Here is a 113852-nt window from a genome sequence, read left to right as displayed (position 1 = left end):
CGTGATTTGGATACCTCGGTGCCAATCCGTTCCTCCGTCTTCCAACGTCCAGCAGGCCTCAAGCACACCTCGCGCCACGCCCCACATCGCGATTCGGCGAGGGTCCAGGCTGAGGCGTTCGGCCATAAGCGCAATCCGATTGCGCAGCACCACCTCACGGTCACCCCCACGATCCTCATAGTTAAGCAGATACTGGATCGTATCAAAATGGATATCCCCGATGATGCCCTTGGGGTCAATCATCACCCATTGGTCTTCGCCCCGGCGCAGGATATTATCATGATGCAGGTCGCCGTGCAGCAGGCAATTCTCCTTTGTGGTTGTGATGAGGTACGTCAGACATTCTTCGGCATTTTCCAACCAACTCTCCGGCAAAGGAGAGTCATTTACGTCATCGAACCGTTCCCGGTATCGCTCAATGGCCGCGAAATGCTGCTTCATGGATGGGTAGGCACGGCCGGTTGGTGCTGGGAGATGAAGGTGGCGGAACACTTCGCAAAAGATAGTCGTAGCGCGGGCATCATCCTCAATGGACGACAAGGGCGTGCCTGGGTCGACCCCCTCTAGCAAAGCCACCCCCCACTCCTCGTCTGCCTCAAGCACATGAACCGCTCCCCGGCCTTCATAGGCACGAAGCACACTAACTTCCCTGGAAAGCTCGTCTTTCAAGAAAGACGCTTTAAGGACGGCCGGCTTTCCGTCCCTAAGCTTAGCTCGGAGTACGAAGTTATAGGACAAGTTGGAAAAGGGGGCTTCCGGGATAAAGTGGAACCGGCTTGCCCAGTCGGTAATCAGCCGGGGCAAAGCCTTCGACCATGCGACACCTTGCTCACCATGAAGGACACGCATTTTTTCAATAAAAGTATCGGGGATCATCAACTACCGTCACAGCTCCTTTCGCCGAAGCGTTCTGTTCCTTCCTTTCTTTGACGGGAAAGGGGCTAATTCCTTTTACGGCTAAGTCCATCAGCAAAATCTCTCCCGCGGTTTTCCTAGGGGTCCGTCTTTTTTGGAAAAAGAAAAAGAGCCCTTCCTAAGGGGCTCAGAGTTTGCGGCTCTCCGGACGCAGCGTCCACGAGGCGAGATTAAGGGCAGCGTAGAAAAGCGGAAGGATAAAATGAAAGCCGTAATCCCCATAATCGTTAGCGAACGCATGGGACAATGCCGCACCCGTCATTAAGAAGAAGATACCGGCATAAGCCCACTCCTTAAGTCGAGGAAAACCGGGTACCACGATCGCAATGACTCCAAGTAATTTCCAGCTTCCGAGAATATAGGTGACGTATAAGGGAAAGCCAATATCGGTCACCAACTCGACATTCCCCCCATATCGCATCAGCTGCCCAATCCCGCTTAACGTAATGGACATGGCGAGTAGTAAGGTGACTGTCCAAAAAGCAATCCTCTTCCCCCGGGGATGGGTTTCCGCTCTCCCGATTGATGGCGCACCGATAACTTTACTCATTTGTTTTCCTCCTAATGGGTTCAAGTGGCTTCATTAGGACACTGTTTGGTGTCCTTTCTTTTATTATAGGACACCATTCGGTGTCTTGTCAATCTTTAGATTACCGCCTAACCGCCAAAAAGCCCGCCTCCGCGCTTATCGCGCGAAAGGCAGGCCTTCTGGAAACGAGTCCTCCGTCGGTGGAGGCTCCCTCCAGCCATGTCTGCTTGTCTTCTTCACAGCCTCCAGGCTATCATGGAGAGGAAGTCCCGCCTTCTACTTGAAAAGCGGGATTCATCCGATTATCTTCCAAGGAGGTGGGCGAATGCGATTTTTTGCCAGAACCATTGGAATTCCATTCGCGGTCCTTCTTGTTCTTGCCGGCTGCGGATCCACCCGGGTGCCGGACCCGGCCGTCGGAGACACCGGAACGTCCCCGCCTGCCAAGACGGAGCCGGGTACTTCCGCAGCGCCAAAAGAGACGGTCGAATTGACCGTCTCCGCCGCCGCCAGCCTGACCGATGCACTGAAGGACATCGAGAAAGCGTATGAAGCGAAACAAAACCACATTAGGCTTACCTTCAACTTCGGCGCCTCCGGCTCTCTCCAGCAGCAGATCGAGCAGGGCGCGCCGGCCGATCTGTTCTTGTCCGCAGCGCCTAAGTATATGCAGGCGCTCGTGGACAAGGGGCTGGTCGACCGGGGCCGGCAAACCACCCTGCTCACCAATGAGCTGGTGGTCGTCACCCCGGCAGACGCTCAGACGGCGGCTGCCTCCATGGCGGACCTGACCAAAGGAACGGTCCGGAATGTAGCCATCGGCGTGCCTGCCAGCGTACCGGCCGGCGCTTACGCCCAGGAGGCGCTGCAGAAGGCGCAGCTGTGGGATGCGCTGAAGGCCAAGCTTGTTCAAGCGAAGGACGTCCGGCAGGTGCTTCAGTATGTAGAAACCGGCAACGCCGATGCCGGCTTCGTCTACAAGACGGACGCCCTGACGTCCCGGAAGGTTCGAATCGCTTTTGCCGTGGAGGCGGGCACTTATACGCCGGTGGAGTATCCGGCCGGAGTCGTCCAAGCGACCAAGCACGCTCCGGAAGCCGAAGCCTTCTACCGCTACCTTCAATCGCCGGAAGTGCTTGAGATTTTCGGCCGCTACGGATTTTCTCTGCCCAAGTGACCTTGAACAAGCAGCCGCACTCCTACTCCCTGCCTGTCATTTTGACCCAGAAGCCGCCCTTGAACTGCTTGGGCTCGTGGGAAATGACGAAGGCTTGGGGAGACAGAACCTTCAGCAGCTCCATCAGCCGCTTTTCGTTGGTGCGCTTCACCAGGACCTGAAGAACGAGACGCTTGCCGTCTCTTCCGTCCGCCGTCCACGAAGTCACCCCATAGCCTTTATCCCGCAGCTTCTGGGGAAGGTCGACCTTGAGCGAATCTACGATCACCTGCACGACGAGGTAGCCGAGGGCAAGATACTCCTCGATGCGGCTGCCCATGTAAACCCCAAGCCCGAAGCCTACGCAGTAGGCTGCCATGTTATAGGGGTTGCTCACATTGCTCAGGACCAGATTCAGCCCGATCAGGTAAATAAAGACTTCGACCATCGCGAGGACCGACGCGACTCCTTTCCTGCCCTTGATCATCAAGATCAGGCGCAGGGTAAAGGCAGAGACATACACGATGTTAATGGCCATGATGGCGCCGATCGTCGCCCAGGAAATCATAGGCCTTGACGAGTCGCGATAAATTCAGGCCGCGGCTTTTGACCAGAATAAGGCTCCCTTACTTGGTTCTCCTTGCTGTTGAAGACGATAAACACGTTGCTCCGCGGCATCGGGGTAATGTTGCTGTTCGAGCCGTGCATGATGTTGCAGTCGAACAGGACGATGGAGCCCGCCTTGCCGACGGGCGTGTCGATGCCCCCTTCCCGGACAAGAGACGTCAGGCTCTCCTGATCCGGCACCCCGTATTCCTGCTTGCGCAAGGAATCCTTGTAATGGTCCTCCGGCGTCTCCCCAACGCAGGAGATGAACTTCTTATGAGAGCCCGGAACCACCATCAGCGGTCCATTGAAAGGATAATTGTCTTCGAGAGCGATGGAGCAGCTCAAGGCTCTCATGCGGGGCATGCCGTCCTCCACGTGCCATGTTTCGAAATCCGAATGCCAGTAAAACTCCTTGCCGCTGAAGCCCGGCTTGTAGTTGATGCGGGACTGGTGGATATAGGTCGGGCCGCCCAGGAGATAATCGATGATCGAACGGAGCCGCGGATGCTCCGGCAGCTTCTTGAAGATCTCATTGCGGTTGTGCACGGCAAAGACCGACCGGACCTCCTCGTTGCCGGGCTCCCGGATCACCTCCACGGACGAATCGCCGCGCGCCACGTCCTGAAGCGTACGGGCCGCCTGTTGAAACATGGCCAGCTCCTCCTCCTGGAAGAAGTTTTCGAGAAACAAATAGCCGTTCTTCTCATAGAAGTCGGACTGCTCCCGGGTCAGCGGGCTTGCCGGGCTCCATTCCGAATGAACCACCGGATCCTGGCGGGTGAGGACCTCGGGCTGGGCTTTTTTGCGGGAAGGATACACATCCTCTGTCAGACGGGCAGGTGCCGTTTCGGTTGAGCGGGTCATGGGATCATCTCCTTATTTAATAACTGGGATATGAAGCGGATAGGTTCCTTCGGCGTCATGAACCTCCGCGCCCGTAAGCGGCGGGTTAAACACACAAACCATTCTCAGCTGCGACCGGGCCCGCAAATAATGCTTCTCGTTGCCGTCCAAGGCATACATCATGCCCGGTTTGATCTGGTAAGTTTCTCCCCCGATAACCTCGATTTCTCCTTCTCCTTCAAGGCAGTAAACGGCCTCCACATGGTTTTTATACCAGATCAGAGTTTCCGTACCGGCCTTGATGATGGTGTCATTGAGTGAGAAGCCCATTCCGTCCTTGTGCAGGAGCAGCCTTCTCGAGTTCCACGTCTTCGTGTCCACGTCGTCCTTCGTATTAAGTATGTCCTCCAAATGTTTAACAATCATGGAAATTCCTCCTGTTTGGGTAATTGATTGGTTTAAGGATTGACTTACTATTTCGTCGAATGGTTATGGGCGAGCAGCTCCATGCTCCGCTCCATCATCTGCAGCCCCTGCTTCAGAACCTCGAGCTCAATGGTCAGAGGCGGCATCAGCTTCACGACCTCGCTCCTCGGACCGGACGTTTCCATCACGAGTCCGAGCTGGAAGGCGTGGGAGCATAACTCTTCGGCCATGGCGGGATCGGCAAAAGCAATCCCCTGGATCATGCCTCTACCGCGGAGCTCGCCGTTGAACTGCGGATGCTTCGCGAGCATACCCTCCAGCGCGTCGCGTATCAGGCGGGCCCGCTGCAGGATGTCCATCTCGAAGGAGGCATCCTTCCAGTAGCTAAGCGCCTCGGCCGCGGCCACGAAGCCGAGGTTGTTGCCGCGGAAGGTTCCGTTGTGCTCGCCCGGCTTCCAGGCGTCGATCTCCGGTTTCAGCAGCGTGATCGCCATAGGCAGTCCGTAGCCTCCGATAGACTTCGACAGGCAGATGATGTCGGGCTCGATCCCGGCATGGTCGAAGCTGAAGAAGGATCCGGTGCGGCCGCAGCCCATCTGGATATCATCCAAGATGAGCAGGATGCCCCGGCTTTTGCACAGCCTTTCGATCCTCTGCAGCCAGCCTTTGCTCGCTTCGTTCAGTCCGCCTTCGCCCTGCAGCGATTCCAGGATAATGGCCGCCGGCAATGGCACCCCGCTGCCGGGATCGCCCAGCAGCTTCTCTATATAAGCGGCCGTATCCACGTCTTCCCCGAAATAGCCGTCATAGGGCATGAAGACCGACTGGCTCAGCTCCACACCGGCTCCTTCGCGCTTGAAGGAATTGCCGGTGACGGCAAGCGAACCGAGGGTCATGCCGTGGAAGGCGTTCGTGAAGCACATGATTGTCGTGCGGCCTGTCACTTTCCTCGCTATTTTCATGGCGCTTTCTACAGCGTTCGTTCCGGTCGGCCCCGGAAACATCACCTTGTGATTCCAGCCCCGCGGCTTCAGAATCACTTCCTGGAACCGCTCCAGGAAGGCTTCCTTGGCGCCGGTCGCCATATCCAGGCTGTGGGTAATGCCGTCCTGCAGAAGATAATCCACCAGCTTCGCGCGGATGCGCTCGTTGTTATGGCCGTAATTCAGAGCTCCCGCTCCGGCAAAAAAGTCAATGTATTCGTTGTTGCAGGTGTCCCACAGCTTCGCATTCTTGGCTTTGTGAAACACCGTCGTAAAATTGCGGCAGTAGCTGCGCACTTCCGATTCCAGCTCGTCAAAAACGGCAAGATTGGGCATTTCCAGTACTTGGGTATCCATGTCATTCCTCCATATTGGTTTAGAGTGTGAACGGACCGAGTAAATACAACGTTTCCTCTTCATGCTGGCTTCCCTCAGGAAAAAGAGCGGGCGAATAGCCGCGGCTAAGCGTACATTTCACGCCATATTCTTCCGCAAGCCCGGCGAACATCCGCCGGGAGGCGATATTGGAAGGCGACACGGTCGCTTCCAGGTAGCGAACCGAGCGGTGAACGCTTCGGTTTAGCAGGGTGCGGATGAGCTGCTTCCCGAGTCCCTTCCCCCGGCAGGCCCGGTCCACGGCCACCTGCCAGATGAAAAGGGTGTCGTCCTGCCGGGGCGAGCGAAAGGCCGAGACGAAGCCGGCCAGCTTCCCTTCGGCTTCCGCCACGACGCAGGTGCTGCTGAAATAGTCGCACAGCATCAAGTAGCAGTAAGCCGAATTCAGATCGAGCGTCCCCGCCTCGCGGATGAGCTCCCACACCTTTTCTCCATCTTCCGTCTGGGGACGGCGAAACGTGAACGCCGTTTCCGTCGTCATGAATCTCCCCCCCTTTTTATTTGTGTTTTAGATGCCGCCCGACCGGAACCGCTTCAGAAACTGCTGAAGCCGTTCGCTTTCGGGGCTGCCGAAGATTTGCTCCGGCGGTCCTTGCTCGACAATCAGGCCGTCCGCCCCGAAGATGACCCGGTCCGCGATCTCGCGGGCAAATTCCATCTCGTGCGTAATCAGAAGCATGGCCATCTCGCCCTCTTCGGCAATCTCCCAGATCACCTCCAGCACTTCCCCCACCAGCTCAGGATCGAGAGCCGACGTCACTTCGTCGAACACCATGACCTTGGGCTTCATGACGAGGGCGCGGGCGATCGCCACCCGCTGCTTCTGCCCGCCGGACAGCTGGGCCGGATAGACATCCAGCTTGTCGCCCAGGCCCACCTTGACGAGCATGGCCACGGCCCTCTCCTCGGCTTCGGCTTTGGACAGCTTCAGCACCTTTCTCGGCGCCTCCGTGACGTTGCCTAGCACGGTCATGTGCGGGAACAGGTTGAAATGCTGGAACACCATCCCCACCTTGTTCCTCATCCGGTGCAGGTGCTTCTCGTTGGCCCGGACCAGCCGGTCCCCGTCCCGCCGGTGCCAAAGCAGCTCTCCGTCAAGCTCGATCGTTCCCGCAGTGGGTTCCTCCAGCGTCATCAGCATGCGCCCGAGGGTCGTCTTGCCGGAGCCGCTCGGGCCGATGACGGCCGCCTTCTCCCCGGCTCCGATTTCCAGGTTGATGCCCTTCAGCACCTCGAGCTCGCCGAAGGATTTGGTCACGTCGTTATACTTGACGATGGTTTCTCTCACGGACTCACCTCCTTCTTCTTGACCGTTTGTCCGGCCGCCGCCGGCAGCCTCTCCTGAAGATTCATGCGCTTCTCCAGTCTCTGGATGAGCAGAGACGCCGGGTAGCTGATCAGAAGGAACAACAGGCCGACCATGGTATACGGCTCAAATACCCGATACGACTGCGACACAATATTCTTCGCGGTGAGGAGAAGCTCCACCAGCGTGATCGCCGAAAGAATCGGCGTTTCCTTAAACATGACAATGAGATAATTGCCCATAATCGGAATAATCGGCGGCAGGGCCTGCGGCAGAATGACGCGCCACCAGGTCATCCAGCGCGGGAAATTCAGCGCCGTCGCCGCTTCCCATTGGCCCTTCGGAACGGCCTCGATTCCGGAGCGGTAGACCTCGGACAGATAGGTGCTGTAATGAAGCCCCAGTCCGATGATGCCTACCATGAACGCCGACAGGGAGATCCCCGCCAGCTGGGGCAGGCTGTAATACAGGAACAGCACCTGCACGAGCAGCGGTGTATTCCGGATGAAGGCCAGGATTCCCTTGGCCGGAAGGCAGACGAGCTTCCAGCGGGAACGGACCGCTGCGGCAAAGACGAGCCCTCCGACACAGGCCACGCCGAATCCGCAGAAGGTGGCCAGAATGGTCATCTTCAAAGCGCTGAGCAGCTCCGGCAAAATTTCCGCTGCATAATTCCAATCCCACATGGTCTACACCCTCCCTGCCGTCATTTTTCGTTCCAGGAGCCGTACCAGCAGGGCGATCCCAGCGGAAATGACAAAGTAGAAGACGAGCAGCAGGGTGAGAATTTCCCACGTCCAGGAAATGTAGTTATTCCTCAAGATCATGGCCTGGTAGGTCAGATCGGCCATCGTAATGAAATAGACGAGTGAGGTGGATTTAACCAGCTCGATCATCTGGTTCCCGAAGGGAGGAAGCATACGGACGAATGCCTGCGGAAAAATCACGCGAACCAGCCTCTGGTAAGGAGTCAGGTTAAGGGCGATCGCCGCTTCCCACTGCCCTTTGGGCACAGCCAATATCGAGCTCCGTACAATCTCCGAGCCGTAAGCCCCGAAATTCAGCCCGACCGCCAGAACGGCCGCCGTCAGCTTGGGCAGCTCAAGACCGAGAATCGGCAGGGCGAAATAGAGCCAAAACAGCTGGATCAGGAGGGAGGTCCCCCGGAAAATTTCCACATACACGCCGGTGACGGTTCTTACGATCCACAGCTTGGATAGGCGGCAAAGCCCGCTTACAAAGGAAACAACCAGCGCCAATACAGCTCCCCATGCCGTTACTTTAAGCGTCACCTCCAGCCCGTCCCAGAAGGCGGGCAGGAAGTCCGTCCATGAAGTCGGCATGTTATTTCTTGCACAGGCTCTCGGACGTCGCGTCACCCGGGAGTTCCTGCTCCGTGAATCCGAACTTCTTCAGAATGGTGAGAAGCTCGCCGGAATCCTTCATTTTCTTCAATTCTTCGTTATACGCCTTCTGGAATTCCGTATCGGCTTGGCGGAAAGCGGTGGCGCCGTAGCCGCGCACACTCTTGCCGTCGATCTCCGGCTGCGTGAAATCCGCTACCCGCTCCAGATTGGCGTCCCCGGCCGATTCCAGCATGGACTGCAGAGCCGGTCCTGTCATGGTGACTGCCTGAACCCGTCCGGCCTGAAGGGCACTGACAGCGGAGGCCTGGTCCGGCACCTGGACGATCTGTTCCTTCGCCACTCCGGACTTCTCCAAATAGCCGATCTCAACGGCTCCGGTCATCACCGCCACCTTCACGTCTTTCTTGGAGGCGATGTCCTTGTAGCTCTTCAAGCCCACATCGCTGCCCTTCTTGATGGCAATCGCTTCCCCGATGCTGTATTCCGGATTGGCAAACAGAACCGCGCCGCACCGGTCGGGGTTGATGAACATCCCGGCGGTAATGAGATCGAAACGCTTAGCCTGCAGCCCGCCGATCAGGGAACCGAACTCGGTCAGCTCTCCTTTCATCTCGTTGACCCCTAGCTTCTTCAGGATGACACGGGCAATCTCCACCGCTTCTCCCGTCAATTGCCCATCGGCCGTCTTGTAGGCGTACGGCTTCTCATTCGCGAATCCTACGGTAATAGAGCCTTTCCTCTTGGCTTCGGCCAAGGTTCCGCTTGCGGAGTCCGTGCCTTCCGAGCCTTTTCCGCCGCTGGCCGTATCCCCCGCGCCGGTTTTCTGTCCGCAGGCCGCCAGGGCCAAGCATAGAACCATAAGCAGAACCATCGTAACTGACTTCTTCAACTTCCAACCCATCCTTTCACATTTTCCTTTTAATTTGATTTTACACATCGGAATGCTTGGTTTTACCTCGGTTGTCTTCCTTGTCTTTTTGGCGCTCCGTTCCTTTTCCCTTCTTCGCACCCCCTTCGAAAGGACACGACAAACTTCTGCAAGCCTCCGTGCCTTTCCTGTTCCGGAAAGGAAAGAGCTCTTCCGCTTCCTTGTCTTCTGGATAATTTGGCAAGCGTTGGAGCCTTATGTATCCATACTATAACAAACCTATACCCAACTAACAACCCTCATTAAACAAATAGGTTGTTAGTCTTTTTGTGACCTTGTCCTCCTCCAGGCTCTCACCCTCACCGGTAAGCAGGTTGTATTCTCTGTCCTACCCTGCCTTTAGGATCTCTTCCGCCCGCGACAAAAAGACCCGGTTAGAGAAACCGGGTCTTTCAGGATAGCAGGAAAAGGGGGCGCTGCCCGTTAAAGGGAAAGCAGCGCTTTGTACAGCTTGATCACGCCGAAATGCATGCCTTCGTGATACAGGTCGAGGCTGAGAAAATCCTCGGGAGTCTTCAGCAGCGCCCCCGACGAGGTCCGGTACGGCTCCGGAACCTCTTCCTGCATTCGTCCGCCCAGCGCCTCCCGGATGCGGCCGACCTGCTCCTTCATCAGCCCTTCGATCTCCGGCAGAGCGGGGACTCGGACCGACTCCGGGCGGGTAAGCGGAGAGGTGTTGTACTCAAACTGCTCCTTGTAGCCTTCCGGCAGGTGAAGCGGGAGCCCTATGTACTGGAAGGCATGCCTTTCAAGGACAACGTAAATGTGTCCGAACTGCCAGCGGAGGTTGTTCCGGAACCCTTCCGGAATCCGGTCGGCCTCCTCCTCCGTTATTCCCTGCATGGCCTTCAGCGTCTGCGACCGGACGAAGTCCAGCTGCTTAATCAAAGCATGCTCCATCGTACCAACCCCTGTCCTCGAATGTGGAGCCAGTATACCACGGAACCCGCAGAGAAGCCATCCGTTAGCCCCGACTTGGCTGCCAGGTACAGTTGGCCGCGCAGCGTTCAACGCAGCGTGACGGCAGACAGCCGCGTGGATTAAGCCGTTTGACCGTCACTTTCGGGCTCCCACAAGGCATCCTGATCCAGCTCGCCTCCCAGAGCGACGGCCGGTGGCACGTCGTGGAAGCCCGCGAAGCCGTCCAGGCTCTGCCGGGCCAGGTCATACAGCTTCGGGTCGTTGACCACATGAGAGGTTATGCGGATGGAGCCGGGCAGGATCTCCAGTTCTCTCCAGCACGGCAGGCAGATGGCTGACGCGGTCTGTACATAGGTCCAATTCCCGGCGGATGTGATCGTCTGAATGTGATTGTGGCCGTTGAACCAGAAGCACGGCCCGGCCGCCCCCTGCATGACCGAGAGCAAGGGCTCCGCGTTCTCCACCCTCATCATGTCTTGCTCGGACAAGGCAGTCGTGTCCGGCAAGGGATGATGGGCAAACACCAGCACCGGACGGCCGCCCGCTTGGGCCAGCTGGTTCCGCAGCAGCTCGAGCTGGAGGTCGCCCAGCTGTCCTCCCCAATCCAGCGCGCTCTTCGTCTTACAGGTGTTCAGGAAAACCATAACGGCCGCCTCGGAGTCGATCACCCCGAAGCCGTTCGCGATCGGAGGAGTGGCTCCCCAGGTTTCCGTTGTCTCCGGTCCCGCCGTCAGCAGGTCGTGGTTTCCGGGCACATGAAGAAAGGAGCTTCGCTTGCCGAGGGAGTCAATGATGGCGTACACCGACCGGTATTCTTCCTCCAGCCCATACTGGGTCAGATCCCCCAGGCAGAGGTACCAGTCGGCCTCCGAACCTTCTTCGAAGAAACGGGCCAGATAAGCCCGGTAAAAATCATCCTTCACCGGAAGCTCCGCCAAGGCGGAATAATGAAGATCCGTCATGAGCCGAATACGCAATTTGCTTCATCCTTTCGCAGGTGGGTTGACGAATAAGAAGCCCCTCTCCCGGGCCCGGCTTACTCGTTAAGAACCCCTTCGCCCTTCACAGGGCGGTTTCCTGCCGAATCGGCCTAGCGTCCCCCAAATGGTGACCCCGAAAGGACACCTAAGTCCTCCCCAAGGGAACAGAATCTTCCGTGCTCCGCCGACTCTTTCGCCAGGATTCCCATAAGGGCGCTGGTGAGGCCCGCCTCCAAAGGAATGATCGATTTCTCCCGGCCGGCCAGCATAGCGAGATAGTTGCGGGCAAGCGCCGTGTCTCCTCCGTGGTGCCCTTCCCCAGGCTCAATGTCGTAGGTTTCCACCCGGGGAGAGTGGTGCAGATAGACACGGACCTGCTTCTGGTAGAAATCGAATTCGAGCGTCCCCTTGTAGCCCATGAAGCGGGCTCCGCGGGAAGCGGCCCGGCCCCGAACGAAGAAGTTCTGGCTGTAGGAGACATGCATCCCCGTCTCGTAGCGGATCAGGACGCTTCCCGAGTCCTCGTTGCCCGTATCCTCGGCGAAGCAGCAGCCGTTCCATTCCCGCTCCGGCTCCGGCTTCCGAAGGGCGCTTTCCAAGCAGGTCCGGTTGTCTTCGCAAGCCTCGCAGGTTAAGCCGGCCGGCTTATTCCCTTTGAAGATTTGCTTGGAGGTCATGGCGCACAAGGATATCGGCTTCAGGCCGAGGACTGCATTCAGGTAATCGAAGTCGTGGTTGGCCTTCTGGAGAAACAGGCCTCCCGTTTCCTCCGGATTGCGGTACCAGCTCTGGTAATACACCCGGCCGTAAGGCACATTGTTGTAAGCCTGAACATGCTCCACCGATCCGATTTTGCCCGAATCGATGATCTCTTTTACGAGCTGAACGATCGGCGTGACCCGGAGCGGGAAGGAGACCAGCACTTCCGTCGGATAGGCAAGGGAAGCCTGGTGCAGCCTCTTCCAGTCCGCAAGGTTCGTTGCCACCGGCTTCTCCAGAAAGACGGGAAGCCCTGCGGGAAGCACCTTCAGCGCCATCTCGGTATGAAGGGTGCAGCGGGTGGCGATCATGACCCCGTTCAGGCCGGGCTCGGCTGCCAGCATCTCTTCAGCCGTGTCGTAATAGCGAGGACGGTCGCCGGAATACGGCCATTCCTCTCTCTGCTTCTCGCGGGGATCGACCACCGCCGCCACCCGGCAGCCGGGATCCTGCCTCCCGATTTCTCCTAAGATCGACCGGGCCCGAAGCCCGTATCCTATTACCCCCAGGTTCATGTCTGTCCTCTCTTTCCTGCTGCTAATCAAGTGAATAGGTCGTACAGGTAAGGATTGGCGCCGATTAAATCGGCTTGATACAAATAAACGCCTTGGACATGCTGCTTTCTATACGTTTCATAAGCGGCTTTCAGTTCCCGCGGCGTATGGGCCATCGTGAGGGCTCCCGCCTTCGGGTCGATGCCGGCCAGCCATTTCCAGCCGTCGATACAGCCGAACACCCGTGTTCCGGTAGAACGGCACAGATGAACGTAATGCTCGGTTCGGGGCAGCGGATCGCTTGTCATGAAATTGGACGGAACGATGACGTCCACTACTCCTTCTGCGACACCCTGCTCCATGGCTTCGAAGTACACTGGATGGACGGCGGGTATTCTTACCTTCAGGTCCATCCGTGACCCTGTAATAGCTTCCTTCTCCTTCAGCATCGCCTTGGCCGCCCTTAGGATCGAGACCAGGCTGTCCGTCGTCTGGTTCTTAGGAGAGCGCATGTAGTCCAGGAGCAGCCCGTCGATGGCGTACTCCCGCACCAGCTCACCGAGGACCGCTTTCGCGTAGTCCTGCACCTCCGGCCGGGTGTAATCGAAATCCCCGTCCCGGATCAGACCGACATGCTCCCTCGTGAACCGCTCGGCCAGAGGCGGGATCCACAGATAGGGACGGTTCATGCCGACATTGGCCGTCAACCGGATTCCGGTCCCTTCCAGGGCCCGGACGGTCTCTTTCAGAATGTCGCAGCCGGCCGCCAGCCGGGCCGGATCGTCATTAACCGTCCGGTCATCGGCCTCCGCCGGCAGGTCGAGCCGTTCGAGGAACCGGCTGTGGTGCAGCGATTTCATCCCGATTCGGACGGTCTGAATCGAGATTTCCTGCGGCCGGAGCCGGATAAATTCCTGCAGCATGATCTCATTCATCGTCTCCGCGTCATGAAACCCGTGCAAGGAATAGCTGTAGGGTTCGTAGAAGAGACAGAGCTCCTGGCCTGCCAATTTCCCGTACGCCGCCGAAGACGAGCCCGGCGCCGGGGAGCCTCCGGATGAGGCGGGAACGAGCTTGAGGTAGGAGATCCGGCCCAGCTCCGCCCCCTTCGTCACATGCTCCTGCATGAGGGAAAGCTCCAGGCTTCCTTCGTTCAGCTGCAAGCGGCCGAAGAAGATCTCCAGCCCCTTCTTCCCGTTATGATGGCTCAAATAACGGCTTCCGTTCGTCATGAACCTGGCCCTCGGCCCCCCGTTTATCTTGACGAGGAAGCGGGCGCTGCCTGTCTCCATTCCGAAATACACGTCGTATTCCCCCTGAACGGGGATGGCAATAGAGAGCGGGGGGAGCCGCTCCCCCCGCTTCATGCCGACACTGGTCCCGAAGCGGCTGCTGCGGACATCCCAGCCGCTTCCTTCCGCATAATCCTCCCAGTCGTCCAGGTAGACAGCCCGGCTTCCGGTCAGCTTCAGGTTATGCCGTTCTTCAAATCTCCCCTGCTCCGTAAGGAAAGTAAGCCTCAAGGGGATCGTATGGCCTTCGAATTCCATTACTCCATAGAGATTCCAATAGAAGAGAGGGCCCTCCCCCCTTCCGGATTCCGGAGCGAACCGGACGATGCCGGCCTCGTAAGCCTCTTCCCACAGCTCTCCGGCTCCGTTCAATACCTCCTCGGGATCAAGAGAGGGAATCAGGACGGCAGGCTTCCAGCCCGCGTCCGGAGTACAATATTCCACCCGGCAGGAAAGGCAGCCTTCTCCCGGGGCAAGCCGGAACTCGACAAGCCCGTCTTCCCTCGGTTTGGCCTGCTTCAGCATGGACCGGCTTCTATCCCGGCCTTTCTCGCTCTTCTCCATCTAGAGGATCGGCGTGCCGCTGGCATCCACCCATTGGGTTCCCGTCGACCAGACAGGTTTGTTCAGCCCGGTGTGGAAGACCATGGTGCCCACCGCCACAGAGGCCGCACCCGGCAAGGTAGTGGCATCGAAAGCACCCCCGCTGACTCCCTTCGCATACGAGGCATTCCCGTCCGCCCCGATCCGCACAGCCGTCCCGGATCCGTCCGACTTGGTGATGATCAGGTCGCCGTTATCCTCCTCCAGCTTGAAGGTCCGTGTGTTAGACTTTGTCTTCAGCATGAGGTTGACGTCTCCCCCTGCCTTGCTCTGTTGAATGAGGAAGTCGGTATTGGCCTGGCGGCCGACAAAGTGGAATTCCTTCGAGGGAGAGCCGACATTCCAACCGAAGAATCCGCTGATTTTCTTAACCGTGAACATGGTGGTGAGGGAGGGGGTTCCCGCCACCTTGTTCCCTACAATTTTGAAATCGCTCAGCTCATCGTCCGTCCCGCCGTTGATCGTGTTGGTGCCCTGCCCAATCCCCCAGTTCACTTCGCCCCGGTTGCCGAAGAACACGGTAGCGCGCCGGTTGTTGGCAGTGGCGTCGTTATGCATGATCATAAGGGCCGGATGCCAGTTGCCCATGAACCAGGTCGTGTTGCCGTCATGCTGCCCGTTCTTCTCGTCACCCTCGGTGCTGGAGAAATAGCGGACCTGGTTGCCGTCTCTTGCAAGCGGATTGCTATAGGGGGTGTTGCCCCTCGAATAATCGATTACCGTTATGTTGGTATCGGTCTGAGAGAAGTCCGGATGCGTGGTCACATCGTTGCGGCTGTAGCCGTATTCGACCGTCACCGGTACGATCACCACTCCCCCGCCCTGGCCGTCGGCAAAGGCGATGGCTGCCTGCAGGGCAGCCTTGTTCTCCACCGGGGTCTTATCGGGGGCCGCTCCGAATTGCGCGACGTCAATATAAGCGCTTACGCCCTGGCTGTTGACCGATTGGTGCTCCAGCCCGTTCTCACTTTTTGCCAATACCCCTTTGGTGGCGAATCCCGGGAGCAGCAGAGCGACTGAGGCGGCCAGTACCAGCCATTTGGCCGATTTCCGTTTAGCTTTAGAAGAAAGGGTCATGTTCCTAATTCCTCCTTAAAGTATGAATCGGATCAAGCGTTAGCCTTTGACGGCGCCGATCAGGACGCCTTTCACGAAATACTTCTGCAGAAACGGGTACAGGAACAGAATCGGAACCGTCGAAACGATGATCATGGCGTACTTGATGACCTCGCTTATCCCCGCCTTATCCATCCCCTGGACATCGGTGGTCATGGCGTCCGTGCTGGATGTGATGAGAATCTCCCGCAGGACAAGCTGCAGCGGAAACAGGTCGCGGTCCCTCAAATAAACAAGCGCCGTGAACCAGGAGTTCCAGTGGCTCACCCCGTAGAACAGAACCATAACCGCGATAACGGGCAGGGACAGTGGTAGGATAAGCCGGAAGAGAATCGTATAATCGTTCGCCCCGTCTATCTTGGCCGCTTCCTCCAGATGCACCGAGATGCCCTGAAAAGCCGTTCTCATAATAATGAGGTTATACGTGCTGATCGCCGACGGAATGATAAGCGCCCACCGGCTGTTCAGCATCCCAAGCTCCGAAACGAGCAGATACGTGGGAATCAGCCCGCCCCCGAAAAACATGGTGAAGACGATCATCATCATGATGGGGTTCTTCAGCATCAGGGATTGCCGGGACAACCCGTAGGCGCCGAGCGCCGTCATGAAAATGTTGAAGGCGGTCCCCACGACGACATAGAACAAGGTGTTCAAGTACCCCCGGATCAGCATCGGGTTGTTAAAAACCAATTCATAGGCCTGAAAGCTGAACCCGAGAGGATACATAAGCAGCCCCCGGTGCTGAACCAGCCGGTCGGCTTCGCTTAAAGAAGCGAACAGCACATAAAGAAACGGATACAAAGTCACGAGGCACAAAATCAGCAGCAGCGTATTGTTCACGAGCTGAAAGAGGCGTTCGCCTGAAGTCATTTTTCCCATGGGATCCTCCTTACCATAGCTTGGTCTCCGTATAACGGCGGCTCAGCCGGTTAGCCAGAATCAGCAGGGCGAAGTTAATGACCGAATTAAACAGGCCCACGGCCGCACTGTAGCTGAAGTCCGAATCCAGTATCCCCCTCCGGTACACATAGGTTCCGATCACATCGGCCGTCTCGTAGGTGGAGGAGTTGTACAGCAGCAGAATTTTATCTGTGCCGACCGCCATAAAGCTTCCGATTTGCAAAATGAGCATGATGATAACGGTGGGCAGAATGCCCGGAATGGTCACGTTCAGCACCTGCCGGAAACGTCCCGCCCCGTCCACCTTGGCGGCTTCGTACAAGGTAGGGTCGATGGCGGAGATAGCCGCCAGGTAGATGATCGATCCCCAGCCTACGTTCTGCCAGATGCCCGACGCGATGTACACGGTCCGGAACCAGGCCGGATCGCTCAGGAAGGCGGCCGGCTCCCTTCCCGTCCAGGTCAGCAGCTGGTTGACCAGGCCGTCCCGGGACAAGAAGTCGATCAGCATCCCGGAAATGATCACGATCGAGATGAAGTGAGGCAGATACGTGACCGTTTGGACCAGGCGCTTGAACGAGCTTCGGCGCACCTCATTGAGCAGCAGCGCCAGAACGACCGCAGCCGGAAAGGCAAAGAGCAGCTCGTAGAGGCTCAACAGCAGCGTGTTCTTCAGCAGGCGTCCGAAATAATAGCTGTTAAAGAAATCCTTGAAATAATCGAAGCCAACCCATGGGCTTCCCAGGAAACCCCGGGTGGGAGAGAACGCCTTGAAGGCGATCTGCACCCCGTAGATCGGGCCGTAATGAAAGATTAGGTAATAAGCGACGACGGGCAGCAGCATGATGTAAACATGCCGGTTGATCCGGATATCGCGCCACAGCCGCCGGGCATAAGACGGCTGGCGATAGCGGCGGGCGACCCGCTCCCTAGGAACGCTTGTTGAGGCGCTCAAGTGCTTTTTGCTGGGTCTGGATGACTTTGTCTATGCCCATTTTCTGGATGGTGCCCACATACTTGTCGAAGGAATCGATCGGCTCCATCCCCATAATGAATTTGTTGACCATCTCCGAGTAATAGGTCTTGATATCGTTCATGCTCGAAGACATTTCGGAGCTTTCCTGGCTGGTCAAAGTGAGTGACGGGAGGAGCTTGGCATGGTCCGCCTTCATCCAGGTTTCGATGGCCTGCTTCTGGAAAGGCTCCGGGGAAAACTGCTCCGTTAGCCCTTTATCCACCACATAAGGGCCGGAGAACGAACCGTGGCTGTACTTGGCGATGGCCTGGCTGACCGGAAGGTTGGTCGGCGAGGTGGTGATCTCCTTGGTCAGGGTCGGCTTGCCGTTCACCATCGTATAGCTCTGGCCTTCGATGCCGTAATTGAACAAGAGGTGCCCTTCGGGACCGTAAGCGTAATCGAGCCATTTCACGATTTGCTCCGGATTTTTGGCATTCGCCGAAATGGCCGCCCCGGTGCCGATAAACGGAGCGTTCATCTGCCCGACCGACATGCCGCCCTGCTTCAAGGCCGGATAAGGAACACCCACGAGGTTAAAGTCGGGGTATTTCGGCTTCATCAGGGAGGTGTAGCTGCCAAGCCCCGCTCCCACGTTCATGGCCATGGCGCCTACCAGGTTGCCGGTCATTTTGGCATCCTTCAGCTTCTGGTCCATGGTGGCGAAATCTTTATCGATCAGGCCTTCCTTGTACCACCGGTTCATCACGGTCAGGAACTCCTTGAACTCCGGCTGGATCGGACCGAACTTGACCTTGCCCTGATCCTGATAGAAGCCCGATGTAATGCCGTAGGCCCCGATAAAGGCATGGCCGAAATCCATGACCTTCAAATCGAGAAGCAGCGGGACCTCGTCCTTTTTGCCGTTCCCGTTCGGATCGCCGTCCCGGATCGCCGTCAGCGTCTTCTCCCATTCGTCGATTGTCTGGGGAACCGGCAGCTTCAGCTTGTCGAGCCAATCCTTGCGGATGGCCGGCCCGTTGTATACCCGCTGAAACTCCTCCTTCGAGAAGTAAGGGAAGACATAGATATTGCCTTCATCCGTCATGATCTGCTTCTTCAGTTCCGGATCGTCTTTAAGAATTTTGGATAGGTTAGGCGCATGCGCGTCGATCAGCTCGTTCAGCCGAAGGATCTTCTTCTCCTTGATGGCGTTATCCGGGCCTTTCGAGACCGCCGCCCACGTATGCTCGATCACGTCCGGAAGCTGCCCGGAAGCAAGCAAAAGGTTAAACTGGTCGTTGTGCTGGCCGACCGGAGGATGCTGAAAGTCCACCACGGTGCCGGTGCGCTTCTGAAGCTCCTGGTAAACCCCCATTTCATTGAAGCTTTTCATCGTAGCGGCTACATTGGCGTTCATGGCTACCCAATAGCTAAGCTTGGCCGGGTAGGCCACTTCCTTCGGAGCCGCACTCGGCGAGCTCTGCCCTTCCTGGCCTTTGGCCGTCTCCCCCGGCGTCTTTCCGCTGCAGCCGGTCAGCGCTGCGGCCGCCATGGCCGGAATGACGAGCGATGAGATCCACTTTTTCAAACAGACACACTCCCCTTTTTGCTTTCGTGAACCGGTTTCCCGGCCTGCTCCCACTGTACCTTAATAGAAAAGCCCCCGGGAAGAAACGATGCTTCCCGGAGGCATACAAGTTTAAGATTTTGAGGAAACCATTCTTAAGATGGAGAAACCGTTCTTCACCTTCCCCGGGTTTCCCGGTATTGACCTGGGGTAATGCCCTCCCATTTCTTGAACACACGGCCGAACCCGATATGGTTCGCGTACCCCACCTGGCGGGAAATGTCACCGATCGTCATATCGGACTCCGTCAGCAGCGATTTCGCCGCCTCGATCCGGCAGCGGGTCATATACTCCGACAGGTTGATCCCGCTTTGCTTTTTGAAGAAGGTGGACAGGTAGGGCGGGGTAAAGCCGAACTCCTCCGCCAACAGGTTCAGGCTCAGGTTGCTGTCCCCGTAGTGCTGTCCGATATACTCCACGATTCGGCGGTAGACGGCCTGCCCGGAATCGGATCGCTCCTCCTTCACGGTATCGCATAGTAGCTTCATTCCGGACTTGATTAAGGCGAGCATCTCCTCCGCCGTCGTACACTTCGCTATGGCCTGGGCAAGCGTTGAGAAATGAGTTTCCAGGTTGTCGTTCGGGGAATCGAGCAGGTGAACCACCTTCAGGAAGGTTCCGGCCATGTCCTGGAAGAGGGACCGTCCGAGCTCGGGAGAAATTTCATTGCGTATAAAGTTAACCTCGTAAACGTGATCCAGAGCCTGCTCCGCACGGGCATAATCGCTCGTTTTAATATAGTTAATGATCTGAACCTCGTTCTCCATCGGATAGTAATACGAGAATCTTTTCTGGTTCTTGTGATGGCTGTAGTAGATGGTCGAGTTGGAGCCTTGCGTCAGCCGGTATTCAAGTGCCGTCAGGGCTTCCGTATAGCATTTGGCTATCCCTTCGGCCCCCTCGTGGCTTGAGCTGACGGCGGCTGTGAACTGGATACGGAATTTCTGTTCGACCAATGGCTTCAGCTTCTCAAGCCACGTCCCCCACTCCTCATCATGGCTGGAAGTAGTGCCGTCGAGCAGAACCGCCAGCCGGTTGCGGCCGAGCTCCACGACAAAGCTTCCGGGCGAGACGGAGTCCTCCAGCAGGTTGGTGAGCACGAACCGGACCAAGGCCCACTCCTGCTCGCTGTCGTTCTTCACGAAGTTCTGGCAGTTCTCAATCTCGATCAGCACCACTCGGAAGGAACGGGAATCCAGGGATCCGCCGATCATCTTCAAGGTCTCGGCATCCCTATCCGACGGCCGGGTATGCCCCAGGAGCAGCCGGGTCAGAAGATGGGCCTTCGCGGCCGGCATCTGCTTCAGCAGCGTTTCCCGCAGCGTCTGCTCTTCGTTCATCGAACGGATCACGGCATTCTGGATGAACTCGTATTCATTGCCGGCGCTTTCGCCGTATTCCGATCTCCGGTTCAGGATGGAACGCACCACCTCGCGGACCGGCTTGTAGCTGCGGTAAGTAAGAAGCAGAGACAACGCGAGCCCACAAAGAAGATAGAGTCCGAACAGGGACAGCGACCCGTATTTGACGGCGTCCACCTTCTTCATCACGATGGCTTCGGGAACGACCGAAACGTACTTCAGCCGGTTCTCCCCCGACAGAGAGGTCACCAGGTAAGTGGAACCTTCGTCTTCGTAAGAGAAAGACCCTTCCCGGACAGCCAGACGCTTCCTCAAGTCTTCCGGCAGGGTCCGAACTCCCGCCGTTCCGGTGAGGACTTCCTGCTTCTCATTCAGAACATAGACGGCCCCTTCCCCCGCCCATTCCACCGGCTCCAGCATGCTGTTCATCTTCTGTTCATTGATCAGCATGACGAGTCCAGCGGCCGGACGGCCGGTTTCATCCAGCGGGTAGGTTTGCACGTAAGGGATGACGCGCTTCGTGGAATCGATCTGGTTCACGGTCGTCACCGGGTACAGAGCCTTAGCGTGAAAGCGCGAAAGCCTCTCAGGCATGCTCTCGGCGATGCCTTCGAACCGCTGGATCCGTTCATAGTACAGCGTCGCGTCTGTTTTCAAGCCGGAAGTCAAGACGCTCCCCGCCTTAGGGAAATAGAGATGAAGAGAGTCAATGTAATCGTTTACATTTAAAATGCCGGATAGCTCCTTCATGAGCTCCACATAATGCAGCTGGTCCTCGCCGTGATTGTTTCCGGCATTGTCCATCAGCCACTTGAAGTTCGGCTCAAGCGAAAGCTGGAGAAGGATCCGGTTCAGCTCCGTCAACCGGCTGTCCGTGTTCCGGCGGGCCTGCTCCAGCAAGCCGGTGTTGGCTTTATTGGCCTGTTCGGCCAGGACCCGCTCCATTCTTTGGTAGATATACCCGCCTACGGTTACCGGGAGCAGGAGCAGGAACAAATAGGAGATCAGAATGGTCAGCCACACTTTTCTGCGTTTCAGCATCTTTCCCCTCCGCTCGCTGCAAGCTGTTGTGGTGGTCTTATTCATTGTAGTCCAGCCCGCTCGCTTTACCAAGCCTTCTTTTGAAAAAGGAGAGGGGCTACCCATAAAGCATAAGAATGACAAGAAGCACAAGCAAGCCGCATATGACCCCCAGGGCAAAAACCAGCGTCCAGACCGGCACAGAAGCGGACCGGTATTCTCCCTGGCTAATCCCTTTCTTCTTGCGGAAATAATCCCGGGCCGCCAGAATGAGAACGCCCGCGCCCAGAAGCACGGCCCCGATTCCTCCGATGGAGGCCACAAGGGCGCCGGCCGAAACGGTCTCGCCGGACCGGTTGACCAGCCCGGCGGTCAGAAAGCCGAGTCCGATAATCGCGATGCTCGTGCGGACCCAGGCGAGGAAGGTCCTCTCGTTCGCCAGATGCTGCTGAATGTATTTGGATTCATCCATGTACTCCTCCACCGAACTTTCCTCCTGTTCGCACTTGGATTATCTTATTCTTTACCCATCGGGCACCGTTACTGCCGCTCCCCAAGCAGGAAATGGAATAAATCCCCTACAATAAGCGAAAGCTTATACGAGGAGGTGTGTGGCTTGTTACTATCCAGCCTGCTGCTGTCTGCCGTCGTATTCCTTGCCGGTCTTGCTCCTGCCGATCCAAACAGAGAACTTCCGAAACAAACCGTAAGGGCACTCCAGAAGATTCAATCTGAAAGCAAGGAAACTGCAACGATCCAGTGGAATTCCCTGACGCACTCCCCTCAGCGGGTAACCGGGAAATTAACCGAGCCTTCGGCCCATTCCCCCGGTTGGATTGCCTATGAGTATTTGGAGAGGCACAAAGGCCTTTATGGGCTTAAACGGGTAAAGGAAGACCTTCAGATAACCAAGGTGGAGCCCGACGGTTCATCTGTTATCGTCTATTTTCAGCGCATGCTTTACAAAACGCCGGTATGTGACGATCAACTGGTCGTGGAACTCGATATAGACGGGGTGATCCGGCGGATCGAAGGCACTTTGCATACCGGTTTAGAGAAGCAGAGATTGGGCAGACCCATGTATCCGGCCGTCACCCAAGAGGAGGCCCGGGATCTGGCAAAAGCTCACGAGGAATCGCTGCCCCCTCCACCCCCGTAAGCATCGAGTCCTGCTACCTGGCCACCAGAACCGGCGTTCCCTTGGTCCATGTGGCCACTTATGAGAAAGAAGGCCGTCCGGTTTCGCTCAAGATACATTCGCTGACCGGACAGGTCATTCCCTAGAACAGTCTCCCGGGGGGAACCCTCGGTCTAATGGGTTTCCTCCTTCCATTCCGCTTTGGTCAGCAAGCGATGCTTCAACAGCTGCAGGATAAAATCTTCATAATAGTCCTTTCTGACAATTACACGGTATTCATGCTGGGGAAACGTGTAAAGAAAGACATCCGTAATCACGTCATTTTCTTCAAAGACCTGCTGCACCGCCTTCATGGTCTCGTAATAAGCCTCCGCTATCACGCGAATGGAGAATTCGATATCCTTTCCATTCTCCGTCTCTTTAATATCCACGATTTCCGGTTTCCACTCATAAACCATCTTCATGTTCCTTCCCCCTTAAAGTAAATATCGGAAATACAGGTAGAGGTTCGCCAGAACCACCGACAACAGCATAATGGGAAACCCGTATTTCATAAATTGTACGAATTTGATGGGATATCCTTCTTTACCCGACATGCCGGCTACAATCAAGTTGGCGCTGGCTCCGATCAACGTGCCGTTTCCTCCAAGGCACGCCCCCAAGGCAAGACTCCACCACAGCGGCTCCAGGTTCTCTACGCCCATGTTCCCCATTTCCTGAATCATCGGAATCATGGTCGCCACAAAGGGGATGTTATCCAGAAAGGCGGAGGCGATGGCACTGAGCCACAGAATCAGCATGGAAGTGGCCACCGGATTCCCGCCGGTTAATTCAATCGCCTTCACGGCCAGCTCGGCGATCACGCCGGTATCAATCAAGCCGGAGACCAGGACGAACAGGCCGACAAAGAAGAAAATGGTGGTCCATTCCACTTTCGTAAACGCTTCTTCCATCGTGTGTTCGCCCGTTAGGAGAAGAAGGAGGAAAGCACCGGCCAAGGCGACAGTGGCCGATTCCAGATGCAGCATCTGATGCAGGAAGAACCCGAGGATCGTCAGTCCCAAGACGCTCAAGCTTTTTACCAATAACGTCTGATCGGTGATAACCTCCCTTTCATTGACCTGCATGATGCTTTGCTTCAGCTCCGGTGTGGTCTGAATCTGTTTGCGGAACATCAAGACGAAGATCGGGAGGGTGACGACCAGAATTACCGCCGCAATGGGAGCCAGATTATAAATAAAGGCCATGAACGTCAGTTCTTTAACGGCACTTCCGATCATGATGTTCGGCGGGTCGCCTATCAAGGTAGCGGTGCCCCCGATGTTGGAAGCGAGAATTTGAGTGATTAGATAAGGAACGGGATTCACCTGCAGCTGCCGGGTGATGCTGAAGGTTACCGGCACCATTAGCAGCACCGTTGTTACGTTATCCAGGAAGGCGGAGCCGACGGCGGTAATGAGGACAAGGGCAAGCATAATCCTTACAGGGTCACCCTTGGAGAGCTTGGCTGCCTTTAAAGCCAGGTACTTGAAAAGACCCGTTTCAGCCGTAATGCTAACAATAATCATCATCCCGATCAACAGGCCCAGCGTATTAAAGTCGATGTGGTGGAGAGCCGCCTCCTGGTCTACGATCCCAAGAACAATCATAAGGACCCCGCCGATCATCGCCACGATGGTGCGGTGGATTTTCTCGGCGATGATCATGGCGTACGTAATAAGAAAGATGCCGATTGCCAACACAGCTTGCTGTTCCATAAGGACCTCCTCGTCGTTCTGCTCTTTGGTATTCTTTCCTCTAACGGAATAAATCATATTTCGATCCGGTTTTTTCCACAAAAAAAGAGCCCCAACCAGGGGCTCTCCGAAAAAAACAAGGAGGTGCCCTTGGTGACAGGCTCCTCCGGATTTCAAAATATGATTACTGTTAGTTTATAGGGTCCCTTCCCCGATGTCAAGAAAGGCTCCAGCCCGCTACGCTCGAAAAGCCTGCATCGCTTTGCGGACCTCCTTGAAGCTGGGCCGTTTGCCGTACAGGAGAACGCCGGTCCGATAGATTTTAGCCGACAGCCAGCCGACGAAGAGAATCGTCACCACCAGAACCCCGATGGACAGCCAGACCTCCCAGGCTGCCGGATTCGCCATTCCGATGCGCAGGAACATCACCGCCGGGGTGAAGAACGGAATGAAGGACGCGACCGTGACGAATTCCGAGCTCGGAGCATTGGTGCCGAAGATGCCGATGTAGAAGCCCGCCAGCGCGAGAATCGTAATGGGGGCAATCGCCTGGCCAAGCTCCTCGGTACGGCTGACAAGCGAGCCGACGGCGGCGCAGAGCATGGCGTACAGGAAGAACCCGAGCAGGAAGAAAAGCACAAAATACCCATACAGCTGAGGAGGAGCGTCTCCGAAATCCAGGTCGATTCCTTTGAAGTATGACGCGTTATGCGGAAGATTCAGGTTAATCACGACCACAAGGACATAGACGCCGATCTGCAGCAGGCCGATCAGGAGGGTGCCGAGCACCTTGCCGTACAGCTGCTTGACCGGAGAGATACTGGAGACGAGAAGCTCCATCACGCGGGAGCTCTTCTCCGAGGTGATCTCCATCGCAATCATGTTCCCGTACATGTAGACCATCATGGAGACGAGGATCAACAGCGCGTAGACGAGAATGTAGGAAACGATCATCTGGGAGCGGGTCCGGCCGTCTCCGTTATCCACCTGAATGCTCGTCAGGTCGACGGGCGCATTCAACTTGGCGAGCTGCTCGGCCGTCAGGCCGGCCCCTTTAAGCAGCTGCGCCTGCTTGACGGCTTGAAGCGCCGGAGCCAGGTCGCCGGTAACTCCGTTCTCCATGAAGGATCCGGCCGATTTGTAGGTCGCCTTGGGGAATCCCGCCGCTTTGTCTTCGGTCAGCTCGAGGAAGCCTTTGATTTCCTTGGCCTCGATTCGTTCCTTAATCAACCGGTCATTCGCTGCGGCGCTCCCTTGGTCAGGAATTTTGACCAGCTCGATGGACGGCTTCTCCTGGGCGCCGAAATACGCCTCTAATCCGCTGACCACCTCCGACGGCCGGTCCCATACCCCTACCTTGTCGGCTTTGCCGCTCGAGAAGGAGGAGATGAGGGAAGGCAGGTTGATGCCGATACTTAAGACGATTAAGAGAATAAGAGAGGTCACTAGAAAGGACTTGGTCCGGATCCGGTTCAGGAATGTGAACTTAATGACCGACAGCAGACTGTTCATGGTCTTTCCCCACCTTTTTAATAAAAATTTCCGTTAACGTCGGCTCCATCACCTGAAAACGGGACACGTCCGTCTGCGCAAGGGCCCTCTGAAGAATTTCTCTTCCCGCCGAGGCCGCATTAATCCGAATCTCGTACCGGCCTTCCTTCTCCTCCACAGACAGAACGCCCGGAGTCGAGGAGAGCCCTTTTACCGGACCGGCCGTTTCCAGCACAATCCGCTCTTTCGGGTAGCCTGCTTTGATCTCTTTGATTTTGCCCTTCAGCACAAGGTTCGACCGGTGCAGGATGCAGATGTTCTCGCACAGCTCCTCGACATGGTCCATGCGGTGGCTGGAGAAGAGAATCGTTTTGCCTTCGTCCCGCAGGTGCAGGACGGACTTTTTCATGAGCTCCACGTTCACGGGATCCAGCCCGCTGAACACTTCGTCGAGGATAACGATCTCCGGATCATGAATGACGGCGGCGATAAACTGGATCTTCTGCTGGTTCCCTTTGGACAGCTCCTCCACCTTCTTGCCGTAATACTCCGGGACCTCGAACTCCTCGAGCCACCTCTTCAGGCGGCGGTCGGCCTCCTTCCGCGGCATGCCGCGAAGCTCCGCCAAATACAGAATCTGCTCGTTCACCTTCACCTTCGGATAAAGCCCGCGTTCCTCCGGCAGGTAGCCCATGATCCGCCTCAGCTCATCCCGGTAGGCCCGTTCTTTCCAGCGGATAGATCCCCCGTCAGGCGCGATTAGGCCAAGCACCATGCGCATGGTGGTCGTTTTACCTGCCCCGTTTCCCCCGAGCAGCCCGAAAATTTCCCCTTCCTTCACCTCGAAGGAAATGCCGTTGACCGCCCGTTTGTCCGCAAAATTCTTCACCACGTTCTCCAGCTGCAGTGCATTCATGCTCTCTTCTCCTCCTTGCTTCTTCGGGACGCCGCTTCCGTTCTGCCCGTCAGAAAGCCCATGATTTCTTCGAGCTCCAGCGCTTGGGAACGGAATACCTGTCTGCCTTTCTGCGCCAGATAGGCCTGTACCGCACCGGGATCGTCGGTAACGATCCGCATCGGTTCTTCTTCGAGCAGGACCGTTCCGGGAAGGCCAGCGCACACTTCCTCCGGCAGCTCTTCGGTCCAGATCCGCTTCCAGTCCGTCAGGAGAGCATCCTTCTCGAAAGGTCCGTAAGCCCGGCCCCGGTCAAGAAACACCACATAGTCGGCGAGGCGCCTGACCTCGTCCATGTTGTGGCTCGCCATCAAGATCGTGCCGGCCCCCTCCTCCATATACCGGCCGATCTCTTCGATCATGACCAGCCAAGCCAAAGGATCGAGACCGGAGGAAGGCTCGTCGAGCAGAAGCAGCTCCGGCCGATAAGAGAGGGCGACGGTCAGCGCCAGCCGTCTCTTCATTCCCGTTGACAGCTTGCGAAGCTTGGCGCTGACTGGGAGCTCGAACCGCTCCATCAAGTTCCGGCACAAAGCGGCACCCCAGCCCGGGTACCACTCCGCATAGAAATCCATCGCTTCGCCGACGGTCCTCGCGTAAGGATGAATCAGCACCGGATCGGCCACGTAGCCGATCCTCGTCTTGATCTCCTTCTCCTGAAGGGCCGGGTCTTGGCCGAACAGCCTCACTTCCCCCCGGTCGGGCTTCAGCATGTTCATGGCCATTTGGAACAGGGTGCTTTTGCCTGCGCCGTTGGAGCCGACCAGTGCCATAATATACCCCCGCTCCAGTTCCAGGCTGACCGGACCCAAAGCAAAATCTCCGCCGTACTGCTTCTCTATGTTACGATAAGACACCATCGTCTCCATGCTTCCACCCTTTCCAGACCGCCGTTCCTGGCCTCCGTTCTTCTCTATCGCCGCTTCCCCTAATGCGCTATTCGCTGTTCCCGGGGAGTTGGGTTTTCTTGCTCTCCCTCTCCTCCAAAATTTCCTTGAACAGGCGCTCCATGTCTTCCGCCGGACACTGCAGCCTTCGGCCGAGCTCCACCGCTTCCCGTAAAGCGGCCTCCAGGGCCTGGCTGCGGAAGCGTTCCCGGTCTCCGCTGTCGACCCGCGCTACGAAGGTTCCCGTACCCTGACGGGTCCGAAGGAAACCCTCCTGCTCCAAATCCTGATACACCCGGCGGATCGTAATGACACTGCAAGCCAGATCAAGCGCAAATTCCCGGATGGACGGAAGCAGCAAACCTTCCTTCAGCTCTCCGCTTAGGATAAGGGCACGAAGCTGCTCCTTGATCTGGTGGTACATCGGTTCGGGGCTCTCCGGGGAAAGCTGTATCGGTATCCGCATGTCCTCCCCCCTTCCTGTGCTTAATTCCGGTCTACCTCAGGTCCCGTTTGCCCAGGCCGATGATACTGGAACGGTAGAAAGCGTAGGTCCCCACAGCGGCGGCGGCCAAGGCGGCAAGTACCACGCCGCCTCCGTAAGCATCGAGAAGCCTGTAAGACAAGGCCACCAAGGTCGGATCCCCTCCCTTTCCCAGAAGGACGGGGACGGTTATGATCACGACGGTAAGGACCGAAATAAGGATCAGATAGTTCTTCTCTTTCATCACAAGCTCGAAGTAAGCACAGCAGGCCCCGATGAGCAGGGGTGCCCAAAGCCAAAGGGCCACGAAAGCCAATCCATACCCTCCGGTTAACCCTCCCTCGGGAGCCCTCGAGAGGAACAGAAGGCTGATGTAAAACACAAGCAGGTTCCATAGCAGCGTCACCCCCAGCACGAGAAACCGGCTTCCCGTAATCTCCCGGTCGGTGACAGGCAAGCTCTTCATCCATTTCAGCTTGGCCGTGTAAGGACGTGTCTTCCAATACCCGGCATGGCTGATATTCATGGTCATTCCCTGAATCATGCTGAGGAGAAGAAAGAGAACATCCACGAGAACTCCGTTACTTGCGTCTTCGGAGACGTCCTGCAGCAGGTTCGTCATGAGAATGGTATAAAAGACGGTGACGGCTCCTGAGAAGAGGAATTCACAGGCCTTCCTCCTGATTTCCATCCGGGCCAGCCGGGCCGCGCTCTTCCACACGGTCATCTCTCCTTAGTGTGATTACTGTGTATATTTATATTAACAATATACACACATTTTTTTCCTTCCGCAAGGAGTTCTTCCTTTTCCTAACAAAAAGAAGCCAACCCTGCCCAGGGCTGACTCCGGCCGAATAAGGTCCCGTCCAACCCGGAACCTGTGATTATGTATGGAATGTTCTATCCGGCATGGGTTAACGGATCGAGACCGGTATCCGTGGTTCTCTCCCGTCCTTCTACCAAATAAGCCAGCGGTGTGCTTAGAAATCCCCGGACCTGCTCCTTGGATAGGCCGAGCTGCCGAGCGGCGGCGATCAGTTCTACCCACTCCATATCCAGTTCTTCGATCTCTGTTTGTGTGTTCATCGAACTTTTCCTCCAATGGTCAAATGTATGGATTTCACCACGGGCCGGTTGCACCACTACCTCCATATGCCCCAGGTGCCCAGCTTAAGAGCATATTTCATCGTGATCCCCTCTTTCTTCCCCTGCCAACGAAATTCATTATACCAAGCCTGCCAGCATCCGTATGTCGAACTGTGATGTCGATCTAAATCTTTTTTCCTACGCCTCACATAAAACGACAACAAGCTTCCATAACGCCGCTATACGGCTGAATGCCCCTTTTAAGCAAACCTCCTCTATTACCATTACCCAATAAATGCCTGCCCTTAACCCTTTTACGGAAAAAAGTTACAAGGAATGTCTGTCATTGGAAGATAAGGCCTTTGTCCTACTTGTCCTGAATCAAACAAAAAAACCGGCCGCAGGGGCCGGTTCTTCTTACTTGAATATCGCTTCCCACACCGGAGCGGTCGTGCCTCCCGGATAGAGAACGTAAAGCAGCAGGTATACCATTACCCCGGTAGGGGCGGTGATCAGCCACATAATGGCTGTCCATTTGCCGATTTTCCGGTGCTTCGCAAACCGCTCCTTGTAAGCATGCAGCAGGGTGACAATCCCGAAGACCGCGGAAACCGTCGCAAGGGTAATGTGAAACAGCAGGAAGACATAATAAGCGTCACGGATCCAGATCGGTCCGTCCTCGGCGAACTTCGTATTTCCCACGAAGATCGTTCTCGACATGTACACAAGAAAGAACGCGAGGGCAAAGATTGCGCCGGCCACCATGAATTTCTTGTGGGTTTCCCGGTTCCCTTTGGCGATGTGGTACCAGCCGAAGCCGACCAGCACCGCGCTTATGACAATGAAAGTTGTACTAATCGTGGGCAAAAGACTTGGCATGAAGAAATCCCGTCCTGTTCCTAGGTATGAGTGGAAAGGTTCGTCCGTTGGAGAAGCTCCGCGTCGGACAGCTCCTCTTCTTCCCGATCCTTTTTCCTTTCCTTACGATACCATTTAAAGAACACGTATGCCAGTGCCGCACCATAGACAATTTCTTGAACAATTTTCATGATCGTTCCCCCAAGCTGTTGGTCGTCGAGCGGAGGAAGATAAGACGTGAACTCATCGGCATAAGTGCCGTATATAACACTGTTTGCAAAAATGATACAAGCACAGGCCGGGGTCAGCAGGATGCCGTCGGCTACGAGATAAGCCAGCTTCTGAAGATCCGAAATGCGCTGCCAGCCGGCCACCGGACAGAAGACCGGAAACCACATGTGGAACGCTGTGACGAGCAGCACCAGATGATACGCCACGTGCAGGGAAGGATGGGACATGCTGTATTCGAAGATGGTTGGGATGTGGTACATCGAGAACAGCATGTTGAACACCAGCACCGTCAGAAGAGGATGAAACAGCGGATAGATCCATTTCTTCACAAACGGCTTATCCAGAAGCGGCTTAAGCAGCCATTCCGGGATCGCCAGCAGCACGAGCGGAGGCATCACCAGATACAGCAGGGACTGCTGCATCATATGGGCGCTGAACAGATCCGCGTGCCCATAATAGTTAAGGGGACTTCCTTGTCCGATGTATAAGGTAACCAGGGCGAGAACCATGTAAGTTTTCTTCCTTGCCCCCACGGGTGACGAGTCTTGAAACCGGTGACGGCCGGCCCCTACGAGATAGAAATACAGCCAGCCGAGCAATATCGTAAGCAGCAGGATTCCGGGGCTCCACATCGCGGAGAAGCTGGCCCCCTGGTGCATATGTTCCATTCCAGGCATAAAATTCAACCTCCTCTTAAACAGGATTAACCATTGTTTCCAAGCCTAACCCTTATAAAGGGCAGCCCCCATGACCAAAAAAAGAAGGCGGCCCGATGGAATCCGACCGCCCTTCTCAACCTTACCACCACATCCAGAAAACCGCTGCAGCCACACCGCTCAGGGCTACGATAAACCCAAAGATGATGCCGACCATCGCGTAGACATGACCTCTTTCTTTCATGTGCATCCAAATCGCCAGCTGGAAAATGGCTTGCACGAGTGCCATTCCTACCAGGAAGAAGATTAGGAAGCTTTTGTCCAGCCCCGTGTAGATAACGGCCGCGAAAGCCAGAATCGTCAGGAGGATGGAAACCAGATAAGCAATGTAGTGATTCTTAGGCCCTTCCAGCCGGTGACGGTTGCTCGGTGAAGAAGTTTGGGGATTGTTGCTCATCGCTTAGCCCACCTTTCCCATCAAGTACACGACCGTGAAGATGAACACCCAGACCACGTCGATAAAGTGCCAGTATAGGCTCGCCACGTAGAACTTCGGAGCGGTTACGACCGTAAGGCCCTTCTTCAATCCTTGAAGAATCAGAAGGCCGATCCACAAAATACCGAAAGCCACGTGGGCTCCGTGAAACCCAACCAGCGTATAGAACGATGTACTGAAGGCGCTCGTACTGAAAGTATGCCCCTCATGTACGTATTCGAAGAACTCATAAATTTCCAGACCCAAGAACGCAAGGCCGAGAAGGATGGTGATGCCAAACCACAGAAGCATCTTCTTAACTTGATGACGGTGCATGGCCATCATGGCGAACACGCTCGTCAGGGAACTCGTCAAGAGAATGAAAGTGGACCAGGCAACGGTTTCGAGAACAAACAGCTCGGCCGCGGGCTTGCCGTCCGCAATCTGGTTGCGGAGGGCGATAAAGGTGGCGAAGAGGGTTCCGAACAGAACCGTCTCGCCGCCAAGGAACAGCCAGAAGCCTAAAATTTTATTCTTTCCCTCAAGGGTGGCCTTTTCGGGTTCAACCGGCAGCGCGCCGGTAGCATGTGCGTTAGCCATTATGCTTTAACCCCCTTATCTTCGAGCTCTTCCGGCTCGATGTGCCAGCCATGATCGTCATAGACAGACCGGAGAAGCATGCAGATCAAGGTGATGCCGATACCCACGATGCAGACCGGGTACACGTGATACATAAAGCCGAAGCCGGCAATGAACAGGCCGATCGACATGATAAGCGGAAGAATCGAACCCGAAGGCATGTGAATCGATCCGATCGGCTCGGCAGGCGTCATTTCCTTGTTGCCGGCCATCTTCTCTTTCCACAGCGGATCCAGACCGCGGACCAGCGGAGTCTGCTTGAAGTTATACTCCGGTGCAGGAGAAGGAATGGCCCACTCCAGCGTACGTCCGTCCCACGGATCGCTTACGGCATCTCTTGCCTTCATCGAAGTGACGATAATGTTAAGCAGGAAGACAATCGTACCGATACCCATGAACATAGCGCCGATCGAGGAAACCAGGTTTCCGCTGACCAGGCCCGGGTCGTAGGTGAATACCCGGCGCGGCATCCCCATGAGTCCGAGGAAATGCTGCGGGAAGAAAGTTAAGTGGAAGCCGATAAAGAACAGCCAGAAATGCCATTTGCCCAGCGTTTCGTTAAGCACGCGGCCAAAAATCTTCGGCCACCAGTAGTAGAAGCCGGAGAACAAGCCGAGAACCAGACCACCGACAATAACGTAGTGGAAGTGAGCGACAACAAAGTACGTATCATGGTACTGGAAGTCAGCAGCAGGAGCAGCGAGCATAACCCCTGTCATCCCACCCATAACGAAGGTAGGAATGAAAGCCAGACCCCACAAATTAGCGGTCGTAAAGCGAATCTGTCCTCCCCACATGGTGAAGAGCCAGTTGAAGACTTTAACCCCGGTTGGAACAGCGATGGCCATAGTCGCGATGGCGAAGATGGAGTTGGCTACCGGACCAAGACCCGTTGCGAACATATGGTGAACCCATACCATGAAGCCAAGGAAGCCGATGAGAATGGTTGCAAAGACCATGGAGCTGTAGCCGAACAGTCTCTTGCGGGAGAACGTACTGACCACTTCAGAGATGATTCCGAAAGCCGGCAGAATCAGAATGTAAACTTCGGGGTGACCGAAGATCCAGAACAAGTGCTGCCAGAGAACCACGTTACCGCCCTTACCGACTTCGAAGAAGTTACCATGGAACAGACGGTCGAACATCAGCTCCACCAGACCGACGGTAATGGCCGGGAAAGCGAACAGGACAAGCGCGGACGTAATGAAAGCCGTCCAGGTGAACAAAGGCATTCTCATGAAGGTCATGCCCGGTGCACGCATGTTGATGATCGTGACGAGGAAGTTAATCCCCCCGATCAGCGTTCCGATACCGGCGATCTGCAGACCCAATACGTAGAAGTCTACGCCGCGGCCGCTGAAGGCATCGGTGGAAAGCGGAGCATAGGCCGTCCATCCCGCATCGGGAGCTCCGCCCAGGAACCAGCTCAGGTTAAGGAGCAGTCCGCCGAAGAAGAAGAGCCAGAAGCCTAAAGCGTTAACGAACGGATAAGCTACGTCCCGGGCTCCGATTTGAAGCGGGACAATCGCGTTCATAAATCCGAAGATGAGAGGCATGGCGGCAAGGAAGATCATCGTCGTTCCGTGCATCGTAAGCAGCTGGTTGAACGTTCCGCCGATGAAAATGTCCTGGTTCGGGAACATCAGCTGAATCCGGATGAGGAGCGCTTCCAATCCGCCTGCAAGGAAGAAGATTCCTCCCGCAATGAAGTAAAGAATTCCGATTTTTTTATGGTCGACCGTAGTGAGCCAGTCCATCAGCCCACTATACTTTTTAACCGGATGTGCATGAGCATGTGCCAACGCGGTTACCTCCTTATGGCCTTGATCGTTATTTCAACGTGTTCAAATATTTGACCAGCTCGTTAAGCTGGGTATCATCGAGTGGCAGCTGAGGCATAAGGGTGCCCGGCTTCTCCGCTTGAGGATCCTGGATCCAGGCTTTCAAGCTTTCGTCGTTGTGATCCAGAATGCCCGCTATCTTCTCGCGGCTCGCAAAGCCGTTCAGGTTAGGTCCGAGACCGGCGCCTGTAGGAGTAACCGCGTGGCATGTGATGCACTGGTTCTTAAAGACTTCTTCGCCTTTTGCGGTAGCGGCCGAAGAAGCGGCCGGCGCTTGCATTTTGGCGACCCACGCATCAAAATCCGCCTGCGAAAGCGCTCTGACCTTGAAGTCCATCAAGGCATGGGAAGCACCACAAAGCTCGGCGCACTTGCCCTTATAGACGCCAGGCTCATCCGCCTCCAGGTAGTTGACGTTATACATACCGGGGTTGGTGTCGATTTTACCGCCGAGGGAAGGAACCCAGAACGAGTGGTTCACGTCTGCGGAGGTAACTTCAAAAGAGACCTTCTTGCCGACAGGAATAACGAGATCCTGCGCCGTGTTGATGTTCCCGTGATCCGGGTACTGGAACTGCCACCAGAACTGATGACCCGTTACTTTAACGTGCATGACGTTCTTGTCTTCCCGGTAGTCCGTGGAATGCTTGAAGGTGTAACCTACAGTTGGTACCGCGATAACGCACAAAAGCAAAATGGGAACAACCGTCCAGATAATCTCCAGCACGTGGTTTCCTTCCACCTGCTTAGGGATGGAATCGTCGCCTTTACGCTTGCGGTAGCGGAACAGAACATAAAGGTAGATGGCCATAACGACGATGAACACGAAGATCATGACAGCCAGACTTAACTCCATTAAAAAAAGCTGCTCCCTCGCGACGGGACCCTTAGGATCCAATGCGGACAAGTTCTCTACTTCGCCGCATCCGGTAAGCAGCAGCGCCAACACCGCTAACAGGGGCATCAGACGCCATACAAATTTCCATCGACTCATCACTTATCAACCCCACTTTATTTCGTAATAGTCCGTAACATGGCGAACCATGCCTTGTCAACAAACTTAATCACCCTATTAACTATAAATTCGTCAAACTTTTTTGTCAATCTTCTGCCACAAGTTCACAAAACGTTCTAAATCGGCACTTTTTTACTTTTTTCGTATGGATTGTTTCCTTATTTTGAGCGTTCTATGCATCGTTTCCACCGGTCCCCAAGGATAATTTCCGCCCGTTGTTTCATCCTATAGAGAAGAACCCTACGCCCTGTTCAAAAGGAGGTTATTCCGTGATGATCCCCACCTACCGATGGTCCAGAATCCTTATGGCCGGGGCTTCGGCGCTGCTCCTGACCGGGCTGTGCGGATGCTCCGACGGTGAGGCCAAAGGCAAGAGAGGCATTCCGAGCTACGGAGTGCGCAGCAACAGCAATTACAGCTCCACCCGGGGAAGCGTTCCCGATACCGGGATGAAGCTGTACGGCGCGGGTACGGGCCAAACCGTCATTCATGCCAACAAGCGCCTCGTGTACAGCCAGGTGTTATCCGATAAGGTAGCCAATGTCAACGGAATCAATACGGCCTTCGTCGTTCTGACCGAAACCAACGCCTACGCGGCCATCCTCATCGACCACACCGCAACGGGGACCCGCGGGGCGGGAGCCCGCCATGAGACGAACAACTCGCCCACCTCCCTCGGCCGGTACTACCCCCACCAATTCGGGAGCTACCAGGACCCCCGCCTGCTTACCTCCGGAAGCAACAGCTACGAGACGGTGGAGGAGGCGGACAACATTTCCCACGGCCTGAAGCAGGAGATCGCCTCGATTATCCGGAATGCCCAACCTTCCGTTCATGAAGTGTACATCTCGGCCCATCGGGATTTCGTCAACCTCATGAACGGTTATGCCCAGGACAGCGCGAGAGGCCTCCCGCTCGATTCCCGCGTTCAGGAATTCAACGGGATGGTCAACCGGGTATTAAGCCTTCCCGACCGGAAAACGGAGGACAAGATCATCAACGGCACCGTGGAAAACAAGCGAAACGTCCGATAGTGCCTTAAGAAGGTACAAAAGAAAACGGAGGAACGCCTGCCAGGCATCCTCCGTTTGGTGCGTTAGGCCTTGAAGTAAGTCCGGTCCTCCGTTCCTTCGACCGCTCCCTGGAATTTCACCTGCCCGGATGAGGCGAGCGAATCCAGACAACGGCATACGTAAGGAAAAAGGACAGGTTTCCCGGTGCTGTAACGGGCCGGATCCATTCCCTGCCGCGCGATCAGCTTCTCGCATATTTCCCGGGCACTGCTGATTCCTTCATTTATATACGTCATTATGTGCGATTCGAGCGGATCACGAACGGGTTCCGGCGAAGGCGCGAACAGATCGTCCATCGTAAACTGCACGGGCTTCATGATTCCAACCTCCTTGCGGCACTAAGATGGATCCCGGTCGCGGTTTCTCCACTTGGAGAACTCGAGGAAATCACGAAACTGTTCCTTGCTGATGCCGGACGACATCGCTTCCCGAACCAGCTCCTGCCATTCCTGGTCCAGGCGGTCGGCTTCGTCCGAATCCTGCGGCTCTTCCGGCTGAAGAAGAGCTTCCACCGTTACGCCGAGAACGGCTGCGATTTTCTCAAGGAACTGAATGGAAGGGTTGGATTGAATATCCCTTTCCATCGTGCTGAGATAGGATTTGGCGACCCCCGCCCTTTCGGCAAGTTCCGAGAGGGTCAATCCTCTCCGCAGACGCAGGTTCTGGACTCGTTTTCCGATCACGCTGAATTCTCCTCTTGATCCATGGTAGTTTTGACCTCATTATATCTTAAATGTTAAGCCGGTGAAAGAAATTAGCCGGAATCCCGTGTAAAATACAGCTAAAGTCCTGCATAATGACGAAATTTCTGCTATTTTCTTCTATTATAAACAATTCTAACTAAAGGATAGGGAGATTATACCTTGCCGTAAAAATGCGCGATTGGTGCGGGGAAGGAAAGATAAGGTATAATGAGGAGATATCATAACCTTCGGATGAAAATCGGAAGATAAGGATACTAAGAATCAGTCCCATAAGAGAGGGTTAACCCAATGGATAAAAACCGTTTTGCCCCGCTTGGCGTCGCCGCCGAGCTTGCCGAAGCTTTACAGACGATGGGCATTTCCCATCCTACACCCATTCAGAAGCAGGCGATTCCGGTTGCCCTGTCCGGCAAGGATGTCATTGCCCAGGCCCAGACCGGAACAGGAAAAACGCTCGCCTTCCTGCTTCCCATTCTCTCACGGATCGACCTCCGGCAGAAGGCCGTTCAGGCCCTCATCATCACGCCGACCCGGGAGCTTGCCATTCAGATCACCGATGAAGCCCAGAAGCTGGCCCCGGCCGTAGGCGCCAACGTACTTGCCGCTTACGGGGGACAGGATGTGGAACGCCAGCTGAGAAAGCTCGAAGGAGCGGTTCATCTCGTGGTCGGGACGCCCGGCCGCCTGCTCGATCACCTGCGCCGCGGCTCGGTTCACTTCGGCAAGCTCGAGTACCTCGTGTTGGATGAGGCGGATCAGATGCTGCATATGGGCTTTCTGGCCGATGTGCAGCAAATTATCGACCAGACGTCTTCCCGCCGGCAGACACTGCTTTTCTCGGCAACTATGCCGGGACCGGTCCGGCAGCTGGCGAAGAACTACATGCGCGACCCGCAGGAAATTACAATAGAAGCGAAACGGATCACCCTCGACGAAATCGAACAGGTCGTCATCAATACGACGGACCGCGGCAAGCAGGATGCCCTTATCGAGGCGCTCGAAACCTACCGCCCTTACCTTTCCATGGTCTTCTGCCGCACGAAGCGGCGGGCATCCGCCTTAAATGAAGCCCTGCAGGAGAAGGGGATTGCTTCGGACGAGCTTCACGGGGACCTGTCCCAAGCGAAGCGGGAACAGGTCATGAAACGGTTCCGCGAAGGGCGCATTCATGTGCTCGTGGCGACCGATATGGCGGCACGCGGAATTGATGTCGAAGGCATCACCCATGTATTTAACTACGACATTCCCCATGATGTCGAGAGCTACATCCACCGCATCGGCCGGACGGGGCGTGCGGGCCAGGAAGGAATGGCGGTGACCTTTGCGTCGCCGCGGGACCGGTTCCACCTCGAGCAGATTGAACGCGGCATCAAGCAGACGATCGAGCAGAAGGGCGGCCGGAGGTCACCGGCCCCGGTTCTGCGCGAAGAGGGCCGCGGGGCCGGACGGGGCTCCCGCGGCGAAGGCGGCCGCAGGGGAGCGGCACGCGGCGGAGGCGGACGCGCAGCGGCAAGAGCCGGCGGACGAGGCTACGCCAGCGGCTGGGGCGAAGGCCGCCGGCCGGGCAGCTCCGGCGAGGAGAGCCGCGGCGCGCGCGGCATAAGCGAAGACGGGCGCCGCGCGCGCACGGCTGGACGCGCGGCGGGAGCGGAGGCGGACGGCTTCCGCGAGCCCGGCCGCGGTAAGCGGACGGCAGGCGGTGCTGCAGCGGAGGAGCGCGGCTACGGCGAGCGCAGCGCCAGCCCGGGCGGACGCCGGGCGGGAGCGGACGGCCTGCGCAGCGAGGGCCGCGGCACGCGCGGAGCCGCCGGGGCAAGCCGCGGAGCACGCGGCGGCGATGGCGGGCCGCGGAGCGCGGAGCGCGGCGACAGCCGCCGGAGCGACCGCGGGCGTGACGCCGGCGAGTGGAGCTCGTCGCCGCGCACTCCGCGCGGTGCCTCGGCGCGCGGCGGAGGCGCAGCCGGGCGCTCCGGCAGCGCGGGACGCAGCGGCGGTGCCCCGCGGCCGAGCGGCGGCCGGAGTGCCGGCGGCAAGCGGCCTGCAGGCGGCGGAGCCAAGCGCGGCCGGCGCTAAGCGGCAAACCCGGCGGCCTGCTTAGGCGCCGGGTCTTTTTTATCCCTTCAACGGGTGTGCTGACGTTCAGCCGCCCTTTTGTTCTTATATGAATCCAAACCGGAGGAGGAAACGAGATGAAGATCGTTTCGATCGAACCGACCCCCAGTCCCAATACGATGAAGCTGACCCTGGACGAGAAACTGCCGGAGGGCAGGCGCCTCACCTACACGCCGGATAACCGGGAAGAGGCCCCTCCCTTCGTCCAAGAGCTGCTTTCCATCCCGGGCGTCACGGGTCTGTACCACGCGGCGGATTTCCTGGCCCTCGACCGGCATCCGAAAGGGGATTGGCCGTCCATCCTGGCGGAATCCCGCCGGATTCTCGGCACCGCCGAGGGCGCTCCGGCGTCCCTCTCCCCCGCCCTGGCGGAAGGGGAGGCGGCGGAGGCGGATCCGGCCTACGGGGAGGTAAAGGTGCTCGTCCAAACCTTCCGCGGCATTCCCATGCAGGTAAGGGTAAGCGCTGGCGAGGAAGAGAAGCGGGCCTCCCTGCCCGCCCGGTTCGTAGAAGCCGCGATGGAAGCAGGCCTCTCCTCCCCCAACCTGATCCGGGAACGCCAGCTGAATGAGCATGGCGTCCGGTACGGCGACCTGCAGGAGGTACTGGATGAGGTGGTCCGCGAGCTGGACGCGGCCTACGACGAGGCCCGGCTGCAGGAGCTGCGGGTTCTCGCCGCTCAATTGGATCCGGGCGAAACGGTGGTCGAGGAAGCGACCGGGGAAGCGGAGCTGAAGGAAGCCCTGAACGATCCCGACTGGCGGCGGCGGTATGCGGCCCTTCAGCGGATGAAGCCCGAGGCGGAATCCTTGCCGCTTCTGGCCAAAGCCCTTGAGGATCCGCAGACGTCCATCCGCCGGCTCGCCGCCGTTTACCTGGGCGATCTGAAGGACCCTGTTGTCCTCCCCTATCTGTACCGGGCGCTTAAGGATTCCTCCGCGGTGGTCCGCCGGACAGCGGGGGATACTCTGTCGGACCTGGGCTTCCCCGAAGCCGGCCCGGCGATGGCGGAAGCCTTGAAGGACTCCAACAAGCTCGTTCGCTGGAGAGCCGCCCGCTTCCTGTACGAGGCCGGAGACGAATCCGCAGTTCCCGCCCTTCGCGAAGCGCAGGACGACCCCGAATTCGAAGTCCGCATGCAGGCCCAGCTGGCGCTTGAGCGGATCGAGGGAGGCGAAGCGGCCGCAGGGTCCGTCTGGCAGCAGATGACGAACCGGGACCGGGGCTGACCGCGGCGGGCTTTCCTCCACCGGCCTTTCTCAGCCGGTATCCCTTCCCATTCGGACCGGCTCACCTGCCGAACCGGTTTTTTTCCTGATTTACTATTAAAAAGCTCACCGTCCCGCGAGGGAAGATGAGCTTTTTTACGTAGTCAGGCATACGCGGCCTTATTCCTTAGGCTCCAGATGGCTCCGGATCAGGTCCATCTTCATGTCCCAGGCCTTCTGGCTGAGATCGACGGGGTAGACCTCCGGGTTCAGCCGGCGTAAATATTCCGGCCAGAACCACGACATCTGCTCCCGGTGAAGCTCGCGGATCCGGTCCAGGGTCGGCAGCTCATAGACCTGCTTGCCTTCCACGTAGATCGGCTTAAGCAGCGGGACAGCCTCGTAATCCGACACCGTTTTCTGAATAAAGGTGTGGGTGGGGTTGAACAGCCGGATGGGCTTGCCGTGCGGGACATCCTCGTCCCCGTGAAGCGTAATGTAATCGCCCTCGGCCCGACCGGTCTTGCGGCTGATGATGCGGTAGACGTCCTTGATGCCGGGGTTCGTGATTTTCTCCGGGTTCCCCGAGATCTTAATGGTCGGGACGAGCTCCCCGTTCTCCTCCCGGGCGACCAATTTGTAGACGCCGCCGAGCGCCGGCTGGCTGCCTCCGGTAATGAGCTGGGTGCCCACTCCCCAGATGTCGATGCGGGCCCCCTGGGCCTTGATCTCAAAAATCGTATTCTCATCCAGATCGTTCGACGCGGTAATCCGGGTCTCGGTCAGCCCCGCTTCGTCCAGCATGCGCCGGGCCTGAATCGACAAGTAGGTCAGGTCTCCGCTGTCCAGCCGGATGCCCTTCAGCGTCTTACCCTTCTCTTTCATCTTCAAGCCGACGGTGATGGCATCGGGAACGCCAAATTTCAGCGTGTCGTACGTATCCACCAGCAGGGTGACCTGATCGGGCAGCGCCTCGGCGAACCGCTCGAAGGCCTCCAGCTCCGTCCGGTGATTCTGCACCCACGCATGGGCATGCGTCCCCTTGGTCGGAATGCCGAACCTCATCCCCGCCTGCATGTTCGAGGTGGCGTCGAAGCCCGCCACATATGTGGCCCGCGCGCCCCATACCGCGGCGTCCGCCTCCTGCGCCCGCCGGGTGCCGAACTCGAGCAGCCTATCCTGCCCGGCCACCTGCTTGATCCGGGCCGCCTTCGTGGCAATTAGAGTCTGGAAGTTGACGAAATTCAGCAGTGCCGTCTCGATCAGCTGAGCCTCGAACACCCTGGCCTCCACCCGGATCAACGGCTCGTTCGGGAACACGATCGTCCCTTCCTCCATCGCATGAAGCGTCCCCGTGAAGCGGAAATTCCGGAGCTCTTCGAAGAACCGCGGGTCGTACCCTTCCTCCTGCTCCGCCAGGTAGGCGATTTCCTCCTCCTTAAACCGCAGCTCGTTCAAGTAGTGAACCAGTCTTTCCAGACCGGCGAAGACGGCAAAGCCGTTGCCGAAAGGCTGCTTCCGATAGAACACATCGAACACCGCCCTCTGGTTGTGGGTACCGTGAAACCAATGAGCATACAGCATGTTGATCTGGTATTTGTCCGTATGAAGCGCGTAATGCGAATGGGTCATGATTGCCGCCCCTCTCGATTCTTTCTTATTAGAATGGCCACCCGGTCAGTCCGTTATTTCCGCCCCGAGCGTTCCCGCAAAATGCTCCAGCGCCCAAGCGTGTCCCGCCGCATTAAAGCTGGCGGCCGCGCCGCGGTGAATCACAAGCGAATAGCCTTTGTTGTACGCATCCACTGCTGTATGCAGCACACAGATGTCGGTGCAGACCCCCGCCAGATGAAGCTCCCGGATGCCGCGTTTCTTCAGCTCTTCATCGAGGCCGGTCTCGTGAAACGCGCTGTACCGGGTTTTATCCATCCACTCGATTCGGTTCTTATTGTTCTCGTACACTTCCCGCAAACGGCCGTACAGGTCCCGTCCCTCGGTCCCCCGGATATTGTGAGGAGGAAAAAGCTTCGTCTCCGGATGGTCCGGGTCATTCTCCTCGTGCACATCCACCGCCATCACGACGTAATCCCCGCACTCCACGAATTCCTCAGTCAGAGCAGCGATCCTCTCTTCAATGTCCAGCGCCGGCTGCCCGACGGGAAGCTTTCCAGTTACGAAATCCACCGTGTAATCGATGACCAGAAGGGCCTTCATTTCCTCCGCCTCCGTTTCGATAATGTCTATTTGATAGTTTCATTATGTATGAATAAAAAGCGTTTGTCAAGGGCGTTCGCCCCGGCGCCAGCCAATCCTTACGCCCTAACCAGTTCGCCCTCTTATCCTTAACGTTCCCGCCGGACTTTAAAACAGCGTCACCCCGCCTTAAAAACAAAAGGCCGGTCCCGGCTGAACTCATGCAGCCGAGCCGTCCTTCCCGCAAACGGGCATCCATCCCCCGGCCCCTATCCATCTGCAGCCATTCGGGCATCCGTCCCCGCGGCCGCTATCTTAACAGCATCGCGGAGATTAGTTCGATAAGCCGATGCGCCAAGCAGGCTTGAACCCCTAGGCCGAAGCGGTATCGCAGGGCTTGGACCCGGGCGCCGCCCATGCGGTGCCGCGGAAGCTCCTCTGCGTCAGCTGCTTTCCGCCTCTTTGGCGGCAAAAGCTTTTTCCATAAAACGCAGCGTTTCCGGCAGATGCTCCGACCAGTAGTCCCACGTATGGGCCCCGGGGTATTCTGTGTATTCATGACCGACCCCAAGCCCTTCGAGGTGAACCTTGAACCCGCAGCTGAGCGGATACAGGTAATCCTCGGTCCCGCATGTGAAATGCAGCTGCGGCAGGGCCCCCTCTTTCGCCCGCTGCTCGACGAGCCGGGCGAGGTCCCGTTCGCGGGCGTAAGGACCGGTAACCGGCCCGAGCATCCGGGGGAACTCCGAGCGGGAGTAGTCCTTGAACGACAAGAGCGAAGGCGAGCCGATCGCTCCCGACAAGGAGGAGGCTGCTCCGAACAGCTCCGGATGGCGAAGGGCTAGATAGAACGCTCCGAACCCGCCCATGGACAATCCCCCGATCGCTCTCGATTCCGGGGCGGGCAGGGTACGATAATGCGAGTCAATGAAGGGAACGAGGTCATCGGTAATGTACTGCTCGAAGTTCCCCGTTCCGTCGTACCAGTCGAGGTAGAAGGTGCCGTGCCCGTAGCCGCCGTCATTCGGCATGACGACGATGCACTCGCGCAGCTCCCCGGCGGCCAGGAGACGATCCAGCGTGGCTTCGGCTCCCCCCTTCTGCGTCCAGTCGGACTCGGATCCGTACAGCCCGTGAAGCAAATAGATCGTCGGGTAATGCTGATCGGACGATTCGTAGCCCGGCGGCAGATAAACAAAGCAGGTTTGACGGCGGAACAAAGTGCTCGAGAAGAAGGGAACGGGTACTAAGCTCATGATCGGTTACCTCTTTTGCTGGGATTTGGATGGCGATAGTAGAACCCGAAGGCGGGAAGGGACCGGCGGTCCCTCCGCCTCTGTAGGGCGTTCAGCTGTGTTCCGGCAGGAACCGGCCATGGCCTGGATTTCGGATTATCGGATAAAGCTAGGTCCCCGCCAAGCTCCGTTTAACGGCCGGGTGATCCACCGAGCCGGGGCTTCCGGCTCCCGCGCCTATTCACGCTCCTGGCGCCGGCAGCGCGACGGGTTGTAATGCTTGTACTGCTTAAACGTGCGGTCGAAATAATTAATGCTGCAGAAGCCCACCCGTTCGGCCACCTCCGTAACGGTAAGTCCCGTTTCCCGGAGAAGCCTCTCCGCCTCGTTCACCCGGTGAAGGTTGACGAACTCCACGAAGGTGCGGCCAGTAAGCTTCTTGAACGTTTTGCAGAAGTGAAACGGGCTCATGCTGACGAGGGAGGCGGCCTCCTCCACGGAAATCCGGGAAGGGTAGTGCTCCTTGATGTAAGGAAAAAGCTTCTCGAACCGCTGAAGCTTCCGCTCCTGCCCTTGTGCTCCCGTTTCCGGAGCTCCAAGTCCGGTCTGGTGCCGGAGCGCGGCGGCGAGCAGCAGATGAAGCTGGGCCCGGATCGCCAGCTCGTAGCCCGGCTGCCGCCGTTCGAATTCGGCGAGCACCGCCTTCACCGGACCGGCGAACGCCCGGTAGAGCTTATCCCCGCGGCCGATCCGGCCCGGAAACCTTCGGCTGCCTTCCAGAAAAGGCAGAACGAACTGGCCGTGAAGCGGGTCCGGCTCCTGGCTTCCGAGCAGAGAGGGGCTGAAGACAATCGCGTGAAATTCGACCCGTGTATTGTTCACCGAGAAGCCGGAATGCAGCTCGCGGGAATTCACGAACAGCAGGTCGCCGGCTTCCGCCGGATAGGTCCGGCCGCCGATGTCGAAGACGGCCTGGCCGCTTCGCATATAGATGATCTCCAGGTGCTCATGCCAGTGCAAATACAAGGCCTGCTCCCCGACAGGCCGGTTCGGAAAGACGTTGATCGGGAACGTTCTCCCCTTCAGCTCGGTGTTCTCCTTCAGTTCGGACAGGGCCGTCACCTTGCACCTCCGAGAGCAATATTGTGCAACTTTATCGCACGATCCTGTAGAGATTACAGCTGTCTTTTCGGTTACATTCATTATATACAATAACCATTCGAGGAGGAAATCGACTTGAAGAACATCCGCATCGGAACGCTGGTGTCCGGGGACAGCGCTGTGCGCATCATTCCCCAGATCGCCCCCCACGGGTTCGAGAGCTTCAGCCTGACCTTCTGGCAGACAACCGGAGACACCGACCTTCCGGAGCTGGCCAAACGGGTCGGGGAGCTGATGGAGAAGCACGGCACGGTCATCTCCTGCCTGGGGATTTTCGGGAATCCCCTGACCGGCGAAGGCCGGAATGCCGACAGCCTGGCGAGCTGGGAGCGTCTCATCGATCATGCTCCGCTGTTCGGCACCGATCTGGTCGCCGGGTTTACCGGGCGCATTCCCGGTAGACCGATCGAGGAGTCCCTGCCCCGTTTCCGGGAGGTGTTCGGAGAACTGTCCCGGCGGGCGGCGGCGGGCGGGGTAAGGCTTGCCTTCGAAAACTGCAGCATGGACGGGGACTGGTCGAGAGGAGACTGGAACATCGCCCACAACCCCACCGCTTGGGAAATGATGTTCAACGCCGTTCCCGAGCCCAACCTCGGTCTTCAGTGGGAGCCGTGCCACCAGATGGTGACCCTTATCGATCCGATTCCGCAGCTGCGCAAGTGGATGCCCAAAATTTTTCATGTTCACGGCAAAGACGCCACCATCGCCTGGGACATCGTCCGGGAGTATGGGACCGGCGGGCCGAAGGAATATGTCTGGCACCGGACGCCGGGCTTCGGGGACACGAATTGGACCGACGTGATCTCCATTCTGCGTCAGCACGGGTACCAAGGCTCCATTGACATTGAGGGTTATCACGATCCCGTCTATGCGGGCGATTGGGAAATGACCGGCCAGGTCCACGGCCTGACCTATCTTAAGCAGTGCCGGGGGGGCTCCTTCGTGCCAAACCCCGTCTAAACAGGAGAGGAGACTATCATGACCAAACCATTCCGAATCATTCAGGCTGGCTGCGGAGGCATGGCCAACACTTGGGTGGAATACGCCCTTGCCCGTGAGGATGCGGAGCTTGTGGCGCTGGTGGATCTGCAGGAGGCCTCGGCCCGTGCTATGGCGGAGCGCCATGGGCTGACCTGCCCCTGGTTCTCCGATGTCGAGGAGGCGATCCGGCAGACGGGCGCCAATCTGGTGTTCGACGTGACGATTCCGGCCGCTCATAAAAACATCACCACCGCATCCCTCCGGGCCGGATGCGATGTGCTGGGCGAGAAGCCGATGGCCGAGTCGATGGAGGATGCCGAGGACATGGCAAGGGAAGCCGGGCGGGCCGGGCGGATGTACGCGGTGATGCAGAACCGCCGCTACCTGAAGGAAATTCGGGCATACCGGGAGCTCGTCGCGGGAGGCGTCATCGGCCAGACCGGCTTCGTCACGGCGAACTTCTTCCTCGGGCCGCATTTCGGAGGGTTCCGCGAAGCGATGGAAAGCCCGCTTCTTCTCGACATGTCGATTCACACCTTCGACCAGGCCCGCCTGATTATCGGATCGGACCCGGTTTCGGTGTACTGCCACGAATTCAACCCTCCCGGGTCGTGGTATGCGGGGAACGCGGCGGCGGCCTGTATCTTCGAGTTCGCGAACGGAACGGTGTTCACGTACAATGGTTCCTGGTGCGCGGAAGGGGCTCCCACCTCCTGGGAGGCCTCCTGGAGAGCCGTGGGGAGCAAAGGCACCGCCATCTGGGATGGTGCCGCTCCCTATGCCGAAATCGTGAAGCCCCGCCCGGATGGCTCGTTCACGAGTGGGCTGGAACGGTTCGAGGCTCCCTTCACCTGGGAAGGCCGCGAGGGCCACAAGGGCTGCCTCGACGAAATGTTCGCCGCCCTGCTCGAAGGACGGCCCGCCGAAACGGTCTGCACGGATAACCTGCACAGCATGGCCATGGTGTTCGGTGCCCGGGAAAGCGCCCGGACGGGCCAAAAGGTTCTTCTGCGCCGCTGATCCGGCCCCCTCAAAAATTTTTCTGAATTGGATGCATAATCCTTTCCCATCGGCGAATAATAACCTCATCACATTGGAGGTGACAACTATGGGAAGCGGACAATCCAGCAACGTTCTGGTCGTACCACAAGCCAGACAATCTTTGGAGCAAATGAAGTATGAAGTAGCCCAATCCTTGGGTATTCAAATTCCTCAAGACGGCTACTACGGAAACATGGCAACTCGCGACACCGGAGCTATCGGGGGACACATTACCCGCCGTCTGGTGGAAATCGCCGAGCAGCAGCTGGCCGGCCAATTCGGTCAACGTTTCTAGGAAGTCCCAGCCTTACGGCTGAGAGACTACCGGCACATAGCTTACCAGCCCCACCATACATGATGGAACCCAGAGGAAAGCAGCCGGCTCGTTAAGCTGCTTTCTTCTTTTTAGACATCCCGGTAACCGCGGCAGCCTTAATGAGCTGCGGCCGTTTCCTTTATGGAAAGGAGGAAGCCCCCTGAGCAATCTGATGCTTAAGCTGGCAGGAAACGGAATCATTGTCATTGCCCTGCTGATGATCTTCTCCGATGCTTCGTTTCTGGCTTCCTTGTTCATGTCTGTTATTCTATCGGCGCTCGCGTATACGGTGGGAGACCAGTACCTGCTCCGCCGGACCTCTAATGCGGCGGCCGCGGCAGCCGATGCCGTTCTCGCTTTCGTATTCTTCTGGGCGGTCGGCGCCTATGCCGGATGGTCCTTGTCCTTCCTGGAGATCTTCGTCATAGCCGTCGTTCTGGGGATGTTCGAATTCTTCCTGCATGTCCGCATGATGAGGGAGCATACGTGGAACGCTTCGGACACGGAGCCCCTGGATTGAACGCACCGCGTGCCAAATCGTCCCGACCCGAAAAAGACCAGTTCCGCTGCCGCTGCAGGCGGCGGGACTGGTCTTTAATGCGCTGCTGTACAGTGGCCGGTGCCTCATCCGTGAGTGTTGTTCCCGTTTCGGACTCCCCGCCTATTCAGCAAGCCCCTGCTTGCCGTCCTTCCGGCTGAAGCCGTAATGAAGCAGCTTCTCGGACTCCGTGAACCGGGCATCGGGCGAAGTGGTCCCCATCACCACGCTGATCAGCCGGCGGCCGTTTTTCTCGCTTGTTGCCGTAAAGCAGTAGCCGGCTTCCTCCGTGTAGCCCGTTTTCAGGCCGTCATTGCCGGAGAACGCGTACTTCTCGCCTTCGAGCATGAGATTGGTCGTATGCAGGCGGATGTTCATCTGCGAGAGCTCCAGCTCGTTGATTCTCGTGACCTTCAAAATTTCCGGATAGGTACGGATGAGGTAAGCCGCCAGCTTCGCCGTATCCTTCGCGGTCATCTGCGTCTCCCCCGTCAGCACCTTGGCCTGATCGGGTAGGTCACGCCTCATCAAGCCCGTGGCGTTGACAAACCGCGTCCCGGAGGAAAGCCCGATCGCCTTCGCCTTGGCGTTCATCCGATCGGCGAATTTTGCCTCCGTCCCGGCAAAATGCTCAGCCAAGGCGATGGCGGCATCGTTCGCCGAATGAACCACCATGGCATCGAAGAGGTCGCGGACCGAAAGCGCATCCCCGGCCTTCAAGCCGATCTTCGAGCCCGTGACTTCCGCAGCATACCGGCTCAGCCGGACCTTCTCCTCCCATTTATGCTGGCCGCCGGCGAGCTCATCGAGCACCACCAGCTCAGTCATCATCTTGGACATGCTGGCCGGGGGCATGGAGGCATTGGCATTCGCTTCATAATAGATGCGGCCCGTCGCCGCGTCCATGAGCACGGCCGAACGAGCCTCCACCTCGGGAGCCTTCGCATTCATCTCCGCCAGGGACGACCATTTGTAATAGCCAAGAAAAGCAAGCACAACCCCAAGCACCAAAAGCTTCTTCATCCTGTCTTCCCCCGTGCGTTCGTTTTTACGATTCTCTTATTCTACTAGGGGAAGCTTAATAAAATCGGTCCCAAACCATAAGATTTTCTTAATAATCCGGTGAGCACCCGACCCGTCAACGCAAAAAGACCAGCCGCTTATCCATCCGGCTGGTCTTTTCCTGTTCATCTTATTCTTACGGTCGATCGGCTGCGGCCGCATTCGGATACGGATTAGCGGCCCGCCTCCACCTCTTCCAGCATAACCCTTACCGTTCGCCCAAACTGGCTAAGCAGCTCGCGGCTCTCAAACTGGCCGCTGAAATCCTCAAGGCCGATGTATCCGTCGTAGCCCAGGTCCTTCAAATCGCGGAGCACCTGCTTCCAGTTGACAATTCCTCCTGTCATGGGCGCCCACTGGCTCTTCCAGGCGATCGATCCGTCCTCCCGCTCCTCTCCCTTCACCCAGGCGGCATTCTTGAAATGCACGTGGGCAAGGTAAGGGCCGAGCAGCTCAAGCCCCATCCGGAAGTTCTCAAAGCCTTCGTGGACCATGTTGCCCGGATCAAAAAGCACCCCGATGTGCTCGGGATCGAACCGGCTGACGAGCCGGTGGGTTAAGCCCGCGCTCGGACAGATTGTGACGTGATGGGTTTCCACCACTCCCTTGATGCCGTACCGGCGGGAGAGCTCCTGCACCCCTTCCAGGTAGCGGACCTCCTTGTCGAACAGGTCGTTGTAGTTCTCTTTGCCGTTGTAGCCCGGGACCCCTACCCGGATCATGCCCGCTCCGAGCTTCTTGGCCGCCTGCATCACCCGTTCTGTAGCTTCCAGGTCCCCCGGTGTCAGATAGGGGGTAACGCTTACATTTTCAAGACCGTTGGCTTGAGCTAACCGGACAAAGCGTTCCAGTTCCTCCTCCGAGGAAGACGGATCAATCGAGCACAGATTCCGGCGCCAAAAAGACGGGGCTTCCTCCGCGGCGTCAGCCGGGATTTCCTTGTACCTCCATTCGATTCCATCGAGGCCCGCATCCTTAGCGGCGGCGGCCAGTTCTTCTGGGCTTAAATCTGGGGTTACGACGGTGAAAACGGATAATTTCATCGGTAAGCCTCCCATACGGATGGATTATGCACACGTGTTCCAAAAGATGATTTTAGTATACCATATCCCTTCTGACTTTGAATATAGGGATGGGGATTTCTATGAATAACCTGTCTTGGAAAAAGTGAACACTACCCGGGAGGTGACCCTTCTATGAAAGAATGGCTGCAGGAACTCCAACAAGTGAAAGAGCAGCAAAGCGACTTTACCCTGTTTCCCATGAAGCTGGGCTCCGTTTCGGTCTATGTGGGAGGCTTCCGTTCGCTTGTCGATATGCCGCAAACACTTTTCCAGCTTCAGGAGATGGCTTCCGCTTGTCCGGAAGGGATGGCCGGGCTGTCCCTTCGCTTAGGCGGAGAACGAATCCCCACCCTTCCCGAGGCTTTCCTGGCCCTTGCAAAAGGCAAGCTTCTCATCGTACCGGAAGACGGAGGCGAGGGGATGGCTGTCCCGCCTGTATCCCGGAAGATCTACCGGGGAGTGGAGGAATCGGCCAACGAGTCCGTTGTCCTGGGACCTCTCGATGCCTTCAACGAATCCCTGGACGTTAACATCGGGATTTTGCGCAGCCGCATGAACTCCCGTTTTCTCCAGCACGAATCGTTCTCGGTCGGCTCGGTTCAGGTTCATGAAATCTCTCTATTCTACCTCGAAGGCAGGGTCCATCGCTCCCTTCTCCGCAAGGTCAGGGATCAGCTCACCCAGATCCGTGATCAGGAATTCGGATGCCTTCAGGAATTCTTCATTCTGATGGGGGGAAGATCGTGGAGTCTCATTCCCACCGCCTTAACCACGGAGCTTCCGGCCCAGGCGGTCTACTATCTTAAACAAGGCCGGGTGGTCCTTCTGCTAAGCGGACTTCCCTTCGCCCTTGTTCTGCCCAAGCTGTGGACGGACAGCTTCTTTCTGGCCACGGACCGGGAATTTCCTTATCTGGTTCTGATTTTTATGCGCATCCTCCGGATCTTGGCCTTCTTCTTAGCCATTGCCCTGCCTGGGCTTTACGTCGCCCTTATCTCCGTTAACCCGGATTTGCTACGTGTTCAGCTTGCTCTTTCCGTCGCCGAAAGCCGATTAGGCGTTCCTTATCCGGCCATGGTGGAAATGCTGTTCGTCCTGCTTATTGTAGAGCTTATCCTGGAAGCCAGCTTAAGGCTCCCGAAAAGCATCGGACCGGCCATTACGATGGTCGGAGGGATCATTGTCGGCCAAGCGCTGGTAGAAGCCCGCCTGGTCAGCAACCTCCTGATTATTGTAGTCGCGGCCTCCACCATAGCCAACTTTGTCGTGATCTCCGTTCAGACGTCCTTCACCCTCAGGCTGCTGAAGTACTTCCTTCTGCTCTTTGCCGGCATCTATGGAATTTTCGGCATCTTTGCCGGGCTGTTTGTGCTTGGCTTCTATATGAGCCAGGTATCGTTTTACGGCATTCCCTTTGTGAGCTTATGGAAGAAGGAGGAGGCTTCCGATGGCTAACCGTTCCCTGTCGGCCGTTCTTGCCTTTATGTGCATTCATTTCAGCCTTTCGGTCTTTGTGTATCCCGAGTTTATCCTGCGGAGCACCCAACAGGCCCATTGGGAGGTGGTGCTGTTCGGGAGCCTGGTGGAGCTCTTTTTCATGTGGATTCTGCTTAAGGGACTCCGCGTGTTTCCGAATCAGGACATGATCGATATTCTCTCGAACCGGGGGGCCGGATGGACTTGGCTGGTTCTCGTTCCGTTCGGCCTGTATTTGCTGATCGCCTTTTCCAACCTGACCCGCTCCTTTGCCGAGCTCATCACCATTGTCTTCCTTCCCGACACCCCCATCTGGGCGCTTGTCTTTCCGTTTATCTCCATTCCGCTCTATGCGAGTCTTAAGGGAATGGGAGTGATCCTCCGGGCTGGCACCTTGGTGGCTTTCATTTGCATACCGGTCGTCCTTCTGTCCCTGCTGGGCTGCATTCCGAACTTTCAGCTTCACAACGCGGCCCCCGCCTGGGATCCCAGCTTCTCGTTTATCCGCAGGCCGGATACCTATACGGGCTTTGGCACCTTTATGGGGTTTACCTTGATCGGCCTCTTTCCCGCAGCCGCCCCAATCAAAACCAAATGGTTCTACGGCGCCTGGGGGGTTGTCATGCTGTTCAACCTGTACTTTGTCTACATGCCGCTGTTTATTTACGGGCAGGAAAACAGCACCCAGCTTCCCTTCCCCGTCATCGTCTCCATGGATACCGTGGAGATTCCCTGGCTCGCCTTTGACCGGCTGACCGTCTTCTATGTCGTCGCTTCTATGATGTTCGCCTTCCTGCTGTTTGCCATCAACATTCACGCGATTGCCAAGATCGGAACCCGGGTGCTCCCCCGGCTGAAGCTGGGGCCCATGAGCTGGGCCGTGGCGGCTTTCGCCTTCTGCATGGCCGTCTCTCTGAAAGGCTGGTTCTATATCGAGCAGTCCGCTTGGCTTCTTAATCCGATAAGGTTCTACTGCCTGTTCGTTCTGCCTCTATCCGTCTACTGGGTCTCCCGCCGAAAGAAGGTGCCGGCATGAACCGCGGAATCCCCCGTCTGGCCGTATCTCTTCTGGCTGCCGTTGTCCTCCTTGGGACTCTTCCGGGATGCTGGGGAATCAAGGACATCAACCATCGCGTCCTGCCTACCGTCATGGGGATTTCCCATGGAGAAGGCAATCGATACAAGGTCACTCTGCAGGTTCCGATCCCCGGGCCGAACAAAACGGAAGTACGGATTGTGAACGAGGAAGCGGAAACCCTGACCAAAGCTTTGGACCGGATCAAACGAAACATGGAGAATCAGGTCGATCTGCTTCACATGAAGCTGATCGTTCTGCATGAGGAGGTGGCGGAGAAAAGCATACGCAGCGAGGTCGAATATGCGGTCCGATCCCGCGAAATCGCCACCAAGGCTTTTCTCGCGGTAACGGACCGCGATATTACCGGGCTGCTTCGCTCGACCCAGGTCAATGTGGAGCGGGAAGGGACCACTTTTCTGAATTTCTTCGGAAAGCAGGCCGGGTGGACACCGGCGATTCCGATCTACCGCGTATGGGAGGCTTACAGGGGACTCCACGCCTATACCCAAGACGGCATCATCCCCATTGTCCGGCCGGCCAAGGAAGGGATGATTCAGTTCGTTGGCTCCGGGGTGATCAAACAGGACCGCATGGTCAGCCGCATCACGCCCGACGAGACGGTCCTTCTGAATATTTACCGGAACAACTTCCAAGGGGCGGTGATTGAGGTCATGGAGCAGGCGAGCGTCTCCATCGTCCGCGCCAAGGTCACCAACAAGCCCCGCCTGGTGAAGGGGCGGCCCCGTCTTACGATCGACATGACCCTGTCCTATATCATTCAGGAGACCAAAGGCTCCATCTCGCCCGACCAAATCAACCAGGAGCTGGAGAAGCTGGTGGCCGGCCAGTTCCAGACCATGATCACGAAGCTGAAACGGGAGCAGGCGGATATTTTCGGGTTCGGCCAATTGTTCCGCGGCCGTCTTCCGTATGAGGAGCTGAAGAACTGGCGTTCGGAGTATTATCCTCAGTTGGACATTGAACTGCGTGTGAAAGCGACTATGCGGAACTCCGGACTGATGAATATCGGGAACCGTTGAAGAAACTCAAAAAGGCCGCCCCTCCGGAAGGATAAACCTCCAAAGGAACAGCCTCTTCATGCGCCGGGCGGCCGGCTTAGCCGAAACGGATGATAAGGTGGCTCAAGGAGCCGTATTGGTAGCTCTGGTGAAGCAGCTCCGCTTCCCCGCTTCCCGCTCCCAGCGCAATGAACAGCGGCAGGAAATGCTCGTAATCGGGGGTCGCCCTTCTGCCGTGGGGAGCACTGTCGCGGTAGGCGAAGAGGGCTTCCGTTTCCCCTTGGCGCATCCGCTCGACCAGCCAGTCGTCAAACTCCTTCGCCCACGGATCGGCAGCGTCCGGACGGCCGAAGGACATCTCGCGGAAATTATGGACGGTCGATCCGCTGCCGATGATTACCACGTTACGGTCCGTCCACCCGCTTAGCGCCTGTCCGATGCGGTACTGCTCCTGCGGCGGCAGCGAGGGATCGACCGAGACAGCGATAACCGGAACGTCCGCTTCAGGAAACAGGTGGCGCAGGATTACCCATACGCCATGATCGAGTCCTCTCGCATCCGTAACCTGAGCGCCGATTCCCTCCGACGTGAGCCGCTCCCGAAGCTCTTCCGCGATGCGGGCGGAGCCTTTGGCCGGATACTGAACTTGGAACAATTCATCCGGGAAGCCGCCGAAATCGTGAATGGTTTCCTGCACGCCGTCCGTTGCGGTCAGCATCAGGCCGGGCCTTGTCCAATGGGCCGTGAATACCACAACGCCATCCGGCTTGCCGAGGGATTCCCCCAGCTTTCTCATGTCTTCCGTATACCCGTTCTGTTCCAGCGCCAGTATGGGCGAGCCATGCCCGATGAAATAAGAGACGGCCATTGTTTTCACACTCCTGTCCGTTTATAAACTTAGTATAGGCAATTGACTATTTTTATCGTTACTATATTTAAGTAAGTTAATTACTAATTACAAAATAACATGAAAGCTGAATGGTTGTCAAGCGGAAGGAAGGTGCCGTTTGGTCCCCCTATCCCCCGTATGATATAATCACGGCAGCATGAATGAAACGAGCTTTTTCCAATCCCTTGAAAGACGGTGTCCCGCATGCTTACTTATGAAGAAAAGCTGGCCATTCTCGATAAATTTCCCGAACTGGAGCGCCATGAGGTCTCCCTCGGGAGGATCAATTACCATTACCCCGGAAGCGCCTACGACAAGAAAACGGTCGCCTATCACCTGCATCCGAACGGAAACGGCTTCGTGTATGCCGGCCGTCTGCAGGGTTATGACGTCAATGACAAAGGCTTCGTCAACATCCGTGACTACGAGGCGGAGCCACTCCGCCAGCTGATCGCCGAAAGCATCCGCTCCCTGACGGGTGAACCCGGGGAGTCCGAGGCCGGAGACCGGCGGCAGAATGAAGCCGGGAACAAGGAAGAATACTGGACTGGTTCGGAGGGCGAACAACTGCGCGTCTTCTACGAGGATGAGCTGTGGTACATCTACGCCGGCGCCAACCTGGAATCGGCCTGCGAGACTTATGAGGAAGTGGAAGAGTATATGGCGGAAGAAGGCTTCCGACGGGGTTAACGCGGCAAAAAAACTTGAAATCCTGACCTTGCTGGTCAGGGTTTCTTTTTTGTATGGCTCTGTTATGCTTAATGTTATTTCTGACCAAAAGAAAAACCGCTTTCTTTTTGGTTGGTTAATTTTGTTGGCTTACCCTTTCAATTCAATTCGATTTCCTTCGGGATCCATAACAACCCCTATCGTTCCCCATTGGAAGCTCTTTACCTCAACCTTTATTCCACGTGCCACGAGATCGGAAACAGCTGAAGCAAAATGATTAACGTTGAACCGAATTACCGTTGGATTTTGTGCTCTTGTTTTCTCCTTGTCTGAAGCCACGCCGTGGCCTTCAAGCATGAGGTAACTGCCACCGAAATTCAGAATGGATAAGTCCTTACCTCGTTCACGGATATTCAAGCCAAGTTGTTCAGAATAAAACTTTAGCGCTAATTCGTAATTCTCGCAGAACAGAATAATACCCGTTTCTCTAATGTCCAACAATTATCGCCTCGATCGTTTTTTTATTTATCATAAAGGATTTACTTAAAAAGGGGCCGGCCGATGGAGCAAATTCAGCCCCACGAGGGCCCGGTCCCTGTGGTAAAATGCAGGTAAAGTAAGGCAAAATTTTCGATCAATGGGGATGAACGAAATGGACACTGCCTTGTTCCACCGGGCGGTTGGAGCGGACCACCTGCTGCTGGACGGTCTGGTCACCGCACGCGAGCCGATTTACCGCAGCCCGAACGGCAAGACGATCGAGCGCTTCCGCCTGCACGGCCAGGAAGCCTCCTGCATCTTCAAGCCGCTTACCAACGAAGAGCTGCTCGGGCGGGAGCGCTGGGCGCAGCGGGAGCTCCTGCCCCGGCTCCGCTTCCGCTACCCCCGGCTGCTGGCCGAAGCGGCCCATGAAGACCCGGCCACGTACTGGATCATCCTGGAGGACGCCGGAAGCCTGTCGCATGCCGGTGAATTCGACGTACTCGCCCATGCGGTGCGCCACGTCTCCTCCTGGCAGCGGCTGCCGGCCGCGATCGTTCCGGCCGGATACGCCGGCCAGAAGCCCCTGCTGCCCGAGGTCCTCTCCGTCCTGGCGCGCGAACGAAGCCGCCTCACCCGGCTGCTGGCGGAGCAGGGCGTCTCCGCGGAGCGGATCGCCAAGCTTTACCGCCTGGCCGGGCAGGCCGCCTCCCTCCCTGACGAGCGGGTCGTGAGCCACGGCGACCTGCACATCGGCAACGTCGCGCTGCTGGACGGCGAAGCCGTCATCCTCGACTGGGAGCATGTCCAGCTGAACAGTCCCTTTTGGGATCTGTACTGCCTGCTGGACATGACCCATCCGTCGTTCCGCCGGACGGACCTCGGGCTAAGGCGCTACGACCTGCTCCGGCTCTACGAGCAGGAGCGGGACCCGGCCGGAGGCGCAGGCGCCGAGGAAGCCCTCTTCGCGGCTTACGACCGGTTCGCCTGCCTCTACTCCGCCTGGTTCCTGCTGCTCATCGACCGGGACCTCGAGGGCGGGGACTGGGACCGCAGCCTGCTTCTGCTCCAGCGGGAGGAAGCCCTCCGGGCCCTGCTCAGCTGCCTTGATCACAGCGCCGCCTGAGCAGCCGGGCATCGCTTTAGTGCCTTATCCGCAAGGCTGTTCTGCTTTCCTATTGATATTCGTGCACATCCAGAGGTTTTTTCTCGCCAACAAAGTTACCGGATAAGGCACTAGCCCACCGTCACCACGCGGGAGCAGATCGCTTCTGCGTCGGCCCGGTCATGGGTGACGACCAGGCACGTCATGCCGGCTTGGGCGAGAATGGCCTTCAGCTCGGAGCGGATGCTCGCCCGAAGCTCGGCATCAAGAGAGCTGAAAGGCTCGTCCAGAAGCAGCAGGCGAGGTCCGGGCGCAAGAGCCCGGGCTAGCGCCACGCGCTGCTGCTGGCCGCCGCTCAGCTCGTGAGGATAACGCGCCTCGCAGCCGGTGAGCCGGACGAGCTCGAGCATCTCTCCGAGCCGGACCGCCCGCTCCTTCGGGCTCATCCGGTGAAGCCCGAAGGTGATGTTCCGGGCCGCCGTCAGGTGCGGAAACAGCGAGTAATCTTGGAACACCATGCCGACTCCCCGCTTCTCGGGAGGCAGGAAGGTCCTCTCGTCCACCAGCGTCACCCCGCCGACCGCAATGGAGCCCTCCGCCGGAACCTCCAGCCCGGCGATCAGGCGCAGAAGGGTACTTTTACCCTGCCCGCTCGGGCCGAGCACCGCCGCCACCTCCCCCTGCTCCAGGGACAGGCTGAAGCCGTCCAAGACGCGGTTCCGGCTTCCCCCGTAGGCGAACGACAATCCCTCAATGGTTACAAAGCTCATTCTCTTCTCTCCTTCCCCGCCTTCTGGATCACAAACACCGAAGCCAGGCTGATTCCGATAATGAACAGGGACGGGAGCGAGGCTTCGTGAATTCGCTCGTCCCCCGCATACTGATAAGCATGGGTCGCCAGCGTTTCAAAGTTAAAAGGGCGCAGAAGCAGCGCGAGAGGAAGCTCCTTCACGACCTCGACGAAGGTCAGCAGGAAGCCCGCCAGGAGCGCTCCCCGGAGGAGCGGCAGCTCCACCCGGAGAAAGGTCCGGGTCCGGCCGAGGCCGAGCACCCGGGACGCCTCCGCATACCGGGGGCCGATCCGCTCCATCCCGGCCTCGGCGGCATTGTAGCCGGCCGCGAGGAAGCGCACGACGTAGGCGAAGACCAGCATCGCGACAGTCAGGCTCGGCACCGGCGGAGGGACGGCCAGCCCCCAGCCGGCATAGAGCCCGGCTGCTGCCCGGTCCAGGAACAGGAACAGCCCGAGCACCCCGATCGCGACAATCGCCCCCGGGATGGAGTAGCCGGCAATCAGCACCCGGGAGACGGCGAAGCCGAAGCCTCCCTTGTGAGGGCGCAGCGCCTCCGCGGCAATGACGGCCAGCAGCATGACGATCACCGAAGCGGCCAGCGCGAGCGTGATGGTATTCCAGGCGAGGCGGACGAAGCCCGCGTTCAAGACCGTCTCGTACGTCCAGCCGGCCCATACGATCAGCTGGGTGACGGGGATGACGAAGGATACGGCCGCCACCAGCCCGCACAGCGAAACGACCAGGCCTGCGCGCCATCCGTGTAAACGGACAGGCATCAGCGGGCGGGTCCGGCTGTTGACCACGCGGAAGGACCGGTGGCGCCGGAAGAGACGCTCGGCCCCGAACAGGGCAGCCACTCCGAGCATCAGCCAGGAGGCGAGCCGCATGGCGGAATCGGCGTCGTACATCCCGAACCACGTCTGGAAGATCGCAGTGGAGAAGGTGCGGATGCCAAAATGGCTCGTGACCCCATAATCCCCCAGCACCTCGAACAGGACGAGCATGACGCCTCCTGTCATGGCCGGACGGGACAAAGGAAGCACGATCTGGAAGAAGACCGCGAGTGGGCTTTTACCGAGGAGCCGGGCATTCTCGATATAAGAAGCGCTCTGGTTCTCCAGAAAGGCCCGGGCGATCATATACACATACGGGTATAGAAAGAAGGTGAAGATGAACACCGCTCCGCGCATGGACAGCATATCCATCAGCACGGGGTTCGGGGTGATGCCGATGGCGCGCAGGGCCTTCTGAACCGTTCCCGTGTAGCTGAACATGTTCCCATAGGTGAAAGCCGCAATATAGGGCGGAACGGCCAGCGGCAGCATCAGGCCCCAGCGGAAGAACCGTTTCAGGGGAAAATCAAAGGCAGCTACAAACCACGCGAGCGCCACACCCAGCATGGCCGCGAACAAGCAGCTGAAGAACACGAGGATAACGGTATCGGTCAAGTAGTCCTTCAGCAGGTACCGGCGAATCTGCAGCCAATTGTCGTTCGGAGGCTGCACCCAAGCCGTCATGATGTACAGAAGGGGCAGCGCTACGACCGCCGCCCCCGCCAGGCTGACCGCGAGCCAGCCGTTTCCATGAATAGTAAGCTTACGCTTGAGACCCGACATCATCTACTTCCAACCCACTTTATTAAAGATCTCGATCGCCTTTCCGTTGTACTCCCCCAGCTTGGCAAAATCGATCTGCTGCGTCTTGAAATCGCCCCACGACTGCAGCAGCTCCGGCTTCTTCGCTTTCGGATTGACCGGGAATTCGAAGTTCTCGGCGGAGGTGACCGCCTGGGCTTCTTCACCCGTTAAATATTCAACCAGCTTAATGGCGTTCTCTTTGTTCTTGCTGTATTTGGAAAGCCCCGCCCCGCTTACGTTCACATGGGTTCCGGTCGTTTCCTGGTTGGGGAAGAACACGCCCAGCGATTGGGCCACTTTGACCTCCTCCTGATCCTTGGAGTTCAGCAGCTGGCCGTAATAATAAGTATTCATGATGGCGATATCGCCGCTTCCCGCTGCGACGGCTTTGGCCTGGTCACGGTCCCCGCCTTCGGGCGCGCGTCCCAGGTTGGCCGCCACTCCTTTCGCCCATTCTTCCGCCTTCGCCTCCCCGTCCAGCTCGATCAAGGAAGCGAGCAGGGACTGGTTGTAGGTACTGGTGGAGGAACGCACAAGAAGTTTCCCTTTCCATTTGTCGGAGGCGAGGTCTTCATACGTCGACAGCTGCTCCGGCTTGACCCGGTCCTTCGCATACACCAGAACGCGGGCGCGCGTCGACAGCCCTACCCAGTGGTTATCCTTGTCGCGCAGGCTGTCCGGCACGTTCGCCTTCAACGCCTCGGATTCCATCGGCTGGAGCACGCCCGCTTTCTTCGCATTGTTAAGCACCCCGCCGTCAACCGTGACAAAGAGATCGGCCTGCGTATTCTGGCCCTCCCGCTTCATCCGTTCGATCAGCTCTTCGGCCTTTCCTTTAATCACGTTAACCTTGATGCCCGTCTTGGCCTGGAAGTCGGCGTACAGCTTGTCATCCACCTCATAAGTTCTGGCCGAATAGACGTTAACCGCTCCCGTTTTGGCCGTGGCCGACGGCTCCGCGGCTGCTCCCGTTTTCTTCTCCTCCGCCGGTCCGGCTCCACAGGCCGCCAGCAGCCCGGCTGTAAGCGCCAAGCTTAGAATAGGAGCCAGCTTCTTTCTTATGTACACAATCCATCTCCCCTTACCTCTTATTGATAATGATAATTATTATCAGTTAGAAGGTTACCATGTTCATTCGCGCATCGTCAACCCTAAATTTGCCTGCTGATGAGGATGGGTTACCGTGTCCATCGCCAAAAGACAGCAAAAAAACGGCAGGCTCTGGACACTTTTCTGTCCAGGCTGCCGCTTTTTGCCTTGTTATGTGCCCAGGGTCCGCCTGCCGGCGAGATCGCGGGAGCGTCCGGTTACTGAAACCGCTCGCGGAACCAAGTCGCTGCGGCTGTCGCTTCCGTGGCCGTCAGCTGATGCCCCGCCCGCTCCCAGTGGACGGACACCTCGGCCCCCGCTCCGGTGAGAAGTCCCTCCAGCTCGGCGGTCTCTTCCGCCGGGCAGATCGGGTCGTTCACGCCGGCCCCGATGAAGACGGGTGTCCCCGTCAGATCGGGAAGCGTAACGCCCCGCCGCGGCACCATGGGGTGGTGCAGCACGGCTCCCATCAGCGCCTGAGGGTGATGGAACAGCAGGCTGCCGGCGAGATTCGCCCCGTTGGAATAGCCGACGGCTACAAACCGGCTGCGATCCAGGCCGTAACGCCCGGCCGCTTCCCCAAGGAAGTCGTTCGTTTCCTGGGTGCGGAAAACGAGATCCTCTTCATCGAAGACTCCTTCGGCCAGCCGCCGGAAGAACCGCGGCATTCCGTTCTCCAGCACGTTCCCTCGTAGGCTGAGGACGGCGGAGCCGGGAGAGAGAAGCTCCGCAAGCGGGAGCAGGTCCCGCTCCGTCCCTCCCGTCCCGTGCAGCAGAACTAGCGTAGGGGCTTGTGGATCCGTTCCTTGCTGATACAGATGCTTCATTTCCTTTCCTCCTCCGGTACTCTTACTTCGATCGGCAGCAGATTGGCTTCGATCCGGGCCCGGTGCGGCTCATACCACTCCGGAAGCATCAGGCGCGAGCCCAGCTCTTCCGCCTGCTCATCGACGGCGAACCCGGGAGGATCCGTCGCGATCTCGAACAGGATGCCGCCGCCTTCCCGGAAATACACCGCGTGGAAATACTGTCGGTCGATGATCGTCGTAGGCCTTAATCCGCGGCTTTCCGCGAAGGCCTGCCACTCGGCATGCTCTTCATAATCTTTGGCCCGCCACGCAATATGGTGGACGGTTCCGGCTCCTCCGGCTCCCCAATCCATTGCCTCCAAAGGAAGATCGATGCGGTTGCCGAGTTCCCCCGGCGCCTCGAAACGGGCGAAGCCGTTCTCCTCCCCGGCCGGAACGAGGCCGAGAACATTCTGCAGCACGTCCGCCGTCACGGCCGGGTTCACGCTGTACAGTACCGCGCCCCCGAAGCCTTTGATGGCATGCTCCGCCGGGATGCCGCCGAAACTCCAGCCGCTTAACGGCCCTTCCTCCCGCTCCACGAGCTCAAGCTGAAGCCCTTCGTTATCCCGGAACTGCAGGAAGGTCTCGCCGAAACGGGTGGTCTCTTCCACCGTCAGGCCGAAGCCTTCGAGCCGCTCTTTCCAGAAGGAGAAGGAACCGAGAGGAACGACATAGGTGGTGGTTCCCACCTGCCCGCCTCCGATACGGCCCTTCCGGGATCCCGGCCATGGGAAGAAGGTGATGATCGTACCGGGGCCGCCGGATTCGTTCCCGAAATAGAGATGATAAACCTCCGGCGCATCGAAATTGATCGTTTTTTTAACGAGGCGAAGCCCCAGTATGCCTGCATAGAACTCGACGTTGGCTTGCGGATCACTGGCAAAAGCCGTGATGTGGTGGATACCTGCGGTTTGAAGTGTCATCATTCCCATCTCCTTTTGATTAAAGAATCTTTAATTTAAGATTTAAGGCGGACGATTGGGCGTCCTGCCTTGCTTCGGCAGAATCCCTCTCATCCATCCGTGTTCCCTCTGTGCTTGGCTCCCGCAGGAGCGGGGCCTTCGTCTTTTATGAAGTCGACGTTATCGGAACCCATGCCTTAGCCGCAAATGATGCTCTGCTTCCCTATTGATTATAGTGCCCATAAGGAGGCTTTCTCACCAACCAAGCTAACGGATAAGGCACTAGCCCTTGCCTGCGGCTTTGCCCAGCTTCTTCAGAAGCTCGGCCGCTACAGCCTTCTCTTCCGAGGTCAGCCCCTGCATCCGCTCATGGATAGCCTGGGCATGCCCCGGAAAAATCTCATCGAACCACAGCTTTCCAGTCTCGCTGACCTCCGCGTAGGTCACCCGGCGGTCTTCCGGGCAGGGCACCCGCTTCATCAGCCCTTTCTTCTCGAGCTTGTCGATGTTGTACGTGATGCTCCCGCTTGTGATCAGGACCTTCTCGCCGATCTGCTGAAGAGGAATCCGGCCTTTCGTGTAGAGTACCTCCAGAATGGCAAATTCCGAAGAAGAAACGCCATACTGGCGGATATCCTTCACGGCGTGATCCATGAGCGTCTTGTAAGCCTTGGACAAGATGACAAAAAGCTTAAGCGAAGCGGCCTGCTCGTCATCCAGCGGATAGTTCGCCATGTCCCTCACCTCCCGGGTTCCTTCCGTCGATTGACGAATATCTTAAATTAAAGATAATACGTTTGGGGCTCTTTGTCAAGCCCCTTGTTTTCGCCTGTTAACGATTAAGGGTTTAAAGCTTTTCGGCCCTTAACGTTTTCGTGGAACCGTCTGTGTATCCGATGACCGCCCTCTCCGCGAGACCGATAAACAAGCCGTTCTCCACCACACCCGGAATTTCCAGCAGAGACCGGTTCATAGCAGCCGGATCGGATATCTCCCCAAACGCACAATCCAGCACATAGTTGCCGTTATCCGTCCGGTAAGGCTCTTCCCCGCTGTCTTTCGTTAAGCGAAGCCGGGAAGTTCCCCCGAGAAGCTCCAGCCGCCGCTGCGTCCATTCCCAGGCAAACGGCACGACCTCCACCGGAAGGGGAAACCGGCCCAGCTTCTCCACGCATTTGGAAGAATCCGCCGTCACAATAAAGCGTTCCGCGTTAGCCGCTATGAGCTTCTCCCGCAGCAGGGCGCCGCCTCCGCCTTTGATCAGCCGGAGCGCCGGGTCCACCTCATCCGCTCCGTCAATGGCGAGATCAAGCCTTCCCGCCACCTCCCGCGGAGCGATCAGGGGAATCCCCTCCTGCCGCGCCAGCTTCTCCGTCTCGAGCGAGGTCGGAACCGCCTCCACCCGGAGCCCTTCTTCCCGCACCCGGCGGCCCAGCTCCCGGATCGTCCAATAGACGGTAGACCCGGTGCCGAGGCCGAGCTTCATCCCGCTCTCCACATAACGCGCGGCTTCGGTGCCTGCCGCTTGTTTGGCTTCCATGGCGTATGCCCCCTTCGTTGTCTTCCTTATGGTACCCATCGCTGCCCGATAACCTGCCCTCTCCCGTCAGCCTCGCGGCGGCTTAGGGACTTTTCGCCGTAGAAGCGTTACTTTAGGGGCCGGCGGATGGTGTTCCGGGACTTTTCCCATGGCCCTCGACGTGAATTTGCCATCCTAATGGCAGCCCAGTTCGGTACCCCGGCTTTTACCGGTTGCCTTGCGATCCTTCCCCTCCGCTTCCCCACTTCAAAGCCCACTTGTCGAGCTCCTTAAGCGCCGCCTGAAAATCCCTTCCCTTCTCCGTCAGGGAGTACTCCACCGTCACCGGTACCGTAGGGAATACTTCCCGCCGGATGACCCCGTGCTCCTCCAAGTGCCGCAGCACGTCGGTAAGCGATTGGGTTCTCACGATCGCCAGATCGCGGTGAAGCCGGTTGAATCTCCTGGGCCCTTTGGACAGCTCGGCGATCACCAGAAACGACCATTTGGCCCCCAAAATTTGCAGCACCGAGCAGATGTGGGTGAATTCCGGCTCCTGCCCCGGTTCCTTCAAGATCGGATCTTTCCCGGCCGGCTTCTTCAAGGATTCATTCTTAGCCGGTTCCTTCCTTGCCGATTCTTGCATGTCCCATCCCTCCGTCTTATAACTTACTATTAGTTAGTAGGTCCATTTAATTGGATAATCGCCAAATCATTTGCCATCTTACGAAAGGTTCGTAACTTGATTATAATCCAAACAAAAGGTCGCGTTAAGACCGGGAAAGGAAGATTGTTTATGAATCGCCACGCAGCTTTATCCGTTTATTTGCTCACCTTAGGTGTCTTCTTCACGGCAACCTCCGAGCTGGTGGTTTCCGGCATCCTTCCGCAAATCGCGGAAGACTTGACGGTTTCCGTCGCCTCCGCCGGTCAGCTGGTCACCGCCTTCTCCCTTGCTTTTGCCATCGGCACGCCTATCGTAACGGCTCTTACCTCCCGGCTGGACCGCCGCCTGGTGCTGACGGGGTCCCTGCTGCTCTTCATCGCGGGCTGCCTTGCCTCTTCGTTCGCTCCCGGCTATTCCTTCCTGCTGGCCTGCCGGGTTATCCTGGGGGTCAGCGCCGGTGTTTATCTGGTGACGTCCTTCGGAACGGCGGCCCGTCTCGTACCGCCCGAACGGCTGGGCCGCGCCATCGGCACCATCATCTTCGGCTTCAGCTGCTCCATGATTCTCGGCGTGCCGATCGGAATCACCCTGACCGGCTGGGCCGGCTGGAGGTCCATCTTCCTCGTCCTGGCACTGGCCGCCCTGGGGGTAGCCGCCGCCATGCTCCGTCTGTTCCCGTCCAGCGCGGGAGAGACCCCCGTCCCCTTCCGGCAGCAGCTGAAGGTACTCGGAAGCCTCGTCATCGGAACCGGACTTCTCTTCTCCTTGTTCCGGGAATCCGGAGGCTCCATCCTTCTCACCTATTTAACCTCTTATCTTCAAGACATTTACCGCATGAACCCTTCCGGCATCAGCTTGTTCATGCTCGTGCTCGGCCTGTTCGGGGCCGCGGGTTCCCGGCTCGGGGGGTACGGTGTCGACCGTTGGGGACCGATGCGGATCATGGTCTTCGGCGTGGCGCTTAACGCCGCCGCCCTCGCCCTCCTGCCCCTATTCTCCGGGTCTAGGGCCGCTGGCCTGGCGCTGATTGTCCTCCTAATGCTTCTCATGTTCATGACAGGTCCGGCCGTTCAGGCCTATTTCATCCAGCAAGCTCCGGATTCAAACGGACTCGTCCTCAGCTTGAATACATCGATCATACACCTGGGCCTGGCTACGGGCGCGGGAACGGGAGGCTGGATGATTAACACCGCCTCTACCGTCCGGTTCAATCCTTGGCTCGCCTGCCTGTTCGTCACCGCCGGTCTCGGTGCGGCCCTCTGGAGCTTCACTCTCGCCAAGAGAGCGGCCCGCCGGACGTCTTCCCCAGCCTCTGCATCCCTACAGGAGAAGACGGACGCTCCGAACCAGCTTACTGCGGGAGGGGGAACCGGCGCCCGGGACCTTTCCCGGGATACTCCCGCGTGACGGCGGCGTGTACGGGAAAGTCCTTGTCCTTGATTTTCGAGGACATTTTCAAGATCAGCCCTATACCTTTTAAATTTGGCTTTCTGAGGAATGGCGATGATGAGGCCCCGTTAAAGTCTCGCGAATGTGATGTAATCGACTTGAGCAGGCTCGGCCGATTCGATCCGAAGGGCCCGGTTGATCTGTCCCCGGTGATATTGCCCATGCAAGAGGACCTGAAGCAGGATGTCCCGGACGGACGTTCGGAACGGAACTCCGCTCTGGCTCGCATAGTCGATCATCTCGTCCAACTCGGATTCCTCGAGCCCTTCCATATAGACTCGATATTGCTCGGCGTTTTCCTCGAACATCGTCCGGATCGCCGTCAGGTCTTCCGCTTCCTCCCACAACGAATAATGCGCGGTTCCCTTGCCCTGCAAGCGGGACAGCCAGACTCGTTCTGCGACTGCGACGTGCCGAACCAGCTTCAGAAGGTCCTTGTTCTTCGTCTTACTATCGACGAGCGCGTCCAAAATGCGTGCGTTCGCCCAGTACAGGTGGTCCATCATGCACTTGATCGTCTTCATTTCGGTTTCCCCCTCTTCGAATAGGTTAACAGCGGAGTAAGATCAGGGCGAAAAAAGTTTCCAATTCCCTTCGGAAACAACTTCGACAGCCCCGTCGATCACTTTAATGGCGGTCTGGTCATCCATCGCATACGCCGGCCCCTGCATCCCGGCGGCCCATCTCTCTGCAGCAGCCATCGTGTTATACGGCAGCATCTCGTGATCCAGATGCGGAAATATAGCGAAATCAACCAGTCCCAGTGTTTCATCGCCACCAGTGGGTGGAGTCCAGCCAACGAAGAATTCCCCGATGTTAGGTGCCATCACCATACTTCCGGCGCTCAGTCCCACATAGACTGCATTCAGCGAAGGCAGGAGGTCGGCCAGTCCGGACTGCCGCATCCAGTAACACAGATACAAGGGGTCCCCGCCATCCACTAGTAGAACGTCCGTCTCTTTGACCCTAGGAACCCAAAGCTCATCATCAATGCTGGGCAGCGCGGTGAGTTCCAGCACCCCCAGTGACTTCCAGCCCAGCTCACACATCGGGGTAGAGGATTGTCCGCTGATGAACCGCCATGCGTTGCCTGCCCCACCGGGTATAGCGTACACCGCCGTGGGAATGCAGAGGGCGCTGGACTCGGCAATCGGTTTGCCCAGCATGTCAACCAGCGCGTCGTGTATGCTTTTGTTTTGGATGCCTGCAGATGTGAGCAATAATTTCATAACTCCACTCCTTGTCGTTATGCATTCATCGGACGTGCTGACCGTAAACTCCTTTTCCTTTGGACGGGGAACAGAAATGGGCCCGCACGTGCTTACTCCTCTTCCCCGACGGTCCACTGAGGATTCCAGACCACTTCCCACAGATGCCCGTCGGGATCCTGGAAATACCCCGAATATCCTCCCCAGAACGTCTCGTGCGCCGGAACCGTCACCACGGCCCCGGCTTTCTCCACCTCCGCCATCACCCGGTCGACCGCTTCCCGGCTTCCTACGTTGTGGCCGATGGAGAACTCCGTCGGGCTCGGCGGAGACACCGGAAGTCCGGTGTCATGGGCTAGATCCCCCCGCTTCCAGAGAGCGAGCCGCAGTCCTCCCTCCAGGTCAAAAAAAGCAACCGCCCCATGCTCGAACTCCTGCCCGACGATTCCCTCCGTCGGCAGGCCGAGCCCGTCCCGGTAGAAGGCGACCGCCTTCTCCAAATCCCCCACGCCCAGGGTAAGCACGGTAATTCTCGGTTTCATCCTAATTCCTCCCCGTTCTGTTTAAAACAAGCCGAACCGCTTGCGCTTATAAAACAGCCGCAACCCCTCTTCCGGGTTCAACGCCCCGTCCGCCAGCCCTTTCACTTCCAAGGCTCTTCCCTGCAAATAAGGAGAGGCCGCTTCCACAATCCCCTGGAACAGATCCTCCCGGCTTCCCTCATAGTCTACGACGATTAGGACGCTTTGTCGTCCGTCTTGGGTACCAAGCTTTAAATAGGCTTTGTGGATCCGCTTCTGTTTCTTCATATAGGCTTTGACCGCCTCGATCAGCTTCTCGGGATCCTCCCGGGAGGCCCCGGGCTGGTTACCCGGGCTAGCCGCTCCTTGCCCGGATTCGCCCCCCGTCCTGTTGGTGCCTGACTGCCCCTCCTGCTTCGGTCCGCCTCCGGACCGGGAGTCTGCTTTTTCCGTCCGGTAGGCTCCGATGGCCTTCTTGTTCTTGTCATGGATGCGGAACGCTATCCCTCTTACGTTGATCACAATCCCACCCATGCCCTCCGACAAAGCCACCAGGTCTTCATAGGAAACGACGTTGCCACCCCAAATCGTCTTGTCATAGCTTTTCTCGAATTCCGTCCAGTCGGTAAACGCGGGGAGCCATTCGACCTGGTCCTCCCCCCGAATGGTCGCAAACTGCAGGGTCGTTCCGGCCTGAATCGTTTTGATGCCCTGCTCATCCGGAATAGCGGGCTCTTTCTCGATCAACCGCATGGGAACCAGGTAAGAAGCCCGGAGAACCTCCTCAATCATGAGGCCCTCCCACACCTGAAGCTGCTGCTTTTTTCCTTCGTTATTACTTTTCGAGTACAGGTTTTGAAAAAACAAAATCATCGCATGCTGCAGCTTCGGGTTCGTAACCGGAATGTTGATCCGGGGCGTGGCGCTCCAATCCGGCGGAGGCAGCAGCTCGTCCCGGCTGATCTCCACATGAAACTTCCCGTTATCGACGAGCACCTTTTCCATGCCCAGCAGATGAAGGGTTGCCAGCACGCCCGTAAGCTGCCCCTTGTCCATCCTCTTCATGTCGAGCTGAATCAGCTGCTGCAAATAGTAGTCCTGGGCTTCCCGCGCATAGGCTTCCTTGGAAAAGATCCATACCCGTCCGTTAACGTCAAGGTACGGATAGCGCGTATGGACATCATAGGCAATGGACAGCTCCTCGGCCTGCAGGAGCTTATCCTTCACGGCATCCATCAGGATACGGATCCGGCGCTTCCTTTCCTCCTGGGTCAGGGCCTCTTGGGTTTGGGGGGACTTGGCCGAGTGAATCAGGAAAATAAGCTCCTGAAGGTCCCGCCCGCTGCATTCCTCCGGGGTGATCCCCGCCTCCCTCTTAACCATCCTTACGAGTTCCTCTTGTCTTCTTTCGTCCATGGCCGTTCCCCCGTTCTTCTTGTCACTCTCCTGCTAGTGCCTTATCCGGTAACTTTGTTGGAGAGAAACTCTCTGTAGGCTCGCAAAAATCATTAGGCAAGCCGAACAACACTCACGGATAAGGCACTAGTAGCCATTACCCGTTGGAAGGGCCCCTGACCGCCCTGCTGTAGGAAAAAACCTCTTCCTCCGGCTGGCCTTGGAGGAACGCTTCTCGCTGCTCTTTATACCAGTTTACTTCTAGTGGAGGTTCCTTCCAAGCCGATTTTCCCCGGTGACAAAATGACCGCGGCCGTTTAGCGAAAGCCTAGCATCCGTACCGGCAGCAGATAACCGGTAGGGAGAAGTCCCCGCTAGTAACCAAAAAAGCCGACCGGAACGAGTCCGGAACGGCTTTTTTAGGGGAGCAGGCGAACGGTGGCTTGCGGCTTAATCGGCCCCCATCAGGGCTTTGGCATCCCTTTCCAAATAATCCGCCGCTATCGCCTCGACGGCCTTGCCCCGCTGAGCCTTTAACAACGAGAGGAAGGGTTTGAGCTGGTTGTCTTCCAGCTTCTTGGATAGAGTATTGGCGATCGGTGCTTTAATCTTCCCATCGCCCGCAAACCGGTTAAAGAGGGCTTTCAGCGAGGTCCCATCCGCGAACGTTTCGAACGTGTATTCCAGAACAGCCTCGTTCCCCGCCTGATCCACTGCTGTGACCTTGAAAGTGTGCGTGCCGAGGGGAAGGGTATACAGGGCTAGGGAGGTGCCGTTAGCCACCTGCTTTCCGTCCAGAGTAGCTGCCGTTTTCGCCGGGTCTATCCCCGATAAGCCGTCCTCAGCCTTATAGGAGATGACCAGATCGGCTGAATCCCTGTAACGCTCCTTTAAGGGAGCGGTGACCTGGATAACCGGAGCGGTCCGGTCCAACTGCACGGCAAGAGTCTTCGGTACCTCCTGGTTGCCCGCTATGTCCAGGGAAAGGTAGAGAACGGCGTAGCTTCCTTCCTTGTCGAGGTTTACAGGCATTTTGTAAGCCGTCCAGGTCTGCCCGTTGTCCAAGCTGTATTCGGTCGTATCCACTCCGGAGAGGCTATCCTCAGCGGTCAGCGTCATGGTGGCTGTACTTCGCCAGGACCCGGATGTTACCGGCCCAAGAAAAGCCTTCGTGGCTGGAGGCGTTTTGTCAAGGCTGATGGATATCGACCCAGAGCCCGTTAATCCCCCTTCATCGGTTGCTGACCCGGTAATAAGCTGGTCCTTGCCTTCCGTCGTGACGGTTTTGGGCGGGTCTACCGTAACCGTTTGGTAAGGGTTGCTGTCCTGCGCTTCGAATGTCACCGTCACGTCCCGGTTGTACCAGCCGTTGCGGTCAGGATTACGATCGGTGTTCGCCGTAACCGTAGGGGGCACATTGATGAATTCCAGATTGATCACTTGCGGTCCGCCGGGACCCAGCGTTGTTTCGTAAGGGACATATCCGTCCGCTGTGAATTTATAAGGATGAAGGGAGGTATCCCCTTGGCGGATGGCAAAGCCTCCTCTTTCATCGGTGCTGTAAAGCCTTCCCCCGGACTTGATGGAGGCCTTTAAAGGGAAACCGTACGACGAAGCAACGTAACCGTATACCGTTTCCGGTGCAGCCGGCAAAGCGGAGGTCGCATCGTAGAACCGGTTGTTCTGGGTATATTCGCTAACGACCACGGCTCCCCGCTCATCATAGGTCGTGAAGTCCGCCGGGATGTAGGAGATGGCGTAGCGGCCTTGGTCGTCCGTCACTCCTGTACCCAGCCGGTAAATCTCTCCTTTGTTCATCCGCATACCCACCTGAACCGGCAGCCCCGGATTGGGCAGCTCCGTCCCTTCAATCGTTATCTTTCCTTCTGCCCGCCCCAAGGTGGACGGAAATTGAAAGTCGAATTGGGTCCGTCCGCCTAGATAGCGGATGACGGGATATCCTTTAAGCTGGAAGGTGATATACGATCCGATCCCATTCTGATCATTAAAGAACCTAAGAAACGGCTCCATCCGGTAATGCCCGTTCGCATCGGTCGTCGCGCTTCCCAACTCCCGCTGGCCGGAGTGATACAGGATGTAAGGCGAGACCGCCGTAAGGGTCACGCCCCCGACGGGTGCCCCCGTTTCATCGGTGATCGTCCCCTCCAAGGGATACGGGGTAACAAACGGGTCCTCCCACTCCGCCCTCGCTGAAGGGCTATACACCAAACCCAACAGAACCACCAATACCGCCAAACCCAGCCTTGCCGCCCATCTTCTTCTCAAGACAAAAGCCTCCTTCAATGTTCGTTATATAGAACAACACCTCCTATTTTACCATATTTTAGTAATTTTTGACTACCGATTCTTTCACCTTGGTGGGCTTTTTCTTTCGGAGAATGCACCTTCACGCAGAAGTCCGCCCCTAAGGTTGTCCGCGTGCCCGGGCGTTTGGCGCTTATCGCTCTAACGAATCCCGGTCGTCTTAATTGCCCGAAAACGGCCCTTCGCCCGTTCTAACGAACCGCCAGAACGTTATCAAAGCCGATATAGGGCCAAAAGGAGCCCCGGAGGGCGATTAACGCTACGTCGATTCGTTATCCATGCTAAATGTCCTTTTTACGCCAAACAGCGCTCTCCCGGTTCGTTAGCGTGGGACGCCTCTCTCCGTTCTCGCAAGCCGTTACGTCCCTCCATTGGAAAACGAGACTCGTACAGGCGGGACAGGCTTGGTCCTCGACCAGTATGTCCCTTCCCTGCATGCTCGCTCTCTCTTTTGACCTTGCTTGCCGGCACGGTGAACGAACCGTCCCGCCTTACTCCTGCTGAAACAAGCGATCTACGATATAGCTTGCGTCCACCCCTACTCCTCCGATCAGCGCGGAGGCCCGGCTGCGCATCCAAGGCAAGCCGAGGAAGAACAGCCCTTGGACCGGGCTTTCTCCCTGCCGGTGGATGGGCATGCCCGCTGGATCAATTGCCGAGTGAACCTGAATCCAGCGGTAATCGCTCCGAAACCCCGTGGCCCATATCACATTGGAAACCTGTACGGGAGCGGCTTCGTCCTCGAACCAGAAGGCTCGGCCTTCCGCCCGGGTGCTGCGTGCTTTCAGCACGATATCCCCTTTGGCCAGCGCGCCGGACAGGCCCGTATCAAAGACCGGCTCACCCCGGCCACGAACCATCCGGCCTATCCGGCTGTCAGTGGGCGCATACAGGAGGCCCAGCCTCCGAAACCACCAGAAGACGCTTAGACCGAGAACTTTCTGCGGGGCGATCGATAGCTTGTGTCCGGCCGACAAGTAAACCTCCCGCTCCCTTCCTTGGCTTAGCTCCACGGCAATTTGCGCGCCCGAATTGCCCGACCCGACCACCAGAACCGGCCCGGGCTTCAGCTGCTCCCCATTCCGGTAATCGGACGTATGCAGCTGGAAGACCTCGCCGGACACGCCGCCCGCCATTTCCGGAAGGTACGGCTTCTGGAACGGGCCTGTCGCCACAATGACCTTCTTTGCCTTATAGACGCCCCGGCTCGTAGTAAGAAGAAAGGCCCGGTCGGCCGGCTCCATAGCCTGAACCTGTGTCCCCAGCTCAACCGGAAGCGTCCAGCGGTCCGCATACCCCTCCAGATAATCCGCAATCTCCTCCTTCGAGGCATAGCCGCTGCGTTCTCCTCTAAGCGGATCGCCGGGCAGGCCGCTGTACCACCTCGGGGTAAACAATTGCAGGGAATCGTACCGGTTCCGCCAGCTGTCCCCCACCCGCTCTTCCTGTCCGAGGATAACGAAAGAAACCTTCCGTTTCTTTAAATAATACCCCGCCGCCAGTCCGGCCTGGCCCGCGCCAATGACAGCCACCTCGACTTCATGCATGCTTTCACAACCCTTCCCTTCTCTCTATGAATCCATTTTAGCTCCCCGGCCTCCTGGAGTACACGCCATTATCGGCACCCTCCGCGGAAAGGATTGCATTCCGTGCGTAAAAAAAGGTCGGCCTATGCGGTTCTTCAGGGTGACACCGGCACGCAACCGGCTTTAACCTTTGTATGTTCCCTGCGGATCGTTATGGCCGCAAAAAAGAGGCAAAGGGTCGCAACCCTTTACCTCTAATTCGAAGCTTCGCTGGCGCTAGTCCGGCTTCGCTCTATTCATGCTCTTTCGTTCTCGTCCGCCGAGGCGCATGCTCAGTGTTCAGTTCCCGGGGGACGATCAATTGGGACATGTTCGTGGAGCGGGATTTCAAGATTTCGAAGATGTCCGAATCATAAAATTGGTTCTGCCGGCTTACTCCCGTCCGGGTATCCAGAATATTGCCGTTATAGCCGTTGATCAAATAGATGGAATCGACAAACGGATGGCTGTCCATTAAATTTTTCAGCCGGCTCCACACTTCATAGTTCAAACAGTCATTCTCATAATTGCGCTGCACGAACGGTAAAATGACAGGGTCGTTCCGGGTCTGCAGCGCGTAGGAGAGCGTCCAATCCAGCAGAAACTCCGCACTCTGGGCATCCTTCTGCAGCAGATTGGCCGATTGATTGCCGTATTCCCTGATCATCGTTTTGGAAAATAAATAATACAGGACATAGGTCGAGATGATCAGCACGAGCGCGCAGACGATGGTGATGTACATAAAGATGCTCACGTAAGGAAGCTTCGAGCGAAGGAACCATTGGTATTTCCGGATGCTTGGTTTCATGACGTGGATCCCTCCTCCCGTAAGCAAATGCCCGAAACCGCCCTGTTCGGACATAAGGAAAGCCGCAGTACGGAACAATTAACCTCAGCATAAGAACCCCGCCTTGTTCCTGTCAATCCTTTTAACCCTCCAGCCGAAAATCGGTAGGATTCCGTGTCCTCTCATACAATGAATTTTGGGTATTGACCAATAACTGTTTAATTCATATACTGTGTACATAAGTTACAGTTTATATAATAAACAGTAAGGAGAGGGTATTCATGACTACCGCAACCACTGTCGCCGTCAAGCCGGCCGGACGCAAGGAATGGATCGCGCTATGCGTGCTGTGTCTCCCCCTGATGATCGTATCGATGGACGTGTCCGTTCTGTTTTTCGCCGCGCCGGACATCGCCGCGGATTTGCGTCCGACGGCCGTCCAACAATTATGGATTTTCGACATTTACGGCTTTGTTCTCGCCGGTCTGCTGCTGACCATGGGAGCTGTTGGCGACCGGATCGGGCGCCGGCGCCTGTTGATGCTGGGCTCCGTGGGATTTGCCCTGTGCTCGTTGTTCGCCGCGTTCTCCCAGACGGCCGAATCCCTGATTGCGGCCCGCGGCGTTCTCGGCATTGCGGGAGCCACCCTCATGCCGTCGACGCTGGCTCTCGTCCGCACGATGTTCCAAGATCCCGATCAGCGGACCAAGGCGATGTCGGTCTGGAGCGCCGTCATGGCCGGCGGGGTCACGGTCGGGCCGATTATCGGCGGCCTGCTCATCCAAGCCTATTCTTGGGGCTCGGTTTTCCTCCTTAACCTCCCCGCCATGGCGCTGCTGCTTCTGACAGCCCCCTTCCTGCTCCCGGAGTCCCGCAGCGCGGATCGCACACGGATCGATGCTTTCAGTTCACTCCTGGCGCTTCTTGCCATCCTGCCCGTAACTTACGGTGTCAAAACACTCGCCGAGGAGGGCTGGGCCCCCTTTCCTGCCGGGATGCTCGCCGCCGGTCTGTTCTTCGGTTTTGTCTTTGTCATGCGTCAATGGACGATCCCCAACCCTTTAATCGATATCCGTGCGCTGATGGAGCGGCGGACCGGAGGCTCCATCCTCATTAACCTGATCGCCACCTTCACGCTTATGGCAAGCGCCCTGGTCAACACCCAGTTTCTCCAATCGGTACTGGGGTACTCGCCGCTTGCGGCCGCCCTGTGGAGCATTCTGCCCTCGGTTGCCGTCGGGGCGGCGGCGCCGGTAGCCGCCAAGCTCTCGATTACGCACGGAAGGCCCCGCATCATGGCCGCCGGGTTCGTGCTGTCGGCGATCGGGTTCGTCCTCCTGACCCAGGTCCGGCTGGAAGGCTTCTCTCCGCTCACGGTCATGCTCGTTGGCGCCGGACTGGTTGCAGCCGGAATCGTATCGGTCATGACCCTCGTCACCGATTATGTCGTGGGGGTGGCGCCGGCCGATCGGGCGGGAGCGGTCGGGGGCCTCCTGGAAACGTCCAGCGAGCTCGGCGGCGCCTTCGGCATCGCGCTTCTCGGCTGCGTCCTCTCGGCCATCTACCGCCATACCGTATCGCCCCTTCTGCCGGCCGGCCTCTCGCCGGAGGCCGCCTCCGCCGCCAAGCAAACCATTGCGGGCGCCTCCGCCGCTTCCCAGCAGCTGCCAACTGAAGCGGCAGCTCAAGTCATGACGGCCTCGCGGGAAGCGTTCATGACGGCCATGCACGCCACCTCCCTCACAGCCGGCGTCATCCTGCTCCTGGCCTCGGTCGCCACGGCGGTAATGCTCCGCGAGAAAACGAAAATCATAAGCCCTGCCGCCTAGTGCCTTATCTGCAAATGAGGTTCTGCTTTCCAAATGATTCTTCGGGCGCCTACCGAAACTTTCTCGCCAACAAAGTTACCGGATAAGGCACTAGCATAAGGCCGCAAAAATAAAAAAGACGACAGAGAAAAGGCCACGGCCTTTCCCTGTCGTCTTTTTTATCCCTTACCCCTGGCTGGAGTCCCTTCGGCCGGTTTTTTTCCGCTCCAGATACTGCTCAATCCCGTCCAGAATCCGCTCCAAGCCGAAGTCGATGTCATCGCCGACGGTATTCTCGCTTTCCTTCTCTCCGGTATAGACGCCGGACATGACGATCGGATACAGATTCGGATAGGGATCCGGCTTGACCAAGGCCTTAAGCGCCGCCGAGTAAGGGACCCCGCTGAACGTTTCCTCACTGGAACCGGCCTGAACCGCCCGGAGGATGTCCCTCTTCAGCATTCCGCTGGAACGGACATAACCGCTCAGGAGCAGAACGATGGACATTTTCTCGAAATCGTCCAGAGGCATGTCCCGCAAAGGGCGAAGCGCCCAATCCACCATTTGCAAAGTATTAGGCAGGATCGGCAGGCTGGAGATTGGGATGTCCCCATACCACGGATGGTCGACAAAAACGCCGATCGTTGCCATCACGTATTCCCGCATACTTTCACGCCATTCGTGGGCAGGTCTCTCATCCGGCAGCGGAATATCGCATACCGCATCCTGCATGAGAAGCAGCAGATCATCCTTGCTCGGAATATAGCGGTAGAGCGCCATCGCCGAGAAACCGAGCTCCGACGCCACCCGGTTCATCGAGACGGCGCTCAAGCCATCCTTGTCCGCGATGTCCACCGCCTTCCGGACGATTTGCTCAATGCTCATCTCCCGCTTAGGTCCGCGCTGCGGCGGCTTCACCAAGCCCCAGCCAAGCGCCGCACCGGCGGGGAGCCGCTTCACCGCTTCCTCTGGAGTGATATCCGGTTTGGCCATCTGCTTTTCCCCCTCTGTTATTCAAAGCCGGCTATGGATACGGGTGTCGCAGCCAAGCCGCCCGAAAAATGTTTATACTGTAAACAGTATACCATAGGAAAGATTAGCGGGAAAAGGGAGCGGCCGCTTAGCTGCTTCCGCAATCGAGCCGCCAGATGACTTACACCATCCCCAATACTTCCCGTGTTGTAGCGATGCGGGCGAACTCCTCGTGCAGGTTCACCAGGGTCATCTCGTGAATCTGCTCAGGAGGGTAATAGGTCCCGTCCGGACCGCGGCGGCCGAAGGTTGCGCAGGCATCCTCCACCAGGATCGGTTGGAACCCGAGGTTGCCCGCCATACGGGTGGTCGTCTCCACGCAATGGTTCGTGGTCAGGCCGGCGATCACCAGCTGCTCACAGCCCAACCGCCGGAGAGAAGGTTCCAGATCGGTTCCAATGAACGAGCTGTTCACCGTTTTGCGAAAGACGGGCTCCCCCTCGACCGGCTCCAGACCTTCTTTAAAGGCACACGTCGGTTGATCGGGATGGAACAGCGAAGATTCGGACCGGGAGAGGTGCTGGACGAACCAAACCGGTCTTCCCGAGGCTCTCCAGGCGGCGAGCAGGAGCTTGAGATTCGCTTCGGCCTCCGGATGGTTGCGCTCTCCCCATTTCGGATCGTCGAACGCCTTCTGAACATCAATGATCAGCAGCGGTGTATGGGATAACAGGTTCATGTCGTCAGCCTCCGTTTTTTCGATGCCCTCATTGTAGCGAAAGGAGGAGTTCATTTACACCCTATGGCCAATGTGTTTTAATGGATGGACTTAAGAATGCAAGGAATATAAGAGGGAATGCTTTATTTAGAAAGGAGACCTCCACGTGGACCAGGTCGATCAGGGAATTTTAAAGGAGCTTCAGGCCAACGCCCGCCTTTCCATGAAAGAGCTGGGCCAGCGCATCGGGTTAACCGCCCCCGCGGCGGCGGAACGGGTCAAGAAGCTGGAGGAGCGCGGCATTATCGAGGCGTATCGGGCGGCGTTGAACCCGGAGGCGTTGAACAAACGGGTGACGGCCTTCATTTTGTTTGAGACGGAACGGTGCAAGGCGTTTGCGGAATTCTGCCAAGGCCACCCCGAGGTGATGGAGTGTCACCGGCTCGCGGGGCAATACAGCTACCTGGTGAAGCTGGTCACGGAATCGGTCCGCACGATGGAGGCTTTTATCGACCAGGCACTTCCCTATGGAAAATCCTCCACGCACATTCAACTCTCTTCGCCGGTGGAATATAAGAGCTTTTAGGGGAAGGGAATGTGCTAATCCTTTTTTGTTTTCTTTACGTAAAGAAAAAACCTTGTCTCTTGGATTAACTTAGATCGTATGTGCTCCAACCCGCTTTTTCAATGTCTTGGTGCAGCCGTATGAACTCCTTTTTAGGGCGGAGACAGAAAAGTGAACGCACAAACTCGACTTTAACACGAGGGTTACTGAAGAACTCCACATACATAGGCTTTGCTGTTATATCACGCCAAGCAACCGTTTTACAATGATGCCGCAGGTTTCGTTCCTCCTCTAAGGATAAACGGTTCTTGGCTGCCATGTAACTAACAAATTCGCTTTTGCATGTTTCAAAATCAAGAAATCCCTCCGCCTTGTTCCTGTCCCTGTACCACAAGCCCTTTTCATCCAGGCTCTTAACATGTATACCTCTCATTAAGCATGTTTCCCCCTAACGTTTCCCCCGGTGCTTGACCCGGTACATGGCCGCATCAGCGTGGCCCAACAACGTCTCCAAAGAGTCGCCGTCCTCGGGGAAGAAGGCGGCGCCCACACTAGCGGTAACCGCGAGGGAACGGCCGTTCACCACAAGAGGCCCGGAGAGAACCTTCCGGATCCGCTCCTGTAAGGCCATCAGGTCTTCCCGGTTTCTCAGGTAGGGTTGAAGAACCGTGAACTCGTCGCCTCCCCAGCGAGCCACCACGCCGTCGCTTTCCGCCGCCGCGGCCAGCCTCCGGGCCACTTCGACCAGGAGCCGATCGCCCATCTCATGGCCGAACGTATCGTTAATATCCTTAAATCCATTCAGATCCACCACCAAAAGGCCGTGCAGCCCTTTGGACTCCTTCAGCAGCAGGCTGACCCGGCTCTTGAACAGACGCCGGTTCGGCAGATCCGTCAGCATGTCATGGTAAGCCAGGTGAGCGATGGTCTCCTCCGCTTCCTTGCGTTCGGTAATGTCGCGCCCCACCCCAATTACCTGGAGGATGTCGCCCGAGACGCTGCGGATGTATTCGACGGTCGTTTCATACCAGCGGTAGCTTCCGTTCTTATGCCGAACCCGGCCGGTAAACCGCACCGTGTTCTGGTCAAGCACGACCGTCTGGTGATGCTCCCGCAGTTTGATATTGTCATCCGGATGATTGAAGGCGGCGGCCGGCTGGCCCACTACTTCTTCCGGGGCATAGCCGAGCAAGTCCGTTACCGTGGGAGAAATGTACGTAAAGAAGCGATCGGGCGAATAAGCCGAGATGATGTTCTGGGATTTTTCCGAGAGGAACGTGAACATCTCCTGGGTGGAGGTTCCTTCCCTTTCCGGTTGCCCAGGAGAGGTGACCTCTTCCAGGGTGAGAAGCTTGTACCCTTCCTTCCCCTTCCCCTCATAAGGAAGGCAGGTCATCCGGACATGGACCAGATGCCCCCTTTGATGCAGAACAGCGGCTTCCGACTTGACACTCCCGCCTCCGCTGCAGGCCGGCCTGCTCACCAAGTGTTCCCACGTTTTTTGACGCAGCTTCTCCTCGGTGTAGCCAAGCATATGAACCAAGGAAGCGTTTACCTCTATAAAATAACCATCTCCATCCACGATCGCCATTCCATCCGGGTGATGGTCGAAAGCATACGTCAGAAGCTCGGTCCGTTGATGCAAATCATTATCGGGCATTATTCCGTTATCCACCTTTTAGTAAAAAACCATGATGTTCTCTCCCCTTCATTATATAGGCAAAAGGACCCGGACAAAATGACTAAAACGAAACTTTCCCCCCGGAAACGGTTGATCGGCGGGAATGGCCTGTGATACGATGCCTTTACCCCAACGACAGGAGTGGAAGAGGCGCATGTAAGGTATTCTTGCTAATCGGGAACATAATAAAAACCGGTCCGACCGACAGGCTGAAGCTGCAAAGCCGCCTTGTTTTATTATGGGATTAACAAGAAGCACGTTACGCCTTCCTTCCACTCAAAGAACAGTCAAGTCCCTCCCCGCCGGGGGTGAATTGACCATATCCGAATTTGAGCTGCAGGAAGGAGTCCCTTTCCGGCAGCTTTTGTTTTTTGGAAAAGGAGGATGGATTCTATGTCGATGATCCAAGTGAGCCATTTAACCTTCGCTTATGAAGGCAGCTACGATAATGTTTTTGAGGACGTCAGCTTTACGCTCGACACGGACTGGAGGCTCGGCCTTACCGGGAGGAACGGCCGGGGAAAGACCACGCTGCTGAAGCTGCTCATGGGCCAATACGAATACGTAGGAACGATCTCCGCCCAGGTGGAGTTCGACTATTTCCCCTTTTCGGTCGAACATCCCGAATACCTGACCATGGATGTCATCGAGGAGTTTTACCCGGACTATGTGGATTGGGAACTCCGGAGAGAGCTTTCCCTTCTCCAGGTTTCGGAGGATGTCTTGTACCGTCCCTTCGATTCCTTGTCGAACGGGGAACAGACGAAGGTCATGCTGGCCGCGCTGTTTCTGAAGGAGAATCATTTTCTGCTGATTGACGAACCGACCAACCATCTGGATAGGGAAGCGCGGGAGCTGGTCAGTCAATACCTGAAGACGAAGAGCGGCTTCATTCTGGTCTCTCACGACCGGGCGTTCCTGGACACCAGCGTCGACCATATTCTCTCCATTAACAAGACGAACATCGAGATCCAGCAGGGAACCTTCTCGGACTGGTGGGAGGGCAAGCAGAGGCAGGACCAGTACGAGCTTGCGGAGAACGAGAAGCTGAAGAAGGACATCAAGCGTCTCGCCCAAGCCGCGGAGCGCACCAATAAGTGGTCGCACGAGGTGGAGAAGACCAAGAACGGCACCCTCAATTCGGGGTCCAAGGTAGATAAAGGCTATGTCGGCCATAAAGCGGCCAAGATGATGAAGCGGTCGAAGAGCCTGGAGAACCGGCAGCAAGCGGCGATGGAGGAGAAATCGGCCCTGTTGAAGAATATCGAGAGCTCCGAAAATCTCAAGCTGTCCCAGCTGACCTATCACAAAACCCAGCTTGCCGAGCTGGACCGCGTGTCGATCTATTACGGGGACAAACCCGTTTGCACGGATGTCAGTTTTACCATAGAAAAAGGCGAGCGAATCGCCCTTTCCGGCCGAAACGGCTCCGGCAAATCGAGCCTTCTCAAGCTCCTCGTTGGCGAGGATCCTCCTACCTATACGGGGACCTTCCGGATCGGGAGCCAGCTGAAGATCTCCTATGTCTCCCAGGACACCTCGCACTTGCAGGGTACGTTAACGGAGTACGCGAATGCTTATGGGGTTGAGGAAAGTCTCTTCAAAGCGATCCTGCGCAAGCTGGATTTCGCCCGGATCCAATTTGAGAAGGACATCTCTTCTTACAGTGGAGGCCAGAAGAAAAAAGTGCTCCTCGCCCGAAGCTTGTGCGAGGAAGTTCACCTCCATGTCTGGGACGAACCGCTCAACTTTATCGATGTGCTCTCCCGGATGCAGATCGAACAACTGCTGCTAGAATACAACCCGACAATGGTGTTCGTCGAGCACGACCGGGAATTCTGCAGACGAATGGCGACTAAGATCGTCCAGTTGTAAGCGGCTTACTCCGCGATAAAGTAGCTATAAACCTTTTATCGAATCCTGTCGATAAATAGGAGGTAAGGCCTACCTACCCATTTATCCAGGAGGAGAATATTTAATGAGAAAACGGTTTCTCAAACCGATCGCCGTCCTGACGATCGGGGCTCTGTTGACGCTTCCCGCCATGGCTAGCGCCCAGGAGCCTGCATCCGCGAATGCGGGCCATGCTGGACCAAGCAAAATTTCCAATGATTTCAAGGATTTGGCTGGCGTGGATGCCGCTTTGAAGGCCAAAATCGATGCTCTGCTGTCCAAAGGGGTCTTCGACGGGGTAAGCGACGACACCTTTGGAATCGACCAGAACATGACCCGCGCCCAGTTTGCCAAAGTCCTATCGTTAATCTATGGAGTCAAGGTGGACTCCTCCGTCAAATCCTCCACCTTCTCCGACGTGCATGCCGATGATGCCGCGAACGGCTGGGCGCTTCCATATATTGAAGCGGCTAAGAAGGCCGGCCTCATCGACGGGATGACGGACACCACCTTCGATCCCGGCGATAACCTGACGATGGGCCAATTCGCCACCGCCCTGGTCAAAGGCCTCGGCAAGAAAGTGGATGTGTCGGGCAACCCGTGGTACTCCGATGCCGTTAAACTGGCGATCGAAACCAAAGTGCTGCCGGAAGGAACCGACGGGAGCAAGCTGACCACCCGGACCGATCTGATCGTGGGAGCTTACGGAGGGCAGCAGGCGTATGAGGCGGCTAAGCCAACGCCTACTCCGACACCGACGCCTACACCGACGTCAACCGCGACACCTACTCCAACCGATCCGCCGGTTTACACGGACCCGGTTCCGTCTTCGACGCCGAGTCCGACACCGGCTCCTAGCGAGACGCCCGTTCCTAGCCAAACCCCGGCTCCAATTGAAACACCGGTGCCGACAGTTGCCGCGCCTTCGGCAAATCCTTCGGGAGGGATAGTCTTGTACGAAACTAAGGTATCGCTTAGTTCCTCCACGGAGGGAGCGACCATTTATTACACAATGGACGGAAGCACGCCTACCGTGAACAGCTCGGTTTACGGCCCCGACACTATAATTGAGATTATCGAGGCTAAGACCATCAAGGCGATTGCCGTAAAAGAAGGCATGGCGGACAGTGCCGTGATGAGCGAATCGTATACGGTTTACCTAGTCGTCACTCCTCCTTCCCCTCTGCCCGTTGTACCTCCAACGGTTAGCAACGCCGTCTATGAGCTGGGTGGCATTCTGAAAGTCACGTTTAATCTGCCGGTGGATGAAGCAAGCGCTGAGAATGTTGAGAATTATCAGTTGTTTAATATGTTTATAGGACCGATGGGGACCGGCTTTAATCCATCCACTGCCACACTTGTCAGCCCTACCGAGGTAGTCCTTGATATAAGCAATTGGTACATCCCACCATTCCTCGGCCAGTCTTTTATCCAAATCAGCATTACGGGTGTAAAAGGTGAGTCCGGACAGGAAACTCCCTTCGGCAACGGCAGCATTTCGTGTCAGATAATACTCTCCGAAACTCTATATAACTAACAAAGAGCCCCTATAATCCCTGGGAACCTCTAACGAGGCAACCTATGGATTATAGGGGTCTTTTTCGCGGAAAGGGTATACCACAATCTTTATGGGCTCTGCATTAGCCTAGAAACCATGCTCTCCAATTGCATCCCTCTGGATCCTTTTACGAGAACGAGATCCTGGGGGTTAAGGTTCTGCCATAACTCCTCGGCTGCTTCCTCTTTGCTCGCAAAAGCCTTTACCTTGCCTTCCGGAAACCGCTTGGCCGCTTCTTGGGCAATGTGAGCGGCAAGCTCCCCAACGGTATAGACATAATCCATTCGGCGAGGATCCAGGGACCATCCAATTTCCCGATGAAATTCCTGCTCCTTGGGTCCAAGCTCCAACATATCCCCCAGCACCGCAAACTTTCGGATATAACCCGGGAGGTCCTGAAAGGTTTCGATGGCGGAAGCCATGGAAACGGGACTGGCATTCCACGCATCGTTGAGGATGGTAAACCCTCGGGGGGCGTCGATTTTTTCCATCCTCATCTTCGTGACTTGAAGAAGGGTAAAGCCCTCTGCAACTTGTTCCGGACCGAGTCCCAGCTGGTAGGCGGCAGCCGTGGCACACAGCGCATTGGAAATGTTGTGCGCACCCAGGATCGGAAGATGAAACTCCTCCTTCCTCACTTTGAAAGAAGAGCCTTCTGCATCGCTTTTGATAATTTCAGCCCGGTACTCGTTATGCTCCGCTTCGCCTATTCGGATCAGGGAAACAGCATTCGAACCAATGACTTCCTGGACTCGTTCGGCCAGCAGGGGCTCATCTCCGTTGTAGATCAATGTCCCGCCATCCTTCAACCCATTTACTATTTCCAGCTTCGCGTTGGCGATTTCTTCGCGTGAACCGAGTGTCGACAAATGGGACACCCCAATCATGGTAATCACGGCGATATCCGGCTGGACCATTCGGGAAAGCCGGTCTATTTGGCCGCGTTCACTCATGCCCATTTCAATTACAGCTACTTCCGAATCCTTATCTATCTCCAGCAAGGTCAAGGGAACACCAATTTGACTGTTTAAGTTACCCAACGTCTTATGTACACGGTAGTTGGTTTGCAGCACGGAAGTGAGGATATCTTTGGTCGTGGTCTTGCCATTGCTGCCCGTTACCGCAATCGTTGTGACAGGCAGCTCCCCCCGATAGGCGGCCGCCAACTTTTGAAGGGCTTGTAAACCATCATCGACATAGATAAGAGGAAGATGATGAGGCGGGCTAGGATGATCGGTCTGCCATAGAGAGGCTGCAGCTCCTTTGGCTATCGCCTCCTCCACATAATGATGGCCATCCAGCTGTCTGATTAGAGGAATAAAAAGATTGCCTGGCTTGACGGTTCTCGAATCGATGGATACTCCTTCGATCGTTATATCGTCATAGGACGGAGACAGTCCCTTTCCCCCGGTCATTTGTTCTATAGCTTTTAGTCGTTTTTGAATCATGGACTCAGCACTCCTCCTGCAGGGGATCAAATCGGCCTGCACTCCAAGGAATTTATTCCTTGGAAGCAGGGAGTATGCTCAGAGGAAGCCCAGGTAGGCTTAAAAAGCCCTCCTAACAAGAAGATCGCCCTGTCCGCATTTTACCAGGACGGGGCGATCTCCGAAATGGCTCTTTTCTTCTTACAGCTTTTGCAGAGCTTCCGCAATGGAATCTTCCCCGGAAATCAGATCGAACGCCTTGTTGTAGGTGCGCTCCTCGGTTAAGGCAGCCAGGACCGTTCGGGCCACATCCTCCCGGGGGATGCTTCCCCTGGTCAGGTTGGGGGCCGCCAAGACCTTTCCCGTCCCCGGTTCATTCAGAAGACCACCCGGACGGATAATGGTATAGGTTAAGCCGCTCGCTTCGAGAAGCTTATCAGCGTAATGCTTTGCGGCATAATAAGGACGAATGGAATCGCTCCAATTCTCCCGGTTATGAGCCTGCAGGGCGCTTACCATAAGGAACCGTTGGATGCCCACCTTCTCCGCGGCTTCTATCATTTTGCCGGCTCCGTCTAGATCGATCAGAAGCGTCTTGTCGTATCCGGTCTGGCCGCCCGACCCTGCCGTAAAGACAATGGCCTCACATCCTTTGGCCGCTTTCGCCAGTTCCTCTACCGTTCCCTCCAGATCGGCCACCACCGTCTCGATGCCCTGGGCCGCATAAGAAGCGGCTTGTTCTTCCTTTCGCACCATGGCTATGGCGGTGTGCTCCCCGCTCTCGCTTACTAACGGAATCAGGTGCCGGCCTACCTGTCCATTTGCTCCGACTACTAGTACCTTCAACGCCAACACTCCTTCATGGGGATTTTCTTTATCGGGTTTCCTTATATTTCCCCAATCCCTTTAGTGAATAATCCCCGAGGCTTCATCTGGACGATTCCTCCAGCATATACCGGGCCCTGGATTCCCGGTCTCCATATAGAAGAATGTCGCTGTTCGTACGGGGATCCCCCACCGTATAAACCGTAAACGGGTCTGTCGCGTCTCCAGCCGTAAGACGGCCTTGTTCACATTTCATATACCCCAGCTTCATGCCAGGCTCGGCCGCGGGGCTCCTTTCCTTCAAAAGGTACGTCTTCCCCGCGAATGCCAGTTCCTCCGGCAGTTTCCCGCACGAGGCGGCAGGAGAAGCAGCTGGTCTTTCCTTGGAAACAGCCGCGGGTGCGAAAGGAGCCGGTTCGGCTGTCCGGGAAGGCTCCTGGGAATTAGAATCAACCGGTTTGCCGCCGGTAAGGGCACACCCGCTAAGCCATAGAATCATGATCAAAACAACAAGGGGCCGTATGGAGAAAACCATCACCGCCAATCCTCCTCCGTCAGATCCGCTACGACGGCCATCGCCGCTTTGCTGCCGGAGGCCGCGGCATGGATCAATTGGGAAGGCATCACATAGGCGGAATCCCCGGCTGCGTACACTCCTGCTGCGGTGGTCCGGCCCATTTCGTCTATAACCATCCCTCCGTTTGGAGTCGTTTGATAGCCCAGCGCTTCCTCAAACCGGGCATTCGGCCGCTGAAGGGGAGCGATAAATCCCCCGCTTCGCTCGATCTGTGTGCCGTTCCCAAAATAAATCCGTTCCAACCGCCCGTTCTGCCCGGAAAAGGCAACGACAGGAGCATGGACAACAGGTATATTCCGGGAGGCAAGCTGGGCCTTCTGTTCGGCCGTCAGAATGTCCCTGCCGTTGGTACACACCACCACATCCCGCGTCCAATTGAGCAGCATTTTGGCCATATGAAACACGCCCGGCTGATCGGAAATAGCCGCAAGCTTTTGATCGCGCAGCTCCCAGCCGTCACAAAACGGGCAGACAAAAAGGCTTTTTCCGTAGAAGTTGTGAAATCCCTCTATAGGGGGGAACGCATCCTTCAACCCGGCCGCCACGATCAGCTTGCGGGCCTGCACACGCTCTCCCGTAGAGGTGAGAAGAAGGAATCCAGCCCCTGTCCTCCGAATGTCCATCACCTCGGTCTGAATGTGCCGGACCGTCGGATATCGGAGGACCTCCTCGTAAGCCACGCGGCGGAACTCGGCGGGCTTTACTCCGTCCCTGGTCAGGAATCCGTGAGAAGCGTGCGTCACTCCGTTCCTCGGCTGGTTGGCATCCAACAGGGCAACGGTTCGTCTCGCTCTGCCGAGCACTAGCGCTGCATTCAACCCTGCCGGTCCTCCGCCGACAATCGCACAGTCATAGCTCATACGCCCATCTCCTCTCTTCCTCTATTTTATGGTGAGATGTTCCTTTCCAAGCTTTCTCGCCAACTCGATCATTTTGGTATTTCTTAAGTGCTCCTCCATGGCCTTTTCCGCGGCCCGCATCTCCTGATGGATAATACAACGGGAATCTTCTTCGTCGCAGCATTCGAAGAGCGAAGCCACTCCCTCTATGGCATGGATGATATCCAGAAAGGATATCTCTTCTTTCCGGCTCTTCAGCCGATAGCCCCCGTTTGCTCCCGGAGTGGATTCAATCAGCCCCGCTTTCACCAGCTTAGTGAGTATTTTCGATAGGTACGTAGAGGAAACCCCCTGCCTGTCGGCCAGCTGCTGAACGCCCACCGGCTTATCCGGCCCGATGGCACTTAAATAAAGCATGGTGTGAAGAGCATAGTTGGTTGCTTTGGAATATTTCATCTTCTCCTCCAATCATAGACTTCATGTATCCATGATAACCGCGTTTCGATCGGCCTGTCAATTAATTAAAAGCATGCAAAAGGCTCCGGGATCTCTCCCGGAGCCTTCAAAATCATTTCAGCCTGGATGCCATCAAGCTGGTCCCTTGAGCCCGGGGAAACGGCCCGGCCCGATGGATTTAATTCTTTTCAAAGCCATAATCCCGTTCGACCTTGCAGATTCTCGTTTTGTAGCTGAGGTACCAATCCGACTTCCCTCTTTTTTGAGCCATCAGATGTCGTTCGTTCTGTTTCCAGTTTTGGATAGCTTCCAGGGATTCCCAGTAGGAAACCGTAATGCCCAAGCCTTCTCTGGCGCTTTCTACGCCTAGAAATCCAGGCTGAACCGATGCCAGGTTGACCATTTCCTCTGCCATTTCCTCATAGCCTTGGTCCCCCTCCGATCTTTCCGATGTAAAAATAACCGCGTAATACGGGGGCTGGGGCGTTTTTGCTATTTCGCTCATAGTCTCCCTCCTGCCGAAGTTTGGATAAGACTATATTATCATTAAATTATAAGATCGGCGCTAGATCCAGTCGGGACTCACCCAAAACAGAACTCCTTAAACAAGCACACCAAGGCGGATCAGCCGACGCGGCGGGAGCGTGCCAGTGTTAGCCAAGCCAAGACTACGCCGGCCAGCCCCACTAGGATGGCCACGATGGCCCCCGCCCGCCCGTTACCGGTACCGAAACCACCGGTGGTGTTGGCCAGATGCAGCCCAGCGAGCACTATACCAATCAGCCCCACTACCGCAGCCACGATAGCCCCGGTTCGTCCGTTACCGGTACCGAAACGGCCGGCGGAGCGGGCCCAAGACAACCCGCCGATGATGACGCTGATCAGCCCCACTACCGCGGCTATGATGGTCCGGAGTCGCCCGGGGGTTAATCCGTATCCGACGTTACCGTCGGTCACTTCGGCCGAGGCTATGGTGGGCACAAGCAAAAGGATGCCCAGCATAAGGATGGAAACCAGCTTTATTTTCATTATTACCTACTCCTTTGGTTGTTTTTATAAATCCCCGATCCCGTATGGCTCGAACGGCTCCATGGACCCGTTGCAGGGTAGATTCCACGTTCCCTCGTTGCCCGAATCATTCATTCATTTCTCCCCTCCGTTCTTGTTTTGTGCAGGCGATCTCCTCCGGTTCACCGCCAGTTTAACCAACAAATGTCGAGAACTTATGCAGATCTTCCTCTTTATTGGTGGATTTCTTCAAGGATTTGTTCAAGCACGGTATAATTCGGGGTAAGGGGCGGGTTCTCGCTCTGAAGGAGACCAAACGAGAAAGAGGGGATGGCCATGGAACCGAAATTGTTGCTGGTAGAGGACGAACCAGGCATGCTGGAGGAAATGCATACCTATCTGCAGCGGGAAGGATTTCAGGTCTTGACCGCCTGTACCGGCAAGGAAGCCCTTACCATTGCCCGGTCGGAACGGCCGGACCTCATCGTGCTGGATTGGATGCTTCCCGAGAAGAGCGGTATCGACGTATGCCGGGAAATAAGGCAAACCTTGTATTGCGGAATTATAATGGTCACCGCCCGATCGGAAGAGGCGGATAAAATCGTCGGTCTGGAAATCGGGGCAGACGACTATTTGACGAAGCCGTTCAGCTTGCGGGAGCTCTCCTCGCGCATCCGGGCGGTGCTGCGCCGCTTGCGCGGTCCGGAAGAGAGGTTGATGGTGTTGGAAAGAGACAACTTGATCATTTCCGAGGCCAAATGCCAGGTATTCCAAGACGGCCGGGAGATTCAGCTGACCCCGACGGAATTCAAAATTTTATATACGTTGGCGGCACGGCCCGGAATCGTTTTCAGCCGCCTCCAACTATTAAGATCCGCACTCGAGGACGAATATATGGGATACGAACGAACCATGGATTCCCATATTCGGAATCTTCGCCGTAAGCTGGGAGACGATCCGGCCCATCCTCGTTATATTCAAACGGTATACGGTTTCGGTTACCGGTTCGGTGAACCATCATGACGACGTTGACGGTACGCCATAAAATCTTTATCTTCATGGGACTGGTCGTTCTTCTCCTCGGTGGTACTCATGCTGTAACCAAACAAGCCTACATGGAATCTCTCTTCGATCAATTTCGTCAGGAAGAAATCGGCGCCTCTTATTTGAACGCACCGCCCGAAGAACAAATCGAGCTGTTGAAGACTTACGTTTCAGGTAAGATGCAGAACTTGATGCTGGGCAATTCGGTCTTTTTCGTGGCCATCGGCCTCTTCGTGAGTTTATGGATTTCGGGAGTGCTGACGCGCCCGCTTAGGAAACTCGTAGCCGCTATCGAACGCGTCGCCCAGGGCGATCTGGACGTAACCGTTCCCGTCCAAACCAAAGACGAATACGGGAAAGTCATCCAGACATTCAACGACATGACGCTTCGGCTCCGGGAAGCGGAAGGCGCCCGCAGGAGGTTGGTAGCGGATGTGGCTCATGAGCTTCGAACCCCGCTGTCTATCATGCAGCTAAAGTTAGAAAATGCTCAACAGGCCGGTCAGGACGTCCCTCCGGAGATGCTGCTCAGACTCCATGACGAGGTGATCCGCTTGGGGCTGCTTGTGGAAGACCTTCATGTTTTATCACTTGCGGAAGCGGGCCGGTTGGCACTGGATTGCAAACCGCTCGATCTGGCGGCAAAGCTTGAACAACTCGTGGATGATGTTCGAATGGAGGCGGAGGAGAACGGATTGGCAATGAGCTTTCATTCGAACACGAAACCCGTAATGGTGAGGGCCGACGCGAGACGGATCACCCAGGTGTTCATCAATTTGTTGACCAACGCCATTCGCTATACATCGGAAGGCGGGAAGATTTCAGTTGTCATGGAAGACAAGGTCCTGGATCGGAATTCCGTCTATGCCTGTGTCTCCGTGATCGATACGGGCATCGGCATTCCAGCCGAGGAGCTGGCCCACCTGTTCGATCGTTTCTATCGCGTGGAAAAAGCCCGTTCCCGGCATACCGGCGGAACGGGCCTTGGCTTATCGATCGCTCATCATTTGGTCCGAGCCCACGGCGGGTTCATCCGCGTTGCGAGTGAGCCGGATCAAGGGACGACCTTTGCCGTTTATTTGCCTTTGGATAAGTGAGATTTTCCAATACCCACAAGATTGACGTAACCGCGATGCCTTGCGGAACGGCTGCTAAGGTCCAGGTCATTTTCTTAATCGATGACCCAGAGCAGCGGTTGACGAATGGCCATATTTCGCCTCACTTCTTCATTGGTCGGGCTTTGTTCGAGATGGCGCCAAAGATTTACATATTCTTCCTTGCCCCAAGCTAACCCGGCAAAGAGCGGATACGACATTCCTACCGGCCAATCTTCATAGTGCTCTATATCCTGCTGATAGGGCCAGCTGTCTTTATCCGTAAGATAGGGAAACAGGAATTCCATTCCTTTTCGAATGCTCCTCCCATCTGGCAGTGTGTATTCCCATAGATTATCGGCAGGGGTAGATAGAATGTGACATAGGGTCACCATGTTATCCAAGACAAAATTGGAGTAGCTGTAAGGCTTCGTGCGACACAATTCATGCGGGAAACTTCCGTCCTCCGCCATCTGTTCAGGAAGCAGCGTATGTTTATAACTCTCTCGGCATAACTCCATCATGCTCTGATTTTCAGTAAAGACACCAAAAGAAGCCGCCTGCACAAACCAACACACGCTGTGGTTGTTTCGTTCGTTCATTTCCTTCCGTCCGTTCAGATGGGTGCTTATCCATTGCAAATAATCGGAGAACCATGCCCCCCTAGAAAGTGAACTATTATAATCTCCCCTATCCATCGATGTCCGATGGAAACCCATAAAGTCTCCACGGCTTCAGTCCGCCGAACGGTCGGACAGGCCTTCCTGAGGGTGTAACCGGATGCATTCGAAATTCCGGCACGGCCTCCGTCGAGTATAAGAACGCTTCCTCGCCCTTGCGAAGGTTCAGGAGTATCGACTCCGCACCCGCCGCTGCTTCAGCCCTATATTCTTGATCGGAGCCTGTGATTTTCCAGCGAATCCTACCGGTCCAACCGGTTCGGATCAGGCATGGTTCTCCCTCCAGACTCTTCACCCGGATCCACTCGGTTACCCCGTTCTTTCGCATCGCACTAACCAAGAAGGCGCCCTCAGCTCGCAAATCGTGAAAAGCCGCATCTTGCCATTCCTCCGGCACCGCCGGGAAGATGCGAAGCGTACCGCCCCAGCTCTGCAGCAGCATATCATGGATGGCTTCAGACCCGGCCAGCGGCGTTTCCATCACGGGCCCGGCTTCCTTGTACATGGTATTGGCCTTCAATAGGAGCAGGAGTGCTTTCAGATATCGAAGCGCTTCACTCCCCCGTCCTAAGACAGCGGCAATGGAGGCTGCGCCGGTCAGACTGAAGCCTCTAAGATCCCCTTCCTTCTGAATCCAATGCTGAAGCGACTTCTCGATAAGCTGTCGTTCTTCTTCGGTATCGCAGCCAACCAGATGTAAGGGAAAGACAGCAAGCAGGTGGCTAAAATGCCGGTGACCGTAAGCAAGAGGCGTATCTTTTCCGATCATGAAGCCCGTTTCGTCAACCGGAAGCGGAGTTAAACGCTCAAGCACATCGCGCCATTGATCCTGAAGCGGCTCGTCAACTCCTAGCCTTTCGCAGCTATTAAGCAGAGTCTCACAGCCCCAACGGAGCAGCGAAAGATCATAATGACAATCACGCACCCTGGTCTTCATGAAGGAGCCGTATTCCGGAGATATGGTGGCCGGCAGATGCAAGCGCCCATCCTCTTCCTCCTCAAGGAGATGCAGGTAATAATTAATGCTTCTGCGCAGAAGCGGATATAATAGATTTCTCAGCATATCCTCATTCATAGAGTAACGATACTGCCGCCAGAGATTATGACAAATCCAAGTAAGATTCCCCACCTCGTCATCTACTTCACTATGAAGATCGAAGCTGCAGCTGCGGCCAAGTCCGGCGGAATCATGACGGTATTTCCCATCGACATTACGGATCAGCTGCTCTTGATTGTTGTGCAGCGCACGAACCAAGGATTCTCCGATATCCAGGCGGTTGGAGGCATACACGGGGGAATAGCTCATCTGGACATTCATGTTAAACCAGATGCCTGCCCACGGTGTAGGTGCCAGCCAAGGACCTTGATTATCCATGATCGGGTTGTCCCTTCTCGTAGCGGAAGCCAACTTATACACCTGGATCCAGTAAAAGCTTTCAAGCTGTCCGTCTGGCAAGGAAACGAAACTTTGCTGATAATAACGATGCCACCACGCCCGGTGGGCGTTTACCCATTCCTCGTAATCGGCGCCGGAGGCACGCTGAACGGCTTGGACCGCCCCTTCCTTAGCCTTCTCATCGCACCCATTGGTTATGGAAATATAGAATAACCTGCGCTTATCGGGCAGCTGCACTTCCTTCCATGCCGTAACGCAGCCTTCCTTCCCGTTATATTCTTGAAAACAAACATGAATTCCGTTATCAACCGTCCTTGTTATCTTAGCCTCGGGAATAAACTGATTCAGATTCCTTCCATCGGCATTTCGTAAGACCGGATCCACTTCCGCATGCGCATACCAGACGATGCCGGCATCCTTCTCCCCTTCGCTTGTCTCGAGCTCGATCACCATGACCGGTTCTTCACTGTGAACGAACGAGTGCAGCTTCGCTTCGCCGCAAGTAGTGGTAACGTGGGCTCTCATTTCCGCATTCCATAGGTCTAGCCGGAGCTGCGTAGGATGATAAATCATGCCGCTAAGCTCCAGATCTATTTCGCCAATAGGAACACGGGGAGGGAAACCCGGGCGATCCGTCCGGGCCGCTGTCACATCCGTGCGTCCTGTGATAAAGCGGAGAACATGACGCTTCTTCGCATGCTCCTCCCCATAAATCATGGCTCCTATCAATCCGTTTCCGATGAAGGCCCCCTCGTCCCAGGAAACCGGTTTTACGACCCACTCCATGTCGTTTGGTGCGAGGAACTGTTCCCAGTCCAGTTCAATAGCCATACCCTCCGTATTCCTGCCTTCCAAGCCTATGTCCCCCCTATCCTTTGATGGCACCGATCAGTGCCCCTTTCACAAAATACTTCTGCAAGAACGGATACACCAGCAGAATCGGTACCGTGGCCACAATGATCGTAGCGTACTTTAAAGTCACCGTCAGCATCGCCATATCGGAATCGGACGCTCCGACGGCCATGGTGCTTGCCTCTCCCTGAAGCAGAATTTCCCGCAAAATCAGCTGCAGCGGATACATCGAGCGATCCTGCAGGAAGATCAGCGCATGGAACCAGGAATTCCAGTGGCTTACACCGTAATAAAGGAGCATAACCGCGATGACCGGCAGCGATAAGGGCAGAATGATCCGGAAGAGAATCACCAAATCGTTGGCCCCATCCATTTTCGCCGATTCCTCCAAAGCATCGGGAATCGCTTCGAAGGCGGTTTTCATAAGAATCAGATTAAAGGTATTGATGGCATGAGGAATAATCAGAGCCCACAGTGTATTTGCGAGGCCTACTCCTTTAACCGTTAAATAAAAAGGAATCAATCCCCCGCTGAAGAACATGGTGAAAACAATAAACAGCATGATTGGTTTGCGGTACTTCAGGCTTTTCCGGGATAAGGAATAGGCGCCCAGGGAGGTGAGCAGAAGATTAAAACACAGGCCTACCAATACGACAAAGAAGGTATTTCCATATCCCTTCAGAATCATCGGATTGGCGAAAACGCTGGAATAGGCCTCGAGCGAAAAGCCCAGCGGCTTCCAAAGGAACCCGTTGAAGGCCATAAGCTGATTGGCATTGCTTAAAGAGGCTAGGACTACATAAATTAAAGGATATATGGTAATCAGCATCAAGAAGGTCAAGAACAACGTATTGGCTGCGTCAAAACATCTCTCCGAGAAAGTCGGTCGATTCATAACAATCCCCCCTACCAAAGGCTCGTATCATTTAATTTTCTACTGAGCCAATTCGAAAACACAAGCAATGTGAAATTGACGGCGGAGTTAAACAAGCCCACGGCAGAGCTAAAGCTGTAATTAAAATCCTGGAGACCCACCCGGTACACATAGGAGGAGACTACGTCCGCTGTTTCATAGGTGCCCGGGTTGTACAACAGAATGATTTTTTCGAAGCCTACATTCATCATCCGTCCTGTTTCGAGAATGAGAAGGATAACGATCGTCGGCATAATTCCCGGAATCGTGACGTGAAGCATCTGCTTCCAGCGTCCCGCTCCATCCATACGAGCCGCTTCATATTGCTCGGGATCAATGCCGGTTAGAGCAGCCAAGTAAATGATGGTGCCCCATCCAATGTGCTGCCAGATGCCTGAGGAAACGTAGACGGTCCGAAAGAACTCGGGCTCTAGCAGGAAGGTGGATCTTTCGGCTCCAAACCAAGCCATCAAGTCATTGATGATGCCTTCACGGGAGGTAAAATCCTTCACAATCCCGCAAATGACCACAAGTGAGATAAAATGAGGCATGTAGGTAACCGTCTGGACGGTTCGTTTAAATAAAGAATGTTTAACTTCGTTCAACAGCAGCGCTAAGATAACAGGGGCCGGGAAACCGAAAATCAATTCATAGAAACTGATAAGAATCGTATTCTTGATGGTTCTCCAAAAATAAGCACCGGTGAAAAAGGTTTCAAAATGCTCGAAGCCAACCCAATCGCTTCCCAGAATCCCCAGGCGGGGGGAATAATCCTTAAAAGCAATAATGGCACCATACATGGGGGCATAATGAAATACTGTATAGTACAATAACACCGGAAGAAGCATGACATACAGCAGCTTATTTTTTCTAATATCCAGGAGCAGGCCTAATGCCCTTGGCTTCTTATTCCCGATGGGACTTGTTAGTGCTTCCTGATTCATCACCGTCATATTCTCCCCTCCATTCCTGCGATGTCCTTTTACAGGAGAACGTGTCTGCCTAGGGCGGACACGTTCTCCTGTTATTAATTCATTTGTTACCGCTTGTTGTATCGGTCATAAGCGTCCTGGTAGATTTTAACTACCTTATCACTGCCCATGGTTTTAATCCGCTGCACATACTCATCGAATTTATCAATCGGCTCTTTGCCCATAATAAATTTAACGAACATTTCTTCCTTATAGCTGGAAATAGCGGTATTGATTTTCGCCACCTCTTTGCTTTCTTCCACGGTAGGTGTGATAAACATCGGCATCACGTGCTTCCCTGCATCCGTTTGCTCCCAAATTTGAATTGCTTCATCCTGTTCCTTGTACGTATTGAAGCTCTTTCTGGAATCGCCGAGGAAAGGTCCGTTCGGTTTCGTATATTGGGAAACCATCTGCTGAAGATTGTACTTCGGATCCTTCGTAATCTTGTCCGCGAAGGTCGGCTTACCGTTCTCCATGGTGTAGCTTTCTCCTTCGATACCGAAGTTGAACAGCAGAGCCCCCTTCTCGCTGTAGGCATAATCCAGCCACTTCACGGCAAGCTCAGGATTCTTCGCTGCTGCCGTGACGGCTTTACTTGCAGCCGGATTGAATTTGAAATCACGCTGACCGATAAACGCCCGCTCGCCCTTCTTCAGCGTCGGATAAGGAGCGGCAACCAGCTGGAACTTCGGATCCTGCTTCTTACCGGAGTCCATCCAGCGGCCCATGCCTCCGCTCAACAAGCCGACCGTTGCCCCGGATGCGCTGCTCAGCATTTTGTTATCGAGTGATTTCGAGTCTGTATTGAGTGCGAAATCTCTGTCGATGAGGCCTTCCTGATACCATTTGCGCAGCAAGGTCAAGGCGTCTTTAAATTGCGGATCGATCGGCCCGTATTTCACTTTTCCCTGATCGTCAATATAGTAACGGTTCGCCGTCTTGAACGCTCCGATGAAGGCGTCCTGAATGTTCAGCTCGTTGGTGTATTGCGCCGTGAAGGGAGCGCTTGCATTTTTCTTCTCTTTGAATGCTTTTAGGACGGTGTACCATTCATCGATCGTAGTCGGTACGGGCAATTGCAGCTCATCGAGCCAATCCTTCCGGATCATCGGACCGCGAAACACAAGGCCATTGTCCGGACGAATCATTGGAAATACATAATATTTGCCGCTATCCGTTTTCAGCATTTTATCAAGCTCTTTATCCTGCTGCAAAAGCTTCTTTAAGTTCGGCGCATGCTTATCGATAAGTTCGTTTAAAGGAACAATGACTTTATCTGAGACCGCTTTCTCAGGTCCCCCGGGGTAAGAGTTATTCCAATCGTATTCGATTACATCCGTCAGGTTGTTCGATGCAATCAACAGGTTAAATTGCTCCTTCGATTGGCCATCCGCCGGGTGAGAATACTTCACCTTAATGCCGGTTTCCTTCTCCAGCTGCTTGCCGAACGGCGAGTCTGCCAGATTCGGTACGAAGGTGGTTAAGTTGGTATTGATCTGCTCCCAGGAAGTCAGCGTTTCTGTAGTGCTAACGGGATATTTGCCTGCTTCCGCAGCGGGTGTCGCGGACGGCTTCGGCGATGCGGTCCCTCCATCCTTTGTGCTGGTGCACGCGGCAAGCAAGCTTGTTGATGCCAAGACAACGGAAACAGCTACCCCGATGGATTTATTCTTTGAACGTTTCCCCATTGTAAATCCCCCTAATGTAGGCTAAGTAAGTTATGGCAGCGCACGGGACAGCGGTTCTGTGCACCCATGCGTTATTATGAGCCGACCGCAGCAGATTTGAACATCATCAAAAAGCGAAATTCGTCTGTAAAATCGGTACTACTCTTTCTTCAAAACTAGAAGGCTAGCTCCAAAAACCTAAAAAGCCGCACTAAGCGGCTCTTCCTTGGAAAATGGTTACAGTATGTCTTTGTATTTGCCTGGCGTAATGCCCTCGTATTTCTTAAAAACCCGATTAAACGTGTTAATATCGGAGTATCCCACTCTTCTGGCCACTTCCATAATGGAACCGGCTTCTTCAGAAAGAAGCCTTTTGGCTTTCTCAATCCGGGTTTTGTTGATGAATTCCAACAGAGCTTCCCCCGTTTGTGCCTTGAACTGCTTGGATAAATAAGAAGGTGTCAGCCGGAAGGCTTCTCCAATCATCGCAATATTGAGGTTATCGGAGCTATAATGCTCCCGGACATAGGCGATGACCTTCTGGCTCAGCAGGTTGTTATCCTGCTTCCTCTCCTCCTGGATGGATTGACAAACCTGCCTTAACACGTCCCCGATCTGTATCTTCATTTCCTTAATCGTTTCGCAGGCAGTGAGCCGGTCTACCGCGTTCACTCTGTTCAAGAATTCCCGCTTGTCGCTTGCCCCAATCTCATCTATTGTTTTGAGCATGGTACTAATGAGATCAAACATGAGACACTTGGCCATCGGCACAGATAACGAGGCATCCGATTCATTGATTTCGACGACCTCGTCGATCAACGCTTTAGACTTCTCATAATCACCTGTTTTCACAAAATTAATGAGCTGCTGCTCAACAGGTAACGGATAATAATAGCTTGTGCTCTCCCGAACGGAGCCTTCCCTTGGCAAATCCTCATAACGGATAATTTCGCCGCTTCCCATCACGAAGCGATACTCCAGCCCAGCCAGAGCATCCTGATAGGCTCCGGTTATCCCTTCCAGCTCCTGATGGATACCGCTTACAGCAATCGTCAAGCGGATATGGAAGTGATCCTGAACGAACTGCTTGACTTGCTCAGCGATCCGCGTTAGATCATCCGTCTCGTACCCTTCTTGTAAATTAATAATACATGCCAGCATATCATCTATCTCGGCAGCCATCGCGTAATGTCTGCTGCCCGCTACTTCCTCGGCCACGTTCATAATAATGAAGTGGACGAGTCTCACCTTCTGAGGCTCTACAAAACCGGTCTCCATGAATTTGCCGTAATGATCCACTTGGAAGAGCAGCACCGCGAAATCAGGTGAGGTAAGGTTTATGTTATGCGCCGCGAGAGATTCGTACACAGGCACGTTCTGATCCAAGCGCCCCTTCAGCAGACCTTGTAAGAAATGGGATCGAATCGCATTTCGATGCTGCTCGAGCCGCTGCCCGATTCTTTCTTTTTCCGCGAAGGTGTTGTTTAGAGCAGCTTGCAAATAGCCGTATTCGTTCGAGCCTTCTTCAAAGGAGATGCCTGACCGGGTGGATAAGTTTCGGATCAGCGAATGGAGCGGGTTATAGTTTCGTTTTACGAATAGGAACGTCACCAGTCCACCGATCAGAATGCTGAGCGTTAAGCTTACATAGATCAGCTTCTTAACATATTTCATCTTCTCATCGAACAACTCGGAGGGCATGATAGAAACATATTTCCAGCCGCTGCTTTTCGAGGTGGTATAGGAGACGGCAATCTCTTCTCCTGACAGTTCACCATACAACAAGCCATTCTTACCCGCCAATCTATCGTAAGATAAAAATTCGGAATAGTTGGTCTTTGGTCCATGGGAGGCTATGAGTTGATTATTCTTATCTATAACAGCAACCGTTGTTTGGTTCATGGGACTGATATTTTCAAGCAGCTTCGTTTCCTTGATGATAAACAGGATAACCGCTCCCGGCTGTTCCGGGTTATCCAGCAGAATCGATTTGGCATACATGACAGCTTTCACCGGTTGTCCATTCTCTGAGAGCGTTACCGGTGCGTATTCCTGGATATATCTTTTGCCAAAAAAAACATTCCACTCGTCATAATTCACACTTTCTTGCCCCGAGATATTCTCCATTAGCTTTCGGCTATTGATAGGTTCATGCGTCGAAACCACCGTGTCGCTATTCTTATAGTAAACATAGATCTCTTCGATAAAGTCGTTGGCCATCTTATATACTCGAAGATCGCCGGCTAAACTAATAATTTCGTAATAATCACTGTCCGAGAAAGGTTTGGGTGCATTAATAAAACCGGCAAGACGCTTGCTTAACGCCATCTCTACGCTCAACCGTTCAATGCCGCTGAGATTATTATCAATGGCCTGCTCCATCTGTTGAAGAAGCGCTTCGTTGGCGCGATTCACCTCAGACACAACCACATGCCAGGTTGCCGTGTATAGGATAATACTGATTACAATCGGAACAAGCAGAACAGAGATATAAGAGAGGAGCCAACTGACTATGATGCTCTGTTTACTAAGACGAATTTTGCGAAGGCTCATACCCGTTTTCCCCCGTTACCCACAAGATATCTGCTTCTCATTTTACACCATTGGCAGGTAGAGCGGCGGATGCAAAACAGCAGGGCCCGACTGTCCTTACGGAAGCCGTCCCTGCTTCAACCGTTTATATAGAATCCAACCTAGGCATCCCTACTCCAACCGCTTCTGCCCTCGTGGCGGACTGTATATCCTTATTTATACAGAAAACCTTCGGGAAGGGAAATCGTTAAAAGGTAAAATCAACCTTCAAATTCCCTACTGACTATCTTTAATTTATAATATCCATAGGTAACCACCTCAATGATTGAAGGAGGCCAGGCTTCTCGATTTCTTTTACAGATAAGCCAACAAAAAGATTTGGCTTTTCCCATCCAATGACGTTAGCATATGACAAATAAATATAGAGCCTATCCAGAGTAACAAACGGCAGCCATACTTCGGCTGCCGTTTCTTCTTTAAACCTATTTTGTTGCTTGCTGATATTCCTCATCGGATACGGGCTCCAACCATTCCGGCTTACCTGCCGTAATGGCGATGTGTTCAAACCAGCTGTCTTTTGCAGCTCCATGCCAGTGTTTGACACCATCATGGGTGACAATAACATCACCAGCTTTTAAGAATTGAGCGGGTTTTCCTTCTTCTTGGTACCAGCCTTCCCCACCCGTTACTAATAAAAGCTGGAATCCCCCACGGTGAATATGCCAGTTATTCCGGCATCCCGGTTCAAAGGTCACGTTCCCAACTCCAACATTAACTTTAGGATCGGCAACCAACGTCTTTAGGTAACTTTGTCCCACAAAATATTGGGCAAAGGCTTCATTCATCTCTCCCACAGGGAAAATCACGCCGTTTTTTACTTCTTCGTGTTTTGCCATTTTGGCTCCTCCTATTCACTTTAAACCGGTAATGGTCAAACTTTATTTGGGAAACAAACTTGTAGGAATTTTTCCAGTTGCCCATCAAAAATGAACATGGATTGTTTAATCAACCTACGTTTATAATTCTAAACAGAAACAAAATACTTTCAATCGTCAATACCTCACGATGTGTGGAATACTGAACAAACTATCTACAAGTGCCGATTATCTCAGAAAAGTGAATTTAGAAAGGACGAAATTGGATCGAAAGGTGCTTAAAACCCAGGATGCGATCAAGACAAGATTGTCGAAGAACCTATCAGCCATCTCCGAGTAAAGAAGGAAATTATGTCTGGTCTGGTTTGATTTGTTCGCCGAAAATTATTTGTTCTTTTCCACCATGCCAGATGAATCCACTTAGACAAAAAAAACCGCATTTTGTTTGCTCGTATACTCTGACGAATACATCAAAGTGAATTAAAAGAGACCGGAACTATTTGTCCGATCTCCTTCTATTTCTTTCTTAATCATATAGTGTCTCAGCAGACGGTTTGTCTCTCCTGCCTATCGTATTCATCTTTGGAACACTATATAAAACGAAAATTAGGCCGTCCTCAGCTTGTAGGACGGCCCATGATGTTTGCAGAACAAAACTTTATTGTTCAGAACAACAATTTATAGTAATGAGTCAACTAGACAAGATTTCGCTGCCCGCCTTACTCCACCGTAACGCTCTTGGCCAGGTTACGCGGCTTATCCACGTCATTGCCTCTCGCGAGCGATGCGTAGTAGCTCAACAGCTGCAGCGGCACCACGGACAGCGCCGGCGTCAGCAAGCTGAGCGTTCCCGGGATGAGGAACTGCTCGTTCACGCTCTTCTCGAGCGACGGGCTTCCTTCCATGCCGATCCCGATGACGTAAGCGCCGCGGGCCGACACCTCTTGGATGTTGCTGACCGTTTTCTCCAGTAGCGCATCCTGGGTCGCCAAGGCGATGACCGGTATGCCTTCCTCGATGAGAGCCAGCGTTCCGTGCTTCAATTCACCCGACGCATAGGCTTCGGAGTGAATGTAAGAAATTTCCTTCAGCTTCAGCGACCCTTCCTGGGCGACCGCATAATCCAAGCCGCGGCCGATGAAGAACAGGTTCTCGTGCGTGGCGATCTTTTCGGCTACCGCCTTGTACGTCTCCGCCTGCTCCAGGATCGCTTCCACCTGCTCCGGAAGAGCCTGCAGAGCGGCGATCGTCTCGGCCAGCACGGCCTCCTCCTGCGTTCCAAGCGTTTGGGCCAGATACAGGCCGAACAGGTAGAACGCAATGAGCTGCGAGGTGTACGCCTTCGTCGAGGCGACCGCAATCTCCGGCCCCGCCCAGGTGACGATCACATCGTCCGCTTCGCGGGCTACCGAGCTGCCGACCACGTTCGTGATCGCCACGACACGGGCGCCGCAGCGCTTCGCTTCCCGGAGGGCGGCCAGCGTATCGGCCGTTTCCCCGGACTGGCTCACGACGACCACGAGCGTGTTCTTCGTGATGATCGGGGAGCGGTAACGGTACTCCGAAGCCACGTCCGTTTCCACCGGAATGCGCGCCAGGTGCTCAATCACCGATTTGCCGACCAGACCGGCGTGGTAAGCCGTACCGCAGGCCACTATGTGAATGTTGTGGATGGCCTTTACTTCTTCCGGCGTCATTTTGATTTCGTTCAGAACAACACTCTTTCCGTCATCGCTCAGCCGGCTTCCCATCGTGTCGCGGTAAGCTTTTGGCTGCTCGTAGATCTCCTTTAGCATGAAGTGATCGAATCCGGCTTTTTCCGCCGTAACGAGATCCCAATCGACATGGAATAATTCCCGGGAAATAAAATTCCCCTCCAATGTCAACAGTTCGACACCATCCCGTGTCAGAACGGCCATTTCGCCGTCGTTCAGGATATAGACGTCGCGGGTATAGTTCAGAATGGCCGGAATGTCCGAGCCGATGAAGTTCTCTCCCTGGCCCACTCCAATAATGAGCGGACTTGCCAGACGAACGGCCACCAGCTTATCCGGTTCATACTCTGTCAGAACACCCAGGGCAAAAGCCCCTTTCATGCGGCTGACGGCCTTCTGAACAGCCTGCACGATGTCTCCGTCGTAGAGGCTCGCGATCAGGTGGGAGATAACCTCCGTATCCGTCTCCGAGACGAATTGATGCCCTTTGGCAGACAGCTCATCCTTCAGTTCGCCGTAATTCTCGATGATTCCGTTATGCACGACGGAGAATTTCATCGAGTTGTCCGTGTGGGGATGCGAGTTCACATCCGACGGCTTGCCGTGGGTGGCCCAGCGGGTATGCCCGATTCCGATCGTTCCGGCGAGCGGTGCTTCTCCCAGCTGCGACTCGAGAACGGCTAGACGGCCTTTCGCTTTCTTGACTTCCAATCCTTTATCCGTAAAAACGGCTACGCCCGCCGAATCGTACCCGCGGTACTCCAGCTTCTTCAGCCCTTCGATTAAAACTTCCTGGGAATTTCGATTCCCGATATATCCAACGATTCCGCACATGGTTCATGACCTCCACTATTTTCGTCTCTAATGATTTTTTAGGTAAAATGGCAATACTAAAGACAGGTCCAAAACCGATGTTTTTTGAACCTTGAAGAATTTGCTTCGTTATGGAATGCGGTTGGATTCTTGTACGCCCGGTCACCCGCGACGTTTTGCCCTCCAACTTAACGGCATGCATGCTGCCGGAAGGTCCCCGCCGAAAATTTCGAACACCTTCACCTCGTCAACTTGTTACGGATCTTCCTTCTTTCGGCTTTCGGCCGCAGAATAAGATTTCACGGTCCCGCTCCAAGTTCTGGCGCTATTGGTCTAACCCACTATCCACCTTTCTATCAAAAGTGAAAAACCTATGACCATCATATTCGCAATATCCCCAAATGGCAACTGTTTTTAGGATGGCCAACTATACAATAATAACACAAAAAATCCCCTGTTCAAACATAGGGGATTTTTTGGCATTCTTGTTTTATACCAATTCTTTCCGGATGACTTCGGCAATGGTATGAACGTAGCCTTCCACCTCGGCCTTATCCGGTCCTTCCGCCATGACGCGAATGAGGGATTCCGTACCCGACGGACGCACCAGCACCCGCCCGTTCTCTCCGAGCTTCGCTTCCACCTCGCGAATGGCCTTCTCGACGTTCTCGTTCCCCTTCAGCTTGCTCTTGTCGCCTACGCGGACATTCACGAGCACCTGAGGGAACTTGCGCATCTTCTGCTTAAGCTGACTCAGCTTCTGGCCCGATTGAACGATGGTGTCGACGAGCTGAAGGCCCGTCAGAATCCCGTCCCCGGTAGTGTTGTAATCGAGAAAGATCACGTGCCCCGACTGCTCGCCGCCCAGGTTGTACCCGCCTTTGCGCATCTCTTCCATCACGTATCGGTCGCCCACCGCCGTTTGGGCGGTCTTCATGTCGAGATCTTTAACGGCTTTAAAGAAGCCCAGGTTGCTCATCACTGTCGTGACAATCGTCCCTTGGTTGAGGCGGCCTTCCTTGTTCAGCGCGTCTCCGCAGATCGTCAGTAGGTAATCCCCGTCGATTTCCTCCCCATTCTCATCAATGGCAATGAGGCGGTCCGCATCCCCATCGAAGGAAAGTCCGAGGTCGGCTTTATGGGCCAGCACTTCCTTCGCCAGCGCTTCGGGATGAGTGGAGCCGCAGCCAGCGTTGATGTTGCGGCCGTCCGGATTCGCTCCAGTAGCAATAACCGTTGCCCCCAGCTCTTCGAAGACGCGCGGAGCCAATTCGTAGGCCGCCCCGTTGGCACAGTCCAGCACGATCTTGAGCCCCTCGAAGGAAGATTTGACCGTTGTCTTGATGTACTCCATGTATTGAAACTTCGCTTCCGCATTTTCCGTCACCGTTCCCAGATCGCCGCCCACCGGCCGCGGCAGCTCATCGGTTTCAGCATCCATCAGCCGTTCGATCTCGAGCTCCGTCTCGTCCGACAGCTTGAAGCCGTCTCCGCCGAAGAATTTGATTCCGTTGTCCTCCACCGGATTGTGGGAAGCCGAGATCATAACACCGGCATCCGCTCCCAGCGTACGGGTCAAATAGGCGACCCCCGGCGTCGAAACGACGCCAACGCGGATGACGTTCGCTCCGATAGACAGAAGACCCGCCACCAGTGCCGCTTCGAGCATTGGACCCGAAATGCGTGTGTCCTGCCCGATCACAACCTGCGGGTGCTTGGACTTTCCTGCCAGCACATAGCCGCCGCAGCGGCCGATCTTGTAAGCGAGCTCGGGTGTCAGGCCCTGATTGGCCACCCCCCGAACCCCATCCGTTCCAAAATATTTCCCCATGTATCGTAAACCCCTTCCTTAATCGCTTCTCTTCTCAAATGCCTTGTATCCTTCTTACGGGACCGTCGAGGCGGCCGGGCTTGTCGATGCTCCGGGAGTAGGGGTAGCTGTTGAGCTTGGCACCGGCGTCGGCGTTGGAGTCTCCGTAGGCTTGCTTTGGGCTGGCGCCGACGACGGGCTTGGGGACGGCGTCGGCGTCACTGGCGAAGGACTGGGCTTAGCCGTCGGGCTCGGAGCGGGATTCCCCCCGCCGGTTACCTCTACGACCGCTTTATAGTCCGTCGCCGGTTTCTTCACGAACATCGGCAGGTTCCACGTAATGTTCAGCTCATGCCGCCCAGGCGAAAGGTTGCTGACATCCGCCACCGCCTGAACATCCTGCGGCTTCAGCTTGTCGAGAATCGCCGGAGCCCCTTCGAGCTGAATGGAGACCTTTCCGGTATCCGGGGTCACCAGCTTAGCCGTAAACCCGGGATTGTCTCCTACAAGCGTGATGGGCACGTTGTCCACCACCTTGACCGTGGAAGGAACGACGGAAATGGAAACCTCCACTTTATTCGGAGTTACTTGAGTGGCTTTGTTCTTGAGCGGAATGTCCATTGTCATTTTCTTGGATTCCTTCAACCCTGTCAAGTCAATCTGCAGCCCCTCATAGAACTCCAGCTTGTTCAGGACATCCTCCGGGGCATAGACGGTCACCTGGTCCGGTACCTGGGTTATGGATTCTACGCTGAAGCCCGCCGCCGGCTGGCCGGTTACCTTGACCTGCAGCGGCATCTGCTTAAAGGGGCTCGTCACCGGCACCTCCACCTCGACCAGCTGCGGATTCACGATGCCTTCGATTGGCTTCCCTGCCTTGTCATAGACCGTCAGCTTCACCTGCTTCGAGATGTTGCCTGTGGCCTTATCCACGCTGATGTCCGCTTTGGCGGCGTCCACTTCCTCCAAGCGGCTTTCCGGCACCGTGACCTGCACCCGGTTCGGCTTGATCACCGGCTGCCCCGCCTTGTAGCCGTCCGCCGGCGTCCCGGTCACATTGATGACAACCGGAACGACCTTCTTTTCTTTTTTCTCGATGACCACCTTCACGGTTTGCGGAATGACTTCCGCGGTAACCCAATCCGAGACGCCCGTCGCACGAAGAGGAATAACATGCTGGCCCTCCGTGTAACGGCTGAGGTCGAGCTCCACCTGCAGATTGCCGGTGTTAACCCTACGGAGCGAGCTTTCCTTCCAACGGAGGACGACCGTCGCCTCCGCCGGCTCTATCGACTTGATGTAATATTGATCTGAATCGTATTTGGGCGTGATCGCCACATTGTTGACCTTATCCTCCCGGACCAGAGACCCCGAACCCGTAGAAGACGACTGCACATCCATATGGACCACTATCCAGAGAAGAATCCCCGCCAGTAGAGCAATCACTTTCACGACATTGTTGTTCTGAAGCCATTTATCCATCCGAACCACCCTTCCGCTTCCAGAAAGAGCTCTTTTCCTTCGTTGTCTTCTTCGTCTTCAGCTCTTCGTACAGCTTGGAGATGAGCGATTCTTCCTTGATGTCCCGGACCACCAGTCCGTTGATGGCAAGGGAGACCTGTCCCGTTTCCTCCGACACGATAACCGAGATCGCATCCGACATTTCACTTACGCCTATGCCGGCGCGGTGGCGGGTCCCCAATTCCTTGCTGATAAAAGGATTCTCCGAAAGAGGGAGGTAGCACGCCGCCGCCATCAGCTGATTCTGCCTGAGAATGATCGCCCCGTCATGAAGAGGTGTGTTCGGGATAAAAATGTTAATGAGAAGCTCCGAGGAAATCTCCGCCCGTATGGGAATCCCGGACTCTATGTACTCGTTCAACCCCGTTTCCCGCTCGAACACGATTAACGCGCCGATCTTTCGGCGGCATAAATAGTTAACGGCCTTCAGGATTTCGCCGATCCGCTCATTGATGAGCGCGTCCTCCTCGGACGTGCTCCGGCTGAACAGCTTGCCCCGTCCGAGCTGCTCGAGCGCCCGCCTAAGCTCCGGCTGGAAGATGATGATAACGGCCAGAACGCCGAAATTAAACGTCTGGTTCATCATCCATTTCAGCGTATTCAGATCGAACCACACACTTATCGCCCAGGCAATGACAACGACGAAAATCCCTTTTAAAAGCTGGACCGCCCGGGTGCCGCGGAGCAGGAGGATAAGCTTATAGATGACATAGCTGACAATCACAATGTCGATGATTTCTTTAATGGAGCTTTTGAATGTCAAATCCCTCAAGTAGTCCATTCTCGATCCCCCAATACGAACCCCCTGGGTTCGGCATTCCTTCTCTCTTTCTCTCTATAGATGATACCACATTTTCAATAAAAAACCTCCCCTTCAAGCCCAGGGGAGGTTGGATTAACGTAGCTATTTGGCCAGGCCGCCGACCATTTCGTTCATCTCAAACCACAGCCATTGCAGCGCCTGGTCGATCACACGGGTTTCTCCGGAAATTTTGGCCGTGGACGCGAGGGCATAGGTTCCGTCAATGACGATGAGGTTGCCGTTCAATTCCCCGTCCACCTGGATTTTGCCCCGTTTGACCATCAGGTCGCCGTTCACCTTGTGGCCGGCCGGCAGATACACGGTATCGCCTTTGATCACGAGCTGATCGAGGTTAGCTCCCTTGACCGTCATTTGGGTATCCTCATTCCACAGGGAGAGAAAGCTGCTCACCATAACCAGCAAAAAAACCGACGCAACGGAAATCGCCGGATGACGCTTAACCCATTGAAGCCAGGATGCTTTCTTTCGTGATTGGGGCAGAGCACCCATGATTCGGTCGGTCAGATCATCGGGTGCCGAAGGACGCGGCATCGACTTGACCAGGGCATCGGTGGTTTCCAACTGCTGGAACACGAGCCGGCAGTCGGGACACGACAGCATATGTTCTTTCAAAGCCGCCGCTTTGGGTCCCGTCAGGGTTCCGTCCAGAAATTCATGCATTTCCCGGACAGCTTGCTTGCAATCCATTGGAGAGCCTCTCCTTTCTTTCAATCTTGTATAGTATCATACGAATCACGATTTATTTTGTTTCAAAAACTTTTCCGCCGTATTCCGACTCGAGCTTTTTCCTTAAGAATTCCCGTCCGCGGTGAACCCGCGTCTTGACCGTGGTGACCGGCATGTCCAGCACATCCCCGATTTCCTGCAGGGACAGGTCCTGGAGGTAACGGAGAATAACCACCGACTTGTACTTGTCCGGCAGCGAATCGATGGCCCGGCGGATATGCTCCTGCGTCTCCGACAGCATAACCTCGCTTTCCGGCGACGGCTGGTCACTAGCGAGAAGAGAGTACCAATCGGCCCCTTCCCCTTCCGGCATTTCCGCGTCCAGCGAATAATTCGGTTTTCTTTTGCGCAGGCGGTCGATGCACAGGTTGGTGGCGATCCGGTAGATCCAGGTGGAGAATTTCTGGTTCACGTCATAGCGGTCCAGATTCGTGTACACCCTAAGAAACGTCTCCTGAACGATGTCTTCGGCCTCATGAGACTGCCCCAGCATCCGGTACGCCAAATGATACATTTTATCTTTATACAGATCCACAAGTTCAGCAAAAGCTCTCCGGTCTCCCGTCCGGGCAAGCTTAGCCAGCCTTGTTTCCACATAATTCAAGTTCCTTTCCCCCCGTATGAAAGCTGCAGCTTCTTCTGGCTTTTGGCCTTCCCATCCTTATTGCGGCGATTGGTGTTAGGTAACAGGAATCCAGTAATTCTGGTTCCCTTGCTTTCCCAGCCCGGCAAGATCTTCTTAACCGGCAAAAGGGAACAAATTCATGCAGATGTGAGCATTATGGCAGATTTGTCCTTAAAGTGCAACTGCCCCCTAACTCTACCCCCGCAAAACACATCCATTCTCCGAAGAAGCTGCTCTTTTCTTAATACCCCCTCTTTCTCTTCTTTGACACGTTTTCGAGACTTATGTCCCAGATCGATCTTACCAAGACAAGCGCAATCTTGGCACCAGCAGTCTCCCCAGCAGCTCAAAGATCATGCCCCTGTGGCCTTTCCCCTTTGCTGAGCTCGGCCATCGGACCTGCGGGAGCACCCGACTTGGACGGGTCACGACCTGCTTTAGAAAAAGAAGCTTAAAAAAAAGCCGGGCCATCGGCCCGACTTTCTGACTGTATCCCCGATGCCTGGTGGGCCATCCATCAATCTCTGGCTATCCGGCCCAACCGGATGGCATCAGCCTGTATTTCGAAGCCCCGCGGCAATTCCGTTGATGGTAAGCAGAACTTCCCGCAGGAGCTCGCCGTCGTCTTCTTCATTATCCTTCCGCCCTCTCAGCTCCGTCAGCAGCTGAACCTGCATATAGCTGAGGGGATCGACATAAGGGTTACGCAGCCGGATGGATTCCTGCAGAATCGGCACGTTGTCGAGGATTTCCTGCTGACCGGTAATTTGCAGAATAAGGTTGGAGGTCAGCTGGTATTCCTCCTGGATCAGGTTGGCGATCCGTTCGGCGATCTTCGGATCCTTCACGAGCTGGCCGTACTCCTTCGCAATGGTCATATCGGCTTTCGCGAGCGCCATTTGGAGATTGTCGATCGCGGTGCGGAAGAACGACCATTTGGCGTACATTTGCTGCAGCTGCTTCATGTTCTCCGGCTTGTTCTGGTAGAAGCTCTGGAGTCCCGAGCCTGCCGCGTACCAAGCCGGAAGGAGGTACCGGGTCTGGGTCCAGGAGAACACCCAAGGAATGGCCCTCAAGTCCTCAAAACGCCCGCTGTTGTTACGTTTGGCCGGACGCGAGCCGATGTTAAGCTCACCGATTTCCGGAAGCGGAGTGGACTCGTAGAAGAAGGTGAGGAAATCCGGATCCCGGAAAATCAGATCCTGGTACTTCGTCTGCGCCTGCTCCGAAATGTCCTTCATATACCCTTCCCATTTGTTCTCGGAAAGATCACTTTGCGGGTTACGGGCCATGACAGCCGCCGTGATCAACGCCCACGTAGCCTGCTCCAGGCTGCGGTAAGCAATTCCCTTAATGGCGTAACGCTGGGACAGAACCTCTCCCTGCTCCGTGATCTTGATGCCGCCGCCCAATGTCTCTGGCGGCTGGGCCAGAATGCTGCGGTTAAGCGGCATTCCCCCGCGGCCAAGAGCACCGCCGCGTCCGTGGAAGAATTTCAGCTTAACCTGGTGCTTTTTGGCCGCCTCCGTAATGTGCTTCAGTGCGACCCGAAGCTCCCAGTTCGCCGTCAGAACGCCGCCGTCCTTGTTGCTGTCCGAGTAGCCCAGCATAATCTCCTGCAGCTGGTTCAAGCTGTTGAGGCTGTCCCGGTACGCCGGAATGTTAAACAGCGTATCCATAATCTCCGGCGCAGCATGCAGATCCTCGATCGTCTCGAAAAGGGGAGCCGGCTGCAGCGTACAAGTAACCGTTCCGTCCGCCTGGCGGCGGTAAAGGCCAAACTCCTTGCTGAACACCATAACCTCCAGGAGGTCACTAGCCCCGCAGGTCATACTGATCAAGTAGCTGGTGATGCAGCCGCGTCCGAACTCCTCTTGAGCGGCCTTGATCGTTTTATAGACATTCAGGCACTCCGTGGTCGATTCACTGTAATCAAGGTAAGGTGAAGTGATCGGCCGCGGGTCATCTAAGGTACGAGTTAGAAGCTCGATCTTTTCTTTCTCCGAGAGAGCCGAATAATCGTCGGCTATGCCCATCTTAAGCATAACCTCGCTCATCGCCTTCTCATGCTCCTTACTGTGCTGACGCACATCCAAGGCAGCCATATGGAAGCCGAACAGTTCCGCCTGCCGGATGAGCTTCTTCGTATAGGAATCCGCGACATAATCGGCATAATGCAGCCGCAGGCTGGCATCCATTACCTTCAGATCGGCAATCAATTCTTCAACGGAATTGTATTTGCCCGGACCATCCGGGTAGCCGGGTTGAGCGGTGTTGTTCATCTTCTCCAGCATATAGGTCAGCTTGATGCGGTAAGGCTCCTTCTCGTTCCTCCAAGGCTCCTCCGTTTCCAGGTCCACCGAATCCCGGTCGCGGGCAATGGATTCCAGCAGCTCCTCGCTTACCGAGACAATGTTTTTGCTAAAGCTGAGATGCTGCATGAGCTCCCGTAGCGTTACTTTATACTTCTCTAGCGCCATCTCCCGGTGCATGACCAGCGTGCGCCACGTTACAGCGGCCGTTACCGATGGATTTCCGTCCCGGTCCCCGCCAATCCAAGATCCAAAACGCAGGAAAGAAGGCACGTGCCACGACTCACCCGGGTAGTACTTATCAAGGCAGCGTTCCAGCTCTCCATAAACCTCAGGAAGCACATCAAACAACGTCTCGTCAAAATAGTACAGCCCATTGCGCACTTCATCGACGACCGTCGGCTTCCGGTCCCGAAGCTCATCGGTTTGCCAGAGCGTGAGCACTTCACTCTTCAGCTTATCCCTTAGCTGTTCTCTCTCCCGGTAAGTAAGCATAGGATTGTCGTACTGCTCCACCTCATGGGCGATACGCTGATGAATGTCGAGAACCGCTTTACGCGTCGCTTCCGTCGGGTGGGCGGTCATAACTAATTCTAGAGAAATGCCTTCCAGGATGCTGCGAACTTCCTCCACCGGCATATCCTGCTGCTTTAATTCCTTTATAATGCTTTCAATCGATCCCGGCTGGATGGTCTCCCCCGCCGTACGATCGTAATCACGCTTGCGGCGAATCCGGTGGTTCTGCTCCGCAATGTTCACCAGCTGAAAATAGATAGCAAAAGCCCGGATCACCTGGTGGCGAATTTCCGGCTGACAGGAATCGATGGTCTGCTTGAATTCTTTATACAGATCAGGCACGAACTCCGCACGGATCGATTTGCTCAGCTCCCGGATTTTTTCGACAACGGCAAGAAGCTCCTTCCCCCCTTGGTGAACGAGCACTTCCCCGAGAATGTTCCCCAGAAAGCGGACATCCCGGCGCAGTAAGTTGTTGGTTGAGCCTTTCGCCATAAGATTTACTTCAGTCATTTCTCTCACCCAATCCTTAATTTCTTTCTGTAGCCACTCCGTCATTGATTCTTCAACATTTGAGACTAGCCGAGGCTGAAGGTTTCCCATGAGCCAGCCTGCTCCATGATTAATTAAACGGCTGCCGAATGGTTATTTAGTCTAGTTTATCATACCCGCTTTCCCTAAGAACAGCGATTTCGGCAAAATCCAACAAAATCCTATCTAATCCTATAGGATATTAGAATACATTGGGACACTTAACCGCTTTACTTCGTTCATGCACTAAAGCATTTCCACAAAAAAAAAGCTGACTAGCTGTCCGCTTATACAAAAAAAGACCAATCGGTCCTGGATTAAAAAATGGAGCGGGTGATGGGAATCGAACCCACGCTACCAGCTTGGAAGGCTGGAGTTCTACCATTGAACTACACCCGCATGAGGATAATGCTTATTCTCTAAAAATGGTCGGGACGACACGATTTGAACATGCGACCCCCTGGTCCCAAACCAGGTGCTCTACCAAGCTGAGCTACGTCCCGTAACCTTTAGAAAATTTCCATACTTAATGGCGTTCCCTGAGAGATTCGAACTCCCGACCTTTTGATTCGTAGTCAAACGCTCTATCCAGCTGAGCTAAGGGAACACACGATAAGTATAATGGAGCGGACGACGGGAATCGAACCCGCGACCCTCGCCTTGGCAAGGCGATGCTCTACCGCTGAGCCACGTCCGCATAGTTGGTGCGCGTAGAGGGACTTGAACCCCCACGGTTGCCCGCTAGATCCTAAGTCTAGTGCGTCTGCCAATTCCGCCATACGCGCGAACCAAACCAATGGTGAGCCATGAAGGACTCGAACCTTCGACACCCTGATTAAAAGTCAGGTGCTCTACCAACTGAGCTAATGGCTCAAAATGGCTGGGGATCAAGGATTCGAACCTTGGCATGACGGAGTCAAAGTCCGTTGCCTTACCGCTTGGCTAATCCCCAGCGTTCCTGGTGCCGTCGAGAGGACTTGAACCCCCAACCTACTGATTACAAGTCAGTTGCTCTACCAATTGAGCTACAACGGCATGTCCCTTGAAGGACAATGGTGGAGGCTGACGGGATCGAACCGCCGACCCTCTGCTTGTAAGGCAGATGCTCTCCCAGCTGAGCTAAGCCTCCAACTTGATAAGAAATGGTGACCCGTAGGGGATTCGAACCCCTGTTACCTCCGTGAAAGGGAGGTGTCTTAACCCCTTGACCAACGGGCCGAGAAAATGGAGCTTCCAACCGGGATCGAACCGGTGACCTCATCCTTACCATGGATGCACTCTACCTACTGAGCTATGGAAGCATGGCTCCCCGAACAGGACTCGAACCTGTGACAACTCGATTAACAGTCGAGTGCTCTACCAACTGAGCTATCAGGGAATATACCGCTTGGCAACGTCCTACTCTTCCAAGATCCTGCGATCTAAGTACCATTGGCGCTGGAGGGCTTAACGGTCGTGTTCGAGATGGGAACGCGTGGTTCCCCTCCGCCATCATCACCAAACGTCAGAGTTTGCACCCTGAAAACTGGAATCGAAGCTTACGTTGTTTCATCCTTTAAACTCCCCTAAAGGGGTCATGAATAAGCCCTCGACCGATTAGTATTCGTCCGCTGCATGCTTTACAGCACTTCCACGCCGAACCTATCTACCTCGTCGTCTACAAGGGGTCTTACTAATTGGGAAATCTCATCTTGAGGGGGGCTTCACGCTTAGATGCTTTCAGCGCTTATCCCGTCCGTACTTGGCTACCCAGCGGTGCTCCTGGCGGAACAACTGGTACACCAGCGGTACGTCCATCCCGGTCCTCTCGTACTAAGGACAGCTCCTCTCAAATTTCCTGCGCCCGCGACAGATAGGGACCGAACTGTCTCACGACGTTCTGAACCCAGCTCGCGTACCGCTTTAATGGGCGAACAGCCCAACCCTTGGGACCTACTTCAGCCCCAGGATGCGATGAGCCGACATCGAGGTGCCAAACCTCCCCGTCGATGTGGACTCTTGGGGGAGATAAGCCTGTTATCCCCAGGGTAGCTTTTATCCGTTGAGCGATGGCCCTTCCATTCGGTACCACCGGATCACTAAGCCCGACTTTCGTCCCTGCTCGACCTGTACGTCTTGCAGTCAAGCTCCCTTCTGCCTTTGCACTCTGCGAATGATTTCCAACCATTCTGAGGGAACCTTGGGGCGCCTCCGTTACGCTTTAGGAGGCGACCGCCCCAGTCAAACTGCCCGCCTGACACGGTCCCTCTCCCGGATTCACGGGAGGAGGTTAGAACCTAGATACGATCAGGGTGGTATCCCAACGTCGCCTCCTCACAAGCTGGCGCTCATGATTCTTAGGCTCCCACCTATCCTGTACAGATCGTACCCAAGTCCAATATCAAGCTGCAGTAAAGCTCCATGGGGTCTTTCCGTCTTGTCGCGGGTAACCTGCATCTTCACAGGTATTAAAATTTCACCGGATCTCTCGTTGAGACAGCGCCCAAGTCGTTACGCCATTCGTGCGGGTCAGAATTTACCTGACAAGGAATTTCGCTACCTTAGGACCGTTATAGTTACGGCCGCCGTTTACTGGGGCTTCGGTTCACAGCTTCGCTTGCGCTAACCGCTCCCCTTAACCTTCCAGCACCGGGCAGGCGTCAGCCCGTATACTTCGCCTTGCGGCTTCGCACAGACCTGTGTTTTTGCTAAACAGTCGCTTGGGCCTTTTCACTGCGGCCCCCTCGGGCTATTCACCCTACCGAGGCACCCCTTCTCCCGAAGTTACGGGGTCATTTTGCCGAGTTCCTTAACGAGAGTTCTTCCGCGCGCCTTAGAATTCTCTTCTTACCTACCTGTGTCGGTTTGCGGTACGGGCACCTTCACCTGGCTAGAGGCTTTTCTTGGCAGCATGAGTACAAGACCTTCGGTACTGTAATTTTCCCTCCCCATCACAGCTCAGCCTTATCAGTGTGCGGATTTGCCTACACACCAGCCTTGCTGCTTGGACAGACTCTTCCATCCGTCTGCGTC

General features: G+C 55.8%; 105 protein-coding genes, 12 tRNA genes, 2 rRNA genes and 1 riboswitch (2 of these 120 running past the window's edge). Of the genes, 21 read left to right on the top strand and 98 right to left on the bottom strand.

Annotated elements, in window-relative coordinates; all coding sequences use genetic code 11:
• Nucleotides 1-804, bottom strand: partial view of an aminoglycoside phosphotransferase family protein gene (locus MJA45_RS02150; RefSeq protein WP_315605656.1) — the 5' portion only. It extends 39 nt beyond the left edge of the window; 804 of the gene's 843 nt are visible here — the first part of the coding sequence; the start codon lies at nucleotides 802-804; its stop codon lies beyond the left edge, outside the window.
• A 238-nt stretch (nucleotides 805-1042) separates the two neighbouring features.
• Complete coding sequence (locus tag MJA45_RS02145; RefSeq protein ID WP_315605655.1) at nucleotides 1043-1465, bottom strand: DoxX family protein; 423 nt, start codon at nucleotides 1463-1465, stop codon at nucleotides 1043-1045.
• A gap of 304 nt (nucleotides 1466-1769) precedes the next feature.
• On the opposite strand from MJA45_RS02145, the gene modA reads away from it, so the two are divergent.
• A complete protein-coding gene (gene modA / locus MJA45_RS02140; protein ID WP_315605654.1) occupies nucleotides 1770-2621 on the top strand; it encodes a molybdate ABC transporter substrate-binding protein in 852 nt (283 codons plus the stop codon).
• Between the two features lie 22 nt (nucleotides 2622-2643).
• On the opposite strand, the gene MJA45_RS02135 is transcribed toward modA, so the two are convergent.
• The 19 genes from MJA45_RS02135 to MJA45_RS02045 form a co-directional block, all read right to left on the bottom strand.
• Entirely contained in the window at nucleotides 2644-3168 is a 525-nt protein-coding gene (locus MJA45_RS02135) for a DUF2179 domain-containing protein (RefSeq protein ID WP_315605653.1), read from the bottom strand.
• On the bottom strand, nucleotides 3165-4073 hold the full coding sequence (gene thpD / locus MJA45_RS02130) for an ectoine hydroxylase (RefSeq protein ID WP_315605652.1): 909 nt from the start codon (nucleotides 4071-4073) through the stop codon (nucleotides 3165-3167). Before thpD ends, MJA45_RS02135 begins: the two co-directional genes overlap by 4 nt.
• Before the next feature lie 12 nt (nucleotides 4074-4085).
• The gene (locus MJA45_RS02125) at nucleotides 4086-4478 is read right to left on the bottom strand and encodes an ectoine synthase (protein ID WP_315605651.1); all 393 of its coding nucleotides are present in this window, start codon (nucleotides 4476-4478) and stop codon (nucleotides 4086-4088) included.
• Between the two features lie 47 nt (nucleotides 4479-4525).
• Complete coding sequence (gene ectB, locus MJA45_RS02120) at nucleotides 4526-5818, bottom strand: diaminobutyrate--2-oxoglutarate transaminase (protein WP_315605650.1); 1293 nt, start codon at nucleotides 5816-5818, stop codon at nucleotides 4526-4528.
• Between the two features lie 19 nt (nucleotides 5819-5837).
• Nucleotides 5838-6338 (bottom strand): diaminobutyrate acetyltransferase, encoded by a 501-nt coding sequence (gene ectA / locus MJA45_RS02115; RefSeq protein ID WP_315605649.1) that lies wholly within the window; start codon nucleotides 6336-6338, stop codon nucleotides 5838-5840.
• A gap of 27 nt (nucleotides 6339-6365) precedes the next feature.
• Nucleotides 6366-7145: an ectoine/hydroxyectoine ABC transporter ATP-binding protein EhuA gene (gene ehuA / locus MJA45_RS02110; RefSeq protein ID WP_315605648.1), complete on the bottom strand. Its 780-nt coding sequence runs from the start codon at nucleotides 7143-7145 to the stop codon at nucleotides 6366-6368.
• Entirely contained in the window at nucleotides 7142-7849 is a 708-nt protein-coding gene (ehuD, locus tag MJA45_RS02105) for an ectoine/hydroxyectoine ABC transporter permease subunit EhuD (protein WP_315605647.1), read from the bottom strand. Before ehuD ends, ehuA begins: the two co-directional genes overlap by 4 nt.
• 3 nt (nucleotides 7850-7852) lie before the next feature.
• The gene (gene ehuC, locus MJA45_RS02100; RefSeq protein ID WP_315605646.1) at nucleotides 7853-8506 is read right to left on the bottom strand and encodes an ectoine/hydroxyectoine ABC transporter permease subunit EhuC; all 654 of its coding nucleotides are present in this window, start codon (nucleotides 8504-8506) and stop codon (nucleotides 7853-7855) included.
• Between the two features lies 1 nt (nucleotide 8507).
• Nucleotides 8508-9419 (bottom strand): ectoine/hydroxyectoine ABC transporter substrate-binding protein EhuB, encoded by a 912-nt coding sequence (gene ehuB / locus MJA45_RS02095; protein WP_315605645.1) that lies wholly within the window; start codon nucleotides 9417-9419, stop codon nucleotides 8508-8510.
• A gap of 462 nt (nucleotides 9420-9881) precedes the next feature.
• On the bottom strand, nucleotides 9882-10358 hold the full coding sequence (locus MJA45_RS02090; RefSeq protein WP_315605644.1) for a DinB family protein: 477 nt from the start codon (nucleotides 10356-10358) through the stop codon (nucleotides 9882-9884).
• Nucleotides 10359-10498: 140 nt separating this feature from the next.
• Nucleotides 10499-11356, bottom strand: a complete 858-nt coding sequence (locus MJA45_RS02085; protein WP_315605643.1) for a metallophosphoesterase family protein — start codon at nucleotides 11354-11356, stop codon at nucleotides 10499-10501.
• Nucleotides 11357-11469: 113 nt separating this feature from the next.
• Entirely contained in the window at nucleotides 11470-12633 is a 1164-nt protein-coding gene (locus tag MJA45_RS02080) for a Gfo/Idh/MocA family protein (protein WP_315605642.1), read from the bottom strand.
• Between the two features lie 26 nt (nucleotides 12634-12659).
• Nucleotides 12660-14468: an alpha-amylase family protein gene (locus tag MJA45_RS02075; RefSeq protein ID WP_315605641.1), complete on the bottom strand. Its 1809-nt coding sequence runs from the start codon at nucleotides 14466-14468 to the stop codon at nucleotides 12660-12662.
• Entirely contained in the window at nucleotides 14469-15584 is a 1116-nt protein-coding gene (locus MJA45_RS02070) for a hypothetical protein (RefSeq protein ID WP_315605640.1), read from the bottom strand.
• A 39-nt stretch (nucleotides 15585-15623) separates the two neighbouring features.
• Nucleotides 15624-16502, bottom strand: coding sequence for a carbohydrate ABC transporter permease (locus MJA45_RS02065; protein ID WP_315605639.1), 879 nt, complete (start codon nucleotides 16500-16502; stop codon nucleotides 15624-15626).
• Between the two features lie 10 nt (nucleotides 16503-16512).
• On the bottom strand, nucleotides 16513-17478 hold the full coding sequence (locus tag MJA45_RS02060; RefSeq protein ID WP_315605638.1) for an ABC transporter permease: 966 nt from the start codon (nucleotides 17476-17478) through the stop codon (nucleotides 16513-16515).
• Nucleotides 17453-19069: an extracellular solute-binding protein gene (locus MJA45_RS02055; protein WP_315605637.1), complete on the bottom strand. Its 1617-nt coding sequence runs from the start codon at nucleotides 19067-19069 to the stop codon at nucleotides 17453-17455. Before MJA45_RS02055 ends, MJA45_RS02060 begins: the two co-directional genes overlap by 26 nt.
• A gap of 155 nt (nucleotides 19070-19224) precedes the next feature.
• Entirely contained in the window at nucleotides 19225-21510 is a 2286-nt protein-coding gene (locus tag MJA45_RS02050; RefSeq protein WP_315605636.1) for a helix-turn-helix domain-containing protein, read from the bottom strand.
• Nucleotides 21511-21607: 97 nt separating this feature from the next.
• Complete coding sequence (locus MJA45_RS02045) at nucleotides 21608-21973, bottom strand: YidH family protein (protein WP_315605635.1); 366 nt, start codon at nucleotides 21971-21973, stop codon at nucleotides 21608-21610.
• 132 nt (nucleotides 21974-22105) lie between these two features.
• Between MJA45_RS02045 and MJA45_RS02040 the strand changes: the two genes are divergently transcribed.
• The gene (locus MJA45_RS02040) at nucleotides 22106-22648 is read left to right on the top strand and encodes a hypothetical protein (protein WP_315605634.1); all 543 of its coding nucleotides are present in this window, start codon (nucleotides 22106-22108) and stop codon (nucleotides 22646-22648) included.
• Between the two features lie 152 nt (nucleotides 22649-22800).
• Here MJA45_RS02040 and MJA45_RS02035 read toward each other — a convergent pair whose 3' ends face one another.
• From MJA45_RS02035 to coxB, 14 genes are all read right to left on the bottom strand, one after another.
• Nucleotides 22801-23091, bottom strand: coding sequence for a hypothetical protein (locus MJA45_RS02035; RefSeq protein ID WP_315605633.1), 291 nt, complete (start codon nucleotides 23089-23091; stop codon nucleotides 22801-22803).
• 12 nt (nucleotides 23092-23103) lie between these two features.
• Complete coding sequence (locus MJA45_RS02030) at nucleotides 23104-24384, bottom strand: ArsB/NhaD family transporter (protein WP_315605632.1); 1281 nt, start codon at nucleotides 24382-24384, stop codon at nucleotides 23104-23106.
• Between the two features lie 216 nt (nucleotides 24385-24600).
• Nucleotides 24601-25875: an ABC transporter permease gene (locus tag MJA45_RS02025; protein ID WP_315605631.1), complete on the bottom strand. Its 1275-nt coding sequence runs from the start codon at nucleotides 25873-25875 to the stop codon at nucleotides 24601-24603.
• Nucleotides 25850-26770 carry an ABC transporter ATP-binding protein gene (locus tag MJA45_RS02020; RefSeq protein WP_315605630.1) on the bottom strand — a complete coding sequence of 307 codons (921 nt, stop codon included), beginning with the start codon at nucleotides 26768-26770 and terminating at the stop codon, nucleotides 25850-25852. Before MJA45_RS02020 ends, MJA45_RS02025 begins: the two co-directional genes overlap by 26 nt.
• Nucleotides 26767-27678: an ABC transporter ATP-binding protein gene (locus MJA45_RS02015; RefSeq protein ID WP_315605629.1), complete on the bottom strand. Its 912-nt coding sequence runs from the start codon at nucleotides 27676-27678 to the stop codon at nucleotides 26767-26769. Before MJA45_RS02015 ends, MJA45_RS02020 begins: the two co-directional genes overlap by 4 nt.
• Before the next feature lie 67 nt (nucleotides 27679-27745).
• Entirely contained in the window at nucleotides 27746-28162 is a 417-nt protein-coding gene (locus MJA45_RS02010; protein ID WP_315605628.1) for a GntR family transcriptional regulator, read from the bottom strand.
• Between the two features lie 31 nt (nucleotides 28163-28193).
• Nucleotides 28194-28901: a hypothetical protein gene (locus MJA45_RS02005; RefSeq protein WP_315605627.1), complete on the bottom strand. Its 708-nt coding sequence runs from the start codon at nucleotides 28899-28901 to the stop codon at nucleotides 28194-28196.
• Between the two features lie 179 nt (nucleotides 28902-29080).
• Nucleotides 29081-29266: an anti-repressor SinI family protein gene (locus MJA45_RS02000; protein ID WP_315605626.1), complete on the bottom strand. Its 186-nt coding sequence runs from the start codon at nucleotides 29264-29266 to the stop codon at nucleotides 29081-29083.
• 33 nt (nucleotides 29267-29299) lie between these two features.
• Nucleotides 29300-29384: riboswitch (cyclic di-GMP riboswitch) on the bottom strand.
• A gap of 299 nt (nucleotides 29385-29683) precedes the next feature.
• The gene (locus tag MJA45_RS01995) at nucleotides 29684-30145 is read right to left on the bottom strand and encodes a DUF420 domain-containing protein (protein ID WP_315605625.1); all 462 of its coding nucleotides are present in this window, start codon (nucleotides 30143-30145) and stop codon (nucleotides 29684-29686) included.
• A gap of 20 nt (nucleotides 30146-30165) precedes the next feature.
• A complete protein-coding gene (locus MJA45_RS01990) occupies nucleotides 30166-31032 on the bottom strand; it encodes a cytochrome c oxidase assembly protein (RefSeq protein WP_315605624.1) in 867 nt (288 codons plus the stop codon).
• A 121-nt stretch (nucleotides 31033-31153) separates the two neighbouring features.
• The gene (locus MJA45_RS01985) at nucleotides 31154-31468 is read right to left on the bottom strand and encodes a cytochrome C oxidase subunit IV family protein (protein WP_315605623.1); all 315 of its coding nucleotides are present in this window, start codon (nucleotides 31466-31468) and stop codon (nucleotides 31154-31156) included.
• Nucleotides 31469-31471: 3 nt separating this feature from the next.
• Nucleotides 31472-32086: a cytochrome (ubi)quinol oxidase subunit III gene (locus MJA45_RS01980; protein WP_315605622.1), complete on the bottom strand. Its 615-nt coding sequence runs from the start codon at nucleotides 32084-32086 to the stop codon at nucleotides 31472-31474.
• On the bottom strand, nucleotides 32086-33882 hold the full coding sequence (gene ctaD, locus MJA45_RS01975) for a cytochrome c oxidase subunit I (protein ID WP_315607920.1): 1797 nt from the start codon (nucleotides 33880-33882) through the stop codon (nucleotides 32086-32088). Before ctaD ends, MJA45_RS01980 begins: the two co-directional genes overlap by 1 nt.
• A 73-nt stretch (nucleotides 33883-33955) precedes the next feature.
• Nucleotides 33956-34960 carry a cytochrome c oxidase subunit II gene (coxB, locus tag MJA45_RS01970; protein ID WP_315605621.1) on the bottom strand — a complete coding sequence of 335 codons (1005 nt, stop codon included), beginning with the start codon at nucleotides 34958-34960 and terminating at the stop codon, nucleotides 33956-33958.
• Nucleotides 34961-35253: 293 nt separating this feature from the next.
• Here coxB and MJA45_RS01965 point away from each other — a divergent pair, with 293 nt between their 5' ends.
• Nucleotides 35254-36015, top strand: coding sequence for a YhcN/YlaJ family sporulation lipoprotein (locus MJA45_RS01965; RefSeq protein ID WP_315607919.1), 762 nt, complete (start codon nucleotides 35254-35256; stop codon nucleotides 36013-36015).
• A 62-nt stretch (nucleotides 36016-36077) separates the two neighbouring features.
• Here the strand turns inward: MJA45_RS01965 and MJA45_RS01960 are convergent, their stop codons facing one another.
• On the bottom strand, nucleotides 36078-36371 hold the full coding sequence (locus MJA45_RS01960; RefSeq protein ID WP_315605620.1) for a DUF3895 domain-containing protein: 294 nt from the start codon (nucleotides 36369-36371) through the stop codon (nucleotides 36078-36080).
• Between the two features lie 21 nt (nucleotides 36372-36392).
• A complete protein-coding gene (locus tag MJA45_RS01955; protein WP_315605619.1) occupies nucleotides 36393-36737 on the bottom strand; it encodes a helix-turn-helix domain-containing protein in 345 nt (114 codons plus the stop codon).
• A 309-nt stretch (nucleotides 36738-37046) separates the two neighbouring features.
• Between MJA45_RS01955 and MJA45_RS01950 the strand changes: the two genes are divergently transcribed.
• Both MJA45_RS01950 and MJA45_RS01945 read left to right on the top strand, forming a co-directional pair.
• Nucleotides 37047-38831, top strand: a complete 1785-nt coding sequence (locus MJA45_RS01950) for a DEAD/DEAH box helicase (protein WP_315605618.1) — start codon at nucleotides 37047-37049, stop codon at nucleotides 38829-38831.
• A 116-nt stretch (nucleotides 38832-38947) separates the two neighbouring features.
• Nucleotides 38948-40099 (top strand): conserved virulence factor C family protein, encoded by a 1152-nt coding sequence (locus MJA45_RS01945; protein WP_315605617.1) that lies wholly within the window; start codon nucleotides 38948-38950, stop codon nucleotides 40097-40099.
• Between the two features lie 159 nt (nucleotides 40100-40258).
• On the opposite strand, the gene MJA45_RS01940 is transcribed toward MJA45_RS01945, so the two are convergent.
• From MJA45_RS01940 to MJA45_RS01925, 4 genes are all read right to left on the bottom strand, one after another.
• Nucleotides 40259-41710, bottom strand: coding sequence for a nicotinate phosphoribosyltransferase (locus MJA45_RS01940; protein ID WP_315605616.1), 1452 nt, complete (start codon nucleotides 41708-41710; stop codon nucleotides 40259-40261).
• Between the two features lie 45 nt (nucleotides 41711-41755).
• Nucleotides 41756-42292 carry a cysteine hydrolase family protein gene (locus tag MJA45_RS01935; protein WP_315605615.1) on the bottom strand — a complete coding sequence of 179 codons (537 nt, stop codon included), beginning with the start codon at nucleotides 42290-42292 and terminating at the stop codon, nucleotides 41756-41758.
• A gap of 422 nt (nucleotides 42293-42714) precedes the next feature.
• Nucleotides 42715-43527 carry an alpha/beta hydrolase gene (locus MJA45_RS01930; RefSeq protein WP_315605614.1) on the bottom strand — a complete coding sequence of 271 codons (813 nt, stop codon included), beginning with the start codon at nucleotides 43525-43527 and terminating at the stop codon, nucleotides 42715-42717.
• Between the two features lie 216 nt (nucleotides 43528-43743).
• Nucleotides 43744-44628 carry a helix-turn-helix transcriptional regulator gene (locus MJA45_RS01925; protein ID WP_315605613.1) on the bottom strand — a complete coding sequence of 295 codons (885 nt, stop codon included), beginning with the start codon at nucleotides 44626-44628 and terminating at the stop codon, nucleotides 43744-43746.
• A 114-nt stretch (nucleotides 44629-44742) separates the two neighbouring features.
• Between MJA45_RS01925 and MJA45_RS01920 the strand changes: the two genes are divergently transcribed.
• The 4 genes from MJA45_RS01920 (at nucleotide 44743) to MJA45_RS01905 (ending at nucleotide 47525) form a co-directional block, all read left to right on the top strand.
• Complete coding sequence (locus MJA45_RS01920) at nucleotides 44743-45627, top strand: sugar phosphate isomerase/epimerase family protein (RefSeq protein WP_315605612.1); 885 nt, start codon at nucleotides 44743-44745, stop codon at nucleotides 45625-45627.
• Between the two features lie 18 nt (nucleotides 45628-45645).
• Nucleotides 45646-46668 (top strand): Gfo/Idh/MocA family protein, encoded by a 1023-nt coding sequence (locus tag MJA45_RS01915; RefSeq protein WP_315605611.1) that lies wholly within the window; start codon nucleotides 45646-45648, stop codon nucleotides 46666-46668.
• Between the two features lie 88 nt (nucleotides 46669-46756).
• Entirely contained in the window at nucleotides 46757-46984 is a 228-nt protein-coding gene (locus MJA45_RS01910) for an alpha/beta-type small acid-soluble spore protein (protein ID WP_315605610.1), read from the top strand.
• Between the two features lie 193 nt (nucleotides 46985-47177).
• On the top strand, nucleotides 47178-47525 hold the full coding sequence (locus MJA45_RS01905) for a DUF2512 family protein (RefSeq protein ID WP_315605609.1): 348 nt from the start codon (nucleotides 47178-47180) through the stop codon (nucleotides 47523-47525).
• A 141-nt stretch (nucleotides 47526-47666) separates the two neighbouring features.
• Here MJA45_RS01905 and MJA45_RS01900 read toward each other — a convergent pair whose 3' ends face one another.
• Both MJA45_RS01900 and MJA45_RS01895 read right to left on the bottom strand, forming a co-directional pair.
• Nucleotides 47667-48566: a D-alanyl-D-alanine carboxypeptidase family protein gene (locus MJA45_RS01900; RefSeq protein ID WP_315605608.1), complete on the bottom strand. Its 900-nt coding sequence runs from the start codon at nucleotides 48564-48566 to the stop codon at nucleotides 47667-47669.
• 212 nt (nucleotides 48567-48778) lie between these two features.
• Nucleotides 48779-49648, bottom strand: coding sequence for a sugar phosphate isomerase/epimerase family protein (locus MJA45_RS01895; protein WP_315605607.1), 870 nt, complete (start codon nucleotides 49646-49648; stop codon nucleotides 48779-48781).
• 153 nt (nucleotides 49649-49801) lie between these two features.
• On the opposite strand from MJA45_RS01895, the gene MJA45_RS01890 reads away from it, so the two are divergent.
• Genes MJA45_RS01890 through MJA45_RS01880 form a run of 3 tightly spaced genes read left to right on the top strand, consistent with a single transcriptional unit; the run spans nucleotide 49802 to nucleotide 53263 of the window.
• Complete coding sequence (locus MJA45_RS01890) at nucleotides 49802-51124, top strand: spore germination protein (RefSeq protein WP_315605606.1); 1323 nt, start codon at nucleotides 49802-49804, stop codon at nucleotides 51122-51124.
• Nucleotides 51117-52181, top strand: a complete 1065-nt coding sequence (locus tag MJA45_RS01885; protein WP_315605605.1) for a GerAB/ArcD/ProY family transporter — start codon at nucleotides 51117-51119, stop codon at nucleotides 52179-52181. Before MJA45_RS01890 ends, MJA45_RS01885 begins: the two co-directional genes overlap by 8 nt.
• Nucleotides 52178-53263 (top strand): Ger(x)C family spore germination protein, encoded by a 1086-nt coding sequence (locus tag MJA45_RS01880; RefSeq protein WP_315605604.1) that lies wholly within the window; start codon nucleotides 52178-52180, stop codon nucleotides 53261-53263. Before MJA45_RS01885 ends, MJA45_RS01880 begins: the two co-directional genes overlap by 4 nt.
• Nucleotides 53264-53339: 76 nt before the next feature.
• On the opposite strand, the gene MJA45_RS01875 is transcribed toward MJA45_RS01880, so the two are convergent.
• A complete protein-coding gene (locus tag MJA45_RS01875) occupies nucleotides 53340-54110 on the bottom strand; it encodes a DODA-type extradiol aromatic ring-opening family dioxygenase (protein WP_315605603.1) in 771 nt (256 codons plus the stop codon).
• 225 nt (nucleotides 54111-54335) lie between these two features.
• On the opposite strand from MJA45_RS01875, the gene MJA45_RS01870 reads away from it, so the two are divergent.
• A complete protein-coding gene (locus tag MJA45_RS01870) occupies nucleotides 54336-54821 on the top strand; it encodes a hypothetical protein (RefSeq protein WP_315605602.1) in 486 nt (161 codons plus the stop codon).
• 129 nt (nucleotides 54822-54950) lie between these two features.
• Here the strand turns inward: MJA45_RS01870 and MJA45_RS01865 are convergent, their stop codons facing one another.
• Entirely contained in the window at nucleotides 54951-55298 is a 348-nt protein-coding gene (locus MJA45_RS01865; protein WP_315605601.1) for a VOC family protein, read from the bottom strand.
• 145 nt (nucleotides 55299-55443) lie between these two features.
• Here MJA45_RS01865 and MJA45_RS01860 point away from each other — a divergent pair, with 145 nt between their 5' ends.
• The gene (locus MJA45_RS01860; protein ID WP_315605600.1) at nucleotides 55444-56406 is read left to right on the top strand and encodes a phosphotransferase; all 963 of its coding nucleotides are present in this window, start codon (nucleotides 55444-55446) and stop codon (nucleotides 56404-56406) included.
• A 110-nt stretch (nucleotides 56407-56516) separates the two neighbouring features.
• On the opposite strand, the gene MJA45_RS01855 is transcribed toward MJA45_RS01860, so the two are convergent.
• The 8 genes from MJA45_RS01855 to MJA45_RS01820 form a co-directional block, all read right to left on the bottom strand.
• Entirely contained in the window at nucleotides 56517-57155 is a 639-nt protein-coding gene (locus tag MJA45_RS01855) for an ABC transporter ATP-binding protein (RefSeq protein ID WP_315605599.1), read from the bottom strand.
• Nucleotides 57152-58795, bottom strand: a complete 1644-nt coding sequence (locus MJA45_RS01850) for an ABC transporter permease (protein ID WP_315605598.1) — start codon at nucleotides 58793-58795, stop codon at nucleotides 57152-57154. The genes MJA45_RS01855 and MJA45_RS01850 overlap by 4 nt, the downstream gene beginning before the upstream one ends.
• Before the next feature lie 3 nt (nucleotides 58796-58798).
• On the bottom strand, nucleotides 58799-59878 hold the full coding sequence (locus MJA45_RS01845; protein WP_315607918.1) for a Fe(3+) ABC transporter substrate-binding protein: 1080 nt from the start codon (nucleotides 59876-59878) through the stop codon (nucleotides 58799-58801).
• Nucleotides 59879-60123: 245 nt separating this feature from the next.
• A complete protein-coding gene (locus tag MJA45_RS01840; RefSeq protein ID WP_315605597.1) occupies nucleotides 60124-60732 on the bottom strand; it encodes an alpha/beta hydrolase in 609 nt (202 codons plus the stop codon).
• Nucleotides 60729-61679: a ring-cleaving dioxygenase gene (locus tag MJA45_RS01835; RefSeq protein ID WP_315605596.1), complete on the bottom strand. Its 951-nt coding sequence runs from the start codon at nucleotides 61677-61679 to the stop codon at nucleotides 60729-60731. The genes MJA45_RS01840 and MJA45_RS01835 overlap by 4 nt, the downstream gene beginning before the upstream one ends.
• Before the next feature lie 261 nt (nucleotides 61680-61940).
• Nucleotides 61941-62393: a MarR family winged helix-turn-helix transcriptional regulator gene (locus MJA45_RS01830; RefSeq protein WP_315605595.1), complete on the bottom strand. Its 453-nt coding sequence runs from the start codon at nucleotides 62391-62393 to the stop codon at nucleotides 61941-61943.
• 112 nt (nucleotides 62394-62505) lie between these two features.
• Complete coding sequence (rpiA, locus tag MJA45_RS01825) at nucleotides 62506-63198, bottom strand: ribose-5-phosphate isomerase RpiA (protein WP_315605594.1); 693 nt, start codon at nucleotides 63196-63198, stop codon at nucleotides 62506-62508.
• 205 nt (nucleotides 63199-63403) lie between these two features.
• The gene (locus MJA45_RS01820) at nucleotides 63404-63823 is read right to left on the bottom strand and encodes a winged helix-turn-helix transcriptional regulator (protein WP_315605593.1); all 420 of its coding nucleotides are present in this window, start codon (nucleotides 63821-63823) and stop codon (nucleotides 63404-63406) included.
• 150 nt (nucleotides 63824-63973) lie between these two features.
• Between MJA45_RS01820 and MJA45_RS01815 the strand changes: the two genes are divergently transcribed.
• Nucleotides 63974-65251, top strand: coding sequence for an MFS transporter (locus MJA45_RS01815; protein ID WP_315605592.1), 1278 nt, complete (start codon nucleotides 63974-63976; stop codon nucleotides 65249-65251).
• 110 nt (nucleotides 65252-65361) lie between these two features.
• Here the strand turns inward: MJA45_RS01815 and MJA45_RS01810 are convergent, their stop codons facing one another.
• From MJA45_RS01810 to MJA45_RS01780, 7 genes are all read right to left on the bottom strand, one after another.
• Nucleotides 65362-65817, bottom strand: a complete 456-nt coding sequence (locus MJA45_RS01810) for a DinB family protein (RefSeq protein WP_315605591.1) — start codon at nucleotides 65815-65817, stop codon at nucleotides 65362-65364.
• 42 nt (nucleotides 65818-65859) lie between these two features.
• Nucleotides 65860-66522, bottom strand: coding sequence for a Type 1 glutamine amidotransferase-like domain-containing protein (locus MJA45_RS01805; RefSeq protein ID WP_315605590.1), 663 nt, complete (start codon nucleotides 66520-66522; stop codon nucleotides 65860-65862).
• Between the two features lie 92 nt (nucleotides 66523-66614).
• On the bottom strand, nucleotides 66615-67043 hold the full coding sequence (locus MJA45_RS01800) for a VOC family protein (protein WP_315605589.1): 429 nt from the start codon (nucleotides 67041-67043) through the stop codon (nucleotides 66615-66617).
• A 21-nt stretch (nucleotides 67044-67064) separates the two neighbouring features.
• Nucleotides 67065-68438 (bottom strand): enhanced serine sensitivity protein SseB C-terminal domain-containing protein, encoded by a 1374-nt coding sequence (locus tag MJA45_RS01795; RefSeq protein WP_315605588.1) that lies wholly within the window; start codon nucleotides 68436-68438, stop codon nucleotides 67065-67067.
• A 429-nt stretch (nucleotides 68439-68867) separates the two neighbouring features.
• Nucleotides 68868-70703, bottom strand: a complete 1836-nt coding sequence (locus MJA45_RS01790; RefSeq protein ID WP_315605587.1) for a carboxypeptidase-like regulatory domain-containing protein — start codon at nucleotides 70701-70703, stop codon at nucleotides 68868-68870.
• Nucleotides 70704-71233: 530 nt separating this feature from the next.
• Nucleotides 71234-72289, bottom strand: a complete 1056-nt coding sequence (locus tag MJA45_RS01785) for a flavin-containing monooxygenase (protein WP_315605586.1) — start codon at nucleotides 72287-72289, stop codon at nucleotides 71234-71236.
• Between the two features lie 271 nt (nucleotides 72290-72560).
• Nucleotides 72561-73115, bottom strand: a complete 555-nt coding sequence (locus MJA45_RS01780; RefSeq protein ID WP_315605585.1) for a hypothetical protein — start codon at nucleotides 73113-73115, stop codon at nucleotides 72561-72563.
• A 260-nt stretch (nucleotides 73116-73375) separates the two neighbouring features.
• Here MJA45_RS01780 and MJA45_RS01775 point away from each other — a divergent pair, with 260 nt between their 5' ends.
• Nucleotides 73376-74923 (top strand): MFS transporter, encoded by a 1548-nt coding sequence (locus MJA45_RS01775; RefSeq protein ID WP_315605584.1) that lies wholly within the window; start codon nucleotides 73376-73378, stop codon nucleotides 74921-74923.
• Nucleotides 74924-75088: 165 nt separating this feature from the next.
• Here MJA45_RS01775 and MJA45_RS01770 read toward each other — a convergent pair whose 3' ends face one another.
• A complete protein-coding gene (locus MJA45_RS01770) occupies nucleotides 75089-75895 on the bottom strand; it encodes a TetR/AcrR family transcriptional regulator (RefSeq protein ID WP_315605583.1) in 807 nt (268 codons plus the stop codon).
• A 160-nt stretch (nucleotides 75896-76055) separates the two neighbouring features.
• Nucleotides 76056-76613 carry a cysteine hydrolase family protein gene (locus MJA45_RS01765; protein ID WP_315605582.1) on the bottom strand — a complete coding sequence of 186 codons (558 nt, stop codon included), beginning with the start codon at nucleotides 76611-76613 and terminating at the stop codon, nucleotides 76056-76058.
• Between the two features lie 145 nt (nucleotides 76614-76758).
• Here MJA45_RS01765 and MJA45_RS01760 point away from each other — a divergent pair, with 145 nt between their 5' ends.
• Entirely contained in the window at nucleotides 76759-77178 is a 420-nt protein-coding gene (locus MJA45_RS01760) for an Lrp/AsnC family transcriptional regulator (protein ID WP_315605581.1), read from the top strand.
• A 427-nt stretch (nucleotides 77179-77605) separates the two neighbouring features.
• Here MJA45_RS01760 and MJA45_RS01755 read toward each other — a convergent pair whose 3' ends face one another.
• On the bottom strand, nucleotides 77606-78832 hold the full coding sequence (locus MJA45_RS01755) for a sensor domain-containing protein (RefSeq protein WP_315605580.1): 1227 nt from the start codon (nucleotides 78830-78832) through the stop codon (nucleotides 77606-77608).
• Between the two features lie 399 nt (nucleotides 78833-79231).
• On the opposite strand from MJA45_RS01755, the gene abc-f reads away from it, so the two are divergent.
• Complete coding sequence (gene abc-f, locus MJA45_RS01750; RefSeq protein WP_315605579.1) at nucleotides 79232-80713, top strand: ribosomal protection-like ABC-F family protein; 1482 nt, start codon at nucleotides 79232-79234, stop codon at nucleotides 80711-80713.
• Between the two features lie 103 nt (nucleotides 80714-80816).
• Entirely contained in the window at nucleotides 80817-82268 is a 1452-nt protein-coding gene (locus tag MJA45_RS01745) for a chitobiase/beta-hexosaminidase C-terminal domain-containing protein (protein ID WP_315605578.1), read from the top strand.
• Between the two features lie 89 nt (nucleotides 82269-82357).
• On the opposite strand, the gene MJA45_RS01740 is transcribed toward MJA45_RS01745, so the two are convergent.
• From MJA45_RS01740 to MJA45_RS01710, 7 genes are all read right to left on the bottom strand, one after another.
• Complete coding sequence (locus tag MJA45_RS01740) at nucleotides 82358-83737, bottom strand: UDP-N-acetylmuramoyl-tripeptide--D-alanyl-D-alanine ligase (RefSeq protein WP_315605577.1); 1380 nt, start codon at nucleotides 83735-83737, stop codon at nucleotides 82358-82360.
• 180 nt (nucleotides 83738-83917) lie between these two features.
• Nucleotides 83918-84562 (bottom strand): SDR family oxidoreductase, encoded by a 645-nt coding sequence (locus MJA45_RS01735; protein ID WP_315605576.1) that lies wholly within the window; start codon nucleotides 84560-84562, stop codon nucleotides 83918-83920.
• Between the two features lie 82 nt (nucleotides 84563-84644).
• On the bottom strand, nucleotides 84645-85040 hold the full coding sequence (locus MJA45_RS01730) for a hypothetical protein (protein WP_315605575.1): 396 nt from the start codon (nucleotides 85038-85040) through the stop codon (nucleotides 84645-84647).
• 35 nt (nucleotides 85041-85075) lie between these two features.
• Nucleotides 85076-85978 (bottom strand): NAD(P)/FAD-dependent oxidoreductase, encoded by a 903-nt coding sequence (locus MJA45_RS01725; RefSeq protein WP_315605574.1) that lies wholly within the window; start codon nucleotides 85976-85978, stop codon nucleotides 85076-85078.
• A 21-nt stretch (nucleotides 85979-85999) separates the two neighbouring features.
• Nucleotides 86000-86413: an RrF2 family transcriptional regulator gene (locus MJA45_RS01720; RefSeq protein ID WP_315605573.1), complete on the bottom strand. Its 414-nt coding sequence runs from the start codon at nucleotides 86411-86413 to the stop codon at nucleotides 86000-86002.
• A 178-nt stretch (nucleotides 86414-86591) separates the two neighbouring features.
• Complete coding sequence (locus MJA45_RS01715; protein ID WP_315605572.1) at nucleotides 86592-86918, bottom strand: antibiotic biosynthesis monooxygenase family protein; 327 nt, start codon at nucleotides 86916-86918, stop codon at nucleotides 86592-86594.
• A gap of 119 nt (nucleotides 86919-87037) precedes the next feature.
• Nucleotides 87038-87442 carry a DUF6223 family protein gene (locus MJA45_RS01710; RefSeq protein ID WP_315605571.1) on the bottom strand — a complete coding sequence of 135 codons (405 nt, stop codon included), beginning with the start codon at nucleotides 87440-87442 and terminating at the stop codon, nucleotides 87038-87040.
• 315 nt (nucleotides 87443-87757) lie between these two features.
• On the opposite strand from MJA45_RS01710, the gene MJA45_RS01705 reads away from it, so the two are divergent.
• Complete coding sequence (locus tag MJA45_RS01705; RefSeq protein WP_315605570.1) at nucleotides 87758-88444, top strand: response regulator transcription factor; 687 nt, start codon at nucleotides 87758-87760, stop codon at nucleotides 88442-88444.
• A complete protein-coding gene (locus MJA45_RS01700; protein WP_315605569.1) occupies nucleotides 88441-89562 on the top strand; it encodes a sensor histidine kinase in 1122 nt (373 codons plus the stop codon). The genes MJA45_RS01705 and MJA45_RS01700 overlap by 4 nt, the downstream gene beginning before the upstream one ends.
• 74 nt (nucleotides 89563-89636) lie before the next feature.
• On the opposite strand, the gene MJA45_RS01695 is transcribed toward MJA45_RS01700, so the two are convergent.
• From MJA45_RS01695 to MJA45_RS01560, 28 genes are all read right to left on the bottom strand, one after another.
• Complete coding sequence (locus tag MJA45_RS01695; RefSeq protein WP_407083099.1) at nucleotides 89637-90257, bottom strand: alginate lyase family protein; 621 nt, start codon at nucleotides 90255-90257, stop codon at nucleotides 89637-89639.
• Nucleotides 90250-92466 (bottom strand): glycosyl hydrolase family 95 catalytic domain-containing protein, encoded by a 2217-nt coding sequence (locus MJA45_RS01690; protein WP_315605567.1) that lies wholly within the window; start codon nucleotides 92464-92466, stop codon nucleotides 90250-90252. Before MJA45_RS01690 ends, MJA45_RS01695 begins: the two co-directional genes overlap by 8 nt.
• A gap of 37 nt (nucleotides 92467-92503) precedes the next feature.
• Complete coding sequence (locus MJA45_RS01685; RefSeq protein ID WP_315605566.1) at nucleotides 92504-93382, bottom strand: carbohydrate ABC transporter permease; 879 nt, start codon at nucleotides 93380-93382, stop codon at nucleotides 92504-92506.
• Nucleotides 93383-93393: 11 nt separating this feature from the next.
• Entirely contained in the window at nucleotides 93394-94353 is a 960-nt protein-coding gene (locus MJA45_RS01680) for an ABC transporter permease (protein WP_315605565.1), read from the bottom strand.
• Between the two features lie 86 nt (nucleotides 94354-94439).
• A complete protein-coding gene (locus tag MJA45_RS01675; protein WP_315605564.1) occupies nucleotides 94440-96062 on the bottom strand; it encodes an extracellular solute-binding protein in 1623 nt (540 codons plus the stop codon).
• A gap of 216 nt (nucleotides 96063-96278) precedes the next feature.
• Nucleotides 96279-98594, bottom strand: a complete 2316-nt coding sequence (locus tag MJA45_RS01670; RefSeq protein WP_315605563.1) for a helix-turn-helix domain-containing protein — start codon at nucleotides 98592-98594, stop codon at nucleotides 96279-96281.
• Between the two features lie 461 nt (nucleotides 98595-99055).
• The gene (locus MJA45_RS01665) at nucleotides 99056-99469 is read right to left on the bottom strand and encodes a cupin domain-containing protein (RefSeq protein ID WP_315605562.1); all 414 of its coding nucleotides are present in this window, start codon (nucleotides 99467-99469) and stop codon (nucleotides 99056-99058) included.
• A 698-nt stretch (nucleotides 99470-100167) separates the two neighbouring features.
• Nucleotides 100168-101997 (bottom strand): glutamine--fructose-6-phosphate transaminase (isomerizing), encoded by a 1830-nt coding sequence (gene glmS / locus MJA45_RS01660; RefSeq protein ID WP_315605561.1) that lies wholly within the window; start codon nucleotides 101995-101997, stop codon nucleotides 100168-100170.
• A 469-nt stretch (nucleotides 101998-102466) separates the two neighbouring features.
• Nucleotides 102467-103807: a phosphoglucosamine mutase gene (gene glmM, locus MJA45_RS01655; protein ID WP_315605560.1), complete on the bottom strand. Its 1341-nt coding sequence runs from the start codon at nucleotides 103805-103807 to the stop codon at nucleotides 102467-102469.
• 54 nt (nucleotides 103808-103861) lie between these two features.
• A complete protein-coding gene (locus MJA45_RS01650; RefSeq protein ID WP_315605559.1) occupies nucleotides 103862-105268 on the bottom strand; it encodes a CdaR family protein in 1407 nt (468 codons plus the stop codon).
• On the bottom strand, nucleotides 105261-106088 hold the full coding sequence (cdaA, locus tag MJA45_RS01645) for a diadenylate cyclase CdaA (RefSeq protein ID WP_315605558.1): 828 nt from the start codon (nucleotides 106086-106088) through the stop codon (nucleotides 105261-105263). Before cdaA ends, MJA45_RS01650 begins: the two co-directional genes overlap by 8 nt.
• 123 nt (nucleotides 106089-106211) lie before the next feature.
• Entirely contained in the window at nucleotides 106212-106817 is a 606-nt protein-coding gene (locus MJA45_RS01640) for an anti-sigma factor family protein (protein WP_315605557.1), read from the bottom strand.
• Nucleotides 106818-106869: 52 nt separating this feature from the next.
• Entirely contained in the window at nucleotides 106870-107460 is a 591-nt protein-coding gene (sigW, locus tag MJA45_RS01635) for an RNA polymerase sigma factor SigW (RefSeq protein WP_315605556.1), read from the bottom strand.
• A 572-nt stretch (nucleotides 107461-108032) separates the two neighbouring features.
• Entirely contained in the window at nucleotides 108033-110822 is a 2790-nt protein-coding gene (gene ppc / locus MJA45_RS01630) for a phosphoenolpyruvate carboxylase (RefSeq protein WP_315605555.1), read from the bottom strand.
• Between the two features lie 343 nt (nucleotides 110823-111165).
• A tRNA-Gly gene (locus MJA45_RS01625) sits at nucleotides 111166-111239 on the bottom strand.
• A gap of 27 nt (nucleotides 111240-111266) precedes the next feature.
• Nucleotides 111267-111343 (bottom strand) — tRNA-Pro (locus MJA45_RS01620).
• A gap of 27 nt (nucleotides 111344-111370) precedes the next feature.
• Nucleotides 111371-111447 (bottom strand) — tRNA-Arg (locus MJA45_RS01615).
• Between the two features lie 15 nt (nucleotides 111448-111462).
• Nucleotides 111463-111537 (bottom strand) — tRNA-Gly (locus tag MJA45_RS01610).
• Nucleotides 111538-111542: 5 nt separating this feature from the next.
• Nucleotides 111543-111625, bottom strand: a tRNA-Leu gene (locus MJA45_RS01605).
• Nucleotides 111626-111637: 12 nt separating this feature from the next.
• Nucleotides 111638-111713: transfer RNA gene (locus MJA45_RS01600), tRNA-Lys, on the bottom strand.
• Nucleotides 111714-111717: 4 nt separating this feature from the next.
• Nucleotides 111718-111792, bottom strand: a tRNA-Gln gene (locus tag MJA45_RS01595).
• A gap of 7 nt (nucleotides 111793-111799) precedes the next feature.
• Nucleotides 111800-111875, bottom strand: a tRNA-Thr gene (locus MJA45_RS01590).
• Nucleotides 111876-111893: 18 nt separating this feature from the next.
• A tRNA-Val gene (locus MJA45_RS01585) sits at nucleotides 111894-111969 on the bottom strand.
• Between the two features lie 14 nt (nucleotides 111970-111983).
• Nucleotides 111984-112058, bottom strand: a tRNA-Glu gene (locus tag MJA45_RS01580).
• 7 nt (nucleotides 112059-112065) lie between these two features.
• A tRNA-Thr gene (locus MJA45_RS01575) sits at nucleotides 112066-112141 on the bottom strand.
• Nucleotide 112142: 1 nt separating this feature from the next.
• Nucleotides 112143-112218 (bottom strand) — tRNA-Asn (locus MJA45_RS01570).
• A gap of 7 nt (nucleotides 112219-112225) precedes the next feature.
• Nucleotides 112226-112342 (bottom strand): 5S ribosomal RNA (gene rrf / locus MJA45_RS01565).
• A 74-nt stretch (nucleotides 112343-112416) separates the two neighbouring features.
• A 23S ribosomal RNA gene (locus MJA45_RS01560) occupies nucleotides 112417-113852 on the bottom strand (it continues 1490 nt past the right edge of the window).

Origin of the sequence: Paenibacillus aurantius, from assembly GCF_032268605.1 — a bacterium.
In the GTDB taxonomy this organism is placed as follows: Bacteria; Bacillota; Bacilli; order Paenibacillales; family NBRC-103111; genus Paenibacillus_AO; species Paenibacillus_AO aurantius.
This window is presented reverse-complemented; position numbering and strand designations above follow the sequence as displayed.

What these genes read in the sequence shown, in the direction of transcription:
- MJA45_RS01680 (WP_315605565.1), bottom strand. Translation starts at nt 94,353, where the DNA reads ATGACGGTGATGAATCAGGAAGCACTAACAAGTCCCATCGGGAATAAG.
- MJA45_RS02125 (WP_315605651.1), bottom strand. Translation starts at nt 4,478, where the DNA reads ATGATTGTTAAACATTTGGAGGACATACTTAATACGAAGGACGACGTG.
- rpiA (WP_315605594.1), bottom strand. Translation starts at nt 63,198, where the DNA reads ATGGAAGCCAAACAAGCGGCAGGCACCGAAGCCGCGCGTTATGTGGAG.
- MJA45_RS02090 (WP_315605644.1), bottom strand. Translation starts at nt 10,358, where the DNA reads ATGGAGCATGCTTTGATTAAGCAGCTGGACTTCGTCCGGTCGCAGACG.
- MJA45_RS01695 (WP_407083099.1), bottom strand. Translation starts at nt 90,257, where the DNA reads ATGGATAGGGGAGATTATAATAGTTCACTTTCTAGGGGGGCATGGTTC.
- MJA45_RS01905 (WP_315605609.1), top strand. Translation starts at nt 47,178, where the DNA reads ATGCTTAAGCTGGCAGGAAACGGAATCATTGTCATTGCCCTGCTGATG.
- MJA45_RS01705 (WP_315605570.1), top strand. Translation starts at nt 87,758, where the DNA reads ATGGAACCGAAATTGTTGCTGGTAGAGGACGAACCAGGCATGCTGGAG.
- MJA45_RS01795 (WP_315605588.1), bottom strand. Translation starts at nt 68,438, where the DNA reads ATGGACGAAAGAAGACAAGAGGAACTCGTAAGGATGGTTAAGAGGGAG.
- MJA45_RS02065 (WP_315605639.1), bottom strand. Translation starts at nt 16,502, where the DNA reads ATGGGAAAAATGACTTCAGGCGAACGCCTCTTTCAGCTCGTGAACAAT.
- MJA45_RS01650 (WP_315605559.1), bottom strand. Translation starts at nt 105,268, where the DNA reads ATGGATAAATGGCTTCAGAACAACAATGTCGTGAAAGTGATTGCTCTA.
- MJA45_RS01875 (WP_315605603.1), bottom strand. Translation starts at nt 54,110, where the DNA reads ATGGCCGTCTCTTATTTCATCGGGCATGGCTCGCCCATACTGGCGCTG.
- MJA45_RS02080 (WP_315605642.1), bottom strand. Translation starts at nt 12,633, where the DNA reads ATGAACCTGGGGGTAATAGGATACGGGCTTCGGGCCCGGTCGATCTTA.
- MJA45_RS02070 (WP_315605640.1), bottom strand. Translation starts at nt 15,584, where the DNA reads ATGACCCTTTCTTCTAAAGCTAAACGGAAATCGGCCAAATGGCTGGTA.
- MJA45_RS02025 (WP_315605631.1), bottom strand. Translation starts at nt 25,875, where the DNA reads ATGAACAGTCTGCTGTCGGTCATTAAGTTCACATTCCTGAACCGGATC.
- MJA45_RS01840 (WP_315605597.1), bottom strand. Translation starts at nt 60,732, where the DNA reads ATGAAGCATCTGTATCAGCAAGGAACGGATCCACAAGCCCCTACGCTA.
- MJA45_RS01850 (WP_315605598.1), bottom strand. Translation starts at nt 58,795, where the DNA reads ATGTCGGGTCTCAAGCGTAAGCTTACTATTCATGGAAACGGCTGGCTC.
- modA (WP_315605654.1), top strand. Translation starts at nt 1,770, where the DNA reads ATGCGATTTTTTGCCAGAACCATTGGAATTCCATTCGCGGTCCTTCTT.
- MJA45_RS01995 (WP_315605625.1), bottom strand. Translation starts at nt 30,145, where the DNA reads ATGCCAAGTCTTTTGCCCACGATTAGTACAACTTTCATTGTCATAAGC.
- MJA45_RS02075 (WP_315605641.1), bottom strand. Translation starts at nt 14,468, where the DNA reads ATGGAGAAGAGCGAGAAAGGCCGGGATAGAAGCCGGTCCATGCTGAAG.
- MJA45_RS01745 (WP_315605578.1), top strand. Translation starts at nt 80,817, where the DNA reads ATGAGAAAACGGTTTCTCAAACCGATCGCCGTCCTGACGATCGGGGCT.
- MJA45_RS01720 (WP_315605573.1), bottom strand. Translation starts at nt 86,413, where the DNA reads ATGAAATATTCCAAAGCAACCAACTATGCTCTTCACACCATGCTTTAT.
- MJA45_RS01730 (WP_315605575.1), bottom strand. Translation starts at nt 85,040, where the DNA reads ATGATTCTATGGCTTAGCGGGTGTGCCCTTACCGGCGGCAAACCGGTT.
- MJA45_RS01895 (WP_315605607.1), bottom strand. Translation starts at nt 49,648, where the DNA reads ATGAAATTATCCGTTTTCACCGTCGTAACCCCAGATTTAAGCCCAGAA.
- MJA45_RS01665 (WP_315605562.1), bottom strand. Translation starts at nt 99,469, where the DNA reads ATGGCAAAACACGAAGAAGTAAAAAACGGCGTGATTTTCCCTGTGGGA.
- MJA45_RS01810 (WP_315605591.1), bottom strand. Translation starts at nt 65,817, where the DNA reads ATGAAGACGATCAAGTGCATGATGGACCACCTGTACTGGGCGAACGCA.
- MJA45_RS02050 (WP_315605636.1), bottom strand. Translation starts at nt 21,510, where the DNA reads ATGCTGAAACGCAGAAAAGTGTGGCTGACCATTCTGATCTCCTATTTG.
- MJA45_RS01740 (WP_315605577.1), bottom strand. Translation starts at nt 83,737, where the DNA reads ATGATTCAAAAACGACTAAAAGCTATAGAACAAATGACCGGGGGAAAG.
- MJA45_RS01880 (WP_315605604.1), top strand. Translation starts at nt 52,178, where the DNA reads ATGAACCGCGGAATCCCCCGTCTGGCCGTATCTCTTCTGGCTGCCGTT.
- MJA45_RS01870 (WP_315605602.1), top strand. Translation starts at nt 54,336, where the DNA reads ATGCTTACTTATGAAGAAAAGCTGGCCATTCTCGATAAATTTCCCGAA.
- MJA45_RS01910 (WP_315605610.1), top strand. Translation starts at nt 46,757, where the DNA reads ATGGGAAGCGGACAATCCAGCAACGTTCTGGTCGTACCACAAGCCAGA.
- MJA45_RS01965 (WP_315607919.1), top strand. Translation starts at nt 35,254, where the DNA reads ATGATCCCCACCTACCGATGGTCCAGAATCCTTATGGCCGGGGCTTCG.
- MJA45_RS02010 (WP_315605628.1), bottom strand. Translation starts at nt 28,162, where the DNA reads ATGCGGATACCGATACAGCTTTCCCCGGAGAGCCCCGAACCGATGTAC.
- MJA45_RS01675 (WP_315605564.1), bottom strand. Translation starts at nt 96,062, where the DNA reads ATGGGGAAACGTTCAAAGAATAAATCCATCGGGGTAGCTGTTTCCGTT.
- MJA45_RS01890 (WP_315605606.1), top strand. Translation starts at nt 49,802, where the DNA reads ATGAAAGAATGGCTGCAGGAACTCCAACAAGTGAAAGAGCAGCAAAGC.
- ctaD (WP_315607920.1), bottom strand. Translation starts at nt 33,882, where the DNA reads ATGGACTGGCTCACTACGGTCGACCATAAAAAAATCGGAATTCTTTAC.
- glmS (WP_315605561.1), bottom strand. Translation starts at nt 101,997, where the DNA reads ATGTGCGGAATCGTTGGATATATCGGGAATCGAAATTCCCAGGAAGTT.
- MJA45_RS01860 (WP_315605600.1), top strand. Translation starts at nt 55,444, where the DNA reads ATGAACGAAATGGACACTGCCTTGTTCCACCGGGCGGTTGGAGCGGAC.
- ectA (WP_315605649.1), bottom strand. Translation starts at nt 6,338, where the DNA reads ATGACGACGGAAACGGCGTTCACGTTTCGCCGTCCCCAGACGGAAGAT.
- MJA45_RS01690 (WP_315605567.1), bottom strand. Translation starts at nt 92,466, where the DNA reads ATGGCTATTGAACTGGACTGGGAACAGTTCCTCGCACCAAACGACATG.
- MJA45_RS02135 (WP_315605653.1), bottom strand. Translation starts at nt 3,168, where the DNA reads ATGATTTCCTGGGCGACGATCGGCGCCATCATGGCCATTAACATCGTG.
- MJA45_RS01700 (WP_315605569.1), top strand. Translation starts at nt 88,441, where the DNA reads ATGACGACGTTGACGGTACGCCATAAAATCTTTATCTTCATGGGACTG.
- MJA45_RS02000 (WP_315605626.1), bottom strand. Translation starts at nt 29,266, where the DNA reads ATGAACACACAAACAGAGATCGAAGAACTGGATATGGAGTGGGTAGAA.
- thpD (WP_315605652.1), bottom strand. Translation starts at nt 4,073, where the DNA reads ATGACCCGCTCAACCGAAACGGCACCTGCCCGTCTGACAGAGGATGTG.
- MJA45_RS01945 (WP_315605617.1), top strand. Translation starts at nt 38,948, where the DNA reads ATGAAGATCGTTTCGATCGAACCGACCCCCAGTCCCAATACGATGAAG.
- glmM (WP_315605560.1), bottom strand. Translation starts at nt 103,807, where the DNA reads ATGGGGAAATATTTTGGAACGGATGGGGTTCGGGGGGTGGCCAATCAG.
- ehuC (WP_315605646.1), bottom strand. Translation starts at nt 8,506, where the DNA reads ATGCCGACTTCATGGACGGACTTCCTGCCCGCCTTCTGGGACGGGCTG.
- coxB (WP_315605621.1), bottom strand. Translation starts at nt 34,960, where the DNA reads ATGAGTCGATGGAAATTTGTATGGCGTCTGATGCCCCTGTTAGCGGTG.
- MJA45_RS01935 (WP_315605615.1), bottom strand. Translation starts at nt 42,292, where the DNA reads ATGAAGGCCCTTCTGGTCATCGATTACACGGTGGATTTCGTAACTGGA.
- MJA45_RS01670 (WP_315605563.1), bottom strand. Translation starts at nt 98,594, where the DNA reads ATGAGCCTTCGCAAAATTCGTCTTAGTAAACAGAGCATCATAGTCAGT.
- MJA45_RS02035 (WP_315605633.1), bottom strand. Translation starts at nt 23,091, where the DNA reads ATGAAGATGGTTTATGAGTGGAAACCGGAAATCGTGGATATTAAAGAG.
- MJA45_RS01885 (WP_315605605.1), top strand. Translation starts at nt 51,117, where the DNA reads ATGGCTAACCGTTCCCTGTCGGCCGTTCTTGCCTTTATGTGCATTCAT.
- cdaA (WP_315605558.1), bottom strand. Translation starts at nt 106,088, where the DNA reads ATGGACTACTTGAGGGATTTGACATTCAAAAGCTCCATTAAAGAAATC.
- MJA45_RS01820 (WP_315605593.1), bottom strand. Translation starts at nt 63,823, where the DNA reads ATGCAAGAATCGGCAAGGAAGGAACCGGCTAAGAATGAATCCTTGAAG.
- MJA45_RS01960 (WP_315605620.1), bottom strand. Translation starts at nt 36,371, where the DNA reads ATGAAGCCCGTGCAGTTTACGATGGACGATCTGTTCGCGCCTTCGCCG.
- MJA45_RS01710 (WP_315605571.1), bottom strand. Translation starts at nt 87,442, where the DNA reads ATGAAAATAAAGCTGGTTTCCATCCTTATGCTGGGCATCCTTTTGCTT.
- MJA45_RS01950 (WP_315605618.1), top strand. Translation starts at nt 37,047, where the DNA reads ATGGATAAAAACCGTTTTGCCCCGCTTGGCGTCGCCGCCGAGCTTGCC.
- MJA45_RS02020 (WP_315605630.1), bottom strand. Translation starts at nt 26,770, where the DNA reads ATGAATGCACTGCAGCTGGAGAACGTGGTGAAGAATTTTGCGGACAAA.
- MJA45_RS01980 (WP_315605622.1), bottom strand. Translation starts at nt 32,086, where the DNA reads ATGGCTAACGCACATGCTACCGGCGCGCTGCCGGTTGAACCCGAAAAG.
- ppc (WP_315605555.1), bottom strand. Translation starts at nt 110,822, where the DNA reads ATGACTGAAGTAAATCTTATGGCGAAAGGCTCAACCAACAACTTACTG.
- MJA45_RS01835 (WP_315605596.1), bottom strand. Translation starts at nt 61,679, where the DNA reads ATGACACTTCAAACCGCAGGTATCCACCACATCACGGCTTTTGCCAGT.
- MJA45_RS01640 (WP_315605557.1), bottom strand. Translation starts at nt 106,817, where the DNA reads ATGGATTGCAAGCAAGCTGTCCGGGAAATGCATGAATTTCTGGACGGA.
- MJA45_RS01685 (WP_315605566.1), bottom strand. Translation starts at nt 93,382, where the DNA reads ATGAATCGACCGACTTTCTCGGAGAGATGTTTTGACGCAGCCAATACG.
- MJA45_RS01855 (WP_315605599.1), bottom strand. Translation starts at nt 57,155, where the DNA reads ATGAGCTTTGTAACCATTGAGGGATTGTCGTTCGCCTACGGGGGAAGC.
- MJA45_RS02145 (WP_315605655.1), bottom strand. Translation starts at nt 1,465, where the DNA reads ATGAGTAAAGTTATCGGTGCGCCATCAATCGGGAGAGCGGAAACCCAT.
- MJA45_RS01830 (WP_315605595.1), bottom strand. Translation starts at nt 62,393, where the DNA reads ATGGCGAACTATCCGCTGGATGACGAGCAGGCCGCTTCGCTTAAGCTT.
- MJA45_RS01715 (WP_315605572.1), bottom strand. Translation starts at nt 86,918, where the DNA reads ATGAGCGAAATAGCAAAAACGCCCCAGCCCCCGTATTACGCGGTTATT.
- MJA45_RS01775 (WP_315605584.1), top strand. Translation starts at nt 73,376, where the DNA reads ATGACTACCGCAACCACTGTCGCCGTCAAGCCGGCCGGACGCAAGGAA.
- MJA45_RS01985 (WP_315605623.1), bottom strand. Translation starts at nt 31,468, where the DNA reads ATGAGCAACAATCCCCAAACTTCTTCACCGAGCAACCGTCACCGGCTG.
- MJA45_RS01725 (WP_315605574.1), bottom strand. Translation starts at nt 85,978, where the DNA reads ATGAGCTATGACTGTGCGATTGTCGGCGGAGGACCGGCAGGGTTGAAT.
- MJA45_RS01900 (WP_315605608.1), bottom strand. Translation starts at nt 48,566, where the DNA reads ATGAAGAAGCTTTTGGTGCTTGGGGTTGTGCTTGCTTTTCTTGGCTAT.
- ectB (WP_315605650.1), bottom strand. Translation starts at nt 5,818, where the DNA reads ATGGATACCCAAGTACTGGAAATGCCCAATCTTGCCGTTTTTGACGAG.
- ehuD (WP_315605647.1), bottom strand. Translation starts at nt 7,849, where the DNA reads ATGTGGGATTGGAATTATGCAGCGGAAATTTTGCCGGAGCTGCTCAGC.
- MJA45_RS01785 (WP_315605586.1), bottom strand. Translation starts at nt 72,289, where the DNA reads ATGCATGAAGTCGAGGTGGCTGTCATTGGCGCGGGCCAGGCCGGACTG.
- MJA45_RS01990 (WP_315605624.1), bottom strand. Translation starts at nt 31,032, where the DNA reads ATGCCTGGAATGGAACATATGCACCAGGGGGCCAGCTTCTCCGCGATG.
- MJA45_RS01765 (WP_315605582.1), bottom strand. Translation starts at nt 76,613, where the DNA reads ATGAACCTGTTATCCCATACACCGCTGCTGATCATTGATGTTCAGAAG.
- MJA45_RS01815 (WP_315605592.1), top strand. Translation starts at nt 63,974, where the DNA reads ATGAATCGCCACGCAGCTTTATCCGTTTATTTGCTCACCTTAGGTGTC.
- MJA45_RS01915 (WP_315605611.1), top strand. Translation starts at nt 45,646, where the DNA reads ATGACCAAACCATTCCGAATCATTCAGGCTGGCTGCGGAGGCATGGCC.
- MJA45_RS02030 (WP_315605632.1), bottom strand. Translation starts at nt 24,384, where the DNA reads ATGGAACAGCAAGCTGTGTTGGCAATCGGCATCTTTCTTATTACGTAC.
- MJA45_RS02015 (WP_315605629.1), bottom strand. Translation starts at nt 27,678, where the DNA reads ATGGAGACGATGGTGTCTTATCGTAACATAGAGAAGCAGTACGGCGGA.
- MJA45_RS01805 (WP_315605590.1), bottom strand. Translation starts at nt 66,522, where the DNA reads ATGAAATTATTGCTCACATCTGCAGGCATCCAAAACAAAAGCATACAC.
- MJA45_RS01940 (WP_315605616.1), bottom strand. Translation starts at nt 41,710, where the DNA reads ATGACCCATTCGCATTACGCGCTTCATACGGACAAATACCAGATCAAC.
- MJA45_RS01780 (WP_315605585.1), bottom strand. Translation starts at nt 73,115, where the DNA reads ATGAAACCAAGCATCCGGAAATACCAATGGTTCCTTCGCTCGAAGCTT.
- MJA45_RS01770 (WP_315605583.1), bottom strand. Translation starts at nt 75,895, where the DNA reads ATGGCCAAACCGGATATCACTCCAGAGGAAGCGGTGAAGCGGCTCCCC.
- MJA45_RS01930 (WP_315605614.1), bottom strand. Translation starts at nt 43,527, where the DNA reads ATGAGCTTAGTACCCGTTCCCTTCTTCTCGAGCACTTTGTTCCGCCGT.
- MJA45_RS01800 (WP_315605589.1), bottom strand. Translation starts at nt 67,043, where the DNA reads ATGAAACCGAGAATTACCGTGCTTACCCTGGGCGTGGGGGATTTGGAG.
- abc-f (WP_315605579.1), top strand. Translation starts at nt 79,232, where the DNA reads ATGTCGATGATCCAAGTGAGCCATTTAACCTTCGCTTATGAAGGCAGC.